General features: G+C 67.5%; 99 protein-coding genes, 2 tRNA genes and 1 pseudogene (2 of these 102 running past the window's edge). 61 read left to right on the plus strand and 41 right to left on the minus strand.

All coding sequences use genetic code 11. The annotated features are described in order from the left end of the window. Together CLV29_RS11680 and CLV29_RS11685 are read left to right on the plus strand one after the other, a co-directional pair. Positions 1 to 241: the end of an NAD(P)/FAD-dependent oxidoreductase gene (locus CLV29_RS11680; protein ID WP_133755274.1), read on the plus strand. It extends 1,025 nt beyond the left edge of the window; only the last 241 of its 1,266 coding nucleotides appear in the window; its start codon lies beyond the left edge, outside the window; it ends in the stop codon at positions 239 to 241. Then, positions 241 to 1,389, plus strand: a complete 1,149-nt coding sequence (locus CLV29_RS11685) for an aromatic ring-hydroxylating oxygenase subunit alpha (protein ID WP_133755275.1) — start codon at positions 241 to 243, stop codon at positions 1,387 to 1,389. The genes CLV29_RS11680 and CLV29_RS11685 overlap by 1 nt, the downstream gene beginning before the upstream one ends. Before the next feature lie 88 nt (positions 1,390 to 1,477). Here the strand turns inward: CLV29_RS11685 and CLV29_RS11690 are convergent, their stop codons facing one another. Beyond that, entirely contained in the window at positions 1,478 to 1,870 is a 393-nt protein-coding gene (locus tag CLV29_RS11690; RefSeq protein ID WP_208292932.1) for an EamA family transporter, read from the minus strand. Positions 1,871 to 1,884: 14 nt separating this feature from the next. Here CLV29_RS11690 and CLV29_RS11695 point away from each other — a divergent pair, with 14 nt between their 5' ends. After that, positions 1,885 to 2,784, plus strand: a complete 900-nt coding sequence (locus tag CLV29_RS11695) for a LysR family transcriptional regulator (protein WP_208292933.1) — start codon at positions 1,885 to 1,887, stop codon at positions 2,782 to 2,784. 80 nt (positions 2,785 to 2,864) lie between these two features. On the opposite strand, the gene CLV29_RS11700 is transcribed toward CLV29_RS11695, so the two are convergent. From CLV29_RS11700 to CLV29_RS11710, 3 genes are all read right to left on the minus strand, one after another. Continuing rightward, the gene (locus CLV29_RS11700) at positions 2,865 to 3,722 is read right to left on the minus strand and encodes an SDR family oxidoreductase (protein ID WP_133755277.1); all 858 of its coding nucleotides are present in this window, start codon (positions 3,720 to 3,722) and stop codon (positions 2,865 to 2,867) included. A 132-nt stretch (positions 3,723 to 3,854) separates the two neighbouring features. Further along, complete coding sequence (locus tag CLV29_RS11705; RefSeq protein ID WP_133755278.1) at positions 3,855 to 4,529, minus strand: FadR/GntR family transcriptional regulator; 675 nt, start codon at positions 4,527 to 4,529, stop codon at positions 3,855 to 3,857. A 48-nt stretch (positions 4,530 to 4,577) separates the two neighbouring features. Then, a complete protein-coding gene (locus CLV29_RS11710; protein WP_133755279.1) occupies positions 4,578 to 8,258 on the minus strand; it encodes an ATP-binding cassette domain-containing protein in 3,681 nt (1,226 codons plus the stop codon). A gap of 657 nt (positions 8,259 to 8,915) precedes the next feature. Here CLV29_RS11710 and CLV29_RS11715 point away from each other — a divergent pair. Continuing rightward, the gene (locus CLV29_RS11715; RefSeq protein ID WP_243831908.1) at positions 8,916 to 10,217 is read left to right on the plus strand and encodes a hemolysin family protein; all 1,302 of its coding nucleotides are present in this window, start codon (positions 8,916 to 8,918) and stop codon (positions 10,215 to 10,217) included. A gap of 254 nt (positions 10,218 to 10,471) precedes the next feature. Here the strand turns inward: CLV29_RS11715 and solA are convergent, their stop codons facing one another. Continuing rightward, positions 10,472 to 11,629, minus strand: a complete 1,158-nt coding sequence (solA, locus tag CLV29_RS11720; RefSeq protein WP_133755280.1) for an N-methyl-L-tryptophan oxidase — start codon at positions 11,627 to 11,629, stop codon at positions 10,472 to 10,474. Then, the gene (locus CLV29_RS11725) at positions 11,626 to 14,124 is read right to left on the minus strand and encodes a GcvT family protein (RefSeq protein ID WP_243831909.1); all 2,499 of its coding nucleotides are present in this window, start codon (positions 14,122 to 14,124) and stop codon (positions 11,626 to 11,628) included. Before CLV29_RS11725 ends, solA begins: the two co-directional genes overlap by 4 nt. Before the next feature lie 206 nt (positions 14,125 to 14,330). On the opposite strand from CLV29_RS11725, the gene CLV29_RS11730 reads away from it, so the two are divergent. Continuing rightward, on the plus strand, positions 14,331 to 15,065 hold the full coding sequence (locus CLV29_RS11730; RefSeq protein WP_133755281.1) for a tyrosine-protein phosphatase: 735 nt from the start codon (positions 14,331 to 14,333) through the stop codon (positions 15,063 to 15,065). 10 nt (positions 15,066 to 15,075) lie between these two features. Here CLV29_RS11730 and CLV29_RS11735 read toward each other — a convergent pair whose 3' ends face one another. Further along, positions 15,076 to 15,894: an IclR family transcriptional regulator gene (locus CLV29_RS11735; RefSeq protein ID WP_166649251.1), complete on the minus strand. Its 819-nt coding sequence runs from the start codon at positions 15,892 to 15,894 to the stop codon at positions 15,076 to 15,078. 74 nt (positions 15,895 to 15,968) lie between these two features. Further along, positions 15,969 to 16,733: an IclR family transcriptional regulator gene (locus CLV29_RS11740; RefSeq protein ID WP_133755283.1), complete on the minus strand. Its 765-nt coding sequence runs from the start codon at positions 16,731 to 16,733 to the stop codon at positions 15,969 to 15,971. A gap of 101 nt (positions 16,734 to 16,834) precedes the next feature. Here CLV29_RS11740 and hutH point away from each other — a divergent pair, with 101 nt between their 5' ends. From hutH to hutI, 8 genes are all read left to right on the plus strand, one after another. Further along, complete coding sequence (gene hutH / locus CLV29_RS11745; protein WP_133755284.1) at positions 16,835 to 18,376, plus strand: histidine ammonia-lyase; 1,542 nt, start codon at positions 16,835 to 16,837, stop codon at positions 18,374 to 18,376. 122 nt (positions 18,377 to 18,498) lie between these two features. After that, positions 18,499 to 19,254 carry a hypothetical protein gene (locus CLV29_RS11750; RefSeq protein WP_133755285.1) on the plus strand — a complete coding sequence of 252 codons (756 nt, stop codon included), beginning with the start codon at positions 18,499 to 18,501 and terminating at the stop codon, positions 19,252 to 19,254. Positions 19,255 to 19,360: 106 nt separating this feature from the next. Continuing rightward, positions 19,361 to 19,849 carry an FBP domain-containing protein gene (locus tag CLV29_RS11755; protein ID WP_133755286.1) on the plus strand — a complete coding sequence of 163 codons (489 nt, stop codon included), beginning with the start codon at positions 19,361 to 19,363 and terminating at the stop codon, positions 19,847 to 19,849. A 193-nt stretch (positions 19,850 to 20,042) separates the two neighbouring features. Further along, a complete protein-coding gene (gene hutU, locus CLV29_RS11760) occupies positions 20,043 to 21,698 on the plus strand; it encodes a urocanate hydratase (RefSeq protein WP_133755287.1) in 1,656 nt (551 codons plus the stop codon). A gap of 1 nt (position 21,699) precedes the next feature. Next, on the plus strand, positions 21,700 to 23,124 hold the full coding sequence (locus CLV29_RS11765) for a purine-cytosine permease family protein (protein ID WP_133755288.1): 1,425 nt from the start codon (positions 21,700 to 21,702) through the stop codon (positions 23,122 to 23,124). Continuing rightward, the gene (locus CLV29_RS11770) at positions 23,121 to 24,305 is read left to right on the plus strand and encodes an allantoate amidohydrolase (protein ID WP_133755289.1); all 1,185 of its coding nucleotides are present in this window, start codon (positions 23,121 to 23,123) and stop codon (positions 24,303 to 24,305) included. The genes CLV29_RS11765 and CLV29_RS11770 overlap by 4 nt, the downstream gene beginning before the upstream one ends. Beyond that, a complete protein-coding gene (locus tag CLV29_RS11775) occupies positions 24,302 to 25,471 on the plus strand; it encodes a formimidoylglutamate deiminase (RefSeq protein WP_133755290.1) in 1,170 nt (389 codons plus the stop codon). Before CLV29_RS11770 ends, CLV29_RS11775 begins: the two co-directional genes overlap by 4 nt. Then, positions 25,468 to 26,607 carry an imidazolonepropionase gene (gene hutI, locus CLV29_RS11780; RefSeq protein ID WP_133755291.1) on the plus strand — a complete coding sequence of 380 codons (1,140 nt, stop codon included), beginning with the start codon at positions 25,468 to 25,470 and terminating at the stop codon, positions 26,605 to 26,607. Before CLV29_RS11775 ends, hutI begins: the two co-directional genes overlap by 4 nt. Positions 26,608 to 26,652: 45 nt before the next feature. Here hutI and CLV29_RS11785 read toward each other — a convergent pair whose 3' ends face one another. From CLV29_RS11785 to CLV29_RS11805, 5 genes are all read right to left on the minus strand, one after another. Continuing rightward, positions 26,653 to 27,771, minus strand: coding sequence for an alpha/beta hydrolase (locus CLV29_RS11785; RefSeq protein WP_133755292.1), 1,119 nt, complete (start codon positions 27,769 to 27,771; stop codon positions 26,653 to 26,655). A gap of 6 nt (positions 27,772 to 27,777) precedes the next feature. Beyond that, positions 27,778 to 28,548: a 3-oxoacyl-ACP reductase FabG gene (fabG, locus tag CLV29_RS11790; RefSeq protein ID WP_133755293.1), complete on the minus strand. Its 771-nt coding sequence runs from the start codon at positions 28,546 to 28,548 to the stop codon at positions 27,778 to 27,780. Positions 28,549 to 28,602: 54 nt separating this feature from the next. After that, entirely contained in the window at positions 28,603 to 29,229 is a 627-nt protein-coding gene (locus CLV29_RS11795; RefSeq protein ID WP_133755294.1) for a hypothetical protein, read from the minus strand. A gap of 611 nt (positions 29,230 to 29,840) precedes the next feature. Continuing rightward, positions 29,841 to 30,719, minus strand: a complete 879-nt coding sequence (locus CLV29_RS11800) for a M56 family metallopeptidase (RefSeq protein WP_133755295.1) — start codon at positions 30,717 to 30,719, stop codon at positions 29,841 to 29,843. Between the two features lie 8 nt (positions 30,720 to 30,727). Further along, positions 30,728 to 31,171: a BlaI/MecI/CopY family transcriptional regulator gene (locus CLV29_RS11805; RefSeq protein ID WP_243831910.1), complete on the minus strand. Its 444-nt coding sequence runs from the start codon at positions 31,169 to 31,171 to the stop codon at positions 30,728 to 30,730. A gap of 221 nt (positions 31,172 to 31,392) precedes the next feature. Between CLV29_RS11805 and CLV29_RS11810 the strand changes: the two genes are divergently transcribed. Next, positions 31,393 to 31,950, plus strand: coding sequence for an HdeD family acid-resistance protein (locus CLV29_RS11810; RefSeq protein ID WP_133755296.1), 558 nt, complete (start codon positions 31,393 to 31,395; stop codon positions 31,948 to 31,950). Positions 31,951 to 31,996: 46 nt separating this feature from the next. On the opposite strand, the gene CLV29_RS11815 is transcribed toward CLV29_RS11810, so the two are convergent. Together CLV29_RS11815 and CLV29_RS11820 are read right to left on the minus strand one after the other, a co-directional pair. Continuing rightward, a complete protein-coding gene (locus tag CLV29_RS11815; protein WP_133755297.1) occupies positions 31,997 to 32,314 on the minus strand; it encodes a hypothetical protein in 318 nt (105 codons plus the stop codon). Beyond that, the gene (locus CLV29_RS11820; RefSeq protein WP_133755298.1) at positions 32,311 to 32,802 is read right to left on the minus strand and encodes an RNA-dependent RNA polymerase family protein; all 492 of its coding nucleotides are present in this window, start codon (positions 32,800 to 32,802) and stop codon (positions 32,311 to 32,313) included. The genes CLV29_RS11815 and CLV29_RS11820 overlap by 4 nt, the downstream gene beginning before the upstream one ends. Positions 32,803 to 33,235: 433 nt before the next feature. Between CLV29_RS11820 and CLV29_RS11825 the strand changes: the two genes are divergently transcribed. The 4 genes from CLV29_RS11825 to CLV29_RS11840 are packed head-to-tail and all read left to right on the plus strand — an operon-like array spanning position 33,236 to position 39,529. Further along, positions 33,236 to 34,699 carry a cytochrome ubiquinol oxidase subunit I gene (locus CLV29_RS11825; RefSeq protein ID WP_133755299.1) on the plus strand — a complete coding sequence of 488 codons (1,464 nt, stop codon included), beginning with the start codon at positions 33,236 to 33,238 and terminating at the stop codon, positions 34,697 to 34,699. A gap of 16 nt (positions 34,700 to 34,715) precedes the next feature. Continuing rightward, positions 34,716 to 35,723, plus strand: a complete 1,008-nt coding sequence (gene cydB, locus CLV29_RS11830; RefSeq protein ID WP_133755300.1) for a cytochrome d ubiquinol oxidase subunit II — start codon at positions 34,716 to 34,718, stop codon at positions 35,721 to 35,723. 31 nt (positions 35,724 to 35,754) lie between these two features. Next, a complete protein-coding gene (cydD, locus tag CLV29_RS11835; protein WP_166649252.1) occupies positions 35,755 to 39,273 on the plus strand; it encodes a thiol reductant ABC exporter subunit CydD in 3,519 nt (1,172 codons plus the stop codon). After that, positions 39,251 to 39,529: an HU family DNA-binding protein gene (locus tag CLV29_RS11840; protein WP_133755302.1), complete on the plus strand. Its 279-nt coding sequence runs from the start codon at positions 39,251 to 39,253 to the stop codon at positions 39,527 to 39,529. The genes cydD and CLV29_RS11840 overlap by 23 nt, the downstream gene beginning before the upstream one ends. Before the next feature lie 91 nt (positions 39,530 to 39,620). On the opposite strand, the gene CLV29_RS11845 is transcribed toward CLV29_RS11840, so the two are convergent. Continuing rightward, entirely contained in the window at positions 39,621 to 40,271 is a 651-nt protein-coding gene (locus CLV29_RS11845) for a pyridoxamine 5'-phosphate oxidase family protein (protein ID WP_133755303.1), read from the minus strand. A 104-nt stretch (positions 40,272 to 40,375) separates the two neighbouring features. Here CLV29_RS11845 and CLV29_RS11850 point away from each other — a divergent pair, with 104 nt between their 5' ends. Further along, positions 40,376 to 41,872 carry a mannitol dehydrogenase family protein gene (locus CLV29_RS11850; RefSeq protein ID WP_243831911.1) on the plus strand — a complete coding sequence of 499 codons (1,497 nt, stop codon included), beginning with the start codon at positions 40,376 to 40,378 and terminating at the stop codon, positions 41,870 to 41,872. Positions 41,873 to 41,892: 20 nt separating this feature from the next. Here the strand turns inward: CLV29_RS11850 and xylB are convergent, their stop codons facing one another. Then, positions 41,893 to 43,281, minus strand: a complete 1,389-nt coding sequence (xylB, locus tag CLV29_RS11855; RefSeq protein WP_243831912.1) for a xylulokinase — start codon at positions 43,279 to 43,281, stop codon at positions 41,893 to 41,895. 560 nt (positions 43,282 to 43,841) lie between these two features. Between xylB and CLV29_RS11860 the strand changes: the two genes are divergently transcribed. Continuing rightward, positions 43,842 to 45,188, plus strand: coding sequence for an MFS transporter (locus CLV29_RS11860; protein WP_166649253.1), 1,347 nt, complete (start codon positions 43,842 to 43,844; stop codon positions 45,186 to 45,188). Between the two features lie 68 nt (positions 45,189 to 45,256). Further along, a complete protein-coding gene (locus CLV29_RS11865; RefSeq protein WP_133755306.1) occupies positions 45,257 to 46,258 on the plus strand; it encodes an NADPH:quinone oxidoreductase family protein in 1,002 nt (333 codons plus the stop codon). A 162-nt stretch (positions 46,259 to 46,420) separates the two neighbouring features. Here the strand turns inward: CLV29_RS11865 and CLV29_RS11870 are convergent, their stop codons facing one another. After that, entirely contained in the window at positions 46,421 to 47,098 is a 678-nt protein-coding gene (locus tag CLV29_RS11870; RefSeq protein WP_208292935.1) for a helix-turn-helix transcriptional regulator, read from the minus strand. 94 nt (positions 47,099 to 47,192) lie between these two features. Here CLV29_RS11870 and CLV29_RS11875 point away from each other — a divergent pair, with 94 nt between their 5' ends. The 3 genes from CLV29_RS11875 (at position 47,193) to CLV29_RS11885 (ending at position 50,245) form a co-directional block, all read left to right on the plus strand. Next, positions 47,193 to 47,558, plus strand: coding sequence for a VOC family protein (locus CLV29_RS11875; protein WP_133755307.1), 366 nt, complete (start codon positions 47,193 to 47,195; stop codon positions 47,556 to 47,558). Positions 47,559 to 47,838: 280 nt separating this feature from the next. Further along, positions 47,839 to 49,722: a calcineurin-like phosphoesterase C-terminal domain-containing protein gene (locus tag CLV29_RS11880; protein ID WP_208292936.1), complete on the plus strand. Its 1,884-nt coding sequence runs from the start codon at positions 47,839 to 47,841 to the stop codon at positions 49,720 to 49,722. Positions 49,723 to 49,948: 226 nt separating this feature from the next. Next, positions 49,949 to 50,245, plus strand: a complete 297-nt coding sequence (locus tag CLV29_RS11885; protein WP_133755308.1) for a hypothetical protein — start codon at positions 49,949 to 49,951, stop codon at positions 50,243 to 50,245. A gap of 237 nt (positions 50,246 to 50,482) precedes the next feature. Here CLV29_RS11885 and CLV29_RS11890 read toward each other — a convergent pair whose 3' ends face one another. Both CLV29_RS11890 and CLV29_RS11895 read right to left on the minus strand, forming a co-directional pair. Further along, positions 50,483 to 51,958, minus strand: a complete 1,476-nt coding sequence (locus CLV29_RS11890; RefSeq protein ID WP_133755309.1) for a CCA tRNA nucleotidyltransferase — start codon at positions 51,956 to 51,958, stop codon at positions 50,483 to 50,485. A gap of 319 nt (positions 51,959 to 52,277) precedes the next feature. Further along, positions 52,278 to 52,769 (minus strand): GNAT family N-acetyltransferase, encoded by a 492-nt coding sequence (locus CLV29_RS11895; RefSeq protein ID WP_133755310.1) that lies wholly within the window; start codon positions 52,767 to 52,769, stop codon positions 52,278 to 52,280. Between the two features lie 544 nt (positions 52,770 to 53,313). Between CLV29_RS11895 and CLV29_RS11900 the strand changes: the two genes are divergently transcribed. The 6 genes from CLV29_RS11900 to CLV29_RS11925 all read left to right on the plus strand — a co-directional run bounded on the left by CLV29_RS11900 (position 53,314) and on the right by CLV29_RS11925 (position 61,892). Beyond that, positions 53,314 to 55,422, plus strand: coding sequence for a DUF6049 family protein (locus CLV29_RS11900; protein WP_133755311.1), 2,109 nt, complete (start codon positions 53,314 to 53,316; stop codon positions 55,420 to 55,422). Next, positions 55,419 to 59,075 carry a murein biosynthesis integral membrane protein MurJ gene (gene murJ / locus CLV29_RS11905; RefSeq protein WP_133755312.1) on the plus strand — a complete coding sequence of 1,219 codons (3,657 nt, stop codon included), beginning with the start codon at positions 55,419 to 55,421 and terminating at the stop codon, positions 59,073 to 59,075. The genes CLV29_RS11900 and murJ overlap by 4 nt, the downstream gene beginning before the upstream one ends. Then, the gene (sigM, locus tag CLV29_RS11910) at positions 59,072 to 59,656 is read left to right on the plus strand and encodes an RNA polymerase sigma factor SigM (RefSeq protein ID WP_243831913.1); all 585 of its coding nucleotides are present in this window, start codon (positions 59,072 to 59,074) and stop codon (positions 59,654 to 59,656) included. Before murJ ends, sigM begins: the two co-directional genes overlap by 4 nt. A 2-nt stretch (positions 59,657 to 59,658) precedes the next feature. After that, positions 59,659 to 60,159, plus strand: a complete 501-nt coding sequence (locus tag CLV29_RS11915) for a hypothetical protein (RefSeq protein ID WP_133755313.1) — start codon at positions 59,659 to 59,661, stop codon at positions 60,157 to 60,159. A gap of 110 nt (positions 60,160 to 60,269) precedes the next feature. Then, positions 60,270 to 60,653, plus strand: coding sequence for a cupin domain-containing protein (locus CLV29_RS11920; protein ID WP_133755314.1), 384 nt, complete (start codon positions 60,270 to 60,272; stop codon positions 60,651 to 60,653). A gap of 180 nt (positions 60,654 to 60,833) precedes the next feature. Beyond that, positions 60,834 to 61,892 carry an NAD(P)-binding domain-containing protein gene (locus tag CLV29_RS11925; protein WP_133755315.1) on the plus strand — a complete coding sequence of 353 codons (1,059 nt, stop codon included), beginning with the start codon at positions 60,834 to 60,836 and terminating at the stop codon, positions 61,890 to 61,892. Between the two features lie 33 nt (positions 61,893 to 61,925). Here the strand turns inward: CLV29_RS11925 and CLV29_RS17070 are convergent, their stop codons facing one another. Continuing rightward, positions 61,926 to 62,048 carry a hypothetical protein gene (locus CLV29_RS17070; protein ID WP_279586486.1) on the minus strand — a complete coding sequence of 41 codons (123 nt, stop codon included), beginning with the start codon at positions 62,046 to 62,048 and terminating at the stop codon, positions 61,926 to 61,928. A gap of 110 nt (positions 62,049 to 62,158) precedes the next feature. Between CLV29_RS17070 and CLV29_RS11930 the strand changes: the two genes are divergently transcribed. After that, positions 62,159 to 62,746: a hypothetical protein gene (locus tag CLV29_RS11930; protein WP_133755316.1), complete on the plus strand. Its 588-nt coding sequence runs from the start codon at positions 62,159 to 62,161 to the stop codon at positions 62,744 to 62,746. Positions 62,747 to 62,752: 6 nt separating this feature from the next. Here CLV29_RS11930 and CLV29_RS11935 read toward each other — a convergent pair whose 3' ends face one another. Together CLV29_RS11935 and trxB are read right to left on the minus strand one after the other, a co-directional pair. Further along, positions 62,753 to 63,082: a thioredoxin family protein gene (locus tag CLV29_RS11935; RefSeq protein WP_133755317.1), complete on the minus strand. Its 330-nt coding sequence runs from the start codon at positions 63,080 to 63,082 to the stop codon at positions 62,753 to 62,755. Between the two features lie 5 nt (positions 63,083 to 63,087). After that, positions 63,088 to 64,125, minus strand: a complete 1,038-nt coding sequence (trxB, locus tag CLV29_RS11940; RefSeq protein WP_243831914.1) for a thioredoxin-disulfide reductase — start codon at positions 64,123 to 64,125, stop codon at positions 63,088 to 63,090. A gap of 271 nt (positions 64,126 to 64,396) precedes the next feature. Between trxB and CLV29_RS11945 the strand changes: the two genes are divergently transcribed. The 4 genes from CLV29_RS11945 (at position 64,397) to CLV29_RS11960 (ending at position 69,436) form a co-directional block, all read left to right on the plus strand. Next, a complete protein-coding gene (locus CLV29_RS11945) occupies positions 64,397 to 65,380 on the plus strand; it encodes a hypothetical protein (protein ID WP_133755318.1) in 984 nt (327 codons plus the stop codon). 87 nt (positions 65,381 to 65,467) lie between these two features. Further along, positions 65,468 to 66,931, plus strand: coding sequence for a sensor histidine kinase (locus CLV29_RS11950; RefSeq protein ID WP_133755319.1), 1,464 nt, complete (start codon positions 65,468 to 65,470; stop codon positions 66,929 to 66,931). 74 nt (positions 66,932 to 67,005) lie between these two features. Further along, the gene (locus tag CLV29_RS11955) at positions 67,006 to 67,671 is read left to right on the plus strand and encodes a response regulator (RefSeq protein WP_133755320.1); all 666 of its coding nucleotides are present in this window, start codon (positions 67,006 to 67,008) and stop codon (positions 67,669 to 67,671) included. A gap of 187 nt (positions 67,672 to 67,858) precedes the next feature. Further along, positions 67,859 to 69,436, plus strand: coding sequence for a PRC-barrel domain-containing protein (locus tag CLV29_RS11960; RefSeq protein WP_166649254.1), 1,578 nt, complete (start codon positions 67,859 to 67,861; stop codon positions 69,434 to 69,436). 53 nt (positions 69,437 to 69,489) lie between these two features. Here the strand turns inward: CLV29_RS11960 and CLV29_RS11965 are convergent, their stop codons facing one another. Then, entirely contained in the window at positions 69,490 to 70,059 is a 570-nt protein-coding gene (locus tag CLV29_RS11965) for a hypothetical protein (protein ID WP_133755322.1), read from the minus strand. Positions 70,060 to 70,113: 54 nt separating this feature from the next. Here CLV29_RS11965 and CLV29_RS11970 point away from each other — a divergent pair, with 54 nt between their 5' ends. The 4 genes and pseudogenes from CLV29_RS11970 to CLV29_RS11985 all read left to right on the plus strand — a co-directional run. Continuing rightward, entirely contained in the window at positions 70,114 to 71,478 is a 1,365-nt protein-coding gene (locus CLV29_RS11970; protein ID WP_133755323.1) for an aminotransferase-like domain-containing protein, read from the plus strand. After that, positions 71,475 to 72,437, plus strand: coding sequence for a D-alanine--D-alanine ligase family protein (locus CLV29_RS11975; RefSeq protein ID WP_133755324.1), 963 nt, complete (start codon positions 71,475 to 71,477; stop codon positions 72,435 to 72,437). The genes CLV29_RS11970 and CLV29_RS11975 overlap by 4 nt, the downstream gene beginning before the upstream one ends. Beyond that, the gene (locus CLV29_RS11980) at positions 72,434 to 73,165 is read left to right on the plus strand and encodes an SURF1 family protein (protein ID WP_133755325.1); all 732 of its coding nucleotides are present in this window, start codon (positions 72,434 to 72,436) and stop codon (positions 73,163 to 73,165) included. The genes CLV29_RS11975 and CLV29_RS11980 overlap by 4 nt, the downstream gene beginning before the upstream one ends. Positions 73,166 to 73,239: 74 nt before the next feature. Next, positions 73,240 to 73,623: pseudogene (locus tag CLV29_RS11985) on the plus strand (DUF3817 domain-containing protein); the annotation flags it as partial. A 158-nt stretch (positions 73,624 to 73,781) separates the two neighbouring features. Here CLV29_RS11985 and CLV29_RS11990 read toward each other — a convergent pair. The 8 genes from CLV29_RS11990 to rpmH form a co-directional block, all read right to left on the minus strand. Beyond that, positions 73,782 to 74,711, minus strand: coding sequence for a ParB/RepB/Spo0J family partition protein (locus CLV29_RS11990; RefSeq protein ID WP_133755326.1), 930 nt, complete (start codon positions 74,709 to 74,711; stop codon positions 73,782 to 73,784). A gap of 3 nt (positions 74,712 to 74,714) precedes the next feature. After that, a complete protein-coding gene (locus tag CLV29_RS11995; protein WP_279586493.1) occupies positions 74,715 to 75,620 on the minus strand; it encodes a ParA family protein in 906 nt (301 codons plus the stop codon). 489 nt (positions 75,621 to 76,109) lie between these two features. Further along, positions 76,110 to 76,730 carry a 16S rRNA (guanine(527)-N(7))-methyltransferase RsmG gene (gene rsmG / locus CLV29_RS12000; RefSeq protein ID WP_243831915.1) on the minus strand — a complete coding sequence of 207 codons (621 nt, stop codon included), beginning with the start codon at positions 76,728 to 76,730 and terminating at the stop codon, positions 76,110 to 76,112. After that, positions 76,727 to 77,284, minus strand: coding sequence for a Jag family protein (locus CLV29_RS12005; RefSeq protein WP_243831916.1), 558 nt, complete (start codon positions 77,282 to 77,284; stop codon positions 76,727 to 76,729). Before CLV29_RS12005 ends, rsmG begins: the two co-directional genes overlap by 4 nt. Before the next feature lie 68 nt (positions 77,285 to 77,352). Then, complete coding sequence (gene yidC / locus CLV29_RS12010; protein ID WP_133755328.1) at positions 77,353 to 78,471, minus strand: membrane protein insertase YidC; 1,119 nt, start codon at positions 78,469 to 78,471, stop codon at positions 77,353 to 77,355. Between the two features lie 3 nt (positions 78,472 to 78,474). Next, on the minus strand, positions 78,475 to 78,831 hold the full coding sequence (gene yidD / locus CLV29_RS12015) for a membrane protein insertion efficiency factor YidD (protein WP_133755329.1): 357 nt from the start codon (positions 78,829 to 78,831) through the stop codon (positions 78,475 to 78,477). 13 nt (positions 78,832 to 78,844) lie between these two features. After that, positions 78,845 to 79,186 carry a ribonuclease P protein component gene (gene rnpA / locus CLV29_RS12020; protein WP_133755330.1) on the minus strand — a complete coding sequence of 114 codons (342 nt, stop codon included), beginning with the start codon at positions 79,184 to 79,186 and terminating at the stop codon, positions 78,845 to 78,847. A 15-nt stretch (positions 79,187 to 79,201) separates the two neighbouring features. Continuing rightward, positions 79,202 to 79,339 carry a 50S ribosomal protein L34 gene (gene rpmH / locus CLV29_RS12025; RefSeq protein WP_133755331.1) on the minus strand — a complete coding sequence of 46 codons (138 nt, stop codon included), beginning with the start codon at positions 79,337 to 79,339 and terminating at the stop codon, positions 79,202 to 79,204. A 358-nt stretch (positions 79,340 to 79,697) separates the two neighbouring features. Here rpmH and dnaA point away from each other — a divergent pair, with 358 nt between their 5' ends. The 8 genes from dnaA to CLV29_RS12065 all read left to right on the plus strand — a co-directional run bounded on the left by dnaA (position 79,698) and on the right by CLV29_RS12065 (position 88,706). Beyond that, the gene (dnaA, locus tag CLV29_RS12030; protein ID WP_166649255.1) at positions 79,698 to 81,125 is read left to right on the plus strand and encodes a chromosomal replication initiator protein DnaA; all 1,428 of its coding nucleotides are present in this window, start codon (positions 79,698 to 79,700) and stop codon (positions 81,123 to 81,125) included. 963 nt (positions 81,126 to 82,088) lie between these two features. Then, positions 82,089 to 83,252 carry a DNA polymerase III subunit beta gene (dnaN, locus tag CLV29_RS12035; protein WP_133755332.1) on the plus strand — a complete coding sequence of 388 codons (1,164 nt, stop codon included), beginning with the start codon at positions 82,089 to 82,091 and terminating at the stop codon, positions 83,250 to 83,252. A gap of 97 nt (positions 83,253 to 83,349) precedes the next feature. Next, complete coding sequence (gnd, locus tag CLV29_RS12040; protein WP_133755333.1) at positions 83,350 to 84,288, plus strand: phosphogluconate dehydrogenase (NAD(+)-dependent, decarboxylating); 939 nt, start codon at positions 83,350 to 83,352, stop codon at positions 84,286 to 84,288. A gap of 6 nt (positions 84,289 to 84,294) precedes the next feature. Further along, complete coding sequence (gene recF, locus CLV29_RS12045; protein WP_133755334.1) at positions 84,295 to 85,434, plus strand: DNA replication/repair protein RecF; 1,140 nt, start codon at positions 84,295 to 84,297, stop codon at positions 85,432 to 85,434. Between the two features lie 125 nt (positions 85,435 to 85,559). Next, positions 85,560 to 86,069 carry a DciA family protein gene (locus CLV29_RS12050; protein WP_243831944.1) on the plus strand — a complete coding sequence of 170 codons (510 nt, stop codon included), beginning with the start codon at positions 85,560 to 85,562 and terminating at the stop codon, positions 86,067 to 86,069. 84 nt (positions 86,070 to 86,153) lie between these two features. After that, positions 86,154 to 87,506 (plus strand): hypothetical protein, encoded by a 1,353-nt coding sequence (locus CLV29_RS12055; RefSeq protein ID WP_133755336.1) that lies wholly within the window; start codon positions 86,154 to 86,156, stop codon positions 87,504 to 87,506. After that, the gene (locus CLV29_RS12060) at positions 87,496 to 88,134 is read left to right on the plus strand and encodes a hypothetical protein (RefSeq protein ID WP_133755337.1); all 639 of its coding nucleotides are present in this window, start codon (positions 87,496 to 87,498) and stop codon (positions 88,132 to 88,134) included. Before CLV29_RS12055 ends, CLV29_RS12060 begins: the two co-directional genes overlap by 11 nt. Further along, positions 88,131 to 88,706: a hypothetical protein gene (locus CLV29_RS12065; RefSeq protein WP_133755338.1), complete on the plus strand. Its 576-nt coding sequence runs from the start codon at positions 88,131 to 88,133 to the stop codon at positions 88,704 to 88,706. Before CLV29_RS12060 ends, CLV29_RS12065 begins: the two co-directional genes overlap by 4 nt. Before the next feature lie 31 nt (positions 88,707 to 88,737). Here the strand turns inward: CLV29_RS12065 and CLV29_RS12070 are convergent, their stop codons facing one another. Further along, on the minus strand, positions 88,738 to 89,394 hold the full coding sequence (locus CLV29_RS12070) for a hypothetical protein (protein WP_133755339.1): 657 nt from the start codon (positions 89,392 to 89,394) through the stop codon (positions 88,738 to 88,740). 216 nt (positions 89,395 to 89,610) lie between these two features. After that, complete coding sequence (locus CLV29_RS12075; RefSeq protein ID WP_133755340.1) at positions 89,611 to 91,395, minus strand: glycoside hydrolase family 35 protein; 1,785 nt, start codon at positions 91,393 to 91,395, stop codon at positions 89,611 to 89,613. 821 nt (positions 91,396 to 92,216) lie between these two features. Between CLV29_RS12075 and gyrB the strand changes: the two genes are divergently transcribed. Together gyrB and CLV29_RS12085 are read left to right on the plus strand one after the other, a co-directional pair. Continuing rightward, positions 92,217 to 94,199 (plus strand): DNA topoisomerase (ATP-hydrolyzing) subunit B, encoded by a 1,983-nt coding sequence (gene gyrB, locus CLV29_RS12080; RefSeq protein WP_243831945.1) that lies wholly within the window; start codon positions 92,217 to 92,219, stop codon positions 94,197 to 94,199. Positions 94,200 to 95,280: 1,081 nt separating this feature from the next. Then, entirely contained in the window at positions 95,281 to 96,210 is a 930-nt protein-coding gene (locus CLV29_RS12085; RefSeq protein WP_133755342.1) for an NADP-dependent oxidoreductase, read from the plus strand. A 3-nt stretch (positions 96,211 to 96,213) separates the two neighbouring features. Here CLV29_RS12085 and CLV29_RS12090 read toward each other — a convergent pair whose 3' ends face one another. Further along, positions 96,214 to 97,050 carry a fumarylacetoacetate hydrolase family protein gene (locus CLV29_RS12090; protein ID WP_243831917.1) on the minus strand — a complete coding sequence of 279 codons (837 nt, stop codon included), beginning with the start codon at positions 97,048 to 97,050 and terminating at the stop codon, positions 96,214 to 96,216. A 175-nt stretch (positions 97,051 to 97,225) separates the two neighbouring features. On the opposite strand from CLV29_RS12090, the gene gyrA reads away from it, so the two are divergent. The 3 genes from gyrA to CLV29_RS12105 all read left to right on the plus strand — a co-directional run bounded on the left by gyrA (position 97,226) and on the right by CLV29_RS12105 (position 101,067). After that, complete coding sequence (gyrA, locus tag CLV29_RS12095; RefSeq protein WP_133755344.1) at positions 97,226 to 99,982, plus strand: DNA gyrase subunit A; 2,757 nt, start codon at positions 97,226 to 97,228, stop codon at positions 99,980 to 99,982. Next, positions 99,979 to 100,920, plus strand: a complete 942-nt coding sequence (locus CLV29_RS12100; RefSeq protein ID WP_133755345.1) for a DUF3566 domain-containing protein — start codon at positions 99,979 to 99,981, stop codon at positions 100,918 to 100,920. Before gyrA ends, CLV29_RS12100 begins: the two co-directional genes overlap by 4 nt. Positions 100,921 to 100,993: 73 nt before the next feature. Then, positions 100,994 to 101,067, plus strand: a tRNA-Ile gene (locus tag CLV29_RS12105). 63 nt (positions 101,068 to 101,130) lie between these two features. On the opposite strand, the gene CLV29_RS12110 is transcribed toward CLV29_RS12105, so the two are convergent. Then, complete coding sequence (locus CLV29_RS12110; RefSeq protein ID WP_133755346.1) at positions 101,131 to 101,736, minus strand: MerR family transcriptional regulator; 606 nt, start codon at positions 101,734 to 101,736, stop codon at positions 101,131 to 101,133. A 673-nt stretch (positions 101,737 to 102,409) separates the two neighbouring features. Between CLV29_RS12110 and CLV29_RS12115 the strand changes: the two genes are divergently transcribed. After that, the gene (locus CLV29_RS12115; protein ID WP_133755347.1) at positions 102,410 to 103,714 is read left to right on the plus strand and encodes an MFS transporter; all 1,305 of its coding nucleotides are present in this window, start codon (positions 102,410 to 102,412) and stop codon (positions 103,712 to 103,714) included. 78 nt (positions 103,715 to 103,792) lie between these two features. On the opposite strand, the gene ald is transcribed toward CLV29_RS12115, so the two are convergent. After that, positions 103,793 to 104,893 (minus strand): alanine dehydrogenase, encoded by a 1,101-nt coding sequence (gene ald, locus CLV29_RS12120; RefSeq protein WP_133755348.1) that lies wholly within the window; start codon positions 104,891 to 104,893, stop codon positions 103,793 to 103,795. A 104-nt stretch (positions 104,894 to 104,997) separates the two neighbouring features. Between ald and CLV29_RS12125 the strand changes: the two genes are divergently transcribed. Both CLV29_RS12125 and CLV29_RS12130 read left to right on the plus strand, forming a co-directional pair. Next, positions 104,998 to 105,516, plus strand: a complete 519-nt coding sequence (locus CLV29_RS12125; RefSeq protein WP_133755349.1) for an Lrp/AsnC family transcriptional regulator — start codon at positions 104,998 to 105,000, stop codon at positions 105,514 to 105,516. Between the two features lie 47 nt (positions 105,517 to 105,563). After that, positions 105,564 to 105,636: transfer RNA gene (locus CLV29_RS12130), tRNA-Ala, on the plus strand. Here CLV29_RS12130 and CLV29_RS12135 read toward each other — a convergent pair. After that, positions 105,610 to 106,425 carry a recombinase zinc ribbon domain-containing protein gene (locus CLV29_RS12135; protein ID WP_243831918.1) on the minus strand — a complete coding sequence of 272 codons (816 nt, stop codon included), beginning with the start codon at positions 106,423 to 106,425 and terminating at the stop codon, positions 105,610 to 105,612. The two genes, CLV29_RS12130 and CLV29_RS12135, sit on opposite strands and share 27 nt — an antisense overlap. On the opposite strand from CLV29_RS12135, the gene CLV29_RS12140 reads away from it, so the two are divergent. The 5 genes from CLV29_RS12140 (at position 106,381) to CLV29_RS12160 (ending at position 111,274) form a co-directional block, all read left to right on the plus strand. Continuing rightward, positions 106,381 to 107,109 (plus strand): HAD-IC family P-type ATPase, encoded by a 729-nt coding sequence (locus CLV29_RS12140; RefSeq protein ID WP_243831919.1) that lies wholly within the window; start codon positions 106,381 to 106,383, stop codon positions 107,107 to 107,109. The two genes, CLV29_RS12135 and CLV29_RS12140, sit on opposite strands and share 45 nt — an antisense overlap. A gap of 39 nt (positions 107,110 to 107,148) precedes the next feature. Next, entirely contained in the window at positions 107,149 to 107,580 is a 432-nt protein-coding gene (locus CLV29_RS12145) for a cupin domain-containing protein (protein ID WP_133755351.1), read from the plus strand. Between the two features lie 135 nt (positions 107,581 to 107,715). After that, positions 107,716 to 108,519 (plus strand): NADP-dependent oxidoreductase, encoded by an 804-nt coding sequence (locus CLV29_RS12150; RefSeq protein WP_279586487.1) that lies wholly within the window; start codon positions 107,716 to 107,718, stop codon positions 108,517 to 108,519. Between the two features lie 85 nt (positions 108,520 to 108,604). Beyond that, positions 108,605 to 109,294, plus strand: coding sequence for a Crp/Fnr family transcriptional regulator (locus tag CLV29_RS12155; RefSeq protein ID WP_208292938.1), 690 nt, complete (start codon positions 108,605 to 108,607; stop codon positions 109,292 to 109,294). 30 nt (positions 109,295 to 109,324) lie between these two features. Then, entirely contained in the window at positions 109,325 to 111,274 is a 1,950-nt protein-coding gene (locus CLV29_RS12160; protein ID WP_208292939.1) for a heavy metal translocating P-type ATPase, read from the plus strand. A gap of 66 nt (positions 111,275 to 111,340) precedes the next feature. Here CLV29_RS12160 and CLV29_RS12165 read toward each other — a convergent pair whose 3' ends face one another. From CLV29_RS12165 to chrA, 3 genes are all read right to left on the minus strand, one after another. Next, positions 111,341 to 113,254: a heavy metal translocating P-type ATPase gene (locus tag CLV29_RS12165; RefSeq protein WP_133755352.1), complete on the minus strand. Its 1,914-nt coding sequence runs from the start codon at positions 113,252 to 113,254 to the stop codon at positions 111,341 to 111,343. Continuing rightward, positions 113,251 to 113,637, minus strand: coding sequence for an ArsR/SmtB family transcription factor (locus CLV29_RS12170; protein WP_133755353.1), 387 nt, complete (start codon positions 113,635 to 113,637; stop codon positions 113,251 to 113,253). The genes CLV29_RS12165 and CLV29_RS12170 overlap by 4 nt, the downstream gene beginning before the upstream one ends. Before the next feature lie 78 nt (positions 113,638 to 113,715). Further along, positions 113,716 to 114,927: a chromate efflux transporter gene (chrA, locus tag CLV29_RS12175; RefSeq protein WP_133755354.1), complete on the minus strand. Its 1,212-nt coding sequence runs from the start codon at positions 114,925 to 114,927 to the stop codon at positions 113,716 to 113,718. Between the two features lie 67 nt (positions 114,928 to 114,994). On the opposite strand from chrA, the gene CLV29_RS12180 reads away from it, so the two are divergent. Next, positions 114,995 to 115,343, plus strand: the 5' portion of a protein-coding gene (locus CLV29_RS12180) for a metalloregulator ArsR/SmtB family transcription factor (protein ID WP_243831920.1). It continues 545 nt past the right edge of the window; only the first 349 of its 894 coding nucleotides appear in the window; it begins with the start codon at positions 114,995 to 114,997; its stop codon lies beyond the right edge, outside the window.

Consider the following 115,343-nt stretch of genomic DNA (forward strand, 5'->3'; position numbering starts at 1 on the left):
CGAGGTCGAGTCCGGCAGCATCGAGGACGCAGACCTGCTGCTGCGCTACAGCCACCCCGACGGAACCGATGCGGCCCGCTTCGGGATGAACTCCGCACGCCAGATCATGCGCTGGCGTAAGCAGAACCGGTGGGATCGGACCTTCCCGCCGGCCCCGGATCCCGGCAGCGAGGCCTCGACCCCTTCCGTACCCGACGAGCCGGCCGCAGCCGGTGTCGGCGGCCAGTCCCAGGAGTACTGATGATCATCGAGCAGTTGACCGAACCTCTCCCCGGTTCCCTGATGCCGACACTGTCCGGCAGCTACTACCACGACCCGGCTGTCTTCGCCCTGGAGCAGGAACGGATCTTCGAGAAATCCTGGATGTGCGTGGTCCACGCCGCCGACCTGGCCAAGCCCGGTGACTTCAAGCTGGTGCAGGTGGGCCGGGAGCAGTTGATCATCACCCGGAACCGTCGCGGCGAGGCCCGGGCCTACTTCAACGTCTGCCGGCACCGCGGGATGCAGGTCTGCACCACCGAGTCGGGCAATGCGCGGCGCTTCCAGTGCGGCTATCACGCCTGGACCTACGACCTCGACGGAAAACTGATCGCGGCACCGAATCTGACCAAGATGCCCGACGTGGACAAGGACACCTACGGTCTGCAGACCGTTGCGGTACGGGAATGGCTCGGTTACATCTGGGTCTGCACCGCCGAGGAACCGCCGTCGTTCGAGGAGACCGTGCTCGGCGATGTCGTCGACCGGGTGGGCGAGGTGGAGAACCTGGACCACTACGGGGTGGAGAACCTCAAACTCGGTCGGCGGATCGCCTACGACGTGCAGGCGAACTGGAAATTGATCATCGAGAACTTCATGGAGTGCTACCACTGCGCGACGATCCATCCAGAGCTGACGAATGTGATCCCGCAGTTCGCCGACGGCTGGGCCGCGCAGACCAAGGTCAACTCCGGCGGCGTCTTCGGTGAGGACGTCGAGGGGTTCACCGTCGACGGATCGGCCGGGGTGACCAAGCTGCCGCAGATCGCGCCAGACCAGGACCGTACCTATTTCGCGATCACGATCCGGCCGAATGTCTTCATCAACATGGTCCCCGACCATGTGATCGTGCACCGGATGTTCCCCACCGGCCCGAAGCGCACCTATGTGGAGTGCGACTGGCTGTTCCTGCCCGACGTGGTCGACCAGGGAATGGACATCGACAAGTCGGTGCAGCTGTTCGACCTGGTGAATCAGCAGGATTTCGACGCCTGCGAGAAGACCCAGCCAGGCATGGAGTCACGGCTGTATGCCGAGGGAGGATCCCTCGTACCGGCCGAGCACCACATCTCCGAGTTCCATGACTGGCTGATCAAGACGATCTCACCGAACGCCCAGGCCACGGCATAGCCAGCGCACCGGCCATCGGTCTCGGCGGTGGCGACTCAGGCGCCAGCCGCCCGGTGATCCTCAGGGCCCGACGGTACGGACACGCTCATCACTGCTCCGCGGCGCAGCGCTCACCGACGCCGCATCCGAGCGGCTTCGGCGTTCCCGCGGTCGGTACGTCCACCGTCCCCGGGGTGTCCGCGCCGTCCGTCCCTGCAACCCGCGCCGTCGGGAAAGCGGTGGTTGTCGTCTCCGGAACAGCCGTTCCCGAGACAGCAGGTCGACGCCGCCGGCCGGCGATCAGGATGCCGATGACGACCACCACCGCCCCGACCGGTTCGTTCCACGACAGCTTCTCGCCGAGCACGATCACACCCAGGGCGATGCCGACGATCGGCACCAGGTAGGTCACTGTCGAGGCCAGCGCGGGCCCCCAGGCGGTGACGATCTGGAAGTTCCAGACATAGGCGATGCCGGTGCCGAGAGCGCCGAGACCGAACACCGACGCTGGTCTCCGTGCTCGGACTGGTGTCGTTGCCCCAACTGCGCGCTCTGGTCGCGGTCGCCGGACACGGATCGTTCTCCCGCGCCGCCACCGCACTCGGCATCTCCCAGTCGGCGGTGTCCCATGCCGTCTCCACCCTCGAACGCGCGCTCGGCGACCGAGTGGTCACCCGGGATGCACCTGCCCGGCTGACCCCCCTCGGATCCGCGGTGCTGCCGCACGCCCGGCAGACCGTGAGCTCGGCCGACGCGCTCGCCGCGGCGGCCCGCGCACACCACGGTGTCGCCTCGGGCACCCTTCGGCTCGGCGCGGTCACCACCGCCTGCCAAGGCCTCGTCCCCTCGCTGCTCGCGCACTGGTCAGGCGCACTGCCCGATGTACGCATCGAGGTCTTCGAGGGCGACGACGAGGAACTGCCGGTCTGGCTGGAGGACGACCTGGTCGACGCCGCCATCCTCGTCGACCCCGAGAGCATCCGGGAGCAGGACAGGGTCCTCGCCCGCGACAGTCTCGCCGCGCTCGTACGTACCGACCATCCGCTGGCCGATGAACCGGTCTTCCCGGTCGCCGAACTCGCCGCCGACGGTTTCATCTGCTCGGTCGGCGGATGCCTGGCCCAGATCCGCCGACTGCACGAGCAGGCCGGGATCGAGTTGGTCGTCCGCCAGTCCGTCCGCGAGCTGGCGACGATCATGAGCATGGTCAGCCAGGGTCTCGGCGTTTCGGCGATCCCGACGATCGTCCGCCCCGCACTGCCCGCCGAGCTGGTGCTCGTACCCCTTGATCACACCGTCGTCCGCACCCTCGTGCTCGCCGGGCCACGGTCGCGGACAGCCCACCCGCTGGTCGGCACGATCGACGACGCACTCACGACCTGGCGAGCGCCGGACCACGCGCGCAGCCTCACCTGAACGACTGCTGGGGCCAAGTCCCACCACGAAGGGGCCCGGCTTGCACCGGGCCCCTTCGATTGATGATCACTGATCGCGGATCAGGCGAGCGCCTCCCGCAACCCCTGCTCGAGCTGCGTGGTGGGACGCCCGATGAGTGCGGAGAGTTCACCGGTGACCTCGGCGAGGTCACCGTTCTTAATGTTCGCATCCAGGGTCGCCACGAAGCCGGCGCTGCCCTCGTCGAGGCCCGCCTCACGGCGTGCGGCGATGTGCTCCTCGGTGGAGACATCGCGCACCACGACCTCGCGGCCGAAGATCCGGCCGATGGTCGCAGCGAGCTCGGCGTGATCCCAGGCGACATCTCCGCCGAGCTCGTAGATCTTGCCGGCCTGGCCGTTGCTGGTGAGGACCACGGCGAGCCCTTCGGCGAAGTCCTTGCGGCTCGCGCTGGCGACCTTGCCGTCACCGGTGCTGCCGAGCAGGACGCCGGTCTCGGCGGCCTGCCGGGCGTCGCGGACGTAGTTCTCGGTGTACCAGTTGTTCCGGAGGATGGCCGCGGGCACACCGCTCGCGGCGATCTTCTCCTCGGTCGCCTTGTGCTCGGGAGCGAGCACCAGGTCGGAGGTGTCGGCATGCGGGGCGCTGGTGTAGGCGAGCAACCCGACACCTGCACGGGCTGCGGCATCGACCACATTGGCGTGCTGGGTCGAGCGCTGTCCGACCTCACTGCCGGAGATGAATCCGATCCGATCGACGCCGGCGAAGGCCGCATCGAGGGAGGCGGGGTCGTCGTAGCTGCCGACGGCGGTACGCACTCCCAGTTCGGCGAGCTCGGCCAGTCGTTCCTCCGAACGGCCGAAGGCGACGATGTCGGCGGCGTCGACGCCGCGGGCGAGGAGGGAGTCGATCGTCAGCCGACCGAGATGACCGGTGGCACCGGTGACCAGGATGCTCATGGGTGGTTCCTTTCGTTGCACTGTCCTTTTCCACAACGCAGGTACGACCCCCCGCATTCCATCTCCGATCACCCGCCTGGCGAACCGTGGTCGGCCTGCCACGGCCAGGTCCGGGCCGGTCGACCCGGCCGGTCAGGGCGCGGCTTTGCGCAACCACTGCTCGACCCCGGCGATGTGGGCCAACATCAACGCCGAGGCCAGTTCGGAGTCGTGATTGCGCAGGGCCGCCAGGATGTTGCGGTGTTCGGCGATGGTGCGCTCCCCTGCGCCGACCCGGGTGATCCCACGCCACAGCCGGGCGCGGACGGTGCTGCTGACCAGGCTCTCGATCAACCGGCTCAGGTACTCGTTGCCCGTCGACTCGACGATCGACTGGTGGAAGCGCAGGTCGTGGGCCACCAGGTCCTCGGTGCTGGCCGAGGCATCGATGCCGTCGACCAGCAGTTGCAGTTCCTCGGCCACCGGCTCGGCCATCCGGGTCGCCGCGATGCCGGCAGCACCGGGCTCCAGCATCCGGCGTACCGCGAACATCTCCAGCACGGTCCGGTCGGTGTGCAGATCGACCACGAACGACATGGCCTCCAGCAGCAATCGCGGTTCGAGACTCGTGACATAGGTACCGTCACCGCGGCGGACGTCGAGCACCCCGATCACATCGAGTGCCTTCACCGCCTCCCGCAGCGAGTTGCGGGACAGACCGAGCCGCTCGCTCAACTCCTTCTCCGGCGGGATCCGGTCACCGGGCCCCAGCTCACCGGACACGATCATGTCCCGAATCCGCACAATCGCCTCGTCCGTCACCGCCACCCTCCGATGCTAAACGGCGGAGATCGGATGTCTCGGTCCCCGGGGCGCTCAGCCGGCCAGCTGACCCCAGTCGGCGGAGAGCTCGCTCCACGGGCCGCGGGCGACCACCCGGCCGCGGTCGAGCACCACCACCAGGTCCGCCCGGGCCAGGGCGGCCCGCTTCGAGGTCGATCCGAGGACGGTCACGCCCTGGTCGACCAACCCCTCCCACAGTTCCAGCTCGGTGGCAGCGTCCAGGGCACTGGACACGTCGTCGGCGACCAGCAGTTGCGATTCCGTGGCCAGCGCACAGGCCAGGGCCAGCCGTTGCACCTGGCCACCCGACAACCGCACCCCGCGGTGCCCGACCAGGGATTCCGGCCCGCCGGCAACCCGCACATCATGGCCAAGGCGGGCGGCGCGGATCGGGCCCTCGATCGGCCGGTCGTGATCGAGGGCGATGTTGTCGGCGACGCTGCCGGACAGCACCCGTGGCACCTGTCCGACGTACCCGACCTGCACCGGACGCAGGAATTCCTCCGGGTCGGTCACCTGCTGGTCGTTCCAGGTCAGGCTGCCCCGGTGATCGACCAGACCGGCGACCGCGGCCAGCAGACTCGACTTGCCCGAGCCGACCTGCCCGACGACCAGCACCAGCTGCCCCTTGGCGATCTCCAGGTCCACCCCTTCGACACCGATGGTGCCGTCGTCATGGATCGCATCGAAGTCACGCAGCCGCAGCTTCTGCAATGCCACCGGGGTCGGCGTCGGTGCCGGGTCCGGGCTGCGTCCGCTGACCAGATCGATCTGCCGGGGCAACCGGACCAGGTCCCGTCCACCGGCGAAGGTGGCCGTCGCCTTCTGCCAGGCCCGGGTACCGGGAGCTTCGGTGATCACCCAACCCACGACCAGTCCGAAGTAGTCGAATCCGGCGACTGCGGTCGAGACCAGCAGCGCGGTCGCCAGGTCCCAGCCACCGAGGAAGTAGATCACCCAGGCGGTGACCACGCCCAGCTGCACGACCACCATCGGAACGCTGTCCAGTGCGGCCTGCACCCGGTGCTCACGTACCGCGTCCTCCACCCGACCATGATCGACTTCTCGCAGGTGGCGGCGTACCGCCGGGATCACCGCAGCCAACTTCACGGTCCGCGCCGCATCCAGCACCGAGACGAGTACGCGACCGAAACCGGCTCGGGCCGCCGCTGCCTTCGCCGCCGATCGGCCGGCCACCGGGCGACCCAAGAGCGAAGCCGTGGCGGAAATGATCATGACCGCCAGCAGGACGCCGCCGGCCAGCAGGCTGCCACCGAGGATGCTGGTGAGGACGACCACCACGAAGGCGTTGACGAAATCGACCCAACGGTCGGCATAGCGGGCGTACCGATCGGCGTCGAAGGCGCGGGCGGCGACCTCGCCGGGCGGATCGGCCGGGAGCCGATGCTGCTCGGTCTGGCCGATCAACACACTCGCCCGGACCCGCAACAAGATCTCGATCCACCATCGCGGGTAGCGGCTCATCGCGAAGAACATCGCCACCGGCGACAGCAGCAGACTGCCCACGAACGCGATGATCATCAGCGGGCTCGGTGGCTGACCCGGCAGGGACTGCACGATTTGGCCCCACAGGTAGGCGGTCACTCCACCGAAGGCACCGCTGATCGAGGCGATCAGGAACAACAGGCCGCCCAGGGCACCCCACCACGGCCGTACCTGCAGCATGCTGAGCACACCGCGGGCCAGCGAGGGACCGGGTCCGGGACGCCTCGACGGTGGTGGTGTGTCGAAGCGCCGGATGCCGCCGATCGCCGTCGTCACCGGTGTGGTCGACGCCGCTTGGTTGTTGCCGGGATGGTGGCCGTTGGACTGCGCGCCCGCGGCTTGGTCGTCGTCGGGTTGAGGGCCGTCGGGCTGGTCGTCGTCGGGTTGAGGACCGTCGGGCTGGTCGTCGTCGGTCTGGTGGCCATCTCGTTGATCGTGATCGGGCCGGTGTCCCGGTTCGTCCCCAACGCTCGCCTCGAGGTCACCGGCGGCGCGCAGCAGGTCCCGGAAGGCGCCACCGCGGCCGGTCACTTCGGCCAGCGTCCCTTCCTGGACCACCCGGCCGTCGGCCATCACCGCCACCCGGTCCGCCCGGGCGGTGGTGGACAAGCGATGCGCGATCAACACGCCGGTCCGTCCGCGCAGCAGCCGCTCCGAGGCGCGTACCACCATTGCCTCGGTACGCGGATCCATCCGGGCGGTCGCCTCGTCCAGGACGACCAGTTGCACATCGCGGACCAACAGGCGGGCGAAGGCGACGAGTTGCTCCTCACCGGCCGACAAGGTGGCACCGCCGGGGCCGAGCGCGGTCTGCAGCCCGTCCGGCAGGCCCGCCACCCACTCGCTCAGGCCCAGTTCGGCCACGGCCTCGGCGATCACTGCAAGGTCGAGTTCGGTGAAGAGCGCAATGTTCTCGGCCAGCGTGCCGGCCACGATCTCGGTGCGCTGGGTGACCACACCGACACTGCGTCGCAGTTGCTGCAGATCGGTGTCACAGACGTCGACACCGTTCAGGAACACCGAGCCCCGGGGTGGTTCATGGGCCCGGGAGACCAGGCCGGCGATGGTCGACTTGCCCGATCCGGACCGACCGACCAGGGCCAGCGTCTGCCCGGCCGGGACGACCAGGTCGATGTGCTCGAGGGAGAACTCGCCACCGTAGGAGAAGTTCAGGTCCTGCAACCGCAACTCGGGCGCATCGGTGGGTGCGGCGGCGCCCCCGCGCGGTTCCCGGGGAGCCTCGTGCAGTTGCCGGATCCGGATCAGCGCACCGATGCCGGCCTGCAGATCGGGCAACTGCCGGGCGATGTCCTCGATCGAACCGACGAACAGGGTGGTGACCAGGAACATGGTGACCAGGTCGGCGACCGACAGGTCACCGCCGACGACCATGGCCACCCCGACCATGCCCATCGCCGCCAGCAGACCGTGCAGGAGGAATCCGCTGCGGAAGGGGATGCGTACCTGGGGAGCCAGGGTCGCCCTGAGCTTGCGGTGCACCTCTGCGGCGAGTTCGGTGGTACGCCGGATCGCGTAGGCCTGCCCGAGTGAGGTACGCAGGTCGTTGCGAGCGGCGATCGACTCCTCGAAGGCGGCCGCGTGATCGGTCCAGGCCATCTCCTCGACGACCTTGCGCCGGCTGACCAGGGGCAGCAGCCGATGGACGGCCAACCAGACCGCCACCGCAGTGAGCGGGAAGGCGAACCAGGCGGGCCACCAGGTGGTGCCGGCGACGATCCACATCGGCAGCACGCCGAAGACGAGCCGGGCGGCGTTCCAGACCTGCCGCCGCATCAGGGTGCCGACGTCGTGGGTGTCGTCATCGACCCGGTCGAGGATCTCACCGACGGCCTGTTCGGTCAGCACCTCCAGCGGCTGGTCGAGGGCTGCGTCGAGCAGGTCCTCGCGGAGTTTGCCCTCGGCCCGGTCGACCACACCGACCCAGATCACCCGACCGACGGAGTCGAGAAGGACGCCGCCGACGACACAGATCGCCAGGCCGATCAGCAGTGTCATGCCCGGGTTCTCGGCCAGCCGGCCGACGATGACCGTACCGACTGTCTCACCGACTGCACCGAACATCGACAACAGCAGCGCACCGACCGCCAGGGGTCCACTCACTCGTCGCCAGTCCACCGGCGGGGTCGACGGCATGGCCGATCGATCCTGTTCGGCGTCGGTGATTCGGGGGGAGATGTGGACGGTCATCGGCATCGACGATAGGCCTTGGCGCGGACGTGGCGCCTCCGATTTACAGCTCGGTTCATGGCGGTGACGGTAGGTGCTGAACCCGAGTTGAGCTCAAGCAGCACAGCATCCGCTCACCGATGAGCATCACCTGGGCGCGATGTTTCCGGCATATGAGGTCGTCATTCGGCCATTGCTGCCGTATATGGCAGCAATGGCCGAATAGCGACCGGAAATGCCCGGATCGACTGATTCGAGTCCCCCGATCGCCATACCCCGCGACGCGCACCTGTTCAGCACCCTTGACCCGGCTCCTTCGACCCCGGCGACCACATCGAGGAGCCCTCCGAGCCACCCGCCCGGCCCCGAACGCGATCACCCTCCCGGAGTCCGACCCGTGAACCCAAGGTTGGTCCGTCGATCAATTGTCTGATCCGGTCTAATCGCAGTCTGATCGCAGTCGTGTGATCGCGCTCCCCTGATCGCAGTCGCGGTCGTGTCGCAGTCCCCTGCTCCCAACCCCCTGCTCCCAACAGCCCAGCCCTGGTCCCGATTGCCGGATCGCAGTCGTGTGATCGAGGACCGCATCGACAGGGACCGGAATTGCTAGCATTTCGCCGTGGATGATTCTCGAAGTACCGCGCCGTTCGCCCTCGTACCGAACGGAGGTGAACGGCAGTGATCGACTGGGGAACCCTGGCCGACTTCGGACTTGTCCTGCTCTTCGTCCTGATCGGCGGTGTCTTCGCCGCCACCGAGTTGGCGCTGGTGTCACTGCGCGAGAGCCAGATCCGTTCCATCGAGGACAGCCCCCGCGGTGCCAAGGTCGCCACCCTGGCCCGCGACCCGAACCGGTTCCTGGCTGCGGTGCAGATCGGCGTGACCGTCGCCGGCTTCTTCTCCGCCGCCTTCGGCGCGGCCACGATCGCGCCCGACATCTCGCCCTACTTCGTCCGCTGGGGCATTCCCGAGGCCGCCGCCGGCACCTTGGCGACGGTCATCATGACCTTGATCATCGCCTACCTGTCCTTGGTGCTGGGTGAACTCGTGCCGAAGCGGATCGCTCTGCAGCGTTCGACCGGGGTGGCGATGGCGGTCGGTCCGGCCCTGAGCCGGTTCGCGGTGCTGATGCGCCCGGCGATCTGGGTGCTGTCGGTGTCAACCAATGCGCTGGTCCGGCTGCTCGGTGGTGACCCGAATGCCCACACCGAGGAGGTGTCGGACGAGGAGCTGCGCGACATCGTCAGCAGCCATGAGGGGCTGAGCGCCGACGAACGGCAGATGCTCGACGATGTGTTCGAGGCGCGCGAGCGCAGTCTGCGGGAGGTGATGCGTCCTCGCCACGAGGTGGCATTCCTGGCCGCCGACCAGCCGCTGGAGGAGGCCGCAGCGGAGGTCGAGGAACTGCCCTACTCCCGCTATCCGATCACCGGAGAGAACTTCGACGACGTGATCGGGTTCCTGCACATCCGGGATCTGATCGGCAGGCGCGCCACGAACTCCCGGGTGGTGGGTGACGTCGCCCGGAACATCTTGTCCCTGCCGAACAGCAACCGGGTGCTGCCGACGGTCGAACTGATGCGGGAGAAGCGGGTACACATGGCCGTCGTCATCGACGAGTACGGCGGCACCGACGGCATCGTCACCCTGGAGGATCTGCTGGAGGAGATCGTCGGCGAGATCGCCGATGAGTACGACACCGAGGAGAAGGTCCACGAAGTCGGCAGCACCACCATCTCGGCCGGTCTGTCGATCGAGGACTTCGCCCAGGAGACCGGGGTGGAACTGCCCGACGGTGATTACGAGACCGTGGCCGGATACGTGATCTCCCAGCTGGGCAGGCTGGCCGAGGTCGGCGATCAGGTCGGTACGCCCAGCGGCGCGATGCTGACCGTGAACGAGGTCGACGGCCACCGGATCAGCGAGGTGACGGTCAGCACTCCGGAGCCCCCGGCAACCGAAGCCGAGCCGGCCGACTGACCCGCCGCGTCTGTTCCGCAGCAAACGCACCCAAGACGCGCTCTGAAGTGCATGTCCTGCGGAACAGACGGAGCCGCGGGACGGTGAAGGGTACGAGACACCGCGACCCCGGCCGAGTAGACCTCTGCATCCATTCCGCAGGAAACGCACCCAAGAAGCGCTCATGGGTGCGTTTCCTGCGGAACAGACGCAATCGGGAGGCGGTGAGGGACGAGGGGAGACCCAGGGGAGACCCGAGGGACTCACTGGTCCGCTCAGCCGAACCGCTGCGGGTCGAACAACGCGATGTCGTGGTCGGTCTTCCCGGTCATCGCCAGGTCGGCGAGGATCTCGCCGATCACCGGGACGAACTTGAATCCGTGACCACTGCAGCCGGTCATCATCGCCACCTGGTCGTGCTCGGGATGCAGTCCGAGGATGAAGTGCTCATCGGGGCTGGTGGTGTACATACAGGTCTTCGCCTGCACGATCGGCCCGGTCAGCCCGGGGAAGAACTGGGTCGCCCGGGCCCGCATCAACCGGGTCTCCTCCTCGTGGACGACCCGGTCGATCAGTTCCGGGGTGGTCGGCGTACCACCGCGGAAGAAGCCGAGCTTGAACCCGCCGTCGAGACCGTCGGTCATCGGGAACCCGTAGATCTGGCCGTTGCCGTGGGTCTCCTCGATGTAGATCGGATGGTTGGCCTGGTCGTAGGCCGACAGCGGAAGCGCGGCGGTCGGCGTCGGGGTGAACCAGTAGAAGACCATCCGTTCGACGGTCAGCGGCAGACCGAGATCGGCCAGCAGTCGCGGCGCCCAGGCACCGGAGGCCATCACCAACCGGTCGGCGCTGTAGGTCCCTTTGGTGGTCACCACCTCGACACCCCCGCCGGGGGTGGCCGCCCAATGGGTGACCGGTTCGGAGAAGTGCAGCTCGGCCCCCTTCCTCGCCGCCACCTCGGCATTGGCGAACATGGTCTCCTCCGGACGGGCGTACCCGGCATTGTCTTCATAGACCGCCAGGGCATCCGGTTGCGGATTCATGGTCGGGAAACGTGCGCGGATCTGCTCGGCGTCCAGCACCTCGTGCGGAAGATCATGTTCGACCGCGGCGGCCAGGCTGCCGGCATAGACCGTGCTCGCCGGGTCACCGACATAGATGCCACCGCACAGGTCGTAGACGTCGCGACCGGATTCGACCTTCAGCTTCTCCCAGCCCTCATAGGCCCGACGCAGCAACGGTACGTAGGCCGGCGACTCGAAGTAGGACTGACGGATGATCCGGCTGCCACCGTGCACCGAACCTTGATCATGTCCGGGCTGGAACTGCTCGAAGCCGGCGACCGAGAATCCTCGCTCGGCCAGTGCATTGGCCGCGGCACCACCGAAGGAGCCGAGCCCGATGACGATCACGTCATAGCTGTTGTCGCTCACCGCCGGATCCGCTCCATCCCGGGATCGAACAACGGTTCGGACCGGACCGTGGCCGGTAGTCGTTCCCCGAAGTACTCGATGCTGAACTTGCCACCGACCTCGGCCAGCTCGGCGGGCAGCCAGGCGTAGGCGATCGTCTCCCCGATGGTGTATCCCTGATCGGCGCTGGTGACATAGCCGACCGGTCCGGAGTCGGCATCGGCATAGACCGGTTCGGAACCGAGAACGATCTTGGTCGGATCGTCCAGGACGAGGCAACTGAGCTTGCTGCGTACCGGCCGTTCGGCCAAGGCCTGCATTCCGACGAAATCTCCTTTGTCGGTACGCACCGCGAAGCCCAGCCCGGCCTCCTCCGGGGTGTTCTCCCGGGTCATGTCGTGACCGAAGGAGCGATAGCCCTTCTCCAGGCGCAGCGAGTTGAACGCCCGCCTCCCGGCTGCCACCAGACCAAGATCACGACCGGCCTGCCAGATCTCGTCCCAGAGGAACAGACCATGATCAGCAGTGGTGTACAGCTCCCAGCCGAGCTCGCCGACATAGCTGACCCGCAGCGCGAGCACCGGGATGCCGGCGACCTCGATCCGCGCCGAGCGGAAGTACTTCAGGCCCGCGTGGGAGATGTCGTCCTCGGTCAACCGCTGCAGCAGGGTACGGGCATTCGGCCCCCACAGGCCGAGACCACAGGTGCCGGAGGTGATGTCGCGTACCCGGATCGGGGAATCCTTCGGCAGCCGCGACTGCAGCAGCACGGTGTCGCAGTTTCCGTTGATGCCGATCATGTAGTGCTCCTCGGCCAACCGGGTGACGGTGACATCGGAGAGGATGCCACCGGACTCGTCGAGCAGCAGGGCGTAGGTCACCGCGCCGACACTCTTGGCGATGTGATTGGTCGTCTGTGCCTGCAGGAACTCGGTCGCCCCCGGTCCCTCAACCTCCAGCCGGGCCAGCGGAGTCATGTCGTACAGGGCCACCGATTCCCGCGTCGCCCTCGCCTCCGCCGCGGCGATCGGCGACCATTCGACCGCTGCCCAGGGTTCGCGGTCGGGTGCCTGCGCGACTGCCGGCAGGTCGGCATTGGCCTCGAACCACATCGGCCGTTCCCAGCCGTTCGCCACCCCGAAATGGGCGCCGAGCTCGACCTGCCGCATGTAGAACGGTGAGCGCCGCTGTCCGCGCAGCTTCAGCGTCGGCCGGGCGGGATGGATGATGTCGTAGACCTCGTCATAGGCCTCCTCGCCGCGCTCGATCGCGAACCTCCGGGAGACCACCGCCGGATCGAACCGGGACAGGTCCAATTCGTGGGTGTCGATGCCCGGGTTGTCGTGGACGATCCAGTCGGCGACGACCTGGCCGACCCCGGCGGACTGGGTGACCCAGACGGCCTGGGCCATCCACAACCCGTCGGTGCCCGGAACCGGGCCCAACAGCGGACCGCCGTCGGGGGTGAAGGAGAAGATGCCGTTGAACCCGGAGTCGAACTCGACCTCACCGAGTTCGGGCACGATCCGCCGCGCCTCGGCCCAGGTGGGAGCGAAGTCGTCCCAGGTCAGCGGATGCACGGCCGGATGGATGCCGGTGCGCTGGTAGTCCTCGGCGCTGGCGATCTGCTCGGGCCGGACGCCGATCGGGCGGTGGTGGTAGGCGCCGATACCGATCCGGTCGACGTACTCGCGCAGATAGAGCGAGAAGTCCTGGTGGCGCAGCATCGGATAGCGCAACTCATCGGTCGCGATGTTCTGTCCGGCCAGTGACGGCACCGCTTTGGAGTAGCCGAAGCAGTGTTCGATCGGCAGCATCGGGATCTCGAAGCCGAGCATCTCCCGGGCCATCCCCGGACCCCACAACCCGGCGCAGGAGACGACGATGTCGGCGGCGACGAACTCGGCGGGCTGCTCGCTGCCGACCGCTTGCACCCGCACCCCGGTGACCTTGCCGGCCTCGGATTCGACCGCCACGACCTTGGTCAGCGGTACGAGCCGCACCCCGCGGGACTGCGCCCGTTCGGCCTGCCAGCGCACCGTCGGTACGGACTTCACCACCGCGTCGGTCGGGGTGTGGAAGGCCCCGAGGATGGTGTCGGGGTCCAGCCCGGGCCACAGCTTGGCGGCCTCCTCGGCCGAGATCAGTTCCGAGGGCACCCCCCAGGCCGAGGCCAGCCCGTGCCGGCGCTTGAGATCGTGCAAACGCGCCTCGGTGGTGGCGATCTCCAGGCCACCGACCCGCTTGGACAGCCACTGCCCGTCGACGGACTGCCCGTCGAGCTTGTTCAGGGTCCGCTGTGCCAGTTCCGACATCACCCGGCTCGGGTTCGTCTGGAAGACGAACCCCGGTGCGTGCGAGGAGGAGCCTCCGGTCTCCCAGAGCGGGCCGGAGTCAAAGACCGTCACCTCGGTCATTCCCCGGGCGGTGAGTTCGTCGGCCAGCGCGGCACCGACGACGCCGAGCCCGATCAGGACGATTTTCGGCTGGTGGTCGAGAGCGGAGAGGTTCGTCACGAAAGCATCCCTGAGCCATGTTGCGTCATGTGCAACGCTGTTGCGTTCTGTGCCAGTTTAGGACCGGTCCAGCGGCGGCGTCCACGGTTTGCGGCCCTGCAGGAAACGTTTTACACAGCCGAAACCGGCCGCTGCTGGGCCGCCTCCACCGGGCCTGCGGCAGAATCGCCACGGCGTCCCCGCCACCACCAGCCACGAGGAGCCCGATGACGACGATCGACGGTACGGTCAACTTCCGCGACATTGGCGGCCTGCCGCGCCGCGACGGCGGTCGTACCCCCGGCGGCGTGCTGTTCCGCTCCGACACCCTGGCCACCGTCACCGACACCGGGCTGTCGCAGTTCGCTGCCACCGGCATCGCGACGGTGATCGACCTGCGAACCCCTGCCGAGCGCGACAGCGCACCGGATCGGCTGCCGCCGGTACCCGAGCCACGAGTGGTCGATCTCCCACTGTTGGAGGGAGCGGTGGCACAGATGATCAGCATGCCATCGGAGGAGTTGCAAATTCCGACCCTGGGCGAGCTCTACATCGACCTGCTCGGTCATGCCGGTCCGGTCTTCGCCGAGGTCGCCACGATCGTCGGTGAGAGCGGGGACGGCGTGCTGGTGCACTGTTCGGCGGGGAAGGACCGTACCGGCGTGGCGATCGCAGTGCTGCTCGATGCCGTCGGGGTGGATCGCGCTGCGGTGGTCGCCGACTACGCCGCCAGCACCGAGCGACTGGCCGGCCCGTGGGCGGAGCAGGTCATCGAGTTGATCAAGGCCTTCGGCATCGACCCCACACCCGAGCTGATCACCCTGGCCACCACCAGCCCGCCGGAGGCCATCAAGACGGCACTCTCCTGGCTCGACGAGCAGGGCGGTACGCGGGCCTACCTGCTCGACCACGGCGCCACCGCCGAGCAACTCGACCGGCTCGGCGCCCGACTCCGGGCCTGAGCCCGTACCCTCAGACGTCGCGGGCCACGGCTGCGGCACCACCGAGCCGGGCACTGAGCACTCCGGCGTGACGCTGCAGGACCTCGACCACCCCGGGCACCTCGTCCTGGCCCAGCCGGAAGCTGGGTGCGGTGACGCTGAGGGCGGCGACCACGGTGCCGTCGCGCCCGATCACCGGGACCGCGACCGCATTCGCCTCCTCCTCCCACTCACCGATCGCCGCCGCCCAACCGAGTCGGCGGATGTTGTCCAACTCCTGGGCCAGCTCGGCCGGATCGGTGATCGTGGCATCGGTGCACTGTTCGAGCGCTCTGCCGGTAATCGCCCGGAACAACTCACCGGGGGCGTGGGCGAGCAGCATCTTCCCGGTGGAGGTGGCATGCAACGGGGTGCGTTGGCCGACGTACTGCCGACTGACGGCGATGAAGCGGGTGCTCGTGGCCTGGGTGACGTTGACCGCCCACTCGCCCTCCAACAAGGCGACGTTCGAGGTCTCGTCGATCTCCTCCACCAGCGCGTCACAGACCGACTGCGCATCCCGCACGATGTCGCGGCGGGCACGTACCGCACTGGCCAGCCGCAGCACCCCCAGACCGAGTTGGTACTCGCCGCGGCGCTCCTCCTGTTCGACGAAATTCCGCGACTCGAGGGTCGCCAGCAACCGGAACGCGGTGGATCGGTGGACCCCCAGTTCGCGGGAGATCTCGCTCACCCCCAGCGAATCCGAGGAGGCCAGCAGGTCGAGGATCTGCAGGGCACGGTCGACCGACTGCACCGGCCCGTTGGCCGACTCCTCGCGGTCGCTCGACGCGCGTCCCCTGGTTGCCATGTCGCCCATGATCACATGTCCACGGCCGGTGGCGTCGGCACCCCTGCCCGCCCCGGTCCAAACCGCCTTCCGGTTCAGCTCCGCAGCCGTTCGGCCAGACCGCCGGCGGCCTGCACCACCTGCTCGCCCAGCCACCTCACGCGGTCGGGGTCGTCGCCCTCACCGCGTTCGTCGAAGGTCAGCGCCACGGCACCGGCCGGATGCCCCGAGTGATCGATCACCGCTGCCGCGACCGAGGCCAGCCCGGGGGTGACCGAGCCGCGCTCGCGGGCGTACCCGTCACGTCGGGTCTCCACCAGCAACTGTTTCAACTGCGCCGGGGTACGCGGACCCGCATCATGCCGCAGGACGAAGGCCTCGGCATTCGGGTACAACGCACGTACCTGTCGGGTGCTCAGCGCGGCCAGCATCGCCAACCCGCTGGCGGTCAGCTGCGCCGGCAGCCGTACCCCGACATCGGTCACCAACGGCGGGCGGCGCGGGGCGCGTTCCTCGATCAGGTACACCACATCGGCGCCGTGCAATGCGGCGAAGTGGCCGTTCACCCCGGTGGCATCGACCAACCGGTTCAGCACCGGCCGGGCGATCCGCTGCAGCGGTGCCTGCCGGGCGTAGGCCGAGCCGAGCTCGTGGGCGGCGACGCCGAGGCCATAACGACGCTCCTCGGCCAAGTGCACCACATAACCGTGCTCGATCAACACCTTCAACAGGTGGTACGTACTCGAGCGCGGCATCCCCAGCTCGACGGCCAGGCGGGCTGCCGGTTGGGGTTCGGCGCGCCGGGCGAGCAGCGTCAGCAAGGTCAGCGCCTGCGCGGCCGCCGGCGCTCGCTGTTCCATGGGCCGCATTGTTTCCCAGATGATCTGGTTTGTCCCGTATACGAGACACAACCGGCTCGACCGGGCCCGCGCGACGGTGGCGCAACCGGTGCAATGGGTGCATGAACACAGTCACGGTGAGCACCGGCCCGCTGTCGCCGGAGGAGGTCGTGGCGGTTGCCCGCGACAACGCCCTGGTGGAGATCTCCGCCGAGGCCCTGGCCGCGGTCGAGCAGACCCGCTCGGTGATCGAGTCTTTGGCCTCGGACCCGATTCCGCATTACGGCATCTCGACCGGCTTCGGCGCTCTGGCCACCCGGCACATCCCGCCGGCCTCGCGTACCCAGTTGCAACGATCGCTGATCCGCTCCCATGCCGCCGGCACCGGCCCGGAAGTGGAGACCGAGGTGGTCCGGGCGCTGATGCTGCTGCGCCTGTCGACCCTGGCCACCGGGCGCACCGGGGTCCGACCGCAGACTGTGGCCGCCTATGCGAATCTGCTGAATGCCGAGATCACCCCGATCGTCCGCGAATACGGGTCGTTGGGTTGCTCCGGTGATCTTGCTCCGCTGGCCCACTGTGCATTGGCGATCATGGGCGAGGGGCAGGTACGCAATGCCGCCGGTGAGCTGGTCGATGCCGCCGAAGCCCTGGCTGCGGCGGGTCTGCAACCGGTCGAGCTGGCCGAGAAGGAAGGCCTGGCACTGATCAATGGCACCGACGGCATGCTCGGCATGTTGCTGTTGGCGATCACCGATCTGCGACGGTTGTTGATCACCGCCGACATCACCGCGGCCATGAGCGTCGAGGGTCTGCTGGGCAGCGATTCGGTCTTCGCCGACGACCTGCAACGGCTCCGGCCACAGATCGGGCAGGCCGTCTCGGCGACGAACCTGCGGGCGTTGTTGGCCGGCTCCGAGATCCGGGAGTCCCACCGGGACCCGGCAGCCGATACCCGGGTCCAGGATGCGTACTCGCTGCGCTGCTCACCGCAGGTCGCCGGAGCGGTCCGCGACACCGCCGATCATGCCCTGGCCGTCGCCGGACGCGAGCTCGCCTCGGCGGTCGACAATCCGGTGGTGACCACCGACGGCCGGGTGGAGTCGAACGGCAACTTCCACGGTGCGCCGGTCGCCTACGTCCTGGACTTCCTGGCGATCGCCGTCGCCGACCTCGCCTCGATCAGCGAGCGACGCACCGACCGCTTCCTGGATGCCGCACGCAGTCACGGTCTGCCGCCGTTCCTGGCCGACGACCCCGGGGTGGACTCCGGGCACATGATCGCCCAGTACGCCCAGGCCGGGATCGTCTCGGAGCTGAAGCGGCTGGCGACGCCGGCCTCGGTCGACTCGATCCCGAGCAGCGCCATGCAGGAGGACCACGTCTCCATGGGCTGGGCTGCTGCGGGCAAGCTGCGGCGGGCGATCGACGGTCTCACCCGGGTACTGGCGATCGAACTGCTGACCGCTGCCCGCGGCATCGACCTGCGCGCGCCGCTGCAGCCCTCACCGGCCACCGGTGCGGTGATCGAGGCACTGCGCGAACGGGTCGCCGGCCCGGGCCCGGACCGCTACCTGTCCCCGGAGATCGAGGCGGCCGTGGAGTTCGTCGCCACCGGCGCAGCGGTACGCGCGGCGGAATCGGTCACCGGGCCGCTGGGCTGAGCGAGACAGACCGGTGGTGCCGCCCGACACGAGCACGCAGCGGGGCGGGTGCACCGCGACAGGTTCGGGATCTCCGGGTGCGGCTACGGCAGATCGCCGGCGGTTCGTTCTAGAGTCGTTGCATGCAACGGGATCCCGCTGACCGGTCTCGGGTGCCCGCGCGACTGCAGGGCGTCCTCGACCGGCTCCCCGCCTGGCTGCCGGTACGGATCGTGGTGCTCTGGCTGATCACGGTGCTGGCGGCGGCCGTCCTGCTGATCATCGACGCGATCGTCCGGCAGCACAGCTCCGACACTGTTTCGGTCTGGCGGCTGGACCGGGACAGTTCGGTCGCCGATCTGCTGGTGAATCTCTGCCTGGTCGCGGTCGCGGTGCTGCTGGTCCTGCGCGCCCGGGCGCTGAGTGACTCCGTGGTGCTGGTGGTCTTCGCAGTGATCACGGTGTTGATGGCAGTCGACGACCTGTGGAATCTGCACCTCCGGTTCGGCGCGGTGATCGCCCACCAGCTCGGGCTCACCGGTGCCCTCGGGGTGGACGGCGCCGGTTGGGGTGCGATCTCGGTCTGGTTGTGGGCACTCGCCGCGGCGATCGTGGCGGTCGGCAGCGCCTATCGCCGCAGTGCGACCGGCCCCCGCCGGCTCGCCCGGGGCCTGATTCTCGGCACGGCGCTGCTCAGTCTCAGCAGCGTCGGCAGCACCCCGCTGGCTGCACTGGTGGACGCTCCGACGAACCCCGCCGCGACCTGGCTGCTGGCCGCACTCGGCACCCTGCTCGGCCTGGTCTCCTGCGCGCTGCTGCTGACCGTGTGCCTGACCGAGGTCGACGACGAGGAGTATCTGACCTTCGATCGACGCTCGACGGTGACCGGATCGGCCTAACCTTGCTGCCGGGAGCAGAGATTTCGGATGCATCAGCGCCGATCATCGGCGTAGCGTGGCAGGTCGCAGTGGCGGCCCGCGCTGCGAACGGTGACCGGACGGAACCATGGACCAGCCAGAGCTCGACAAGTTGACTTGGGTGAACTCCTCGAAGACCCAGGCGAAGCGGATCCAGCTACCCGATCGCGATCGGGTCGACTGGGACTCACTCGACTACTGGGGGTGGCGGGATCCGAAGGCGCCGCAGCGGGGATACCTGATCGTTCCCGCCGACGACGGCTGGATCGGGATCGCACTCACCACCACCAGCGGCGGCGGCAAGAAGCCGCGGGCCGGTATGTGCTCGCTGTGCCTGACCCCACACCCGATGTCGAGCATCGGGCTGTTCGCCGCGCCTCGCGCCGGCGCCGCGGGCCGCAACGGCAACACCGTCGGTCGCTACATCTGCGCCGACCTGCAGTGTTCGCTCTACATCCGGGGCATCCTCAAACCCGAAGGTATGTCGGCGCTGAAGGAAACCCTCAGCCCGCAGGAGAAGGCCGCCCGGCTGGAGCTCAACCTGCATGACTTCGTGCACCAGGTGATCGACGGCTGAGCATCCTCGCTGAGCGAGATCCGCCACTCGATCGCCGAACAGCCACGATTCGGGCCGAAATCGCGATCGAGTGTCCGATTTCGCTCACATCTCCGGTGAGTCTCGTATTTGAGACAACTCGAACGGATTTCTCACCCATCGGCCCCGGCACGCGCTGTCCAATGGAGTCATCCGATCCGAAAGGTGGCATCCCATGGAAGGCGCCCGCCCCGTCCGCGCGAATCGCGGCACGTCCCTCACTGCCCGCAGCTGGACCACCGAGGCTCCCCTGCGGATGCTGCAGAACAACCTCGACCCCGAGAACGCCGAACGCCCCGACGACCTGGTCGTCTACGGCGGTACGGGCCGCGCCGCGCGGGACTGGAAGTCCTACGACGCGATGATCCGCACCCTGACCAACCTGGCGCAGGACGAGACCATGTTGGTGCAGTCGGGTCGCCCGGTCGGTGTCATGCGCACCCATGAGTGGGCACCGCGGGTACTGATCGCCAACTCCAACCTGGTCGGGGACTGGGCGAACTGGCCGGAGTTCCGACGGCTGGAGCACCTGGGCCTGACCATGTACGGCCAGATGACCGCCGGTTCCTGGATCTACATCGGCACCCAGGGCATCGTCCAGGGCACCTACGAGACCTTCGCCGCGGTCGCCGAGAAGCGGTTCGGCGGCACCCTGGCCGGAACCCTGACCCTGACCGGCGGTTGCGGCGGTATGGGTGGTGCGCAGCCGCTGGCGGTGACCCTGAACGACGGCGTCTGCCTGATCGTCGACGTCGACCGCAGCCGCCTCGACCGTCGGGTGGAGCACCGCTACCTCGACGAGGTGGCCGACGATCTGGACTCGGCGATCGAGAAGGCGCTGGCGGCGAAGGCGGCCAAGCGTGGCTGGTCGGTCGGCGTGGTCGGCAATGCCGCCGAGGTCTTCCCCGAACTGCTGCGGCGCGGGGTGGAGATCGACATCGTCACCGACCAGACCTCGGCGCACGACCCGCTGTCATACCTGCCCGAGGGCATCGACGTCGACGACTGGCACGACTACGCCGAGAAGAAGCCCGAGGAGTTCACCGACCGGGCCCGCGAATCGATGGCCAAGCAGGTCGAGGCGATGGTCGGGTTCGCCGATGCCGGCGCCGAGGTCTTCGACTACGGCAACTCGATCCGCGACGAGGCCCGGCTGGGCGGGTACAAGCGTGCCTTCGACTTCCCCGGATTCGTCCCGGCCTACATCCGGCCGCTGTTCTGCGAGGGCAAGGGCCCGTTCCGCTGGGCCGCGCTCTCGGGTGACCCGAAGGACATCGCCGCCACCGACAAGGCCGTGCTGGACCTGTTCCCCGACAACGACCGCTTGCACAAGTGGATCCGCGGCGCGCAGGAGCGGATCTCCTTCCAGGGCCTGCCGGCGCGTATCTGCTGGCTCGGGTACGGCGAACGGGACAAGGCCGGTCTGAAATTCAACGAGCTCGTCGCCGACGGCACCATCTCCGCGCCGATCGTGATCGGCCGCGATCACCTCGACGCCGGATCGGTCGCCAGCCCGTACCGGGAGACCGAGTCGATGGCCGACGGGTCGGATGCGATCGCCGACTGGCCGCTGCTGAACGCCTTGATCAACACCGCCTCCGGCGCCACCTGGGTCTCCATCCACCACGGCGGCGGGGTCGGCATCGGCCGTTCGATCCATGCCGGTCAGGTCTCGGTGGCCGATGGCACCGAGCTGGCCGCGGAGAAACTGGCCCGGGTACTGACCAACGATCCGGGAATGGGTGTCATCCGCCACGTCGATGCCGGGTACGAGATCGCCCGCGAGGTCGCCGCCGAGCGCGGTGTGCGGATCCCGATGCAGGAGGTCTGAGATGGCGACAGTCGCACGTACTCGCGGGATCGAGCGCCGCAGCATCGATGTCATTCCCGACAGTGAGCGGCACGGACACCCGTTCAGCCAGTTCACGTTGTGGTGTGGCGCGAATCTGCAGATCACCGCGATCGTCGACGGTGCCCTGGCGGTGGTCTTCGGCGCCGACCCGATCTGGGCGATCATCGGGCTGCTGATCGGCAACCTCTTCGGTGGTGCCGTGATGGCCCTGCACTCGGCCCAGGGGCCGAGGTTGGGGCTGCCGCAGATGATCAGTTCCCGCGCCCAGTTCGGGGTGATCGGTGCGATCCTGCCGCTGATCCTGGTGGTGATCATGTACTTGGGCTTCGCCGCCACCGGTACGGTGCTGACCGGTCAGGCGATCAACCTGATCATCGGTGTGGACCTGCCCTGGGTCGGGATCGTGATCTTCGGCCTGCTGACCGCGATCACCGCCATCGTCGGCTACCGCTGGATCCACCGCCTGGGCCGGATCGCCTCGGTCCTGGGAATCATCGGCCTCGGCTGGCTGGCGATCCAGCTGTTCACCACCTTCGATGTGGCCGCCCATGTCGGGGTGAAGGGTTTCGACATCGTCAGCTTCGGCCTGGCGGTGGCCCTGGGTGCCGGTTGGCAGCTCACCTTCGGCCCCTACGTCGCCGACTACTCGCGCTATCTGCCGCGCAGCACCTCGACCAAGGCCACCTTCTGGTTCACTTACGGCGGCTCGGTGATCGGGTCGATGATCTCCATGACCATCGGTGCGCTGATCGCCGCCGTACCCTCGGCCGAGGGCGGGACCGCCTTCACCAAGAACCAGGTCGGGTTCGTCGGCGAGATCGCCGGGGGTGGCCTGCTCGCCCTGGCGCTGTACCTGGTGATCGTGGTGGGCAAGCTGACGGTGAACACGTTGAATGCCTACGGCGGGGCGATGACCATGCTCACCACCGTCTCGGCCCTGCGGAAGGAGGCACGGATCTCCACCGTGGCGCGAGCCGCCTACATCGCCGCCTTCATCGCGGTCTCGGTGATCATCGCGATCGGCGCCAGCTCCGACTTCATCAACCTGTTCAAGAACTTCATCCTGGTGCTGTTGCTGGTGTTCACCCCGTGGAGTGCGATCAACCTGATCGACTACTACTGGGTCTCCCGCGAGCGGGTGGACATCCCGGCGCTGTACGACGCCGACGGCCGGTACGGGGCCTTCAACTGGCCGGTGCTCGGCTGCTACCTGTTCGGCATCCTGGTGCAGATCCCGTTCGTCGCCCAGACCCTCTACACCGGTCCGCTGGCCGAGCTGATGGGCGGTGTCGACGTCTCCTGGATCATCGGCCTCGTGCTCACCGCCGCGGTCTACCTGCCGATCGCCCGGGCGCAGAATCGGGCACCGGCGCAGATGATCTACCCCGCCGAGGTCAACGAATGACTACGTCCTTCGAGCAGATGTGGTCCGAGCTGACCCCGATCGGACGGGCCGGTAGCGGAGGCTACCGGCGCTATGCCTGGACCCGGGAGGACCACATCCTGCGGGAATGGTTCGCCGGTGAGGCCGCCCGGCGGGGGCTGGACCTGGTCGAGGACCGAGCCGGCAACCAATGGGCCTGGTGGGGCGATCAGACCGCGGGCAACGCCCTGGCGATCGGCTCGCACCTGGATTCGGTACCCGATGGTGGCGCCTTCGACGGACCGCTGGGGGTGGTCAGCTCGCTGGCGGTGATCGATCGGTTGCAGGCAGCCGGGGTACGCCCGTCGCGGCCGGTGGTGGTGATCAACTTCGTCGACGAGGAGGGTGCCCGGTTCGGTATCGCCTGCGCCGGGTCGCGGATCATCACCGGACAACTCGATGCCGACAAGGCCCGTTCGCTGACCGACGCCGACGGCATCAGCATGGCCGAGGCCTGGCGCGGCGCCGGACGGGATCCGGAGGACCTCGGCACCGATCCGGAGCTGCTGGGCCTGTTGGGCCAGTTCGTGGAGTTGCACGTGGAACAGGGCAGGGCCCTGGTCGACACCGATGACCCGATCGGCATCGGCTCCGACATCTGGCCGCACGGACGCTGGCGCCTCGACTTCGCCGGGGTGGCCAACCATGCCGGTACGACTGCCCTGGCCGATCGCCACGACGCGATGCTCGGGTACGCCCGGACGGTGCTCGATGCGCGCCGGTTGGCCGCCGATCACGGTGTGGTCGCCACCATGGGCAAGGTCCGGGTCGAACCCAACGGGGTGAATGCGATCCCCTCGGCGGTGACCGGCTGGCTCGACGTCCGTGGCGCCGACGAGGCCGCGGTGACCGCCTGTGTCGAAGCGATCGCCGCCGCGGCAGCCGACTGCGATGCCACCATCTCGCGAGAGTCCTGGACCGCCACCACCGGTTTCGACCCCGCACTGACCCAGCAGTTGTCGGAGCTGCTGACAGCCCCGGTGCTGGGCACCGGAGCCGGCCATGATGCCGGGGTGCTGGCCACCCACGGCGTACCGACCTCGATGATCTTCGTCCGCAACCCGACCGGGGTCTCCCACTCCCCGGCCGAGTACGCCGAACTCGACGATTGCCTGGCCGGGGTCGACGCCCTGCAGACCGTGGTGGAGGAACTGACCCGATGATCACCCTTCCCGGGTTTGCCAATGCCCATTCCCATGCGTTCCACCGGGCACTGCGCGGCCGTACCCATGCCGACGGCGGTACGTTCTGGACCTGGCGGACGCTGATGTACGCGGTCGCGGACCGGCTCGACCCCGACCGCTACTTCGCCCTCGCCCGGGCGACCTATGCCGAGATGGCCTTGGCCGGGTGGACCGGGGTCGCCGAGTTCCACTACGTGCACCACCGGCCCGGTGGCCGCCCGTACACGAACCCGAATGCGATGGGTGAGGCGCTGGCCGCGGCGGCGGCCGAGGCCGGGATCAGGCTGACCCTGCTGGATGTCTGCTACCTCTCCGGTGGTCTGGACGCCGACGGGCACCGGCCGTTGGATGATCATCAACTCCGCTTCTCCGACGGCGATGTCGAGGCCTGGCTGTCCCGGGCCACCTCCCGGCCGGACTGGGGGGAGCATGTCCGTCTGGGCTATGCCATCCATTCGGTACGCGCCGTACCTCGACCGGCGCTAGGGGTGATCGCGCAGGCACTGGCCGGCACCGAGGCACCGATCCACGTGCACCTGTCCGAGCAACCGGCGGAGAACGATGCCTGTCTTGCCCACTACGGGCTGACGCCGACCGGGCTGTTGGCCGAGGCGGGATTGGTTGACCGCCGGTTGAGTGCGGTGCACGCCACCCACCTGAGCGCCGACGACATCGCCGTCCTGGGCGCCGCCGGGGCGACCGCGGTCTTCTGCCCGACCACCGAACGGGACCTGGCCGACGGGGTCGGGCCCGGCCGGGCGCTGGCCGACGCCGGGGTACGGCTGGCGCTGGGCACCGACCAGCATGCGGTGATCGATCCCTTCGAGGAGATGCGGGGTCTGGAGCTGGATGAGCGACTGGTCACCGGTCAGCGCGGCCGGTTCGCCCCCGCCGAGTTGTTGCAGGCCGCGGTCGCCGACGGCTGGCACTCGCTCGGTTGGCAGGCTCCCCCCGAGGACCGGGTACTGGTCGCGTCCTCGACCCCGCGTACTGCCGGAGCGGATCCGTCGCAGATCATGTTCGCGGCCACCGCCGCCGATGTGGTCGAGGTGGTGTGCAACGGTGGGACCGTCGTCGCCGACGGCGAGCATCGGCTGGGAGACGTCGGCGCCCTGTTGGACCAAGCGATCGGAGACCTGCAATGAGCAGCACCCTGATCACCGGTATCACCGAGTTGATCACCAATGACCCCGACACCGAGGTGCCGCCGGACCCGGCGCTGATCGTCACCGACGGCCGGGTCAGCTGGATCGGATCGGCTGATCGGGCACCGGCGGCCGACACCGCACTGCCGGCCGAGGGGACGGTGCTGCCGGCGTTCGTCGACTCCCATTCCCATCTGGTCTTCGACGGTGACCGATCCGTGGAGTTCACCGCCCGGATGATCGGCGCGCGTTATGACGGTGGCGGGATCGCGACCACCGTGGAGGCGACCCGGGCAGCAACGGATGAGCGATTGCGGGCACTGGTCGAGGCGCGGGTGGCAGAGATGCGCCGCCAGGGCACCGGCGTGGTGGAGATCAAGTCCGGTTACGGACTGAACACCCCCGATGAGTTGCGCTCGCTGCGGATCGCTGCCGAGTTCACCTCCGAGGTCACCTTCCTCGGGGCCCATGTGGTGCCGGTGGAGTACCGCAGCGACCGGGCAGGGTATGTCGACTTCGTGATCGGTGAGATGCTGCAGCGGGCCGCCGAGTACGCCCGCTGGATCGATGTCTTCTGTGAGCCGAACAGCCCCCATGCCTTCACCGGTGAGGAATCCCGGGAGATCCTACTCGCCGGGCGGGCCGCCGGCCTGGAACTGCGGGTGCATGGCAACCAGTTGGGGCACGGCCCCGGAGCGCAATTGGCCGTCGAGCTGGATGCGGCGAGTGTCGATCACTGCACCTACCTCAGCGACGCCGATATCGACGCGCTGGTCGGTTCGGCGACCGTCGCCACCGTGCTGCCCGGAGTGGAGTTCTCCACCCATTCGCCCTATCCCGATGCGCGGAAGTTGATCGACTCCGGGGTGACGGTGGCGATCGCCTCGGACTGCAACCCCGGCACCTGCTACTCGACCTCGATCCCGTTCATGATCAGTTTGGCGGTACGCGAGATGGGGATGACCCCGACCGAGGCGGTCTGGGCCGCCACCCGCGGTAGCGCGCTGTCCCTGCGCCGCGACGATCTCGGGGTGATCAAGGTCGGCTCCCCGGCGGAGCTGACGGTCCTGGACGCACCGAACCATCTGCACCTGGCGTACCGTCCGGGAGTGCCGTTGGCGCGGCGGCTGCTCTGAGCCGCGTCGCTCGCAGGCTGCTGGGCCGACCCCGCTCGTCCGGGTTCAGCCCTGCGTCGTCCCGGTGATCGTCTGCAACCAGTTGTCGATGTCGGTGTACATCCGCCGGGATTCACCGGGGGTGATCAAGGTGTGCCCGCGGACGTACTCGTGGCAATCGATGCGGACCCCGGACCCGGCGAGCAGCGCGGCATAGAGTTCCCCGCCGACCACGGTCTCGTCGTACTCACCGACCGCGATCATGGTCGGCGGCAGGGCGCGAGCGAAACCAGGCTCGATCAGGACCGGATTGGCCAGCGGGGAGACCCCGACAAGTTCCCGCACGAGCTCGGGTTCGGGCAGGCCGAAGACGGCCTGCAACTGGGCCCAGCGGGCAGCCCGGGCCTCCTCGCTCCGGCGATGCTCCGGGCCCAGGGTCGCCAGATCGAGTGAGGGGACGATCAGCAGCTGCCCGTCGATCGGTCGCTGATGATCATGGGCCGCGAGCAAGGCGGCGACCGCGACCGTGTGCGCTCCGGAGGAGGTCCCGGCGAGCACCACCGGGCCATCGTGGCGCTGCCGTACCCAGTCGATCGCGGCCAGCACATCGAACACTGGCAAGGGGTAGGGATGCTCCGGCACCAGCCGCACGTCGAGGTCGAGCACCCGCCATCCGGTGAACTCGGCCAGGCTGATCGCCTGGGGTACGCCGAGCGTCGCCCGGACCGCACCGTCACCGGTCCACCAAGCCCCACCGTGGACGTTGATCAACGTCCCCCGGGGCTCATCGGGTGTGCATTCGGCGAGTGAGATCCGGTCACGGACGAAGGCCGGCAGCGGTACCTCCGGATCGATCGGCGCGATCACCGCACCGGCCAGCCCGTCGGTCGGCCACTGTGCGTCCACCGGCACCTGCAGACTGTGCCAGGACTGGTTCACCCGGTGACGATCCGCCGGCAGCGGTTCACCGCCATGATCACCGGGGAGCGCGCTCAGCAACGGTGCGAGACGCTGACGTACCTCGACACCGGTGGCATTGGCCCGGACCCGATCAGCCCGTACCCGTTCCCACCACTCCGCACGCCGAGCGGGCGACCGCGGTGCCACCAGTTCCGGTTGCGGCACCGGCAGCTGCACCTGTTGAGCGATGCCGACGGCCTCGGCGAACGCCTCCTCGGCATTCACGACAGCTCAGTCCTGGGGTCCGCCGGCGACGTAGATCACCTGTCCGCTGACGAAACCGGCCTCGTCGCTGGCGAGGAAGGAGGCGGTGGCTGCGATGTCCTCGGGTTTGCCCGGACGGGCAACCGGGATCTGCGAGATCGCGGCCGCGATGAAGTCCTCATAGGGCACCCGCATCCGCTCGGCGGTCTGCTTGGTCATCTCGGTCTCGATCAGGCCGGGCGCGATCGCATTCGCGGTCACCCCGAACTTGCCCAGCTCGATCGCCAACGTCTTGGTGAAGCCCTGCATACCGGCCTTGGCCGCGGAGTAGTTGACCTGGCCCCGGTTGCCCAGCGCCGAGGTCGAGGACAGGTTGATCACCCGCCCGAACCTGTTCTCCACCATGTACTTCTGTGCCTCCCGGGTGGTGAGGAAGGCGCCCCGCAGGTGCACGGCCATCACCGTGTCCCAGTCGGCGACCGACATCTTGAAGATCAGGTTGTCCCGCAGCAGACCGGCGTTGTTCACCACGATCACCGGGCCCCCGACCTCCTCGGCGACCTTGGCCACCGCGTCGACCACCTGCTGTTCCTCGGAGACGTCGACCCCGTAGGCCTTCGCGACCCCACCGTCGCGCTCGATCTCGGCCACCGTGTCCGCGGCGGCGTCGGTAGTCAGGTCGAAGATGGCGACCGCATTGCCATCGGCGGCCAGCCGCTTGGCGACGGCCGCTCCGATACCGCGGGCGCCGCCGGTGACGATGGCGACGCGGGAGTGCTCATTGGCTTCGTTGCTCATGACACCGCAGCTTATCGAACGCTCAGTGAGGCTCGGGGTACGGTCGCGGCACGGTCATCCCCGGCCGGATCCGCCGGCCGGAGGCGGGCGCAGGCCGGTGTCCTTGAGTTCCAGCAGGGCAAGCTCGCGGATCACCTTCCCGTCCCCCTCACGCCAGGCCCGCGCCGGGTCGGCGCTGATGGCCGCCAGCCGTGGCATCGGCTGGTTCGCCATCGCCCGCAGGGCGAACAGGTCGAGGTCGCCGGCACTGTCGATGAAGGCCTGGGAAGCCGTTGCCCGGCGGACGAAGCGCCACCGTCGGCTGAGCCAGAAGCTGCCGACGATCAGGATCGGGGTCAGCGCGACCACCCAGCCGAGCAGACCGGCGAGGGTCTCCACCGCCCGGATCAGGTCGGTTCCCGCATCGGCGATGCTGGTCCCGGCCTGCGCCGCCTCGTTGAACGGCTGGGCCACCCGGTCCTCCAGGATCGGCAGGTCGTCCACCGACGCCCCGGCCCCCAGCATTCGGTCCCGGAAACCCTCACCCGCACTCTGCAACTGCCGTCCCGGTGCCGCCAGCTCCATGGTCGCCCGGTGCACGGCGAACCCGATCCAGACCCAGACCAACACCCAGACCAGCATCGCCAGATCTGCCAGCACCTGCCGGATCCGGCGCGGGGTGTAATCGGCATACAGCTTCACAGACGCTTCTCCAGACCGGCCGCGCCACATGGAACCCCCATGTCGGCCAAGGCCTGCCGCTCACCCTACGCAGCCGGTCGGCAGCTGCGCGCTCGAAGCTCAGCCGAGCAGCACCGGTACGTGCAGCCGGCTGCGTACCCGATCCACCACGTGGTCGCGGTCGGTGACCTCGATCTACCGCCAGGGCTCACCTGCCCGTTCCCCGGTACGCAGCAGCGCATCGGCGCGGCGGCAGTGCTGGTGGAACGACTGATCGGGCACCATCCGGCCGCGGACCAGTTGTCCGAGCACCGCCTGGTCGGCGGGGGTGTCCAGGTAGACCAGATCTGTTCAGGATCCAGGACCAGTGCATCGGGTTCCAACGCGGTCAACTCCCGCAGCGCGGTCGACTTGCCCGCACCGGGGAGTCCGCCGAGGACGACCACCGGCGACTTGTCTCGCGCAACACCTTCCATGTCTCCATCATCCGCACCGAGCTAAGCCCGGCCTGTGCAGGGACTGTCTGCGGTCGATGGCACCACCGGTAGTCGACACATGCCGAACATGCATGACGAAACCAACTGACGAGCACAGGTGACCGAGGCGTCCGCCTGGGGGCGGACAGCTTCCGCTCAGGCGACGGCGGCACCGAGACCGAGGACCACCACCGGGGAGAGCACCAGCGCGGCAGCCAGGGCGTAGACGGCTGCTGCCAGCAGTACCGGTTTCTGCCCGTCGTCCTGCAGTCGGCGTACCCGGCGCAGCACCTGCCCGCCGGCGCCCAGGGTGTGTTCGGGTACGCGGGTGCCGGCCATGGCCACCAGGGCCCGGGCCAGGCTGGTCGCACCGACCTGTTTGCGGGCCACATCATCGGCCAGCATCTCGACCAGTTCGCGACTCTCGCTGAGCGCGATGTCGCTGCGTACCCAATGCGGGAAGGCCTTGTGCACGGCAGTGAAGAAGTCCAGCACCACGTCGTGGCGGGCGCGTAGATGTGCCCGCTCGTGGGCCAGCACCGCGGCCACCTCGTCCGACGCCAGGGTGTCCAGGGTTCCCTGGCTGAGGACCACCCGGGAGTCCCAGATGCCGGGCAGGCAGTAGGCGACCGGCACGGCCTGGGCGAGCACCCGCAGCCCGCCCTCGGCGCTGGCCTGGGCCACCAGGTCGACCGCGGTCCGGTGCCGGGCACGACGGCGCCCGGTCTCCCGGGCGACGCTGATCACCGACCAGGTGAGCCGGAGTACCACGTTCAGCGAGAACAGCCCGAACAGCGCCAGGGCCACGAGCAGGACCGGACTCTGCGGCGGCGTGCGGATCAACTCCACGACGATCCACGCGCCGGCACTGATGATCGCGATCAGTGCGGTGACCGTACCTGCCTGCCAGAGCACCGTCGCCGCCCGCGGTACGCGTTGCAGAAAGCTCCACCGGCGTACCCATTGCGGTCCCGGTAGCACCAGCACCAGGGCCAGGACGGCAAGCAGCGGCCCCACCCAGTCCTCCAGTCGCATACTGCGCCTCAGACGGATTCGTGCGGCGGCCCACTGGAGCGGTTGGCCTCCACCGCAGCCAGGGCCTCCAGGAGCAGGGCTGCCTCGTCGGGGCTGACCCGATCGGCGAAGGCCACCAACGCTGCCGTGCGCTCCTGGACGTCCTCACCCAGTGCGGTGTCCATGATCTCGGCAGCGAGTTCGTCGCGGCCGGTGGCCGACCGGTAACGCCAGGCGCGGCCGTCGCGCTCACGGTCGACGAGTTGCTTCTTGGCCAGCCGATCGAGCACGGTCATCACCGTGGTGTAGGCGATGTCGCGGTTCTCGCTGAGCGCGGTGTAGACATCACGCACCGTCAGCGCCTGATCGGCCGACCACAGCTGATCCATGATCACCCGCTCGAGCTCACCCATGCCGCGGGTACGCGCGGCGCCGGAGCCCCCCGATTTCTTCGCGTGCGATGTCTCTGTCATGGTGCCGGTGAGTGTAGTCCACGCCGCCGCGGCACGGTCGGACGAGTGAGCCCTCTCACACCGCAAGACAGCCCGACGAGGATACGACCAAATACGCCGCGTGGCGACGAGTCACCAAGCATCGGGCCGCGGGAGTTCGGCTCGCACGGTACTGGCCGCCCCGGGTGCGGCGAACGTAGACTGGACGTGCACCAAACGGACAATTGAATCGAGTGATCATCATGTCAACCTCCCCCCTCCCTCGGATCGCCTCGGGTATGCGGACCTTCCTGCTCGTCGCCGGTATCGTCACCGCGATCGTCGGTCTGCTGATCCTGATCTGGCCAGCCAAGACCGCTGCGGTCGGTACGGCCATCGTCGCCGTCTATGCCATCCTCACCGGCCTGGTCTACATCGCGATGGGAATCCGGCTGGGTGCGATGAAGACCTGGCTCCGCGTGCTGAACGTACTGCTCGGCCTGTTGTTCGTGGTCGCCGGGATCGTCGCCTTCAGCAATCTCGCCGAGACCACGGTCTTCCTCGCCATCTTCGTCGCGGTCTTCATCGGCATCACCTGGATCGTCGAGGGTGTGGTCGCACTGACCACGATGTCCGCCGGCTCCCGTGGCTGGACCATCTTTTTCGGCATCGTCAGCATCCTGGCCGGCATCTCGTTGCTCTTCTCGCCGATGATGATCGCCTTCCTCTGGCTGCTGGTCGGTGCGGCAGCCCTGGCGATCGGCATCGTGCAGATCATTCGCGCGATCCAGCTCGGGCGGGCCGACAAGGCGCTGAGCTGAGCCGAGCACGGCGGGGCCGTACCCGGTGACTCAGCCCTTCGGGGTTTCAGCCCTCCGGGTCGGTTCCCCCGGCCGGTGTGCCGCGGTTGTCGCCGAAGTCGATCCGGGCGTAGTCGGCCCAGAACCGTTCCGCGCGCCGCGGATCGGTTGCGGCCAACCAGGCGATCCGTCCCCGCAGGTGGGCGGCGAAATCGGGATGGCCCTCCCGATTCGCCGCCCGGGGACCGTTCATCCGGGCGTCATGCAGCACCGCCCGCAACCGGTCGCGGTACTGCCGCGGCGGCCGCAGCAGCTGATTGGTCACCAATCCGGTGACCTGCTGGCGAACCCCTGAGCGTTGCACCCGGGTCTTCGCCGGGTTCACCGTGAACCCTTCCTCGGCAACGATCCGGCTGACCCCGGCAACCAGGCAGGTACGGCGCAGCGAGCACCGGAGAACGTCAGGTCGTCGACATAACGGGTGTAGACCAGGCCGGACCGTTCGGCGTAGCCTGCCAGCCGGCGATCCAGCCGGAAACAGGCCAGGTTCGCCAGTGCGGGGGCAGTCGGCGAACCCTGCGGCAGATGTGCGGCCCGCAACAGGGCCCGCAGTCGGTACCGCGCAGTGCTGTCCCCGCCGGCCGGCATTGCCCGCAGCACCGCTCCCGGCACCCGATGGGTGCTCAGACCGGTCAGCGCCCGGACGACCGGCTCGGGGTAGCCGAGTTGGGCGAAGATCCCACCGACCCGGATCACACCGGTCGAGCCGGCGTCGGAGGCTGCGATCTCCAACCGGATCGGATGCCACTGCTCGGCCCCGAGCAGGGCCCAGGCAATCGCCCGGGCCCGGGGATCGACCCGCTCGCCACTCATCGGCCGACCGGGGACGATGTGGCGACGGCCGGCGACCAGTCCTTGCTCGGCGGGTGCTCTGCTGCGCGCAGCGCAGTCCGGCACCTGCGGTCCTGCTGCTGGGTGATCCTGCTGTCGCCCGGAGGGAACCTCGGGCGCCGATCCGACCCCGGAGACCTGCCCCGGCGTCGATCGATGTCTCGCTGCCGCCGCCACATCCGGTTCAGCCTAACCAGCCGGGCCGACCACCGGAACACCTCCGGCAGTGAATCGGAGCAGTTCACCCCGAATCGCAGTTGCGGCGGCAACGGATGGGCCAGACTGGTCCGGAAAGGCCATCGACGGCCTTCGCCCGAGCCGCGGGCACTGGGGCCGGAGGCTGCGCGATCGGTGCCGATTCTCCGGCTCGAACCCTCGAATAGGTTGCTACGACGATGAGTAGTAGGTTGTGCCCATGACCGTGGAAACGCTGGCTCGGTGGCAGTTTGCGATCACAACTGTCTACCACTTCTTCTTCGTGCCGCTGACGATCGGCCTGAGCGGCCTGGTCGCCGTGATGCAGACGATCTGGCTGCGTACCCAGAGTGATCGCTGGCTGCAGATGACCAAGTTCTTCGGCCGGCTGATGCTGATCAACTTCGCCATGGGCGTGGTCACCGGCATCGTCCAGGAGTTCCAGTTCGGCATGAACTGGTCGGAGTACTCCCGCTTCGTCGGCGACATCTTCGGCGCCCCGCTGGCGCTGGAGGCGTTGGTCGCCTTCTTCCTGGAATCCACCTTCCTCGGTCTGTGGATCTTCGGCTGGGACCGGCTGCCCCGGAAGATCCACCTGATGTGCATCTGGCTGGTGGCGATCGGCACCACCCTGTCGGCCTACTTCATCCTGGCCGCCAACTCCTTCATGCAGAACCCGGTCGGGTTCACCTTCAACGAGGCCCGCGGACGCGCCGAGCTGACCGACATCGTCGCCGTCCTGACCAACCCGGTCACCGTGGTCACCTTCCCCCACCAGATCTTCGCCTGCTACATGACCGCCGGCGCCTTCGTCGCCGCGGTCGCCGGTTTCTGGATGGTCCGCGATGCCCGGCGGGCCCGCCTGGAATCGCTCAGCGACGCCGATCGGGCGAAGGTCGAGGCGAACAGCCGGGCCTTCCTCTCGGCGATGCGGATCGGCGCGATCACGATGATGATCGCCGGTATCGGGGTGATCATCAGCGGAGACTTCCAGGGCAAGGTGATGACCGATGTGCAGCCGATGAAGATGGCGGCGGCCGAGGCGCTGTACAACACCGAGCAGCCCGCGCCGTTCTCGATCTTCACCATCGGCACCCTGGACGGCAGCGCTCCCCTGTTCTCGGTGGAGGTGCCGTACCTGCTGAGCTTCCTCGCCACCGGTTCGTTCACCGGCGAGGTGCAGGGCATCTACCAGCTGCAGGCCGCCTACGAGGCGACCTGGGGTCCGGGTACGTACTCGCCGAACATCCCGCTGGCCTACTGGACCTTCCGCCTGATGATGGGCCTGGGTATCGCCGCCCTGGCGATCGGCGCGGTGATGCTCTGGGTGACTCGCAAGGGCGGGTTGCCGGACTGGCTAACCCATCTGCCGCGGTTCTGCCTCGGAGTGATGATCGCGCTGCCGTTGCTGCCGCTGTTCGCCAACTCCTTCGGCTGGATCTTCACCGAGACCGGGCGCCAACCCTGGGTGGTGTTCGGCCTGCTGCCGACCGCGGCCGGTGTCTCGCCGGCGACCTCGCTGGTCGACGTCTGGATCTCGCTGATCTCCTTCACCGCCATCTACGGCATCCTGGCCGTGATCGAGGTACGTCTGCTGCTGCTCTACATCAAGAAGGGACTGCTCCCCGAACAGGCTCCACCGGAGGAGGTCGACGACGACGCGCCGTTGACCTTCGCCTACTGAGGACGGGAGAGGAATCATGGATCTCGCATTTGTCTGGTTCATCCTGCTCGCGGTCCTGTGGACCGGCTACTTCGTGCTCGAGGGTTTCGACTTCGGCGTCGGTGTGCTGCTCAAGCCGCTGGCGAAGAACGAGAAGGAACGCCGGGTGATGATCAACACCATCGGACCGGTCTGGGACGGCAACGAGGTCTGGTTGCTGACCGCCGGTGGTGCCACCTTCGCCGCCTTCCCGGAGTGGTACGCCACCATGTTCAGCGGCTTCTACCTGCCGCTGCTGGTGATCCTGCTGGCCCTGATCCTGCGCGGCGTGGCCTTCGAGTACCGGCACAAGCGCAGCGACGGCAACTGGCAGCGCAATTGGGAACGCTGCATCATCATCGGTTCGTTCGTACCGGCCCTGCTGTGGGGCGTCGCCTTCGCCAACCTGGTCCAAGGGGTGCCGATCGGGGCGGACCGGAACTTCACCGGCAGTGTGCTCGACTTGCTCAGCCCGTACACCCTGCTGGGCGGCCTGCTGACCCTGGGCGTCTTCGTCACCCACGGTGCAGTGTTCCTGTCGCTGAAGACCCTGGGCGACCTGCGCCACCGCGCGCGTACCTTCGCGGTACGCACCGGCCTGGTCACCGCGGTGATCGCGGTCGCCTTCATCGTCTGGACCGCGGTGGCCTACTCCTCGACCGTGTGGACCTGGATCGTCGGTGGGATCGTCGCAGTGGCGTTCCTGGCCGGGCTGGCGGCTGTCGCCCGCGGCCGGGAGGGCTGGGCGTTCCTCTTCGACTCGGTGGCCATCGCCGCCTTCGTCGCGATGCTGTTCGTCACCTTGTTCCCCAATGTGATGGTCTCCTCGCTCAACCCCGAGTGGAACCTGACCATCGCCAACGCCTCGGCCACCCCCTACACACTGCAGATCATGTCGATCGCCGCACTGGTGATGACCCCTGTGGTGATCGCCTACCAGGCGTGGACATACTGGGTGTTCCGGCGCCGGCTGGGCACCCAGCACATGCCTGCCACCGATCACTGAGATACGAGTCACTGACTTACGAGGAATGCCGATGGCAGGACCTGTCGACCCACGACTGCTGCGTCGCAGTCGACCCACCAGGAGCTACATCGGCGCCCTCGTCGGGCTGGGCGTGGCGCAGTCCCTGGTCACGATCGGGCAGGCCTGGTTGCTGGCGGTCGGGATCTCCGGGATGGTCGCCGGCGGACCCTGGCAGCTCTTCGGTTGGCAATTGCTGGGGGTCGCCGGAGGGTTCGCGGTCCGGGCACTGATCGCGGCCGGGCAGCAATGGGCGGGTCATCGGGCCTCGGCGGCGGTGAAGTCGCAGCTGCGCCACGACCTGCTGGCCGCCCGGTTGCAGCGGCCGTTCGACGCCGACACCAATGGCGGGAAGCTGATCACGGTGGTCACCGAGGGGGTGGAGGCACTCGACGGGTGGTTCTCCGGTTACCTGCCGCAATTGGTGCTGGCGGTGGTCGTACCGCTCACCTTGTTGGTGGCGATCGGCTGGGCGGATCCGATCTCCATGGGGATCATGATCGTCACCTTGCCGCTGATCCCGATCTTCATGATCCTCATCGGTCTGGTCACCAAGGCCAGGATGGATGCCCGGTGGCGGTCGGATTCACGGCTGGCCCACCACTTCGCCGATCTGTTGTCGGGCCTGACGACCCTGCAGATCTTCGGCCGTGCCCGCGGTCAGCTGACCGGTCTGCAACGGGTCGAACAACAGCACCGGCGAGCCACCATGCAGGTTCTGCGAATCGCCCTGATCTCGGCCCTGGTGCTGGAGGTGCTGGCCACCTTGTCGGTGGCCTTGGTCGCGGTCAGCATCGGTCTGCGGGTGGTGGAGGTCGAGATGTCGCTGCTGTTCGGCCTGTTCGTGCTGGTCCTGGCGCCCGAGGCCTACCTGCCGCTGCGGCAGGTGGGGGCCCGCTACCACGATGCCGCCGACGGTATGGCCGCCGCCGAGGACGCCTTCGCCCTGATCGACGCCGATGCCGATGCCCCGTCCGGACGGGAGAAGGTCGATCTGGCCACGAGCACGATCGAACTGGACCGGGCCTCGTTGTCCCCGGCCCCGGGGGTACGACCGGTGATCAGCGGATTGTCGATGATCATCGGTCCCGGATCGGTGGTCGGGATCGCCGGTCCCAGCGGGGTGGGCAAGTCGACCCTGGTCCGTACCCTGCTCGGCCAGGCGCCGCCGGTCTCCGGCCGCTTGCTGATCGGCGGGGTGGAGATCACCGAGGTGGACCGGGACGACCTGTGGCGACAGATCGCCTGGGTGGAGCAGAACCCGGGGTTGCTGCCCGGGACCATCGCCGAGAACGTCGCCGTGGGCTGCCCCGGCGCCCCTGCCGGGCGGGTACGGGCAGCGCTGCGCCGCGCATCGGCCGGATTCGGCGATGCGGCCACGGGCGGATCGGTGGCGACCGGGTTGCACCCCGACCGGATGATCGCCGACGACGGCAGTGGACTGTCGGCCGGTGAGGTCCGCCGGATCGCCCTGGCCCGGGCGTTGTTGAAGATCGATTGCGGTGGCGCCAAGCTGCTGCTGCTGGACGAGCCGACCGCCGGCCTGGACGCGACGACCGAGGCCGATGTGGTGGCCGAGCTGGCGGCGCTCGGAGTGACCGTGGCGATGGTCAGTCACCGCAGCGCCGCCCTGCAGGTCACCGACGAGGTGATCGAGCTGCACGGCGCCGAGGTCCCGGCCGGCGCAGACCCCGCGTCCGACAGCGGCTCTGCCCCGGTCATCGCGGCGACTTCGACGGCGAAGGTCAGCGACGCCGTGCCGGTCGGGAAGACCGACGCCACGGGGGCCGGTGACGCCCTCGGCACGGCCGCAGCGGCCGGTGGCCATCCGCGGGACCGCGCCCCGCAGGACCGGGCCGAGGAGACCCCGGGTGAGCAGACCTCGCTGACCCGCCTGGCCGATCGGATGTGGCTCAACGGCGGCTGGCAGCGACGGCTGCTCTGGGTGGGTACGACCCTGCTCGGCACGGCCGCCGCAGGCTCGGCCGTGGCCCTGCTCGGGGTGTCGGGATGGCTGCTCGCCCGGGCCTCGGAGCACCCTCCGGTGCTGTTCTTGATGGTGGCCGTGGTGGGTGTCCGGTTCTTCGGTCTGGGCCGCGGAGTGTTCCGTTATGCCGAGCGACTCGCCGGTCATCATCTCGGACTTCGAGACCAGTCCGAGCTGCGGATACGTACCTACGACGCCCTCTCCGCAGCCCCCGCCGCCGGTCGGCGGCAGGGGGAACTGGTGGACCGGGTGGTCGCCGATGTGGCCACCTCCGCCGACCGGATCCTGCGCTTCCGATTGCCGCTGGCGGTGGCCGCCGCGGTGAGCGTCGCCGTGGTCGTCTTCCTGGCCTGGTCCGCCCCCTTGGTCGCTCTGGTCTTCGCCCTCTATGCGGTGGTCGCCGGCTGGTGGGTGCCCCGTCTGGCGGTCCGCCTCTCGCGGCGCCAGGACAGCACCATCGGAGCCCTGCGTGGTGACCTGGCCGAGGTGGCGTGGCGGATCCACCGCAATGCCCCGATGCTGGCCACCCATGCCGCAGCCGGCCGGGAGCTGCAGCTGCTGGATGCTGCCGATGCCCAGCTGGTGGCTGCCGAGCGTCGCGCTGCCACCGCGCGGGCGTTCAGCTCCTTGGGTCAGCTGCTGTGCCTGGCGATCGCCTGGCCGCTGCTGGTGATCACCGCGGGGATGGCGGCGCAGAGCGGCCAGTGGGGGTCGATCATGATCGCCGCCGTGGCTCTGCTGCCCCTGGGGATGCATGAGGTGTTCCTCCCGCTGACCGAGACCCGGCAGGCCGGAATCCGTTCTGGTGCAGCATTTCAGCGGGTTTCCCAGGTCATCTCCGAGGCGAATGCGCAACCACCGGTCAGCCCCGTACCGGCACTCGACCGGGTCGGTGTGGAGACCTCCGGGCTGGTTCTGCAGCGGGGTTCGCTACCGCCTGTTGATCTTGATCTGCGCAGCGGCGACCGGGTGGTCCTGGTCGGCCCCTCGGGGATCGGCAAGAGCACCCTGTTGGCCACCCTGCTCGGGCAGTTGCCGCCGGCCTCGGGTTCGGTCCGGGTGGGCGGCAAGATCAGCTGCCTCAGCCAGGATGCGCACATCTTCGACACCACGGTGGAGGAGAACCTGCGGATCGGTGATCCGCGGGCCGGTGCCGACCGGCTGCGACAGACCCTGGTCGAGGCCGGTGCCCCCGGTTTGGAGCTCGACCGTCGGGTGGGTGAGCACGGCAGCCGGATCTCCGGCGGGGAGTCGCGCCGGCTTGCCTTCGCCCGGGTGCTCGCCGCCTGCCCGGAGGTGCTGTTGCTGGACGAGCCGACCGAGCACCTGGACGTACCCACGGCCACCGCACTGCTGCGTGACGTGGATGCCTCACTGCCCCGGGCGGCGATGTTGGTGGTCAGCCACCAACCGGACCTGATTCTGGCGACATGGGGAGCTTCTGCGCGCGTCATCGACGTGACAGAACCGGATTGGCAGCTACAGTGGCAGGCGTCCGGTTTCCCATCGACAAAGGAATCTCATGACCAAGAAGGAACTCGTTGACGCGATCGCCAAGGGTGCGGATCTGACCCAGGCCGATGCTGACAAGGCGTTGAGCGCAGTGGTGGACGCGATCTCGGGTGCACTCACCAAGGGTGACAAGGTGGCCGTTCCCGGCTTCGGTACTTTCGAGGTACGCGAGCAGGCCGCCCGCTCGGGTCGCAACCCGCAGACCGGCGAGACCATCCAGATCGCCGCTTCGAAGCGCGCCGCCTTCAAGCCGGCCACCCAGCTGAAGAACGCCGTTTCCGGCAAGTGATCCGCGTGAAACGCGCCCATCGGATCGATGGGCGCGTTTCGCATGTTCCCGCGGGACCCGGTCGATCGTGACCACCCGCGGAAGACGATGATCAGTTACGGGTTCCGCGCAGACGTCGGACCGAGTCCGGGAGTGGTTGGTCGACCCGGTCCGGCTCCGGCACCGGATCACCCCAGACCTCCTGCAGCGGAACCACTCCCCGCCATGCCTCGGGGTCACGATCGGCCGCACCGGCACCACCGCTCCTGATCTTCACGATCCAGTTGCCGTCGATGATCGGCATCCGCAGGGTGAGGGTCGCCGCCAGCTCCTTGCGGGTCATGTCGACCACCTCCGCCGGACGTCCGGGCAGCAGCCGCTCGGACAAGCTGATCAAGGCATCCCACTGCTCCTCCTCCGGCACCGGTTCCAGCTGCCCGCGGACCACCGCCGACCGGTAGTTCGCCGAATGGTCGAACAACGAGTCGGCCACCACGATCGCGTCCAGACTGGCCACGGTGAAGGCTGCCGGTGCGCCGGCGGCGACCTGCCGGAAGGCCCCGGCTCCGGTCGATCCGTGCAACAGCAGGTGATCACCGTCGCGGGCGTACAGGGTCGGTACGGCCCAGGGCAGGCCGTCGACCACCGTGCTCAAGGTGCCGATCAGCATCGCGTCGAGTACCGCGTCCAGATCGGCGCGCGCATCATGGGCCCGGTCGGGTTTGCGGTGCAGACGCAGCAGATCGTCGGCAGACATGGTCATGTGCCCAGTGAACCCCATCGCTGCTGCCGCGGCGAGGGATTTCGTCGGGTCGGGCCGCGCCACCCGATGGTGCAGCAGCGGCCACCCGGCGTACCGTAGGGAAGGTGTCGAACGATGCCAATGCCGCCGCCCACCTGTCCAACGCCGCCCTGGGCGCTCTGCCCGAGGAGGTGGCCCGTCCGACCTACGACCGATCGTCGGTCACCCCGGGTGTGATGCACTTCGGCGTCGGCAACTTCCACCGGTCCCACCAGGCCATGTACATCGACGCCCTGATGAACCAGGGCAAGGCGCTGGACTGGGGGATCTGCGGTGTCGGGGTGATGCCCCGTGATGCGCAGATGCGGGACGCGCTGAGCCACAGCGACCACCTCTACACCCTGGTGCTGAAGCACCCCGATGGCAGCCGCGACGTCCGGGTGATCGGCTCGATCGTCGACTTCCTCTACGCACCCGACGACCCGGAGAAGGTGATCGAACAGCTCGCCTCACCGCAGATCCGGATCGTCTCCCTGACCGTCACCGAGGGTGGTTACAACTTCGACCCGAGCACCGGGGAGTTCCGGTTGGACAATCCGGCGATCGCCGCCGACCTGGAGGGGAAGGCTGCGCCGACCACCGCCTTCGGACTGATCGTGGCCGGGTTGAAGCGTCGTCGCGAACGCGGGATCGAGCCGTTCACGATCATGAGCTGCGACAACATCCAGGGCAACGGCGAGATGGCGCACAAGTCGTTCACCGCCTACGCCAAGGCTGACGACCCGGAGTTCGCCCAGTGGCTGGAGACCCACGTCTCCTTCCCCAACTCGATGGTCGACCGGATCACGCCGGTCACCACCGATGAGGATCGGGCCGAGGTGGCCGAACTGCTCGGCGGGGTCACCGACGACTGGCCGGTGGTCGCCGAACCGTTCACCCAGTGGGCCCTGGAGGATTCCTTCCCCGACGGTCGGCCGCCGTTGGAGGACGTCGGTGTGCAGGTGGTCGAGGATGTCGAACCGTACGAGTTGATGAAGCTCCGATTGCTGAATGCCAGCCACCAGGGCATCGCCTACTTCGGTTGGCTGCTGGGGTATCGCCTGGTCGACGAGGCCGCCTCGGACGAGCTGTTGGCCCGGTATCTGCGTGCCTACATGGATTCCGAAGCGACACCCACCCTGCAACCTGTCCCGGGTGTTGATCTTGACCAGTACAAGGACACCTTGATCGAACGGTTCACCAATTCCGAGGTACGCGACACCGTGGCGCGACTCGCCGCCGAGTCCTCGGACCGGATCCCGAAGTGGTTGGTGCCGGTGATCAAGGAGAACCTCGCAGCCGATCGCCCGGTGGAGTTGTCGGCGGCGATGGTCGCCTCTTGGGCACGCTACGACGAGGGTGTCGATGAACAGGGCGAGCCGATCGAGATCGTTGATCAACTGGCCGACGAGCTGAAGGCATTGGCCCAGCAGCAGGCCGATGATCGACTGGCGTTCGTGAAGAACACCAAGCTGTTCGGTGATCTTGCCGCCGACGAGCGCTTCACCAAGCCCTATGTCTGGGCGCTGGATTCCCTGCGGGACAACGGCGCCCGGAAGACCCTGGAGTTGCTGGTCGGCTGACCTCCCGGTCGGGGAGGGTGTCAGGTCCAGTCCTCGGTGAGGTCGCGGACCTGCCGGTAGGCCTGCAGGACCTCCGGGGTCGCCTGGGCGGTGTGGGTCTCCGAATCCGGCTGCGGCCACTGCGGCGGCTCGGCCTTGCCGGACAACGCCCAGGCAGCTTGGCGAGCCGCCCCGCGCGCCACGTACTCACCATCGGCGGGCAGCGACACCGACATCCCCAGCACCGCCGGTGCGATCTCCTTCACCGCCGGTGAACGAGTGGCGCCGCCGATCATCATCACCGAGGTGGTCGGCCTAGCCGTCAACCGGTCCAGTGCCTGGATCTCGTCGGCGACCGAGCACAGCATCGCCTCGAAGGCCGCCCGGGCGATGTCCTCGGGGGTGGTGGCGGTGGTCAGGCCGTGCAGCGTTCCGCGGGCGTTCGGCCGGTTCGGCGTCCGTTCCCCGTCGAGGTAGGGCAGCAGCACCGTACCGTTCGCACCCGCCGGGGCGGCCAGCGCCAGCTCGGCCAGGCGATCGTTGTCGACACCGAGCAAGCGGCGGGCGAACTGCAGGATCCGGGCACAGTTCAGCGTCACCGAGATCGGCAGCCAGCGACCGGTCGCATCGGCGAATCCGGCGACCATTCCGGTCGGGTCGGCCACCGGGGCCTCGGCGACCGTGCTGGCGACCCCGGAGGTGCCGAGCGAGACCAGCACCTGTCCCGGTTGCAGGTCCAGGCCGAGCGCGGCAGCGGCGTTGTCCCCCATGCCGGCACCCAGGATCACTCCCGCCGCGGTCTCCCCCGCCGCGGCCTCCGGGGCCACGATCTCGGGCAGCCTCGGCACCTTGCCCAATGCCATCTCCACCAGCTCGGTGTCCCAGCCGTCGAGCTGCGGGGAGAAGTAGCCGGTGCCGGAGGCCTCGGAGCGGTCGGTGACGAGGCGGCGGGAATCGGCCTGCAGCTTCCAGGTCAGGTAGTCGTGGGGGAGCAGTACGGTTGCGGTCCGCTGCGCGTTCTCCGGCTCGTTCTCGGCCAGCCAGCGCAGTTTCGTGGAAGTGATCGACGGTACGAGCACACTGCCGGTCCGGCGCGCCGATTCCTCCGGCCCGCCCAGCTCGGCGATCAGCTCGGCGGCCTGTGGGGCCGAACGGGTGTCGTTCCACAGCAGCGCGGGGCGTACCACCCGGTCCTCGGCGTCCAGACAGACCATGCCGTGCTGCTGACCGCCGATCGCGACCGCCTTGACCCGGCTGAGCTGCGGCGCTGCCGCCTCGGCGAAGGCCTTGTCCCAGGCGGACGGGTCGACCTCGGTGCCGTCGGGATGCGCCACCTGCTGCAGATCGACGATCGTTCCGTCGGCGGCATCGACCACCAGCGCCTTGCAGGACTGGGTGGAGGAATCGACACCCAATACGAGATCGGTCACGGTCCGCCTTTCCGTCGCCATCCTCCACCGTGGAGGCACGACTTTACGGTCGGCCACTCTACGGGCGGTGGGCGCCAGGCGCGATCCCCGTGTGAACCACCGCAACCGGTCGGCAGCGAACACCGCTGAACTGGCTCCAGATGCGCGATTAGGCGCCCAACCCGCCAGAATCACGAACTGGCGCCACGGCAGCGGTGTCCCTCGGCGCGGCTCTCCCCAAAATGCATGTAGATGCCCCGTCAGACCACACCGCTGTGGTGGCTCCACACACTGGAACCGGTCTCAGACCCGCCCACTTGCCCATCGGGCGCCACGGCAGCGGGGGTTCGGCAGGGAGTTGCGGCCGCGATCCCGGGTCGGACGGTGCGGGCGCTCGAGATCGATGCTCGCCGACACACCGCGCATTCGCCGCGAGCGGGCGCGTGTCGGATCGGGGTCCCCGGGTGGGCCTCGGGGGAAACCCACCCGGGAACGTCAGCCGAACTTACCCGCCACAACCGTCCGGAAAACCCCTACACGCCGAGTCGCCTCCACCCGTTCTCCGACATAGGCTGCGCTGCGTGGATTTCTTCCGCGCATTGCGCCGGCTCTGGCGGCACCGGTTGTTCCGGCGACTGCTCGCACTCCGGGTCGCCACCCAGGCCAGTGACGCGGCGATGCAGGTGGGGCTCGCCGCCTACGTCCTGTTCTCCCCCAACGAGCAACCCGACGCGGGCTCGATCGTCGCCGTCCTGGCGATCACCTTGTTGCCGTTCTCCCTGGTGGGGCCGTTCATCTCGCCCAGTCTGGACCGCTGGAACCGGCGCCAGGTGTTCGTCGTCACCGACATGGTCCGGGTCGTGCTGACGACCGGGGTTGCCGTCCTGGTCGTCTTCGGCGAGCGTTCGGGGCTGGCGATGGCGGCCATCTACGTACTGGCCCTGCTGGCGCTCAGCATCAACCGGTTCATGATGGCCGGGATGTCGGCGGCGCTGGCCCGTACCGTCGATCCCGACGAGTACCTGCTGGCGTCCTCCACGATGCCGATCGTCGGTCCGATCGGTGGTGCCATCGGGGCCGGTACGGCAGCCGCGATCCGGCTGATCGGCGGAGCCTCGATGCCGACCTGGCAGGCGGATGCGCTGATCTTCGTCGCCGCCGCGATCGGTTTCGCGATCGGCATCCAGCTGGCGTTGCGGATCCCGCGTACCGCATTGGGTCCGGATCCGGAGGAGGCCGAACTGGTGCCGATGCGGCGCCAGGCCGGTCTGGTACTGGGGGATCTGGCCGACGCGGTTCGGCACCTGCGGGAACGCTCCACCGCCGGCCTCGGCCTGTTGATCGTGCTCGCCCAGCGGATCACCTACGGGATGGTCACGGTGAGCGCGATCCTGCTCTATCGGAACTGGTTCAACACCGTCGACCAGGTCGACACCGCACTCGCACAACTGGGGATCTGGCTGGCCGCCACCGGCGCCGGTTACATCGCCGCAGCACCGATCGCCCCGATCATCGGTCGCCGGTTCGGGGTCCGGAACATGCTGCTGGCCGGGATCGTGCTCTGTGCGGTGGTGCAGCTCGTACCGGGATCGATCTTCACCCAGGCGACCCTGGTGATCGCCGCCTTCTTCCTCGGCCTGGGGTCGCAGGCTTTGAAGGTCGGGGTGGACACGCTGATCCAGGCCCAGGTGGACGACGAGTTCAAGGGACGCTCGTTCGTGCTCTACGACATGATCTTCAATGTCGCCCTGGTCACCGGTGGCGCACTGGTCTGGTGGCTGTTCCCCAGCGACGGTCACACCCTGGCCGGGTTCGTCGCCCTGGCGGTGGTGTTCGCACTGATCGCCGCCGTCTTCGCCGTCGCTTCCCGGCGGATCGGTGTGAGCGTCTTCGACCGGGGCACCGAACGCGCGATCGTGGGCAACTGACCCGGTTCGGCCGGCAGGCCGACGGCTCTGCGACGATGGTCCGGTCAATGAGGATGAGGAGTGGGCCGATGAAGGCACTACAGCTGACCGAGCTGGGCGTACCGTCCGATGCGTTGCATTACGTCACCGACGCGCCGGTTCCCGAGCCGGGGCCAGGGCAGGTACGGGTACGGGTGGCCGCCGCGCCGGCCAATTTCCCGGATGTGTTGATGTGTCAGGGGTTGTACCAGGACAAACCGCCGCTGCCGGCCGTCCTCGGTATCGAGTTGGCCGGTCTGGTCGACGCGGTGGGTCCCGAGGTCGATCGGTGGTCGATCGGTGACCGGGTGATCGCGCTGCCCGAGTTGGCACACGGAGGTTTCGCCGAGTACGCCCTGGCTCCGGCCGATCAACTGTTCGCAGCGCCACAGGGATTGGACGCCGCCCAAGCGGCGTCGCTGACCGTGGCCTATCAGACGGCCTGGTTCGCGCTGCACAGACGGGCCCGGTTGCAGCCCGGTGAGGTGGTGTTGGTGCATGCCGCCGCGGGCGGTGTCGGGAGTGCGACCGTGGAGTTGGCGAAGGCCGCCGGGGCGCAGGTGATCGCGGTCGTCGGCGGCGAGCGCAAGGCCGAGGTGGCTCGGTCGCTGGGCGCCGATCTGGTGGTCGACCGCACGATCGACGACTTCGTGGCAGCGACCAAGGAGTTCACCGGTGGTCGCGGTGCCGACGTGATCTTCGATCCGGTCGGTGGTGACACCTACCGCAGGTCGACCAAGTGCATCGCCTGGGAGGGACGGATCCTGATCATCGGCTTCGCCGGTGGGCAGATCCAGGAGGTCGCACTGAATCACGTGTTGATCAAGAACTATTCGATACTCGGTCTGGTCTGGGGCCGCTACCGGCAGCTGGCGCCGGAGACGATCCCTGCCTGCCATGTCGAGTTGAGCCGGCTGGCGGCCGAGGGCAGCATCCACCCGGTGATCGATTCGCGGCTGTCCCTGGCCGAACTGCCGCAGGGACTGATGCGGCTCGCCGCCGGGGACACCGTCGGCCGGGTGGCCTGGGTCGACGAGACGGTCGACTTCTGATCAGCTCTGGCACGACGCCGCCTCGAATGTTCCGGCATTGCGGTGACGACCGCTCCGCTGGGCTGGCCCTCAGCTGAGCGGGGCAGAGTGCCGCCGAACCAGCTCCTCGGCGAGTTGCCAGATCCGAGTACGGGCTGCCTCCGGGGCGAGGATCTCGATGTGTCACCGAACTGCAGGAGTTGGCGTACCGACTCGAGGTCGGGGTAGCCGACGACGGCGGTGCAGAATCCCTGGTCCGCATCGAACACCTCGCGGATCCGCGTACCCAGGATGCGTTTGGCCAGGTCGAAACGGTTCGTGGGTAGGCGGAAGGTGATGCTCACGCGCCCCTGTCTCTCTGTGTGCTGCTTCAGCGCTGCGGTACCGGATCCGCATCCGGCGTCGGTGACGCAGGGCCGAGGCGAGACCGGAGATATCGATCGCTGAGGCTGGTTCGGCGAACCAGGCAGTGCTGTCCACCAGCACCAGCTCGGCCAGTCGCAGCGGATTCGGGTCCTCGGGGGTGGCGACCTGCCGGGCGGCGATCTTGCGCGTGGCCGACTCCCATACCGCTGACAGGCCCAGGCGCTCGAGCTGCGCCGAGTCCAAACCGGCCACGGAGAGGGCCTCCAGCTCCGGTGGGTCCAGATGGGACGCATTGAGTCGCGCACCCGGCAGCAGGACGATCCCGCCGTTGCGTCCTCGCTCGGCATAGACCGGCACCCCAGCTGCCGAGAGCGCCTCGACGTCGCGCAGCACCGTCCGCCGGGACACTCCCAAGCGCTCGGCGAGCTCGCCGGTGGTGATCCGCTGGCGGGTCTGCAGGAGCAGCAGCAGATGCAGCAGCCTCGAGGCCTTCATGCCGAGCATTCTCCACCGAAATGGTGACAGGTTCTGTCGCGATCACACGATCGACTGGGTGTCGACCGGAAGACCACCGCATCGAGGAGTGTCCATGCCCGCACCGAACCTGTTCCTGATCGGCGTCAGCGATGCCGCCTCCGCCACGACCTTCTACAGCGACCTGTTCGAGATCGAACCGACCTTCGTCAGCCCCCGCTACGTCGCTTTCGAGGTTGCCCCCGGCGTGCTGTTCGCGTTGTGGACGGGGTACCGCGAGCAGGTGCTCGCCGGCGCGCCACGTACCAGCGAAGTGGGGTTGATGGTGCCCGGACAGGCCTCGGCGATCGACGAGCTGTTCGCGAGCTGGGTGCAGAAGGGGGTCCAGGTCGTGCAGCCACCGCACGAAGCGGTGTTCGGACGTACCTTCGTGATCAGCGATCCCGACGGCAACCTGATCCGAGTCTCACCGGTGGACTGACCTGCGTCCAGGCGAGCGCTGCGGGCAGGTCGCGCGGCCGAAACTGCCCACGCCGCGGATCGGTGACATGATCAACAAGGATCCGTGGCCAGCACTACCGGCGCAAGATCAACTTCTACCGAACTCCCGTTCACCCCAGCTCCACCTGCTGCCCGCCGGCAGGCCAGTTCACGTTGATCAACCTGTCGACGGCAGGACATCTCGATGTCACCCACGATCCTTAGCGTCGATACCGAAGCGCTTCACGAGTTTGTCCACACCCCCCAAGGGAGAAACCCTGATGCTGTTCGTTTTCCATCCCCCCACTGCTCCACGATCATCTCGGCGATCGACCTCGACGAATCGGATCGCCCTCGCTGCCCGTACCGTCACCGTCCTCGGGACCGCGACCGTCCTCGGCCTCGGCAGCGCCCTGAGCGGGTACGGCACCGACACCGCGCAGGCGGCACCCAAGGCAGTCCAACCCGACACCTACGAGGGCCAGGTGGAGGTGGTACGCGGCGGCGCCGAGGATCCCGAGGTGCTCACCGGCACCGTCTTCAACGACAAGGACGAGGACTCGACCAAGGACCGTCGGGAGAAGGGCATCTCCGGTGTCGCGGTCTCCAACGGCATCGACGTGGTCACCACCGACAGCGACGGCGTCTACGAGCTGCCGGTCCGCGACAACATGACCGTCTTCGTCACCCAGCCGGCGGGTTGGCAGGTCCCGGTCGATGAGTACCAGTTCGCCCAGTTCAGCTGGAATCACCTGCCTGAGGGGTCCCCCGATCTGAAGTACGGCGGCATCGCCCCGACCGGCGACCTGCCGAAGGCGGTCAACTTCCCGATGGCGAAGTCCAAGGCGACCGCCCGTACCGATCAGAGCTGCCCGATCGCCTCCGACACCCAGGCCTACGACATGACCGAGATCGGATACGCCCGGGACGGCGCCGTCTCCGACCTGGCCCAGCGTGAGGACTACGGCGGCTGTGGTGTGCTGCTGCTCGGTGACAATGTCGGCGACGACCTGTCGTTGAACCCGGCGTTGAAGGACATCTACCGCGACACGAACGGTCCGATCCGGGCGGTTCTCGGCAACCACGACATGGACTTCGATGCACCGGACCAGTCACACATGGCCGACACCTTCCGCAACGACTTCGGCCCCACCTCGTTCTCCTACGATGTCGGTGAGATCCACTTCGTGGTGCTGAACAGCATCGAGTACCCGCTGCCGGCGGGCAGTGATCGCCAGTACAACGAGAAGATCACCGCCGAGCACCTGCAGTGGCTCGAGAATGATCTTGAGAATGTGGCGAAGAACAAGCAGATCGTGATCGCCAGCCACGCCCCGATCGTCAACTATCGGGAGATGGTCGTCGACAACGCACCCGAGCTGTACGAACTGCTGGCGGGTCGGAAGGTGATCACCATCGGTGGTCACACCCACACCCTGGAGAACCTGCCCGCCGGAAGTCAGCGCGCGGAGTGGGCCGAGAGCGGAATCGATGAGCTGCCCTTCCGGCAGCTGGTCGCCGGTGCGGTGTCGGGTGACTGGTACTCCGGTGACCTGAACTCCGAGGGCCTGCCGCTCGCGCTGATGTCCGACGGTGCGCAACCCGGTGTGATGACCCTCGACGTCCGGGGTTCGTCGATCACCCCGCGCTACACCATCCGCCGGGAGTCCGACGAACTGCAGATGGGACTGGGTATCAACTCCCCGTCCTGGCGTGAATGGGCCGAGGAGGCTCAGCAGTGGCAGGACAACGACAAGGAAGGCGAGGCCCCTGAACTGGGCGATGCGAAGGTGATCGACCGGGCCGAGCTGGAATCGGGGGAGACCTGGCTGACGACCAACTTCTACCCCGGCAACATCAAGTCCCGAGTCGAGGTACGGATCGACGGCGGCCGTACCCGCGTCGCCGAGCACACCCAGCCGAACACCGGCGAGGAGTTGCGTGACGGTTGGGAGTGGGCCGATCCGTACGGGGCCACCCGCAACCTGCAGCATGACGGGAACGTACCCACGAACTCGTCTCACCTGTGGCGCTACGAACTGCCCGCCGACCTGTCGCCGGGCACCCACACCGCGAAGGTGACCGCCACCGACGAGTACGGGCGCGAGTTCACCGAGACGATCCGGTTCACCGTGACCGAGGAGCGGACCGTCCAGACCGGCTGAGCCGAGGGAACGCCAGTGCCCGAATCCGGCTGACGGATCCGGGCACTGTGCGTGTCTCGGGGCAGATGGCTCGACGCGTACACCGCTGGAGTGGCTCCAGATCACGAATCGGGCGGATCCAACGCCGATTCCGGCGACTGGAGCCACCTCAGCGGTGTGCCCGCGCTGGCAAGGCCGGTCGCGAAAGCCCTTGCTGACAACTCTCCGCGGGTTGCAGAGTGGGAACGTGATTGCCACCACGATCGATCCGCGCGACCAGACTTCGGAGTTCGACGCCCCGACCTACCGGGTGTTCTTCTGGGAGGGCAATGGTGGATGCGCCTGCGAGGAGTGGGAGTTGAGCGAGGCCGATCTCGATGAAGTTCTCGAGTGGATCCCGGCACATTCCCACGGCCGGCCGCACAGTCTATGGGCGGTCGTCCGCGGTGGCCGCGACGAGGTGACGCAGATCCGGCTGCGCGGAATCGATCCACCTGCGGGTCCGGACACCTGGCCGGTCTGGGCCAAGGAGGAGCGCTGTTGAGCGGGTGCATCCGCTTCCACCTCGACTCGAGAGCCACTCCAGCGGTGTTCCTGCCATCTCATGCTGCCGCTGACCCGCGAGTTCGGCTGCCGCCACCCGGATGCCGACACCGCTACCGCGGCGCCGACACCGCGATCAGAGAACCTCTGCGGCGATTCGACCGCCTGGAGCCAGGTCAGCGGTATCCCCACCTGCCACGGCCACTATTGCGGTGACCCTCGGGGACCACCATCACGATCAGTCGCGGGACTGCCACCACTCCAGCAGCACCTGCTTGGCAGCTTCCTCACCGAGCGGGCCGTTGTCGATCCGCTGCTCCAACAAGAACTTGTAGGCCTGGCCGACCTCCTTGCCGGGTCCGATGCCCAGGATCGCCATGATCTGATCGCCGTTGAGGTCCGGGCGCATCGCACCCAACTCCTCCTCCGCGGCGAGGGCGTCGATCCGGTCCTCCAGATCGTCATAGGCCCGACGCAGACGCTCGGCCTTGCGCTTGTTCCGGGTGGTGCAATCGGCCCGGGTGAGGATGTGCAGACGCTCCAGCTGATCACCGGCATCGCGGACGTAGCGGCGAACCGCAGAGTCGGTCCACTGGCCGTCGCCGTACCCGTGGAAGCGCAGGTGCAGTTCCACCAGCTTCGCCACCGCAGCGATCTCATCGGAGGAGAACCGCAGGGCTTTCAGCCGCTTTTTCACCAGCTTCGCCCCGACCACATCGTGATGATGGAAGGTGACCTTGCCGTCGTCGACGAACCTGCGGGTGGCGGGCTTGCCGACATCGTGCAGCAGTGCCGCCAACCGGTTGATCAAATCGGGTGCGTGCCCGCGCCGCTTCTCCAGGTCGATCGCCTGGTCCAACACCACCAGGGAGTGCTCGAAGACGTCCTTGTGCCGGTGGTGCTCGTCCACCTCCAACCGCATCGCGGGCAGCTCGGGCAGGACGTGGTCGGCGATCCCGGTCGCCACCAGCATCGCCAACCCGGCCCGCGGCTTGTCGGCGAGCAACAACTTCGACAGCTCATCGCGTACCCGCTCGGCGGAGATGATCTGGATCCGATCGGCCATCGCGGTCATCGCCGACAGCACCTCCGGCGCCGGCTGCATCTGCAACTGCGCGGCGAATCGGGCCGCCCGCATCATCCGCAGCGGATCGTCGGAGAACGACTGTTCCGGCGTACCGGGGGTACGCAGGACGCTCTGGGCAAGATCGGCCAAACCGCCGTAGGGGTCGGTGAAGGTGTTCTCGCCGACCTTGATCGCCATCGCGTTCACCGTGAAATCGCGCCGGACCAGATCGCCCTGCAGAGTGTCACCGAAGGCCACCTCCGGTTTGCGCGACTCCGGCCGGTAGATGTCGGCACGATAGGTGGTGATCTCGACGACCCAGTCCGGACTCTCACCGACATCGCGCGGGCCCTCGGTCGGGATCCGGGCGCCGATGGTGCCGAACTCCTTGCCGATCGCCCAGACCGCGGCGCCCTTGATCCCGGAGGTATACGAACTCAGCAACCTCTCGATCTCGTCGGGGCGGGCATCGGTGGTGAAATCCAGGTCGTGGCCGAGTCGGCCCAACAAGGCGTCGCGGACGCTGCCACCCACCAGATGAAGTTCGTACCCGGCGTCGGCGAAGCGCACACCGAGCCGCTCCACCACCGGTGCGATGCGCAGCAGCTCGGCGACGGCGTTCGCCTGGACTTCGGACAGATCGGGCACGACGGATCACTGTAGCCAATCCCGCCCGGACGGGCCTGATCACGACCGAGGCTGTACCCAGCTCGCCAGACCTGTTCCGCAGCACTTGCAGCCATCGACGCTGGATAGGTCAATCTACTGCGGAACAGATGCACGAGATGCGGCGGCCCCAGCCCTCCGCTCCGGAGTGGGTGCGTCCTCGACGGCGTCCACGAGGAGTCGACTTTCCTCCCGGGCGCCGCCCGCAGCGACTACACCCGGTCGCAGCAGCGAACGACGATCTGGCGGGGGCGACCCTCGGGCTCGTAGCTCCCGATGACATCGTCTCGCCGGTACGTGACTACAGCCGCCGGTACATGATGTGCAGCCCGACCAAGCCGTCTCGTCGGTGGTCGAAGGCCTCCGGCACGGTGGCCAGGATCTCGAACCCCAGCGACTGCCACAGCCGTACCGCGGTGGTGTTGGTTTCCACCACGGCGTTGAACTGGATCGCCCGGTACCCCTGCTCTCGGCACCAGCCGATCATGTACTCCCCCAGCGCCCGGCCGACCCCGCGACCACGAGCCGCGGGCGAAACCATGAAGCTGGCCGTCGCGACGTGGGAGCCACGGGCTGGCCGGTTCGGGCCCATCTTCGCCGAACCGAGCACCGTCTCGGTGGTCTCGTCGACGGCGACGACGGTCTGTCCGGGCGGGGGTTCCAGCCACAGCGCCTTCGCCTGCTCCGAACTCAGGTCCTCGGGATAGGCATAGGTCTCCCCTGCCGCCACGGTCTCGGCAAAGAAGGGGTGGATCTGTTCCCAGTCGGCATCGGTGGCCGGTCGGATCCTCATGGGTACGGACGCTAGCGCTACGGCTGGCCACTGCGACAGCAACTTCTGCCCGGGCCAACGCTCGGTGAACCACCGGCCGGCTCACTCGGAGACGACTCCGCGGCGGCTGGTGTCCGCGGCAGCTGGTGACGGCCGGTGTCCGTGGCGACGCGTGTCCGTGATGGCTCTTGGGAATTTTCGGTTGCTCAGCCACTAGAACCGACGACTCATCACCAGCCACCCGCCATCCGAGCTGCCGCAGTGGAACACCCCCCTCAGCGGTTCGTTAGGTGGTAAGGGAACTTGCGCGGGTGGCGACGGTGAGTCGGAACACCGCTGGAGTGGCTCCAGACGCAGGAATCGGCGTTCGATCCACCCGTTTCACGACCTGGAGCCACGAAAACGGAGTACCGCGCCCCTGGGCAGCCCACAGCCCCAGCCACCGCAGCCGACGACCACAACCCCAGCCACCCACAGCCGGCTGACGACCCCCGCCTGCCGATCGATGCACCCCGCCCAGCGTTTGCGGCGCGGCTTCCCGCGCGTCGGCTCCTAGGATGGCCGGGTGAGAAGTGCAGCCTTCCCCGAGCCTGTGCCCCGGCGCGGGCTCAGCCGCGTGTACGCGGCGCTGGCTGCGCTGTGCCTGGCGACGCTCGGCATCGGCACCGTGCAGACCCTCGGTCCGGCCGAGACGCCGACCGCGCAGGCGGCCGAAACCGAACTGATCGAGGTCGAGGTGGAGTCCTTCGAGCCCGCGCTACCCGCCCGGGACGGCGAGTTGACCATCTCCGGCACATTGACCAACACCTCCGATTCGGCGATCGCCAACGTCCGCCCCTATCTGTGGCGCAACCAGGGTCCGCTGACGAACCGGGCCTCCCTGGACCCGGTGCTCGAGGGCACCCTGCCGAGCGAGGGCCGGGTGTTCGTCGACGGCGCGTTCGAGAACGTGACCGACGATCGCGGCCCGATGCAGCCCGGTGAGGAACTGCCGTTCACCGTCACCGCCAAGATCGAGGACCTCGACCTGCCCCGGGCCTCCGGGGTCTATCCGGTCGGGGTGGACGTACTCGGCCAGGTCGACAACGGCGCGGTGTCCGTTCCCGGGCAGACCCGGCTGTTGCTGCCGCTGCCGGCCGAGGGAGCCACCGAACCCGAGCCGTCGAAGATCACCTCGGTGGTGATGTTCAACGCCGAACCGACGATGTATGCACCCGGCCAGTTCATCAACGACGACCTGGCCGCCGAGGTCTCCCGCGGCGGCCGGCTGGCGACGCTGCTGGAGACCGCCCGCACCGAGGGCATCAGTTGGGCGATCGACCCGTCGCTGTACGACGAGTTGACCGCGATGGCGCAGGGCTATCAGGTACGCGATGAGCAGGGCAATCTCACCGAGGGCAGCGGTTCGGCGGTGGCCGCCCGCTGGCTGGCCGACTTCGACGCCCTGAACGATTCGGTCGGATTCCGTCTGCCCTATGCCGGGGTCGACGCCGAGGCGGCGATCGTGAACGAACAACCGGAACTGATCGACCGGGCCGCCGAACTCGGTGCGACCTCCGATCTCGGGGGTCTGCCGGTCCTGGAGTGGTTCGACGACGGCATGATCGACCTGGACACCCTCGAGGCCACCACCGGACTGGATCCGACGGTGGTGCTGACCTCCAACGCCGACAGCGCGCACCGACTGCTGCAGTCCCCGGCCGACACCGAGGCCCCGCTGGTCCGTTACGACCCGCTGGCCTACGCCGGCGGCCCCGAGGGTACGAGCGACGCCCACCGCCGGCAACGGCTGCTCGCCGAGTCCTACATCGACGCGCGCTCCCAGCCGAGCGGCGGCGGCACCGTCCGGGTGATCACCACCGCCGAGCAGGCGCGGGCCGATGTCGCCGCGGAGGCACCGTGGGTGGAACGGTTGAGCCTGACCGAGCTGCTGGGCACCGACCCCAATGAGTGGAGCGAGACCTTCTCCGGCAGCACCTCCGAACCCTTGACGCCCGAACAGCTCGAACTGATGGCCGGCATCGAGGAGCGGTCGGACTCCTACATCGGCGCCCAGAGCGATCCCGAAGACAGCGCCCAGAGCATCACCCACGCCCTGGCGCGCGCCTCCAGCACCACCTGGCGTGGTCGGGCCGAGGCCCAGGCCGAGTTCCTCGCGCCGGTGCAGGCACGGATCGAGGCCTTCTTCGGCGGTGACGAACTCAGCCTGGAGGCGACCAGCCGGGTCACCATGGACGACCAGCAGGGCCTGTTCCCGGTGACCATCAGCTCGCAACTGGACGAACCGGTCAACGTGGCGGTGATCTTCACCTCCAGCAACGACGCCCGGTTGTCGATCCCCGACACCGAGGTGGTACGCGTACCGCCGGGTGAATCGGTGACCGTCGACGCCCGGCCGAAGGCGGCCACCAACGGCACCGTGCCGGTGGTGGCACATCTGGTCACCCCGGACCGGACCGAGATCGGCCCGGGAGTGGAGATCGAGGTGCAGGCGACCCGGCTCGGCGCCGTCGGCTGGGTGATCGTCGCCGTCTCCGGGGTGGTGCTGGTGGTCTCCACCCTGTTGCGGATCCGGCAGGTACGCCGGCACGGCAAGGCACCGGCCGAGACCGCCACCGACGACGATCCGGTGCCGACCGAGACCACTTCGGCCCCCAGCGGGGCCGCCCGATGACCGAACGCAACCGGTCGCTGGTCTCGGCCACGGCCCTGATGGCCTCGGGCACCCTGATCTCCCGGGTGCTCGGGTTCGTCCGGGTGGCGCTGCTGGCCTTCGTCTTCGGCAATGCCGGTCTGCAGGCCGATGGGTACAACCTGGCCTTCGCCGTCTCCAACGGTCTGTACTTCCTGATCGCCGGCGGTGTGCTGAACACCGTCCTGGTGCCGCAGATCGTCCGCGCGATCAAGAACGACGCCGACGGCGGGAACGCCTTCGTCTCCAAGATCGTGACCGCGATCCTGACCATCATGGCCGCCCTCACGGTGGTGCTGACGATCGCCACTCCGCTGGTGATGATCCCCTACTCCGGGCCGGAGTGGCGCTCCCCGGAGCTGGCCGCACAGTGGCAGTCGGTGCTGCTGATCGCGTACCTGATCATGCCGCAGATCTTCTTCTACGGGCTGTACGTGGTGCTCGGCCAGGTGCTGAACGCCCACGGGCGTTTCGGCCCCATGATGTGGACCCCGATCGTGAACAACGTGGTCTCGATCGCGGTACTCGTCGGGTACTTCCTGATCTGGGGAGTCACCGCGCCGGAGCAGAGCAACCAGCCGTTCACCACTGCCCAGGCGGTCACCCTCGGCCTGGGCGGGCTGGCCGGGATCGTGCTGCAGGCGCTGGTGATGATCCCCTATGTCCGGGCGACGGGATTGAAGCTGACCCCGCGCTTCGACTGGCGCAATGCGGGGCTGGGGCACGTCTTCCGGCTGGCGGTCTGGACCCTGGCCTACATGACGGTCAGCCAGATCGGGTTGATGGTCACCACCAACATCGTCTCCTCGGCCTCCACCCTCGGCACCCAGGGTGCGGGTCTCACCGCCTACACCAACGCCCGGTTGTTGTGGCAGGTGCCGCACTCGATGATCACGGTCTCCCTGGCCACCGCGATGTTGCCGATGGTCGCCCGGCTGGCCCAAGAACACGACCTCCACGGGGCCGCCGGTGAAGGTCTGCGGACACAGAAGATGGCCGCCACCGTGATGGTGCCGGCCACCTTGGCCTTCGCCGCCCTGGCCTTCCCGCTGTCCCGGATCCTGTTCGGCAGCGGCGCCGGCGCCTTCGACTACGGGTTCACCGCCTGGACCCTGATCGCCGCCTGTGTCGGGATCATCCCGTTCACGGTGCAGTACATCTGCCTGCGGCTCTACTACGCGCTGGAGGACACCCGTACCCCGGCGCTGCAGCAGATCCTGATCGTCGGCGTCAACATCGCCCTGGCCCTCGCCTTCGTCGCCAGCCCACTGGCCTCACCGCAATGGCTCGCCCCGGGGATGGCCCTGGCCTACTCGCTGTCCTACGTGGTCGGCGTCTTCATCTCCTGGCACAACCTGCGCAAGAAGCTGCCCGATCTCGACTCGATGGTGATCATCCGTCACCTGGTCCGGGTCGGTCTGTGTGCCCTGCCGGCCGGGGCGGTCGCACTGGCGATCTCCTGGTTCACCCGCGGTTGGCAGGACTCGCTGCTGCTGACCGTGTTGATCACCGCGGTCGCCGGCCTGCTCGGTCTGGTCATCTACTTCGGCATGGCCCGGGTGCTGCGGGTACGCGAGGTGAACGACATCGTCGCCACCGTGCTGCGACGTGGCGGGCGCAAGCGTGGGCAGGTGGAGCGGGCCGGCGCCGACTCCGATGACGAGTGGTACCCCGGTGACGACGAGCCGACTGAGGTCTTCCACTTCCCCGAGCAGTCGATGGACGACCCGAAGACGGTCCTGATGCCGCGGATCGGGGCGGAGCTGCCACCGGCAGGAGTGGCCCTGGAGCCCGAACCGCCGGTGGATCCGGGTACCTTTGGCATACCCGATGCGCCACAGAGAGCGGCCGGACCATTGGACACCACTGCCGAGGACGAGCACCCGATCCGGGTGAAGGCCGGCCAAGAACTTGGCCATCGTTACCGCTTGGAGCGCCCGGTCGTCCGCCGGGAGGGTTCCCAGAGCTGGCAGGCCTGGGATTCGGTGCTCGGCCGGCAGGTGATGGTGCACCTGCTGCCGGCCGACAGTGCGCAGGCCGAGAGCGTGCTGTACGCCTCCCGCAGCGCAGCGATCGCCACCGATTCCCGGTTCCTGCGGGTGCTCGACGTGGTGCCCTCGGCGACGGTGACCGAGATCAGCGACCCGGCCCGGCCGCTGCCGGAGGCCGACAGCTGGCCGCGGCGCAGTGTCACCCCGGCCGAACCCGACCGGCTGGCCTATGTGGTCACCGAGTGGGCCGAGGGATCGACCCTGCAGGATCTGTTGCGCGACGGCCCGCTGACCGCGGTCGAGGCGGCCTGGTTGTTGCACGAACTGGCCGATGCCCTGTCCGGCATCCACGAGCAGCAGATCGGCCATGAGCGGCTGAACCCCGACACCGTGGTGATCACCCCGACCGGCAATGTGAAGATCGCCGGCCTGCTGACCGAGGTCGCGCTGCAGCCGGTCGACCCGCACACCGACGACAATGCCGAGGAACTCGTCGACGAGCTGCGCGATGTCCACGACCTGGGCCGCTTGCTCTATGCCTGTCTGCTCTGTCGCTGGCCGGGCGGACCTGCCTACGGGCTCGGTGAGGCACCGATCGCCGGTCGCAGCTGGCTGACCCCACGGCAGGTACGTGCCGGTGTCTCGCCGCTGTTGGATGAACTGTGCGATCGGATGTTGAACCCAACCCCGCGGCACCGCAAGCCGCCGATCCACAGCTCGGCCGAACTGGCCGGGGAACTGACCCGGGTGCTGGCCGGGGTGGACGCCGTCGCCGAGCTGGAACAGCGGGTACGCCAGCAGCGTTCGGGTCAGGTGACCCGCGCCGATCAGCGCCTGCCGCTCGCTCGCGGCATCGGCCCGGCGCATCCTCCGGCACCCACACCGACCACCCCGCCGACGCCAACCAGGCCACCGGCCCCGCAGATCATGGTCCGTTCGCGCAGCGGGGAGACCACCCGTACCGCCGCCATCCCCGAGCGACCGCCGGCCGAGGAAGAGCGCCCCGAGCGCCGGTCCGCGGCCCGGTTGATCTTCCCGGCGCTGCTGGCCCTGGCCTTCGTCCTGGTGATCGCGGTCGCCCGGATCATCGGCGGCGCTGCACCGAGCAACGAGGGCGAGGCCGGCGCCCCGGCCCAGCAGCAGGGTACGGAGTCGGCGGAACAGCAGCCGAGTGAACCGCAGGTCCACGAGATCGTCGCCGCCCGGGACTTCGATCCCCAAGGTGATGACCAGACCGAGAATCCGGACCTGGTCGGCGATGCCGTCGACGGCGATCCCGAAACCGCCTGGCGGACCCTGCAGTACTACAACAACCCCGAGCTCGGCGGGGCCAAGCGCGGCGTCGGCCTGGTGCTCGACCTCGGCGAACCGGTCCCGGTCTCCACCGTGGACGTGCTGCTGGGTTCCGGCGACACCGACCTGGAGCTCCGCGTCCCGGACCCGGTGGCGGTCGACGAACCACCGATGCAGAGCGACGAGGACTGGCGTAGCGTTGCCTCGGTGGACGGGGCACAGGGGCAGACCGAGCTGACGCTCGATCCTGCCGAGGAGACCCGCTACGTGCTGGTCTACCTGACCCGGCTGCCGGCCAATGACGAAGGCAACTATCAGGGCTTCATCTACGAGGTCGAGGTCTCGGGGTGAGCGAGCGCACGCTGATCGGTGCCGACGAGCGTACCGACGACGAGTTGCTGGCCGCCCATGTGGCCGGCGACCCGAACGCCTTCGGACTGCTGTTCGCTCGGCACCGCAACCGGATGTGGGCGATCGCGCTGAAGACGATGCGCGATCCCGAGGAGGCGGCCGACGCGCTGCAGGAGGCGATGATCGCAGCCTTCCGCCGGGCAGGCAGTTTTCGTGGCGAGTCGAAGGTCACCACCTGGCTGCACCGGGTGGTGGTGAATGCCTGTCTGGACCGGATCCGCCGGAACAAGGTACGCAAGGCCCACCCGCTGCCCGAGGATCCGGACCGGATGAGTGAGCTGGCCGGTTCGACCCGTACCGACGAGGTGGAACGCCACGATCTGCGCCAAGCCCTCAACGCCGCATTGGGTCAGTTGAACACCGACCAACGCAGCGCCCTGCTGCTGATCGACGTCGAGGGCTATTCGGTGGAGGAGGCGGCCACGATCCTCGGTTGTGCGCCCGGCACCGTGAAGAGCCGCTGCGCCCGGGGCCGGGCACGACTCGCCCGGTTGCTGGTCCATCTGCGTGAGGACGAGTGAGCATGGAGACCCTGAAGGCGCGCAAGGATCCGCTGCCGGCGATCGTCGGCACCGGACTGCTCGGTCTGGTCACGGTCGTCTTCCTGGTCTCCGGTCGACCGATCGGCTGGTGGCAGGCCGCCGCGGTGGTGATCGTGCTCACCACGGTCTACGGACTCTTCCGCTGGTCGCAGGGACACACCACGGTGAACCTCTGCAATGACAAGATCACCGTCAGTTCCCCGTTCGGCAGCAAGGAGGTACGTGGTGGCTCGGTCACGGCGGTCCGCGAGATGCCGAACGGGCGCAGCCCGAACCACCTGCTGCTCACCGACGACGGGCGGAAGGTGCACGTACCCTCCTCGGAGGTCGAACGCGGGCACAGTGCGCTGTTCGACTGGCTCGCCGCCCACGCACCGCAGGCCGAGCTGGACAAGCGCTCGATCCGCACCCGCCGGTTGGTGCACGAGCGACGCAGCTCTGCGACGGAGACCACAGGCGAAGACTCCTCAGAAATTGGTTGAAATAGATACGATCGGTGGGGAGCCTACCCACCTTCCGGTTCGTCAGAAGGATCGGGCAGCACGGCTGTCCCGCCCCCCTCTGCCTTCCCCCGAACCCCTGAGGAGTCCTGGTGCGTGAGCATCCGACAACCGACGAGCTCGCCGAACTCGCCCTGGGCGAGACGGCCGCGCCGGTTGCCGACCATGTCGCCGGGTGCGCCGACTGCCAGGCGGAACTGGCTGCATTGGCAGAGGTCAGCTCCCTGCTCGAGGGAGAGGATCCACCGCCGATCCCCGAAGCCGTCGCAGCCCGTCTGCAAGCCACCTTGGCCGAAGAGGTCGAACGTGAACGGCAGGGGCAGGCGTTCGAGGACCAGCGCGAGGCCCTGCTGCGCGCCTCGAAACGGACCGAACTCGGCACCTTCGGGCCGAATCTGGCGACCGAGAAGAAGGACTTCAGCCCCGATGGCCGGCACGCCGTCGCAGCCCGGAACCGGGCCCGGCGTCAGGGCTGACCCGCTGCGCAGCGGCTCGGCCGGTCGCTGACTCGACCGGCCCGACCGGGATCGCGATCGGCCCTGCCGGGGTCTCGATCGGCCCGCCGGGATCTCGATTGGCCCCGACGGGATACTGGGCCGTGTGCACCAGCGAAGCTCCGATCCGATGATCGGGTCAGTACCGGCGGGTCCGTACCGGTGAACGATCCGCGTCGCAGCGATGTGCTGGTGATCGGTGCCGGGCAGGCCGGCCTTTCGGTCAGTCACCATCTGGACCGGCTCGGTCTGCAGCATCTTGTGCTGGACGCCGAGGAGGGCCCCGGTGGCGCCTGGCGGCACCGCTGGCCGACGCTGACGATGGGCACGGTGAACGGTATCCGCGAGTTGCCGGACAGCACTCCCCCGGCCGCCGATGCCGACGAACCGGCCAACCGGGCGATTCCGGAGTGGTTCGGCACCTACGAGCGTGACTTCGGCATCGAGGTCGAGCGTCCGGTACGGATCCGCCGGGTCACCTCGGTCGGTGACCGGTTGCTCGCCCACGCCGCCGACGGCAGGTCCTGGTCGGTCCGGGCGTTGGCCAATGCCACCGGCACCTGGCGCAAACCGTTCTGGCCCTCGGTGCCTGGCCGGGACTCCTTCACCGGCACGCAACTGCACACCCACGACTATCCCGGCCCGCAGCCGTTCGCCGGGAAACGGGTGGTCGTGGTCGGTGGCGGGATCTCCGCGGTCCAGCATCTGCTGGAGATCGCCCCCCTGGCCGCCGGCACCTTGTGGGTGACCCGCCGGCCGCCGATCTTCACCGACGGCGAGTTCGGCGAGGAGCGTGGCCGGGCGGCCGTGGCGATGGTGGCCGACCGGGTGAGCAAGGGTCTGGCGCCGCGTTCGGTGGTCAGTGTCACCGGGCTGCCGCTGACCCCGGCGGTCCGGGACGGCATCCACAGCGGGGTGCTGAACCGGTTGCCGATGTTCAGCGCGGTGACCGCCGACGGTGTGGCCTGGTCCGACGGCCGCCGCTGCCGCGCCGATGTCATCCTCTGGGCGACCGGATTCCGGCACAACCTCGACCATCTGGCGCCGCTGCACCTGCGCAGCGCCGACGGCGGGATCGTGATGGACGGCCAGCAGTTGACCCGGGTGGCGAAGGATCATCGGATCCAGCTGGTCGGTTATGGCCCGGGAGCCTCGACCATCGGCGCCAATCGGGCGGGCCGGGCGGCGGCCCGGGAGATCCAACGGCTGCTGGACAGCTGAACCCGGAACCGTGCCGGGTCAGATCGTGCCAGGTCAGATCGTGTCGGTCGCCTCGGCCCAGACGGCGGCTTCGAGCTCCCGCTCCTGCCGCAGATGACGGATCCGCAGCACGCCGAGGGTCGTACCGATGGCCACCAGCGGAATCAGGATCTTCATGGCTCCACAGGGTACGCGCCCGCTCGCCTTCGTCGCATCCGGCACCCGAACTCCTATGCTGGCGGGCAGTACGTGAGCACCACGTGTCACCCACTTCCCCAGGAGGTCCCGTGCGCAACCGACGTCTGTGCCTGTTGGTACCGGCCGTCGTCGGGCTCATCGCCATTGCCGGCTGTGCGCCGAGCGAGCCGACGCCCACGCCGACCATCACCCCCACCACCGCCGAGGTCCCGAGCGAGGACACCTACGACCGGGGGTCGGCACCCACCGAGGCCCCACCGGCCGGTGACACCTTCGGCTTCGACGAGGCGGCCCGCTACGACAACAGGGTCCTGGTACAGATCGACTCGGTCGAGGCCGGCACCGCGACCGAGACCATGACCGGCGCCGAGGGCACCGGCGGGGAGATCGTCACCGTCACCGTGGAGTTGATCAACGAGGGAACCGACACCGTCGACCTGGCCGACTGGGCGGTCCATGCCTACTACGGGGACGCCGACGTCGGTGCGGTGATGGTCCGCGACGAAGCGGGTACGGTCGGTGACTCCTTCGACGGGTCGATCGGTCCCTCGCAGTCGGTGACGGCCGATTTCGCCTTCGCCGCACCGGCCGCTGAGATCGAGCGGGTGTCGGTGCTGGTCGATCCGCGCGATGACGTCAACGAACCGGTGCTGTTCGTCGGCGCGGCCGACAGCTGAGGCTGCTCAGCCGCCGAGGGTGGCCTCGATGGCATCACGCATCGTGTTCTTCGGTTTCGACCCGCGGAAGGTGTGCACGGGCTGACCGTCGGCGAAGATCTGCACGGTCGGCAGGTGCAGCACCTGCTGGTCGGCCGGCGCGATCGGGTTCTCCGCGGTGTCGATCCGGACGAAGTCCATCCGGTCGGCGAAGCGGTTGGCCAACTCCACCAGGATCGGCTCCAGCTGTCGGCAGGGTCGGCACCACGGCGCCCAGTACTCGACCAGCACCGGCCGGGCAGCACGCAGCACCTCGGCATCGAAGGTCTGGTCGGTGACCTCCCGCAGTTCCCTCACCGAACTCAGGCGGTGACGGGATCCGAGACCGCGGTCTGCTCGACCTCGGCCTCGTCCACCGCATTGTCGTCCAGCAGTGCCAGGTAGCGCTCGGCGTCCAAGGCCGCCGAACAGCCCGATCCGGCGGCGGTGATCGCCTGCCGGTAGGAGTGGTCGACCAGGTCACCACAGGCGAAGACACCGGGCAGGCTGGTCTGAGTGGTCCGGCCCTGCACCAGCACGTAACCCTCGGCGTCCAGGTCCACCTGCCCGGCCACCAGTTCCGAGCGCGGATCGTGCCCGATGGCCACGAACATGCCCTGGACGTCGAGTTCCCGCTGGGTTCCGTCGACGGTGTGGGTCAGCACCAGCTTCTCCACCCCGGACGTACCCGCGATGTCGGTGACGGCGGCATTCAATGCGAACTCGATCTTCGGGTCGTTCTGCGCCCGGTCGATCATGATCTTGGAGGCACGCAACTCGTCGCGCCGGTGGACGATCGTCACCGAATCGGCGAAGCGGGTGAGGAAGGTCGCCTCCTCCATCGCCGAGTCGCCACCGCCGACCACGGCCAGATCCTTGCCCTTGAAGAAGAAGCCGTCACAGGTGGCGCACCAGGAGACGCCACGGCCGGAGAACTCCTCCTCCCCGGCGAGTCCGAGCTTGCGGTAGCCCGACCCCATGGCCAGGATCACCGCCCGGGCCCGGTAGGTCGTACCGGCGGAGTCGGTGACGGTCTTGATGTCGCCGCTGAGATCGACCGAGGCGACGTCGTCGGTGACCAGCTCGGCGCCGAAGCGCTCGGCCTGGGCGCGCATCTGCTCCATCAGCTCCGGGCCCTGGATGCCTTCGGCGAATCCCGGGAAGTTCTCCACCTCGGTGGTGGTCATCAGCGCACCACCGGGTTCGAGTGCGCCCTCGAAGACCAGCGGCGCCAGCTCGGCCCGGGCGGCATAGATCGCGGCGGTGTAACCCGCCGGACCGCTGCCGATCACGATCACCTCTCGCAGTTCGTTGTCCTGGGCGACAGCATCGCTGGGGGTGGTCTTCGGAAGCTCGATCATCGTGTCCTCTCCGGGGATGGGCAAAGTCGGAATCGCCCGCCACATACTACAAACAGCCAACCCCGATCCCCCACGGTTTGTTCCCCGGCACGTTCCCGGCGGAGTCGGTCCCGACAGCCGGGCCGACGGACACGGGCGCCACCGGCAGGCCATCACGTACAGTGGCCTGCGGCCGGTTTGGCTCCGCCGGGGCGCCGACGTAGCCTCGACGGTCGTCGCCCGCCGACCGCAGCGACCGACACCAGTTGAGCAGAGAGGTACGACCGCAGGTATGAACGACGACCCGAGCGCCGAGAACACCCCTCGGCCATCGCGTTCTGCCGGCGAGGCCGATCCGGCCGTACCCGCCCGCCCGGCACGCGCCGCCCGCGCCGCCGAGGACCCGCCGCCGCAGACACCGGCCGCTCGACCCAGCCGGGCATTGCCGGACCCTGCAGCTGAATCCCAGCCGGCCGGCACTGCCCCGCCGAGCGGCCCGGCGAAATCGCCCACCGCCAAGGGTGTACCGCGCAAGACGACTCAGAGCCGCGGCGTTCCCCGCAGACCGAGCAGGACCCGGGACCCGAAACCGGCAACGAGCGGTCCCGCCCCCACTTCGGCGCCCACCTCCGGCCAGACCGGGACCAACCAGACCAGGACCAACCAGACCAGGACCAACCAGACCGGGACCGGCCAGCCCCGATCCGGCCAGGACATCGCAGACGTCGACACCGGATCGGCGCCGCCCATCCAGCGCTCGGCCGAGAAGACCTGGTTCGGCCAGTGGTGGCCGATCCTGCTCGCCGGGGTGTCGGTCCTGCTGCTGCTCGGCACGGTCACCACCATCGGCGTGCTCAGCCTGCGCCCCTCGCAGGAGACCGTCGCCACCCTCTCCCCGGAGCCGACCGGTCTGCCGGTGCTGCCGCAGACCCTGGGTGAGTACACCCTGGGTGCCGAGGAGGACCCGTCGGCGGCTGCGAGTACCGAGCCGAGTGCCGAACAGATCGCCACCGGCAACTACTACCGCAACGGCCAGTTGGCCGTGATCGTCGCCGCGGTACGACCCGCCGGTGACAGTCAAGCCGTGATCGACAGCACCGATGCCACCGCGATCCGGGAGGCCGGTGGCGCGATCTGCGGCCGTACCGCCGACGGCGTCCACGACCTGTGCGTGGCCAGTCGTCGTTCGACCAGCGTGACCGTGATCGGCTGGCGCGGCCAGAGCGTCGACGAACTGGCACCGGTAGCCGTCGACTTCGCCGGCGCCATCGGCTGACCCCGACCCCGGTGGCAAGCCACGGCGGACCAGGCAGACCGTGGACCTAGTGCCTGCACCCATCCCGCGGCCTAGTCTGGTGCGGTCATGAGGAAAGCTCTGCGGCTGATCGCCGAACCCGGGCACCGCTCCGATCAGGCGGGGTGGTTGCCGAGCCTGCTCCTGAGCGGTTTGGCCACCTTGTTCTTCGCCGTCCCGTGGGCACTGCAGGCACTGGCGCTGGCCCCGAGCCTGCGCGCCCTGGATGCGGCGACGATGTTCATCGCCAGCGCCATGGTCACCACCGCCTGGGCCCTGCGTCGCCACTACCCCGGACTCATGCTGGTGATGGCGGTGCTGGGCTGCCTGCTGCAGGTGATCCTGCTCGCCCCGTTCCCGACACCGATCGTGCCGCTGATCGTCTACGACTTCGCCCGTTGGTCGGCCCGCTACAGCCGCGCGGCGCTGGCGGCCGGTCTCGTCGGATCCTTCATCGGCCCGGCCGTCTGGCTGAGCAGCACCTATTTCGGCACCGAACCGGTCTACTCCCCCGTCGCCTACCTGGTGCTGGTCGTCGGCTGTGCCGGTCTGGTCGTCGCCTCCTATGTGGTGGCCCGGTTCCTGCGGGCTGCCTCGGACCGGGAGCAGGAGCGACAGGAGAACGCGGCCGAGCGGATGCGCCATGCACTGGCCGAACGCGAACACCGGTCACGGACGGCCGAGGCGAACGCCCGCAACCAGATCGCCCGCGAACTGCACGACATCGTCGCCCACAGTCTGTCGGTGATCGTCGTCCAGGCCGAGGGTGGCAAGGCACTGGCCGAACGCAAACCGGAGAAGGCGGCCGAGGTGCTGACCACGATTGCCGACACCTCCCGGGAGGCCCTGGGTGAGATGCGCCGGATCGTCGGCGTGCTGCGCGACGGCCCGGATGCGGTCGGACAACCCGACTACCTGCCGGCACCGACACTGGCCGAGATCCGCGAGATGGTGAAGCGGGCCGGCCCTCGATTCCACTACGCCGAACAGGGAACGCCGCCACTGGAGGCACCGAAGGCGCTGCAACTGACCGCGTACCGAGTGGTCCAGGAAGCAGTCACCAATACGCTCAAACACGGCGGCCCGCAGGCCGAGGCCCAGGTCACCGTCACCTACCACCCGAGCTCGGTCGAGCTGAGCGTGATCGACGACGGCGCCGGTGTCGACACCTACAACGACCGGCAGGGTCACGGTCTGCAGGGAATGCACGAAAGAGTGCATTCCATGGGTGGGCAGTTGGTGGCCCGCCCGAGCAGGGACGGTGGATTCGCCGTCCATGCCGTACTGCCGCTGCACGGCCGACACCGACTCCCCCGCGCGGCCGGCGATACCGCTGTCGCCCACGGCCAGGGTGTGCCCGGAGCCGGCCAACCCGGACCGGGCCCGTCCCGTCCCGGTGGCCCGCCGCCGCTGCCGGCCTCGGGCCCGGTACGGCAGCCGGCCCGGCCCTCGGCTGCGACGACACCGCAATCGCCGCTCGGCCCGTTCCCGGGAACACCCGGCGGCACCCGGGACCAGCTCGAGCAGCGGTGATCATGATGAACTTGACCGATTCGACCCCGATCAGCTGCTGATCGGGTCACACGACCTGAGGACGGGAACCACGCATGACGCTGAAGATTTACCTCTGTGATGATCAAGCTCTGGTCCGGGGTGGTTTTCGGATGCTGATCGAGGCCGAAGATGATCTTGAAGTGGTCGGCGAGGCGAGCAATGGCGAACAGGCCGTCCGCGACCTGACCCGGCGGCCGGCCGATGTGGTGCTGATGGACATCCGGATGCCGGTGATGGACGGTGTGGAGGCCACCCGGGAGCTCGTCGAATCCGGCAATCCGACCAAGATCCTCGTGCTGACCACTTTTGATCTTGATGAGTACGTCTTCGCCGCGCTGCGTGCCGGCGCGAGCGGTTTCCTGTTGAAGGATGCCCGTCCCGATGATCTTCTGTCGGCGATCCGGGATGTCGCCAGCGGTGAGGCCGTGGTCGCACCGAGTGCGACCCGCCGACTGCTGGAGCATGTCGTTGATCATCTTCCGACCGACACCGGACCGAAACCGATCGATCCGCGGCTGGCGTCGCTCACCGATCGGGAACGTGAGGTTCTCGAACAGGTGGCCAAGGGGGCCACCAATGCCGAGATCTGCGCCACCCTCTACATGGCCGAGGGCACGGTGAAGACCCACATCGGGCGTTTGCTGTCCAAACTCGAGTGCCGCGACCGGGTCTCCCTGGTGCTGTTCGCCTACGAAACCGGAGTGGCGAAGGTCGTCTGAGCCGCCGCTCCGTACCCCGGGTGTGCCCCTCGCCACGACCCGTGGGTGGCCCGCCTGGGGGTTCGAGTCATCACAGCCTGCCGGTAGGCTGCCTGTGTGCCCTCCACGGGGCTTGACGACGCTCACCGAGCGTGGCGCCGGTCGCCACCGCCGGTGGGTCCACGGACCGCAGGTCGAGGAGAAACGCGTGCCCGCACACGATTACGACGCACTTCTGAACGCAGATGTCCAAGGCTCCGACGGGGAACGGATCGGCGCTGTCAACCAGCTCTTCCTGGACGACCAGACACAGAATCCCTCCTGGGTGACGGTGGTGATCGGCGTCTTCGGCCGTCGCGAGCACTTCATTCCCCTGGCCGACGCCCAGTTCCGCGACGGTGCCATCCACGTCCCGTACGAGAAGGCACAGATCACTGCGGCGCCGGCCCTCGACGTCGACCAGCACCTCTCCCGCGACGACGAGGATGTGCTCTTCGACTACTACGCCGTCCAGGGTCGTGGTGGTATGCCCCCGGCCACGGACCCGGTTGCCGACGAGGACCCGGCCGCGGAAGCGCCGACCGCGCAGCCGAGCGATGCCGAGACCTCACCGTCGGCCTACGCCGACGAGGTGCGGGCCGAAACCCCGCACGAGCAGACGCTCGCCGCGGAGCCGATCGACGAGCCCGTCCCGGTCGACCCGGCCGATGCCCCGCTGGCCGAACCGGTCGAGCAGCCGGCCGAGTGGGAGTCCGCGGCCCCGTTCACGGCGACCGACGAGGTACAGGACGACGATGTCCCGGGGGTGAGTGCCCAGCACGTCGAAGCCCAGGAGGTCGATCCGGCTGCGGAACCCGAGGTGGACGACCGGCCGATCGACGGCGTCGTGACCGTCGACGAATCCTTCACCGCAAGCACCCCGGAGACCTTCGAGGAACGGTCGATCGGTACGGACCCGGTCGACGACGAGGCAATCATCGTCGACAACGAGGCGATCATCGTGTCCGACGAGACCGCCTCACCGTGGGCCGCACCGGAGTCCGCGGCGCCGGTCGACGACGCATCGGCCGATGCTGAGTCGGTCGCGGACCACCCGCTCGAGGACGAACCCGTGGTCGGCGACGCCGCCTACGCCCCCGAGGAGGATCTGACCGGTGGCGAGCCGCTGGCGCCCCTGCCGGACCGGGCGGGGACCGAGCCGGAGCCGCTGGTGGAGTCCGAATCCGTACCGGTCGCACCTGCCGGCGAAGCCGAGTCGAACGAGACCGAGCCCGCGATCGTCGCCGAGGCCGCCGTACCACCGGTGGTTCCCGAGCCCGACCACGGGTCGCCGGCCTCACCGACAACCCCGACCCGGGTCCCGCTCTCCCCCGCCTCATCGACACCTGCCCCATCGACCACGGCCGCAGCCGGGGAGTCGACCACCGGTGCGTACGGCTCACCGGCCGGCCTCGGTACCGCGAACGACCCCTCGCAGGCGTCGCTGTTCACCGGCGGCGGCCGTCCCGGACCGGCCGATCCGAAGCCGACGGACGACGACCGTGCGAGCGGGCCGGGATCGCCTGCTTCGGCTGCCACCGGCCCGGGTTCTGCTGCATCGTCGGCTGACCCGCGCAATGACCGGGTGGCCAAACTGGAGGACGGGTTGGGCCGGGCCCAGCTGGGCGCGACCAAGTTCGTCCGGTTTCTGCTGGGCGAGGCCGAACGGTGGGCCGGACGTGCCAATTCGCGACTGGACGAGTGGGAGAAGGAAGGCCGCCTGCCGGGCCAGAAGCGTCACAAGTGAGCTGATCCGCACTCCGACCCCGCGGGCCGACGCCCGTCGTCACGGCCGCGAGGTCAGCGCAGCGACTGCTCCAATTGCTGGCGCCGGACCGGTTCGACCGGTACCGGGGTCACCCAGGCCGAGACCCGCTCCCGCAGTTCGGCCAGCGTCGGCACCCAACGGACCGTGGCGTGCAGCTCCAGGCGAAGCACCGGCTCGCGGTCGGTCGGGGCGAACCCCACCTCACCCAGCAGAGCCATCGAGGCCGAGGGCAGTCTCGCCGCCGGTGCTGCCTCGATCGCACCCATCTGCCGCGGTGCGCGGGTCAACCGGGCAGCCGCACTGCGGACGAGGTCCTTCGAGGTACGGCGGACCGACACCCCGGGGGCGGTCCACAACTCGACCAGCACCGCGGCGTCGGCGGCGAACGGGAGCGGCGACTCCACCGCCACGGCCGGGGCCAGCAGCAGACAGCCGCGCAGCTCGTACCCGCGGCCGGATCGGCCGTAACAACCGACCCCGGCGAAACCCCACTGTGCCTCGGCCAGCTCGGCCAGGACGACCAGCTCGTCATGAGGGGTCCGGACCCTTGGCAGGTCCCGCACACTCGTCGCGGACAGGCCACGCAGGCGGGGTGCACTCATGGACCCATCGTAGATGCAGCTGTGTGCGGACAGGCGCGTAGACTGCCTCGCATCATGAGTCAGTCAGGAAAGGCGGGGCAGCCCGCCGTCGAGCCCGATCCCGGCAGCACTTCCCCGGCCCAGCGTCAGGACACCCGGCTCGACACCTATGTCGATCGTTATGCCGAGCGGGCCCACGGAATGAAGGCCTCGGCGGTCCGAGCACTGTTCGCCGTGGCGAACCGTCCCGAGGTCGTCTCCCTGGCCGGGGGGATGCCGAACATCGCCGATCTCCCGCTGAACGTGGTCGCCGACGGCCTGAAGGACATGGTGCTCGAAATCGGTCCGCAGGCCATGCAGTACGGCTCCGGACAGGGCGAACCGATGCTTCGCGAACAGATCTGCGAGGTGATGTCCCTGGAGGGCATCAGTGCCGATCCCGACGATGTGACCATCACCGTCGGTTCGCAGCAGGCGCTCGATCTGCTGACCCGGATCTTCTGCGATCCCGGTGACGTCGTGCTGGCCGAGGCACCCAGCTACGTCGGCGCACTGAACACCTTCGGCGCCTACGAGACGACGGTTGTCCACGTCGGTATGGATGACGACGGCCTCGATCCGGTGGCTCTGCGGGAGGCACTGGTGCGGCTGCAGCAGTCCGGTCAGCGGGCGAAGTTCCTCTACACGATCCCGAACTTCCAGAATCCGGCCGCGGTGACCCAGCCGGTGGCCCGGCGCAAGGAGATCCTGGCGATCGCCGAGGAGTTCGACCTGCTGATCATCGAGGACAATCCGTACGGTCTGCTGCGACTGTCCGGCGACCCCCTGCCGGCCATGCGTGCCTTCGACAGTGACCGGGTGATCTACCTCGGCTCGTTCTCCAAGACCTTCGCCCCCGGTTTTCGGGTGGGCTGGGTGCTCGCGCCCCACGCGGTACGGGAGAAACTGGTGCTCGCCCAGGAGGCGGCGACCCTGTGTCCCCCGGTGTTCTCCCAGTTCGCGGTCTCGAGCTATCTGAGCAACCACGACTGGAAGGGACAGATCGAGTCCTTCAAGTCGATGTACCTGACCCGCCGTGATGCGATGCTCTCCGGTCTGGCCGAGCACATGCCGACCGGTACGACCTGGACCCATCCCGACGGCGGGTTCTTCGTCTGGCTGACCCTGCCCGAGGGCTTGGACTCCCAGGCGATGCTGCCGCGGGCGGTGTCGAACCGGGTCGCCTATGTTCCCGGTACGGCGTTCTACGCCGACGGTCTCGGCACCCGGAACATGCGCCTGTCCTACTGCTTCCCCACCCCTGAACGTATTCTCGAAGGGACCCGACGATTGGGTGACGTACTTGCCCGGGAGGCCGAGCTGCATCGGACCTTCGGCATCTCCGACAATCAGCCCCGAATTGCCGAGCGGTCCCAGGCCCCGCGGCCGAACCAGCGATGAGCGCCGGCACCGGACAGGGTCCGGTCCTGGTCCTCGCCGGCGGTCTCTCCCACGAACGGGAGGTGTCGCTGAACTCCGGCCGCCGGGTCGCCCGAGCGCTCGCCGAACGCGGGCACGAGGTGATCACCGCCGATCTCGACTCCTCTCTGATCGCCACCTTGCGCGGCATCGACGATGTCACCGTCTTTCCCCTGCTGCACGGTGAGACCGGTGAGGACGGATCCCTGCGACAGGTCCTCGATCTGCTCGACGTCCCCTATGTCGGCGCTGGTCCGGCCGCCTCCCGGATCGCCTTCGACAAGTCGATCGCGACCCCGGTGGTGACCGAGGCAGGTCTGCTGACACCCGAGCAGATCGCCTTGCCCCACGATGTGTTTCGCGAACTCGGTGCCGCCGAGCTGGTACGCGCGGTCGGTGACCGGCTGGGCTTCCCGCTGATGGTGAAACCGGCCCGCTCCGGTTCGGCGATGGGCTGTTCGAGGGTGGAGCAACCTGCCGAACTGCCGCAGGCGATGGTTGGTGCCTATGCCTACGGCGACCTGGCGGTGATCGAGTCGTTCATCTCCGGCACCGAGGTCGCCGTCGGCGTGGTCGACCTCGGGTCGGGTCCCGAGGCGCTGCCGGCGGTGGAGATCCGTCCCGATTCCGGGGTCTATGACTATGCAGCCAGGTACACCGCCGGTGCCACCCGGTTCATCGCGCCGGCCGACATCGACGAGCAGACCGCCAAGGCCTGCGCCGACCTCGCGATCCGGGTGCACGAGGTCCTCGGGTTGCGGGAGCTTTCGCGTACCGACATGATCATCTCTGGTGACGGTGTCCCCGTCTTCCTGGAGGCCAATGTCGCCCCAGGAATGACCGAGACCTCAAGCATTCCCCTTGCCATGAAGGCATCCGGGAAGGACCTGGGCGACTTCTGCAGCGAAATGATCATGGCTGCTCGGCGGCGTCAGGCATGAGCTCTCCGGTCCGGGACCAAGATCAGGTTCGCCCCGCTCCGCTGTGGCAACGTGCGTTGATCATCCTGGTCGGTGTGGCTGCCGCAGGGGTGATGGCCTGCCTCGGGCTGTGGCAGGCCCAGGTCTTCATCGACGACGGTGAGCGCAATGCGGCCGCCCGCGCCGACCTGCCCTCGGGTGTGGTCGACGAGGTCGCTTCACCGGAGGTCTCCCCGGTGGACTGGTACGGCCGCACCGTCACCATGACGGGTGAGTATCTGCCGTCCTACCAGTTGTTCATCCCCGACGGTGAGCATTACCGAGTGCTGACGGCCTTCGAGACCGATCGGGGCAACATCGTGCCGGTGATCCGTGGCGTGGTGGACGAACCCTCGGCTCCAGCTCCGCCCTCCGGTGTGGTGGAACGCTCCGGGGTGCTGCTCGCCTCCGAGCTGGAGGTCGGCGGGGCCCTTCCCGAGGGACAGATCGGGTCGGTACGCCTGCCCGAGCTGGCCCAGAGTTGGCCCCGGCCGATGATCTCCGGTTACGTCACCCTCCCCCTCGATCAGGCCCAGGCCGAGGGCTTCGCCGAGGCGGATGTGCTTCGACTCCCCGATGCCTCCGGTTCGGCCCGCAGTCGCGGGTATTCCCTGCAGTGGTGGATCTTCGGCGCGTTCGCGCTCGGCATCTCGATCAAGATCGCCCATGACGCCGGCCGCGGCAAGGGTGTGCTCACTCGTACCCTCTGACAGCGATCCGAGATCAGGTGTCACGCTCTGTCGATTCGGCCCGCTCGGGCCGAGCAACTACAGTCGGTAGTGTGGATGAAAAGGGTATTCGAGGTGCGCTGACCCGCTATCGGGTGATGGCGTGGATCGTCGGCATTCTGCTCGTGGTGCTGGTGCTGATCGGGCTGCCCTTGAAGTACGGCCCGTGGAACGACGGCCGGGTGGTGACCTGGACCGGTATCCCCCATGGCTGGCTCTACATGATCCTGTTGATCACGGCCTTCGACCTGGGCCGCCGCGTGAAATGGCCGATCTGGCGGCTACTGGTGATCGCCGCGGCAGGCACCGTCCCGTTCCTCTCCTTCGTCGCCGAGCGGTACGCACACAAGGACGTCGTGACCCGGCTGGCCAACGGCAGTCTGCCCGTGCACCGGCAGACCGAGGCCGTTTCCGGTCCCGATGAACAGCCCGAGTCCTAGTCCAGCTGCGGGACGCCGCCTACGCTGAGGCTTCCGTAGGTGCAGGCGTTACCGTCATGAGCGGTCCTGTTGGCTCAGCGGCATGCGTCTCGTCAGGCAAGCGACAAATTTTGTGAGCGGCGCTCTCTGAAGCGTTGGGTGCTGTCCCCAACACGCGCTCAGTGCCGCTTGAGCAGCTCGAGGATCCGCTCGAGATCATCCTCGCCGGCGAAGTCGATTGAGATCCGACCGCGGTACTTCGCGCCGATCTTCACTTCCACCCGGGTCTCGAATCGATCGGACAGCTCCGCGGACAGCTCGCTGGCTCGTGGGGACTCCACCGCCCGGGCTCGGGTCCGCTTGGGTGCGTCCTCACCCTCACCCAGGGCTACGGATTCCTCGGTGGCGCGGACACTCATGCCCTCGGCAACGATCCGCTGGGCAAGCCGTTCCTGCGCTGCGGCACTCTCGACTCCCAGCAGGGCGCGCGCATGGCCGGCCGAGAGGACGCCGGCTGCCACCCGGCGTTGGACAGTCGGCGGTAGTTTCAGCAATCGCAGCGTGTTCGAGATCTGCGGCCGGGATCGCTTGATCCTGCGCGCCAGCTCTTCCTGCGAACAGCCGAAGTCATCCAGCATCTGCTGATAGGCCGAGGCCTCCTCCAAGGGGTTCAACTGGGCCCGGTGCAGGTTCTCCAGCAAGGCGTCGCGCAGGAGATCATGCTCCCCGGTCTCCCGGATGATGGCGGGAATGGTCTTCGAGCCGGCGGCCTTCGACGCACGGAGACGGCGTTCACCCATGACCAGCTCGTACCGGCCGTTGCCCAGCGGTCGGACCACCACGGGCTGCAGCACACCGATCTCGCGGATGGATTCGGTCAGCTCCGACAGATCATCCTCGTCGAAGTTGGTGCGCGGCTGCTTCGGGTTCGGGGTGATCGCCTCGAGCGGCAGCTCGGCGTAGGAGGAACCCTTGGGCATCGCCGGGGGAGGCGTGCCATTGATGACGATCGAGTCAGCAGGCCCGTCATGGTCGGTCTTCTGGAACAGTTCACCCAGGCCGCGACCGAGTCCGCGGTTGTTGCGATTGGCCCTCGGGGGGGTGCTCATCTCTCAGTGCTCCTCTGCTCCGCGGCGGGCGACCTCCGCCGCGGCTTTCAAATAGGCCTCGGCCCCCGCCGAAGCCACATGGTAGGTGATGACCGTCTGCCCATAGCTGGGCGCCTCGGAGATCCGTACCGAACGCGGAATGGCTGTCTCCAGGGTCTGTTCAGGGAAGTGTTCCCGCACCTCGTCGGCCACCTGGGCAGACAACCGAGTCCGTCCGTCGTACATCGTCAGCAGCACCGTGGACAACAACAGATCGTCGTTGAGTTCGCCCTTCACCAAGTTGATGGTGTTCATCAACTGGGAGACGCCTTCGAGTGCGTAGTACTCGCACTGGATCGGGATCATGATCTCGTCCGCGGCGACCAGTGCATTCAGCGTCAGCAGTCCGAGCGAGGGCGGGCAGTCCAGGATGATGTAGTCAGCGCTGTGAGTCTCCAGGTACTTCCGGATTGCTTTGCGCAATCGCGTTTCACGTGCAACGGCCGATACGAGTTGGATCTCTGCGCCGGCGAGGTTGATCGTCGCCGGAAGTACCTTCAGCGAATCGGCCTCGGGGGAGTCCGCGAGGTGGGCCTCGATCGTCTCCCCTTCGAGAAGAACCTCGTAGGTGCCAGGAATACTTTCGTGGTGTTCGATTCCGAGTGCGGTGGAGGCGTTCCCCTGCGGATCGAGGTCTATCACCACCACGTCCAGCCCGCCCAGGGCGAGACCGGTGGCGATGTTCACCGCGGTCGTGGTTTTGCCCACGCCACCCTTCTGGTTGGCCACGACCATGGTTCGCGTCGCGGCCGGGCGGGGGAGCGAAGTTTCACGTGAAACGGGAGCCTCCAGATCATCGGGCGAGTCTGGTTCGGGTTCTTCGGGGGCGTCGTACGCCGCCCGACGCGCACCGCGGACCCGCTTCTTCAATTCATCTGTCCCTGAGTCGGGGGCGTTCACCGGCGCCGCCGGTTCCGTCGAGCCAGCCTGTTCGACGATCTCTACCGCGACGGAACCCGAGGGCACATCGCCGGAGCCACTCGGCTCAACCCTGTTCTGTGTCTCCGTGGCAGGCTCCTCCGAAGCGTCCACCTGTATCCCCGCGTCTGGCTCAACGGTACGTCCCGACGCGACCACCCAGTTTCCTTCAGGGCCTACCTCGGAGGTCTCTGAGTGGAGTTCCTTCCCGCTTACAAGGTTCACCAATTCAACCTCGTCCACGCCACCGATATCGTCGGACGCCTGACTTTGGGTTTCACGTGAAACGGGTGGGCTGGTCTCGGCAGCTTTCGTCTGAACATTCACCGGGGGTGTTTCACGTGAAACGCGGGGCCAGCCGATGGGTTCAACCGGCTGGTTCGCGACTCCGGGCCAACCCAGAGACGAACGAGACCCCTCAGACACTACGAACACCACCCTTTACTGATTCCGCCGCAACGATACAACCGTCGTCGGCTCTGCGTCCGGATGCACCACCACCTGGCTGACTTCGGAGTGCAGCGCGAGCCGCTGCACAACCTGCGCCGCATCGGCGACCTCCGCCAACGCCGAGGCACCCTTCAACGCAAGGATGGTTCCCCCCTCCGACATCAGCGGCAACGCCCAGTCGACCAATCGGGGGAGGGGTGCCACTGCACGCGCGGTGACCACCGCATAACGACCGTCGTGATCCTCTGCCCTGGCGCGTACCACCGAGACACGCTGCGACAGGCCCAGCTCGTCGACCACCGTGGTCAGGAACTTGGAACGACGCAGCAACGGCTCGAGCAAGGTGACCTGCAGGTCCGGTCGGGCGATGGCCAGCGGTATCCCGGGAAGCCCCGCCCCACTGCCGATGTCGACCACGGTCGAGTCGGTCTCGACGAACTGTTCCAGAGCCAGGGAGTTGATCAGATGTCGTTCCCACAGCCGCGGGATCTCCCGAGGCCCGAGCAGGCCGTGGCTCACCCCACGATCCGCAAGCACCTCGACGTAGGCACGCGCGGTGTCGATCCGATCGCCGAACAGGTCCTGGGCTGCAGGCGGGATCGGGACACTCACGCCGGCGGCAGCACTACGACATGCCGCTTGGGCTCGTCGCCCTCGGACTCACTGCGGAATCCGGCATCCGCGACGGCGTCGTGCACGATTTTGCGTTCGAAGGGATTCATCGCCGACAGAGCCACCGACTCCCCGGAGTCCTTGACCTCGGCCACCGCGTCGGCGGCCAGTTCACGTAGCTCGGTACGACGGCGTTCGCGGTGACCGCCGATATCCAGCATCAACCGACTGCGCCGGCCGGTTTCGGTCATCACGGTCAGGCGAGCGAGCTCCTGCAGAGCCTCGAGAACCTGCGCGTCCTTGCCCACCAGGACTTCGGCGTCGGTCACGATCGATACGTGTGCCCGACCGCCCTCGGTGTAGGTGTCCAGGTCACCGTCAAGGTCAGCGATGTCGAGCAGCTCCTCCAGGTAATCTGCCGCAACATCGCATTCCTCCTCCAGGGGGGAGAGCTTCGCCTCGGCCTCCTCTGTGACCTCAGTCACATCGGCAGCGGGCCGCTCGTCCTCCGGTGCTCCAACCGCCACGTCTGCGGTCTGTTCGCTCTGCGTCATCGTCATCTCCTAGGGAAAGCACACCAGGCGACGGGCCTGGCTGCAGCTGAGGGGTTGGGATCCACGGCCTACTTGCCGTAGGGCCGCTTCGTGTTCGAGGGGTTCTGGTTGCTCTTCTTCGGAGCACCACCGTTCTTCTTCACCCCGGGGTTGTTCCTGTTGCTCCCGCCACCGGAGGAACCGGTACGTCGATTCGACCGCGACTGCCGGTTCGGCTGCTGGCGCTGCACTCGGGGGGCCGCTTCGGCCTCGGCTGCAGCCTTGGCCCGCTCCTCCTCCTCGGCCTTGCGCTTGGCGTAGGTCGGATCCTTCTCCCGGGGATCCCCGCCCTTGGCGATGATCCGTGCCTCCCAGGCCGCGTAGGCCGGGGTGTTCGGGGTCGGGTTGTTCCGGATGATCCAGGCCTGCTGACCCATCGTCCACAGGTTGGTCGTCAACCAGTAGATGAGGACACCGACGGGGAAGTTCACACCGCCCACGGCGAAGATGATCGGGAACAGGTACAGCATCATCTTCTGCTGCTGCGCCATCGGGCCCTCCAGGGCCTCCGGCGGCATGTTCCTTCGGGTCAGCTGCAGCTGGGTGTAGAACATCGTGGCGGTCATCAGCAGGATCAGGATGATCGTCACCAGCTGCACATTGCCGATCGCCAGTGCGCCCGTGGCGTCGGTGATCGGCAAGAAGCGGTCGGCGATTCTCGCACCGAAGATGGTCGACTGCCCGAGTTGCTCAACGAGCTCGGGATTCTGTGCCATCCAGTAGCCCTGCGCCCGACCCGCAGCGGCGCCGTTCAGCACGTTGAACAGGGCGAAGAAGATCGGCATCTGCAGCAGCAGGGGGAGACAGGACGCGAGCGGGTTGACTCCCTCCTCGCGCATCAGCTTCTGCGTCTCGATCGCCATCTTCTCGCGATCGGAGCCGTACTTCTTGCGGATCTCGGCCATCTTCGGCTGCACCTGCTGCATCCGTCGCATGGACTTGATCTGCCGCACGAACAACGGGAACAGCAGGATCCGGATGACCACCGTCAGGCAGATGATCGACAGCGTCCACGCCCAACCGGGGCTGGTCGCGAGCAGTGGTTCCCACATGGCGTGGAACAGCACCAGCAGTCCGGAGACCACCCACTCCAGCGGATACAGGATCACGCCGAAGAAACTGCCGATACTGGCGAAGAATCCATCCATGGGTCAGCAAACTCCCTTGCTCAAACGTTGCGTCGGATCGGGTCCGCCGATGGTCCCTGCGTCGGTGACCTGGGCGGAGGTGGCCTGGGTGGCGGTGGACGCCGTTTCCTGTGCAGCCTGCTCGGCCGCCCACTCCTGCGCTGCCGCAGTGCCGGGTACGGGGTCGTACCCGCCCAGCGACCACGGGTGACAGCGGCCCAGCCGCTTCGCTCCCAGCCAGCTGCCACGGGCGGCGCCGTGCACCTGCACCGCCTCCAGCGTGTAGGCCGAGCAGCTCGGGTGGAATTTGCAGACCTGGCCGTACAACGGGCTGACCAACAGCCGGTAGGCCTTCAGGAACAGGATCAGTAGGTGCTTCATCGCCGGGGTCTTCTCATCTCGCACCCAGCTTGCCCAGACAGGACAACCAGGCACTGCGGAAGTCGTCGGCCAGCTCGGGCGACGTGGCGGCCGGCGGCAGGGCCCGGATGACGAACTGGCAACCTGCACCGGGCAGCGTCGGCAGTTCTTCGGCTGCCAGATGCCGCAACCGGCGCTTCACCCGGTTACGGACGACGGCATTTCCGACGGCCTTGGACACGACAAAACCCACTCGGGTCGAGCCGGTTCCACAACGACCGTGGACGACGAGAGTGGGTCTGCCTGCGCGGACACCCTGCCGGACTGTGGCGCGAAATTCTTCGCTCGACCTCATGCGGGTTGCGGCGGGCAACACGCGCAGGGGAGGCCGTCAGCCGGCCAGCTTGGTGCGGCCCTTGCGACGACGTGCGGCCAGGATCGAACGGCCCGCACGGGTCCGCATACGCAGACGGAAGCCGTGGGTGCGGCTACGCCGACGGTTGCTCGGCTGGAAGGTACGCTTGCTCACAGGTCACTCCTCGGGGATGGCAATGGCCTCGTAACCACCGCGTGGAAAAGATCGCTGACTGCCAGCGACCAGACAACGGTACGCGGCGTGGGTACGCCGGTCAACTTCGGCATGGTCGCCCCTGCGTTGTCCATGCGACACGCCGAGCATCCCAGAAGAAACGGCGACTTCGCTTGCACGCCCTCATACCCGTTGGTAGCTTCGTCATTCCGAGCGATCCGTGGCCATCCGGGGGCTGATTCCCACATACTGTGGATAACTTCTGTGGGTAATCCCTGCACGGTTGTCGTCGGCACAATGCACCCCCGGGGTGGCCGTCACCGGCGCCCAGCAGTCCCAGACGAGCGGAGATCGGAACTTGAGTCAGGCGTCCTCCGGTGGTGACGGCAACACGGGCAACGACGCCCAGCGTCTCGTCGAAGTCTGGCGCAGCATCATCGCCGACGCCCCGAACATGCACCGAGGCTGGCTGCAGCACAGTGTTCCGCTGACCGTTCACGAGTCCACCGCAGTGATCGCGGTACCCAACGACTTCACCCGGGATCGGATCGAGTCGAAGATGCGGGACTCGATCGAGGATGTGCTCTCCCTGGAGTTCGGCCGCCGACTGCGGGTGGCTCTCACCGTGGATCCCAGTCTCACCGACATCGACCTGCTCGACGACCCCGCAGACTCCGAGGTCGACGAGGAACCGGTCATCCCGCCGGCACCGACCGCCCAGCCCCCGAGTCCGTCGTTGGACGGTACGAACACCCGGCTGAACCCGAAGTACTCCTTCGAGAACTTCGTCATCGGCCCCTCCAACCGCTTCGCCCACGCCGCAGCGGTCGCCGTCGCCGAGACTCCTGGCAAGGCCTACAACCCCTTGATGATCTACGGCGATTCGGGGTTGGGGAAGACCCACCTGTTGCATGCCCTGGGCCATTACGTGCGCAACTACTACGACCGTGCACGGGTTCGTTACGTCTCCACCGAAGAGCTCACGAACGACTTCATCAACGCGATCCAGAACAACCGTGCGGCCGAGTTCCGCCGCCGCTATCGCGATGTGGACGTGCTGCTGATCGACGACATCCAGTTCCTGGAGTCGAAGATCCAGACCCAGGAGGAGTTCTTCCACACCTTCAACACCCTGCACAACGCGCAGAAGCAGATCGTGATGACCTCCGACCGGCCGCCGAAGCTGCTCGAAGCGCTCGAACCCCGGCTGCGGAGCCGATTCGAGTGGGGCCTGATCACCGATGTGCAGGCGCCGGACCTGGAGACCCGGATCGCGATCCTGCGGAAGAAGGCCGCCCAGGAGAAGCTGACAGCAGGTCCAGAGGTGCTGGAGTTCATCGCCACCCGGATCCAGACCAACATCCGGGAACTCGAGGGGGCGCTGGTCCGGGTCACCGCCTATGCCTCCCTGCAGCGGGAAAACGTGAACCTGGCGCTGGCCGAGCAGGTGCTGAAGGACCTGATCCCACAGGGCCAGGAGGCCGAGATCACCGCCGGCACGATCATCGCCGAGACCGCCGACTACTTCGGCATCTCGGTCGAGGATCTGACCGGACAGTCGCGTACCCACGCACTGGTCAATGCCCGGCAGATCGCCATGTACCTGTGCCGTGAGCTGACCGATCTGTCCCTGCCGAAGATCGGACAGCAGTTCGGCGGCCGGGATCACACCACGGTGATGCATTCGGAGCGCAAGATCCGTACCCAGATGCATGAGCGACGCAGCCTGTTCAATCAGGTCAGTGAGCTGACCAACCGGATCAAGAACCAGCAGTCCCGGGCCTGAGCCCGCAGCCGGCTCGATCCGTCCTGAGCGAGTTCTCTCACCGATCTGGGCCCCCGCCAACTCGCGCCTCCGCCAACCTACGGCCTCCTACGGCCCTGCGGACCCACGCATTCCCCCAGCCAGGCCTCCCGATGCGACCACGGCGGCGGTTCCCCGGAGGCCACGACGTACTGGGGCCCGAGCCACCATCGCCGGTGACCGAACCACGCCAACGCCACCCGATTCAGGGTGCTCTCATCATCGGCTGAGACACCGCCATGCACCCCGTCTGGCGTTGTGCACAGTTGTCCACACATCTGTGGACAACTGGGGAAACTCACCGCCACCCTGTGGGGCGCCGATCACCCCTCCACCGCCCGTCCGCAACTACTCCCCGTGTAATTCTCGGTTCTGCACACCTCGCTCAACAACGCGAAAGTCGCTCCGACCAGCGCAAACGCTGGTTGTGCACAGGATTCACAAGCCCTACGACTACTACGGACGGATACACATCCAGAACAGATTGAAGTAACCACCCGCGCTGACTGTGGGTAACCCCCGTCACCACGACGCGAACCTCCCGACCAGGTCACCAACGGCACACCTCGAGTCATCACGGCCGACCACAGATATGAAGTCGTGATCATTGAAACTGAGAATTCTTGAGGGTTCTGTGGTCTCATGGGTATGTCGGAACCGAGCAGTCGGCAGACGACCCTTTCAAACCCCGGGGCGTGGCGGAGTGGAGTGGCCCGCCACGTCTCGGGTATCAACACCGGCGCGCTGATCAGCAGCCCAGTGACAACCTCCTTGCAGCCAGTCTGACCGCGACCTCCGACACCGATCGAACTACGAACCGGACTGCCCGCGCGTGTGCACCGGAACCGGCTGACTGACTATGATCACAAGCGCTGTTCCTACCTCGTCCACCCCAGGGCAGCGTTCCGGCGACAGCCGCTGGTCCCGACACATCAGGAGGTGGCGGTGAAGGTCAGAGTCGAGCGTGACGTGTTGGCAGAGGCAGTTGCCTGGGCTGCCCGCAACATCCCCAACCGCCCGAGTGCGCCGATTCTCGCCGGTCTGCTGGTCCGTGCCGATGATTCCGGCTTGGTCCTGTCCGGATACGACAGCGACACCTCGGTGCGGATCGCGGTGGCGGCCGAGGTCTCCGACGAGGGGGAATCCCTGGTCTCCGGCCGGCTGCTCGCCGACATCGCCCGATCGCTGCCGAACAAGCCGGTCGACATCACCGCCGATGATTCCCAGCTGGAACTGGTCTGTGGCTCATCGCGGTTCACCCTGCAGACACTGCCGGTGATCGAGTACCCGGCTCTGCCGTCACTGCCGCAGACCGTCGGCACCGCCGGAGCCGACACCTTCGCCCGCGCGGTGAGCCAGGTGGTCGTCGCCGCCGGGCGAGACGAACTGCTGCCGGTGTTCACCGCGGTACGGATGGAGATCGACGGCGACACCGTCTCTTTGCTGGCCACCGACCGTTACCGGATGGCGCTCAAGGAGTTCACCTGGCATCCGGCCTCCACCCAGGCCAGCGGCGCCGCACTCGTACCTGCCCGCGTGCTCTCCGAGACCGCGAAGTCGATGACCTCGGGTGACGAGGTGGCACTGAGCCTGTCCTCGGGCTCCACAGGGGACGGACTGATCGGCTTCGAGGCCGACCTCGGATCCCACGGGGTACGCCAGACCACCACCCGCTTGCTCGACGGTGAGTTCCCGAAGGTCCGGCACCTGATGAAGATCGAGCCGGCACTGACCGTTCGGGCAGCCGTGGCCGACCTGATCGCCGCCGCCCGCCGTGTCGCACTGGTCGCCGAACGCAACACCCCGTTGCGGATGTTGATCTCGGAGGAACAGCTCACCCTGGAGGCCGCCACCGGTGACCAGGCCCGAGCCTCCGAGGCGATCGAAGCCGTGATCGATCTGCGTGGTGCCGACGAGCCGGCACTGACCGCGGCCGGCTTCAACCCCAGCTACCTGCTCGATGCCCTCGGCGCCCTCGACGTCCCCTACGTCAACTTCTCCTTCACCGCACCGGGCAAGCCCTGTCTGCTGACCGGCCTGGAGGATCTGACCGGAACCCCGCAGGACGATTACCGCCATGTGATCATGTTGATGAGGTTGCCGAACTGATCATCGGCAGCCGCCCCACGTGACGGCAACCACCTCCGGACGCAATGTCGAGTCCGAGCACCGAATGGACACCCGACCGAACGAAGGAATGTTGATCATGAAGCTAGGACTCGTCGGACTGGGCAAGATGGGCGGCAACATGCGGCAGCGGATCCGCGACGCCGGCATCGATGTCGTCGGCTACGACCGCAACGCCGAGATCAGCGATTCCGACAGCCTGGCCGACATGGTCGCCCAGCTCGGCGAAGGACCGCGGGTGGTCTGGCTGATGCTGCCGGTGCAGTTCGTGAAGCAGACCCTGGACGAGCTGAAGGACCTGCTGGGCGAGGGCGACATCGTCGTCGACGGCGGCAACTCCAAGTGGATCAACGACAAGAACAACGCAGCTTATCTGTCCGATGCCGGGATCGGTTACCTCGACGTCGGCGTCTCCGGCGGTGTCTGGGGACGACAGAACGGGTACGCACTGATGGTCGGCGGCTCCGATCCCGATGTGGCCACGGTGATGCCGGTGTTCGAGGCATTGAAGCCCGAGGGTGACTATGGGTTCGTCCACGCCGGAGGGGTCGGCGCCGGCCACTTCGCGAAGATGGTCCACAACGGGATCGAGTACGGCATGATGCAGTCCCTGGCCGAGGGCTGGGAACTGTTGATGGCAGCCGACGAGGTCACCGACGTACCGGCGGTCTTCGCCTCCTGGCAGGAGGGATCGGTGGTCAAGTCCTGGCTGCTGGATCTGTGCGTGCTGGCGATGAAGGACGATCCGAAGCTGGACAAGATCCGCGGTTTCGCCGAGGACTCCGGTGAGGGCCGCTGGACCGTGGAGGCCGGTGTCGACCTGGCGGTGCCCACCCCGGCGATCACGGCTGCCCTGTACGCCCGCTTCTCCTCCCGGCAGGAGGATCCGCCGGCGATGAAGCTGGTCTCGGCGATGCGGAACCAGTTCGGCGGCCACGCCGTGGTGGAGGACAAGCCGGCCGTGGTCGACGAGTCCGATGTCGACGAGTCCACCGCCCAGAGTTCGGATGCGAGCTGACCTGCCCTGTTCGTCGATCATCTGACCCTGGCCGATTTCCGGTCCTATCCGAGCGCTGACTTCGCGCTGGAACCGGGGGCGACGACCTTCGTCGGCGCGAACGGGCAGGGAAAGACGAATCTCGTCGAGGCCATCGACTACCTGGCCAGCCTGGGTTCCCACCGGGTCTCCTCCGACATCCCCCTGGTACGTCACACCGCGGAGAAGGCACTGGTCAGGGCACGGGTACGCGCCGGCCTGGACGATGACCGGGCGGTGCTGCTGGAGGTGGAGATCAACCCGGGCCGAGCCAATCGGGCCCGGCTGAACCGTTCCCCGGTCCAGCGGCCGCGAGAACTGCTCGGCATCTTGCGGACGGTGGTCTTCTCACCCGAGGATCTGGCGATCGTGAAGGGAGACCCGGGGGAGCGGCGACGTTTCATCGACCAGTTGCTGATCACCCGGTGGCCGCGGATGGCGGCAGTGAAGGCCGATTACGACAAGGTGCTGAAACAACGCTCGGCCCTGCTGAAGTCGCTGGCCGGCAGGTCGCGATCGGCTCAGGGCGATGCCGAGCACACCTTGGCGGTGTGGAGCGACCAGCTGGCTCGCTTCGGGGCCGAGTTGTTGCAGGCCCGGTTGCGTACGCTGGCCGAACTCGCACCGTACGCCGCCGAGGCCTATGCCGCGATCGCACCGCGGAACAACCTGGCCAAGATCACCTACGCGCCGGCGATGCCACTGCCGGCCGGCGATGACCGCGACGAGCTGGCCGCGGCCCTGATCGAGCAGATGGAACAACGGCGGGAGGAGGAGCTGCGGCGTGGTCTCACCCTGGTCGGACCGCATCGCGATGAGATCACCTTGGAGCTGGGAGATCTGCCGGCCCGCGGGTACGCCTCCCACGGTGAGTCCTGGTCGTTCGCCCTCAGCCTGCGATTGGGTGGGTTCGATCTGCTGCGTGCCGACGGTCTGCAGCCGGTGCTGATCCTCGACGACGTCTTCGCCGAACTCGACGCCACCCGGCGCGAACGGCTCGCCGGACATGTGGCCGAGGCCGAGCAGGTGCTGATCACCGCCGCCGTCGCCGGCGACGTTCCCGGACAGCTGGCCGGGGCCCGCTTCATCGTGGAGGATGGGAACATCACCTCCGAGGAGCAGCCGTGAGCCGACCCGACGGACAGCGTCCCGACGACGACCCGGCTCCGTCAACGCCCGCGGCCGATGGGGGTTCACCGGCCAACGGGGGTTCACCACCCGAATCGGTCGACCCGACCACCACCCCCGGAGAGCTGCCGCCGGGCCTCGATCGCCAGGCCTACGATTCGACCGGGCTCGATCTGGCACGGCAGATCGCCGGCGCGGTGAACGGCCGGACGGTACGCCGCCGACCTCGCCGCAGGTCCCGGCCGATCGGACCGGAGGTCTCCGGTGCCGCCCCCGATGATCGGGATCCGCAACTGCTGGGTGCCGGCCTTGCCCGGCTGTTCGAGTCCCGCGGCTGGAGCATGCGGGTCAACCTGCAGACCCTGTTGGCCCGCTGGCCGGCGATCGTCGGTGAGGTGAATGCCGAGCACAGCCGACCGGAGGGATTCGACGACGGCGTACTCACCGTCCGTACCGATGCGACGGTCTGGGCCAGCTCCTTGCGCACCATCGCACCCCAGGTGGTCGCCCGGTTGAACAGCGACCTCGGCGAGGGGGCGGTGACCAGGATCGTCGTCCGCGGTCCGGATGCGCCGAGCTGGAAACATGGCCGGTACTCCGTGCGCGGCCGCGGAGTCCGAGACACCTACGGCTGAGCGCTGCGGCCACCCGAGGCTGGTGTCCGGGACGCCTGTGAGGGTGGAGGCAAGCGACCCCGCCGGCGGTTTACACTCCCCTCAATGCGTACGCTGCGGTCCTTCTGGCACCAGCTCTACGACCTGGCAGTCACCACGGTCGTGGTCTGGTGGAGGCTGCTGCCCACCCTGCTGCTGATCCAGATCCTGAGCTGGACCTCCTTCGCGATCAGCCAGCACATCGGGGCCCTGGTCTCGGCCGTGTCCATCTGGCTGGCGATCGCCTTGTTGGCGATGGGATTCGTGGCGATCCTGATCGGGTACGTGATCTCGCTGCGGATGGTCGGTGCCGAGCTGCGGATCGACGACCTCGCTCCGGATTCCGACGAGAACGGGCGCCGGTCGGTGATCGACCTGCTGGCTGCCACCTTGTTGCCGTTCCTCGGTATCTACGGCGTCTTCCAGTACGTGCAGAACGAGGCGGGGCAGATGTTCCTGCTGGCCGACATCATGTACGGCGGGGTCTTCAGCGATGTCGATCTGCTCGGCCCGATCGACCCGACCCGCGGGCCTGCAGCCTTCGCCACGGTGCTCGGGGTCCTGGTCGGCATCTACATCGTCCGCCGCGGCCTCGACCTGGTCCATGAACGGACCGGGCGGCCGGTGCTGGGATTGATCACCGCCTTCCTCGAGGCGACCTTCCTGTTGGTGATCATCTTCGGCGGACAACGGTTGATCAGCCGGGCCCGTTTCTGGTGGGAGGACCGGGAGTTCCACACCTGGATCGAGTTGGGCATCCAGGGTCTGGCGCGCTCACTCGAGCCCCTCCGGATCGATCTTCCCGAGATCCTGCAGACCCTCGGCAGTTGGCTGTCGATCCTGTGGGGACTGTTCCTCGGCGGTACGGTCGAGCCGCTGCTCTGGTTGGCGGTCGCGGCGCTGGTCTTCGGTACCCATGTGCTGTCGTTGGCCGAGCTGTGGCGCAAGGGTCAACCGCTCAGTGCGCAGGTCGTACCACCCGGCCTGCGGAAACGGATCCATCGACCGGACCGGACCGATCGGGGAATCGGTCGCCGGATCTGGCTGGAGATCCAGGAGGCTGCTTTCGGTGACATCGACGACCGCTATCTGCCGACCCTGCAGTCGATCCGGTTGGTGATCAAACCGGGACTGACCTTCCTGGCCGCTTATCTGGTCCTCTACGCGGTGGTGCAGCTGCTCAGTCAGGCGGTCTACGAGCTGGTCATCCGGGTCACCGGCGGAGAGAGTTACAGCTGGTGGATGGCGGTCCTGCCGATCGTCCGTTTCGCCACCGCACTCGTCTACCAACCGATGTTCATCGTCTTGTTGGCCGTCACCTTCCACCGCTGCCTGCTGACCCTGCGGGGCAAGGCCAACCGGGCCCCGGCAGTGATCAGGATCCCGTCGGCGCAACGGGCGGTGGCCGATGCCGGGTGACGGACACCTGAGTGTCAGCCGATTCGGCGGCGAACGTATCCGCCCGCAGACCGAGCGGAGTCCTCTGCGGTCCCGGCTGGCGGCCTGGCCGTCGTTGCTGATGATCATCGTCGCAGCGGTCTTCGGCGGCTGGCTGGTCGACCTGAACGACCGGTACGAAGGCGAGGTCCGCTTCGTCGACCACACCTACCCGGCGGGGGAGACCGTTCCCCTGGAGGATCTGCAGATCCGGCAGATCGATCTTGCCGCGGCCGAGAACGTGGACGGCCTGTCCAGTCCGGGAGCGCTGGTGGTGATCCTGCGTTTCCGGGTGGAGAACCATGGGACGGGCCCGGAGGGCATCTCCCACATCAACCTGGTCGATCCTGCCGGCTACACCTTCGTCAGCGAGAACTCCGCACCGCAGGTGGCCGCCGGTTTCGCCACCACTTTCGATCTTGCGTTCCTGGTCGATCCCGATCACCTGCAGGGACTGCAGGTGCAGCTGGACAACAGCGGCATCTACACCTTCGCCGATGAACGCACCGAGATCGATCTCGGCATCGACGAGGTACGCGCGGCGCAGCTGCGCGAGTCCGCCCGGGGCCTTGTCGTGGAGTCCCGGGCCGATGAGGTGGAGGGGTTGTGAGCACGCCGTACCCCGTCACCGGCGCCGCCCCGCGACGGGCTCGGTACGCACCGGTCGACCGGCCGCGGCTGCGGAGCTGGTTGTGGGTGCTGATCGCCGGCAGTCTGACCATCGCGCTGCTGGCCGGATGGGCCTTCTACGTCCGTGCCTTCACCGTCGACCGGCATCGGCAGCTGCCGCCCGGTGAACCCATCGTCGACGGTGACTTCAGTATCCGCGTGCTCGGCTTCAGCCGGACCGCCAGCCTCGGTGGCAGCGAGTACAGCGACCCCGAGGTCGCACCGCCGGGATCGGAGTACGTGGTGGTGCAGGCCGAGGCGACCGCTGTCACGGCCGCGGAGTCCTACTGCGCACCGCAACTTCTCGGAGCGAACGGTCAACGCTGGGAGAGGGCCAGCGTCTACGGGCTGGACACCGTCGACAACTGCGAGAACGCCGCCGCCGCACCCGGCCGACCGATGCCGCAGACCTTCCTCTATCTGGTGCCGACCTCACAGATCGACCGGCTGTACGGCCTGACCTCGGAACACTACGACGGCTCCTACGACAAGGTCGGCACTCCGGCGCCGTGATTCCCGGGCGTGGCTGTAGGCGGGGCCGGGCTCAGTCCGCGGTCGCGATCACCGTCACCGGCAGGTAGTAGTAGGCGCCGCCACGACCCGAGGGCGCCCAGTACTTCGTACCCACCTGCAGGAACGAGTGGTCGTCATAGGACAGATCGGCGATCGCCAGCCGCAGGTATCCCGACGGCCGGTACTCGGCCGGCAGTTCGAACTCGACCCGGTACTCCTGGCTTTCCAGACCGGGGGTGAACAATCGCGGTGTCGCCCCGGAGTCGCTCACCGGACCGACCTCCTGCACGAAACCCTCGACGGTCAACCCGCTCGGTCCGTCCTGGACCGCCATGGCGGTGGACAGATAGGGCGCCATCGGTTCGGTGACCCCGTCCAGCAATCGGCCGTGCCCGATGGCCGTCGCGGTCCACCCCACCTCACCGAAGGACAACTCGCGTTCGACCGTCACCTTGTCGAACGACATCTCGTACGGTCCGGTACGGATCACCGCGCCCGGAGCCACGGGCTGGTAGACCGACTCGCGTTCGGTGAAACCCCCGAGGGCGATGGTGACGGCGAGGAGCAGCACCAGGGCGAGCGCGACCGGCAACAGGACCAGCCATCGCCGGCGGCGCCGGCGACGGGGACTGGCCCAGGCCGGGTCGAGCGGGGAGGGATCACGCCAGACGGCCGGGGTCTCGATCACCGCCGTGGCCGTGACACTGACCGGACCGGGCTCGGGCCGCTCCGCGCCAGGGTCGGGGGCTGGGTCGGGAGCCGCGTCGGGAACTGGGTCGGCCGGGCGACCGGGTTCCGGCTCGGCGACCCGACGGGGCACGGCAGGGCCACTGCCGCGCCCGGATCCACCTTGCTCCACGCCGGGGAGTCTAGACCGCCGAGGGCCGTTGGTGGCTTTCCATGATCATTCCTCAGTCGGCCCGAGTCGGAGGTCGGGGGCGAAGCGCACCTGCTCGGTGGTCAGTACCTCGAGCTCCAGCAGGGTCAGCTCGTTGGTCCCGGCGCAGGTGACCGGTGCCGGGACGAAGAGGGTGGTCTGCGGTCCCTTGCGCCAATAGCGGCCCAGCGGGAATCCGTTCCACCAGGCCAGACCCTTGCCGAGACCGTCGGTGAGCAGGGCCAGATCGGTCGGCCGGTCCAAGGGGATCTCCGCCCGGTGGATCCAGGCACCCGGCCCGCCGGCGGCTCCGTCGGGTGTGGCCTCGACGATCCGTTCCAGGGGCACTTCCCCCACCTGCCAGTCGGTGAGCTCGCGTACCTCAGGTCCGCGATGCAACTGGGCAGGGCCGATCAACCCCTTCGGTTCGCCCAGCCGCGGGCCGTAGTTCAGCCGGCCGCAGTCCTCGACCAGGATGTCCAGCACCCCGCGGGAGCGGGGTAGCCACAGGGCGCTCTCGTGATCCTCCCGGGCCAGGGTGCCGACCGGTATTCCGTCCAGTCTCAGCCAGGCGCGGTCGCGTACCTCGCTCAGCCGCAGTACGGCCGGCCGGTCATCGCCGTCGAGGGTGATCCGGTAACGCAGCAGTCCGCGGTGGATCCCCAGGGCGTCCCTGGTCGGCAGCTCGTCGACCGCGGTGAACGGTACTTCCGCCAGTGCGGAGTCCAGGCTGCGGACCGGGGACAGAGGCACGGGCTCGGGGGTGCGGAACGGCTGTCGGGGCGCAGCCGGATCGGTGGGCAACCCGTGGGGCAGTGGTGGCAGTGCGGCGTGGCGGCCGATGACCTCCCGGAACCGCCAGAACTTCTCGGTCGGCCGCCCGGCCTCGTCCAGCGGCGCGTCGTAGTCGTAGGAGGTGACCGTCGGTTGGTAGGTGCCCTTGTCGTTCGCACCACTGGTCAGCCCGAAGTTCGTACCACCGTGCAACATGTAGATGTTCACCGAGGCGCCAGCGCTCAACAGGTCATCCAACTCGGCCGCACTCTGCGCGGCATCGGTGGTGTGATGGTGCGCCCCCCAGTGGTCGAACCAGCCGCACCAGAACTCCGAACACATCAGCGGGCCGGTCGGCTGGGCCTGGCGCAGGGTACGCAGCCGTTCGGTGGCCCGGGATCCGAAGGACCCGGTGGTGAGCAGTTCGGGCAGGGTGCCGTCGCGCAACATCTGCGGCGTGGGCTGGTCCACGGTGGTCAGGGGTACGGTGATCCCGGCGCGCCGGAAGCGGTCGGTGAGGGCCTGCAGGTAGGTGGGGTCGTCGCCATAGGCACCGAACTCGTTCTCCACCTGCAGCAGGATCACCGGGCCGCCGCGGTCGATCTGCCGATCGACCATCCGATCGAGCACCGCATGCAGATAGGGGTCGAAGGAGGCCAGAAACCGGGGGTCACTGGACCGGAGCCGGATCGTGGTGTCGTCGAACAGCCAGGCGGGCAGGCCGCCGCCGTCCAGTTCGGCACAGATGTAGGGACCAGGACGGACGATCGCGTGCAGGTCCTCGGCGGCGATCAGGTCGAGGAAGCGCTCGAGATCGAGCCCGCCGGTGAAGTCGAGCCGGCCGGGGCGGAGTTCGTGCAGGTTCCACGGGACGTAGGTCTCGATGGTGTTCAGACCCATCGCCTTGCCCAGGTGGATCCGGTCGCGCCACTGGTCGGGATGGATCCGGAAGTAGTGCAGGGCGCCGGAGAGGATCCGGAACTCGTTCCCGTCGAGCAGGAAGTCGGTCTCACCGATCGTGAACGTGTGCTGGGGCATGCCCTTCGTGACCTTCTCTTCGTCTGCTCGTTCTTCGTCTGCTCGGCGGATTCGGTTGGACCGCGTGCGGACAGCGAAATGTTAACGTCAACACACGTAAGCCATCGCAATCAGGATTGGGTGGCGGTCGGCGCGCGGGCGGTCTCCTGCCCGAGCTCGAAGACGACCCGGTCACTCCCGGCCCGCGGAATCTGCAGACCTCGCTGGTGGTCCGAGGGTCCTCGGGTCCGTACCCGACTCGCCGATGGTGCGCACCGGACCGGTGGTGCCGGGGGACGGTGAGCTGGGTCGATTTGGTCGGGTCGGTCAGCCCGGTGTGGCCACCCGCTCGGTTGAGTCGAACCGGACGGGCGGGGTCGGGCTGGTTGTGCTGGTTGGGTCGGGCTGGTTGGGTCAGGTTGGGCTGGTTGGGTCGGTCGGACTGGTCGGACTGGTCGGGCTGGTTGGGTCAGGTTGGGCTGGTTGGGCTGGTTGGTGCGGCACGCTCGGCACGGACTCGAGCGGAGCCGTGCACCCGGGGTCGTCCGCGGGGGTCGAGGCAGGCACAGGCGTGCTCAGGGTCGCGCAGATCGAAACCCGTCGACTTCGGGGCCAGGGAATCCCGGTGGAGCTGCGGTGATCGGGTAAACTCGGAGCGTTGTCCGGGTCCGGCCACTGTGCCGGTGAGGGACGATGCAGACGCGATGCCTTCGACGACCGGCCGGGGGCGAGCAGTCGATGATGCTGAGGCAAGAGGAGACAACTACGTGAGCGCCGACCCGGAGCCCGAGTTCGACGAGACCAACGAGCAGCCGGTCGAGCAACCGGACACCGAGGAGTTCATCGTCCCGCTGGAGGCCACGGCCGGCAGCAGCCGGGTCGAGGGCGCCTACGACTCCTCCTCGATCTCGGTCCTCGAAGGGCTGGAAGCCGTCCGGATGCGTCCGGGCATGTACATCGGCTCCACCGGCGAGCGGGGTCTGCACCACCTGGTGCAGGAGGTCGTGGACAACTCCGTCGACGAGGCGATGGCCGGGTACGGCGAGGAGATCGAGGTGACGATCCTTCCCGACAACGGCATCCGGGTGGTTGATCATGCCCGCGGCATCCCGGTCGACACCCATCCGGTCGAGGGCATCTCCACCGCCACGGTGGTGCTGACCAAGCTGCACGCCGGTGGCAAGTTCGGCGACGGCGGTTACAAGGTCTCCGGCGGTCTGCACGGTGTGGGCATCTCGGTCGTGAACGCGCTCAGTGAGCGGCTCGACCTGGAGATCCACCGTGACGGGTACGCCTGGCGGCAGACCTTCCACCTGGGCGATCCGGTGGCCGAGTTGCGCCGGGAGGAGGAGAGCGACCGTACCGGTACGACCACCACCTTCTGGGCCAGCCCGGACATCTTCGAGACGACCGAGTACAGCTACGAGACGCTGGCCGGTCGGTTCCGGGAGATGGCCTTCCTGAACAAGGGCCTGCGGATCACCATCACCGATGAGCGGGCGGGACATGTCAACGAGGAGGGGGAGCCGCTGAGTGACTCCTTCCACTTCGAGGACGGTCTGGTCGACTACGTGAAGTTCCTGTCCAAGGCCGACACCCCGATCACCCCGGTGATCGACATGGAGGCTGCGGACTCGGCATCGGGTCTGAGTGCGGAGATCGCGCTGCAGTGGAATGCCTCCTACAGCGCGCGGGTGCACACCTTCGCCAACACCATCAACACCCATGAGGGCGGTACCCATGAGGAGGGATTCCGTTCCGCGCTGACCAATACGGTCAACAAGTGGGGACAGGCCTGGGGGATGGTGAAGAAGGCCGAGGACCGGATCTCCGGTGACGACATCCGCGAGGGCCTGACCGCGATCATCTCGGTGAAGCTGACCAATCCGCAGTTCGAGGGACAGACCAAGACCAAGCTCGGCAACACCGAGGCACGGTCGTTCGTGCAGCGGGTTCTGAACGAACGGCTCAGCGACTGGATGGAACAGAACCCGAACGACGGCAAGAACATCGTCCGCAAGGGTCAGGCCGCGGCTGCGGCCCGGATCGCTGCCCGGAAGGCGCGGGAGATGGCCCGCAACCGCAAGGGCTTCCTCTCCGGTGCCGGTCTGCCGGGCAAGTTGAAGGACTGCCAGTCGACCGATCCGACCGAATGCGAGCTGTTCATCGTCGAGGGTGACTCCGCCGGCGGTTCGGCCTCCTCGGGCCGTGACCCGCGTACCCAGGCGATCCTGCCGTTGCGCGGAAAGATCTTGAACGTGGAGAAGGCCCGGTTGGACAAGATCCTTGCAAACAAGGAGGTCCAGGCGATCATCAATGCGCTCGGTACCGGTGTCGGTGAGGACTTCGACATCGAGAAGCTGCGCTATCACAAGATCGTTCTGATGGCTGATGCCGATGTCGACGGTTCGCATATCCGTACACTGCTGTTGACCTTGCTCTTCCGCTTCCTGCGGCCTTTGATCGAGCACGGTTACGTCTACGCCGCACAGCCGCCGCTGTTCCGTCTGCGCTGGACCAACCATCCGCACGAGCTCGCCTACAACGACGAGGAGCGCGACCGGCTGCGCGACGAGGGTCTCGCCCAGGGCTGGAAGCTGCCCAATGTGAACCCGATCCAGCGGTACAAGGGTCTGGGGGAGATGGACGCCGACGACCTGTGGGACACCACCATGGATCCGGACAAGCGTTCGCTGTTGCAGGTGACCCTGGCCGATGCCGCCCGGTCCGATGAGATCTTCTCCATCCTGATGGGCGAGGAAGTCGAACCCCGGCGGTTGTTCATCCAGCGCAACGCCAAGGACGTCCGCTTCCTCGACGTGTGATCGGAGTGGTCGTCGTGTGATCGGAGCGTTCGTCGTGTGACCGGAGCGGTCGTCAGGCAGATTGCCGGAACGAGACGCCCGGGCTGCGCTCGCCGACCGTCGCGGGTGGGGGCGGAACTGCGGCTCCTTCGGCGCGCGTAGAACAGCGGCTCCTTCGGCGCGCGCCGAGCTGCGGCTCCTTTGGCCGGTGATGACTTCCCGCCACTGCAGGGCCGTTCGACGAGCGGGCGCTTCCGGCAGTAGGCGGCCTGTCCTGTGCCGCCACGCCGGATCACTCGCCACCTGGCAAATTCTTGCGGCCGGAACAAGACAAACGTCACAGTCGATTCCTATTTCGGTGTGACACGCCGGTGAAAACCGGTCGCGGTGGCGATCGAGTGTGACGTTCGTTTGGTTGCGGGCGGGTGGTCACGGGTGCGCCGGCCGCAACTGGGACCACGTGTGCGCAAACCTCTGCTGCGCGCAGCGCAGTCCGGCACCCGCCGAGCAAGGACTGCTGACGTGGCGCAGGATCGACGATTCACCGGTCGGACGGGCGAATTCGCGAGCCTGGCGCCACGTGGGCGGTGCTGTGCCGACCTGACGACCCGCCACTACCGACTCAGGGTGCACCCGAAGCAGCCGGGGTGAGGCAACCAAGGCGGATTGCTGCCCCAGCTGCTCAGTTGGGGTCGATGCAACCGCGTCGATGCAGCCGGATCGCTCCGGGCCAGACTGAACCGGCCGACTCGCGCAACTGGATCGCTCCAACCAGGCCGAACCCGCCGAATCGCTCAGCCAGACCGAGCCAGCCGGCGCCCGCAGCCGGATCGATGCAGGAGTTCGCGATGACGCGACGACCACGAAGTCGTGGGTGCACCGAAGACAGTCGCTGGACACAACAAAACAAACGTCACACTCGATCGGCGATTCAGGGCAACACGCCGGTGAAATCGGCCCGCGCGTCGATCGAGTGTGACGTTTGTCCTGCTGCTTCCCAGCTTCCGCGGATCTGGGGCAGGAATATCTCGCCTGCGAGCGTCGCTCTCCCAGGCGTGGGCCGATCATCCGGTCGGCCACCGGGAAATGACGGGAGCAGCAGATGCGCGCCACCAGTTACGACGCTTTCAGCACCGACAACAGCACACTGACGACCGGGGAGCTGCCGGATCCGACTGTCGGTCCGGGCAATGTCCTGGTCGAGGTGAAGGCGGCCGGGGTCAACCCGGTGGACTGGAAGATCATGACCGGCGACCTCACCGGTCTCCTCGATGCGGTCTTCCCGGTGGTACCGGGTTGGGATGTCGCCGGAGTCGTGCGCGCGGTCGGACCCGACACCCCCGAGTTCTCCGAAGGTGACGAGGTCTACGCCTACGCCCGCAAGGAGGTCGTCCGCGGTGGCACCTTCGCCGAACTCGTCGCCGTACCCGCCGAGTCACTGGCACTGAAGCCGAAGAGCCTCGACTTCACCGAGGCCGGCGCCGTACCCCTGGCAGGACTCACCGCACTGAAGGCGTTGCAGCGGACCGACATCAGCCCCGACGGGAGCGGCCGCACGGTGCTGATCCATGGCGGCTCCGGTGGGGTCGGCAGCTTCGGTGTGCAGATCGCCGTTGCCGCCGGCGCGCGGGTGATCGCGACCGCCTCGGAGCCCAACCACGAGTACCTGCGCGAACTGGGTGCCGAACCCGTCACCTACGGCGACGGCCTGGCTGATCGGGTACGCGAGCTGGCGCCGGGTGGTGTGGATGCGGTCACCGACTTCGTGGGTGGCGTGGTCGACACGACCCTGGCCGTCCTCGCCCCCGGCGGCAAGCATGTCTCGATCGCCGATCCGACGGTCGTCGAACACGGTGGCGAGTGGCTCTGGGTACGGCCGAACGCCGCCGGCCTGACCGAGCTCGCCGAACTTGCCGACGCCGGCAGGTTGACGGTGGAGATCGCCGGGACCTATCCGCTGGACCAGGTCGGGGCTGCCTTCGATGCCAGCCGCTCGAGCCGCACCCGCGGAAAGCTGGTGATCATCCCCTGATGCTCAGGCCAAGGTGGTCCGGATCGATCCGATCCCCTCGATGGCGGTGGTGATCACCTGGCCGGGCTTCAAGTACCTGCGGGGTTGTCGTACCGCCCCGACCCCGGCAGGAGTACCGGTGAAGATCACATCCCCCGGAAGCAGTGTGACCACCGAGGACAACCGGGAAACCAACTGCGCGACCGGGAAGATCATGTCCGAGCTGCGGCCGTCCTGCATCACCTCACCGTCGATCTCGCATCGCACTCCAAGATCATCGGCATCAGCCAGCTCGTCGGCGGTGACCAGCCATGGACCGACGGGGGCGAATCCCGGAAAGCTCTTGCCCAGACTGAATTGCGGCGGTGAGTCGCGAAACTGCACCCGCCGATCGCTCAGATCCTGTCCGATGGTGAGTCCGGCGATCGCCTGCCAGGCGTAATCGGGATCGATCCGGTGCCCGCCGGTGCCGATCACCACGCACAGCTCGGCTTCGAAGTCACAGCGATCACTGGACAGCTCGACGGTCGCCTCCGGCCCGGTGATCGCGGACGGGAACTTGGTGAACACCATCGGTTCGGCAGGGATGTCGAGTTCGGCCTCCTCGGCGTGGTCGCGGTAGTTCAACCCGATCCCGAAGACCTGCGGTGGCCTCGGCGACGGGGCGCCCAGTTCGGAAGCGACGATCGGTACGCCAGACAGGCCGTCCAGGTCGGCCAGGTCACCGACCCAGTCGGAGAACTCCGGCCAGCGGGCGAAGACCGCCTCGGGTTCGGGTCCGAATCGGCCGGCGCTCGCCTCGGCCACGTCGACCGCCCGGTCGGCGATGATCAGCACCGCCCGCCCGGCCAGGTTTGCCATCCGCATATCGCTCCTCCGCCCCTCGTGCTGCTCGCGTACCTCAGAACCATGCCATCGGCCGGTGGAAAACCCTCACCCCAGGGGGCTCATTGCGCCGGTTTCGGGGAGGTCCGCGATAGAATGGGCAGGATCTGCGATCCAGCGTCGCACGCCACCGAAATGAGGATTCCCACGCATGACGGACACCCCGATGGGACCGGACGATCAGAACGACGTCACATCCGCTGAGGCCGGTGACGAGATCGCCACCGGGAATCTGACCCAGCGGATCAGTCAGATCGATCTGCGGGACGAGGTGCAGAAGTCGTACCTCGATTACGCGATGAGCGTGATCGTGTCCCGGGCGCTGCCGGACGTGAAGGACGGTCTGAAGCCGGTCCACCGCCGGGTGCTCTACGCGATGTACGACGGCGGGTTCCGGCCCGACCGCGGCTGGAACAAGTGTTCCCGGATCGTCGGTGACGTGATGGGCCGCTTCCACCCCCACGGTGACTCCGCCATCTACGACGCGTTGGTACGGCTGGCCCAGCCGTGGGTGATGCGGGCGCCGCTGATCTCCTCCCAGGGCAACTTCGGCTCGCCGGGCAACGACAAGGCCGCGGCCATGCGGTACACCGAGTGCAAGATGGCGCCGCTGGCGATGGAGATGGTCCGCGACATCGACGAGGACACCGTCGACTTCGTACCCAACTACGACAACCGGGAGACCGAACCATCGGTGCTGCCGGCCCGTTACCCGAACTTGCTGGTCAACGGCGCCACCGGCATCGCGGTCGGTATGGCGACCAACATCCCGACGCACAATCTGCTGGAGGTCGCCGACGCGGTCCAGTGGTCGCTGGCCAACCCGACCGTCGCTCCGGAGGAGTTGCTGGAGGCCTCGATCGAGCGGGTGAAGGGCCCCGACTTCCCCTCCGGTGCGCTGATCGTCGGCCGTTCCGGGATCGAACAGGCCTACCGCACCGGTCGCGGCTCGGTGACCATGCGGGCGGTGATGGACATCGAGGAGGACGCCAAGGGGCGGACCCAGATCGTCGCCACCGAACTGCCCTACATGTGCAACCCCGACAACCTGCTGGTGAAGATCGCCGAGCTGGTGAACTCGGGCAAGTTGCACGGGCTGGCCGACATCCGCGACGACACCTCCTCGCGTACCGGCACCCGGTTGGTCTTCGTGCTCAAGCGCGATGCCCAGCCACGGGTGGTGATGAACAACCTCTACAAGCACACCGCGCTGCAGGACACCTTCGGCTGCAACATGCTGGCGCTGGTCGACGGTACGCCGCGGGTGCTGCGGTTGGACCAGTTCATCTCCTACTGGATCGCCCACCAGTTGGACGTGATCCAGCGGCGTACCCGTTACCGCCTGCGGAAGGCCGAGGAACAGGCCCACATCTACCGCGGTCTGGTGAAGGCGCTGGACAACCTCGACGAGGTGATCGCGCTGATCCGGCGCAGTCCCTCGACCGAGGAGGCGCGTACCGGACTGATGAGCCTGCTGGAGATCGACGAGGTGCAGGCGACCGCGATCCTGGACATGCAGCTGCGCCGACTGGCTGCCCTGGAGCGGCAGAAGATCGTCGACACGCTGACCGAGATCGAGGCCCGGATCGCCGACTTCAAGGAGATCCTGGCTTCGGAGGACCGGCAGCGTCAGATCATCTCCGAAGAGCTCGCTGCGGTCACCGAGAAGTACGGCAACGAGCGCCGGACCAAGATCATCGCCGCCTCCGGGGACATGTCGGAGGAGGATTTCATCCCCGATTCCGATGTGGTGGTGACGATCACCCACGGCGGGTACGCCAAGCGCACCGCCACCGACGCCTACCGGGTGCAGAAGCGCGGTGGCAAGGGTGTGCGCGGCGCCAGCCTGCGGGCCGATGACGAGGTGGCGCACCTGTTCGCGACCTCCAACCACCAGTGGGTGCTGTTCTTCACCAATCTCGGTCGGGTCTACCGGGCGAAGGTGTGGCAGCTTCCCGAGGCCGGGCGGGACGCCCGTGGCGGACATGTGGCGGGGTTGTTGTCCTTCCTGCCCGATGAGCACATCGCCCAGGTCCTGACCCTGCGCGGGTACGACGACGCCGACTACCTGTTGCTCGCCACCAAGGCGGGTCTGGTGAAGAAGACCCCGCTGGTGGCCTACGACAGTCCGCGGCAGGCGGGCCTGATCGCGCTGAACTTCCGCGACGAGGGTGACGAGCTGATCGGCGCCGGCCTGGTCAGCGACGACGACGATGTGCTGCTGATCTCGAAGAAGGGCCAGGCGATCCGCTTCGGCGCCGGTTCGGATCAGTTGCGGCCGATGGGCCGGGTCACCTCCGGTGTCACCGGGATGAAGTTCCGCGACGGTGACGAGCTGTTGTCGATGTCGGTGATCGACGCCGACCTGCCCGAGGACGATCGCTATGTCTTCACCGTCACCGATTCCGGGTACGCCAAGCGGACCAAGGTCTCGGAGTACCGGCAGCAGGGCCGCGGCGGTCTGGGCATCAAGGCGATGAAACTGAACGAGAACCGCGGTGAGCTGGTCGGCGGCCTGATCGCCCAGGAGGGCGATGAGGTGATGGCCATCAAGCACAGCGGCCAGATCACCCGTTCGGCGGTCTCCGAGGTGCCGGTGAAGGGCCGCGACACGATGGGCGTGAAGTTCGTCGGGGTCAAGGGAGACGACCGGGTGGCGATGATCGCACTGAATCCCGAGCAGGGCGCAGAGGCTCAGTCGGCCGGTGTGGCCGACGACCAGATCGAGGCCGGGGCCGATGTCCGCGACGAGGATCAAGACGGTGGTCCCACCGCGGCCGAGGAGTCTGCGACCACGGTCGACTCGACCGCAGATGAGCCGGTCGCGCATGATGGGACGTCCGATCCGGGTACGCTCGGAGCAGATACACCTGACGAGACCGCTGCAGCGGAGGAGACTGACGAGTGACGAACGGCAACACGAAGGGCGGCAGCACCCGCCCAGACGCGCCGGTCGAGGCCAGCCGCGCTGACCGGGTGATGGGGCGTACCTCCTCGTCCTCGTCGGCGGAGCAGACGCAGCAGCCGGCCACGTCGACCCGTACCGCGACCCGCGGCAGCCAGGCCAAGACGAGCCAGGGCAAGACCACTCAGAGCTGGCGCCCGCCGACCGCCCGGAGCAACGGCACCGGTGCCACCAGCACCGGCGCGGCCGCGAGTGCGAACGGTTCGGCGACCAAGGGCAGTGAGTCCTCGCCGAGCAGTGGGGCGACATCCGCGCCACAGAACGCCGGGACGAGGACCGCCGATCCGGACACCGACACCACCAAGGTGACCACCGGTCAGGCGGCCGCCGCCGTCCCGAGCACCTCGAAGCGTTCGTCGGCCAGCCCGGTCGTCCCGGGTGTCGGCTCCCCGGCCACCCGGTCGGGTTCGAGCTCGGAGGCCGCGAAGACCGATTCACGTGGCTCGGCTGCGCGCTCCGGTGGAACGGCCGCTTCGGCCAGCAGTGCCAGCCAGTTCGGTGCCGCCCGGCGGACCCGGAAGGCCCGGCTGCGGTTGGCCCGACTGGATCCGTGGTCGGTGATGAAGACCTCGTTCCTGTTCTCGCTGGCGGCGCTGGTCGTCCTGGTGGTGGCGACGGCTGCGATCTACGGTGTGCTGCAGACGGCTGGGCTGTTCGCCGCGGTGAACGAGGTGTTCGCCCTGGTCGTGACCTCGCAGAACGATCCCAACCCGTTCAACATCACCGACATCCTGAGCCTCAACCGGGTGGTCGGTGGAGCCTTGGTGATCGGCGCGCTGAACGTGGTGATCTTCACCGCGCTGGCGACGCTGTTCGCCTTCCTCTACAACATCTCGGCCACCTTGCTGGGTGGCCTGGAGGTCACCCTCGCCGAGGACTGATCCCTCCCGGCCCGGTCGCACGGTAACGATTTGTCCGCCGACGGCGGTATCGGCTACTGTTTTCCGGGCGCAGGGGCCTATAGCTCAGACGGTTAGAGCGCTGCCCTGATAAGGCAGAGGTCACTGGTTCAAGTCCAGTTAGGCCCACCCGACACAAAATCCCCGATCCGTTGGATCGGGGATTTTTTGCTGTTTCGTCGGCCGGCTCGGTCAGGATGCGTCGCTCAGATGCTCGCGGGCCGCTTTCCGCATCGCCGAGAGCATGGAGTCGCCGAGGATGGTACCGATGACGACCGTCTGCGCGATGGTGTTCCGGTCCTGGGTCTGGGCGACGGCTTCCATGTCACCACGGGCGATGTCCATCACTGGCGGCCCGTAACGGCTGGCCCGCTCGCTGAGGTCGGCACGGCCGATCTGCTCGTACTGGGAGATCACCGCGGCGGTCTGCCGGAACCCGACCGAGTCCTCGGGTACGTTCCAGCCGAGCTCGTCGAACAGTTCGCGTACCCGCTGGAGGGTCTCCTCGCCGACGGCCGGAAGGTTCGTCGGGGCCACTGCCTCGTGGGCGCGCTCAAGGACCTCCTCGACCCCGACCTGCTCGTCGTCGACGGCCTCCAGGACCCGGCGTACCGAGGCAATGCTCAGGCCGGCCACGTTGATCAGGGCCTTGATCAACCGCAGGCGGACGATGTGTTCGGGACCGTACTCCGTCTGGTTGTATCCCACGCGGTTCCCGGCCAGCAGACCCTCGCGGGCATAGAACTTGATCGAAGCCACGCTGACGTTGGAGAGCTCACTGAGCTCGGCGACTCTCATCGGTGGCGGAACTACCGGCTGCGGGACGCGGTCGCGTCCCACGCTCGAGGGGTACGGGAGGGCGCGTTGCTGTGGACGGCGACCCGTTTCGAGCAGTGCTGTTCCGGGCACTTCAACGTTGATCCAATCGTCGACGGACGGCGGTCCGGATGGCTGGGAAGTGATGAGAAATCTCGCCCTGATGTTATCGGCAGACCGAACCCTGTGGCGGCTGCGGAAAGGACTGTTTTCGTGATCTGCACGGGAACCGAACCGGGCGCTGGACTAGTCATGAAGTCCCGCATTCAGCAACACCGGTTTTCCACAGTTTCCGTTCCAGAGGCAGGGGGTGTGGGGGCGCTGACATGCTCTGTCGGGGAATCAACTGCCGGATCATCCTTCTCTCTCGGTGTACAGGACCGTTATGTAACCGTAACTGCGTATCCCGGAATCCGAGACGACTGACGAACAAGTTTGTGCTTTTTCACAGGTTCCACACAGTCTGTCTGCTCCAGCTACGCGAGAAACAGTTGCCGGTGTGAGAGGTTTCACAGCCGGCGACGCAGGTCAACCAGGCTCTCGGCATACCGATGCGGGCCGTGGGGCGAGACCGGATGGCGCGGGTGGACAGCAGACGGCACAATGGCCCGGCCGTGTCCCTCGACCGGCCAGATCGTTCATTGGAGAGCCGAACATGGTCAGCAGTACGTCGGAGAGTGTGACCTCCCCCAAGGAGATGCGTCGGGTCGCCGGTGCCAGTGCTGTGGGCACCGGTATCGAGCTCTACGACTTCTTGATCTTCGGCCTGGCCGCAGGTCTGGTCTTTCCCCGGTTGTTCTTCCCCGAGTCCGATCCGCTGGTCGGCACCTTGTTGTCCTTCATGACCTTCGGTGCCGGCTTCCTCTCCCGGCCCCTGGGCGGTCTGGCCTTCGGCCACTTCGGCGACCGGGTCTCCCGCAAGACCATGTTGGTGATCGCGCTGCTGGCCACCGGCGCCTGCACCGTTGCCATGGGTCTGCTTCCCACCTATGCCACCGTCGGCGTGCTGGCGCCGATCCTGTTGGTTACGCTGCGGATCCTGCAGGGATTCTTCATGGGCGGGGAGCAGAGTGGCGCCTTCCTGATGGTCACCGAGCACGCCCCCGGTGGTCGGAAGGCGTTCTGGGGTGCCTTCGTCACCGCTGGGTCGCCGATCGGCAGCCTGCTCGGCATCGGTGCTTTCCAGATCACCGCGGCGGCGACCGGTCCGGCCTTCGTCGAGTGGGGCTGGCGGATCCCCTTCCTGGCCTCGGCCGTGCTGATCGCGATCGGTATCTACATCCGGCTCGGGATCTCCGAGAGCCCGGTCTTCGAGAAGATCCAGCCCGACGAGATCCGCCGCGTACCGATCGCCGGGGTCTTCGCCACCGCCCTGCCGTTCGTGGTCGGCGGCATCCTGGTGAACCTGGGCTTCAACCTGTTCATCTTCATCATCAACTCGTTCAGCGTCGCCTACGGCACCACCCAGCTGGGTATGCAGCGCACCGACATCCTGCTCAGCGGCCTGTGGGGCTCACTGGGCATGTTGGTGGCCGTCTTCGTCGCCGGCTGGCTGGCCGACCGGTACGGGTTGATCAAGATCATGGCGATCGGCGCGATCTTCCAGATGTTCTGGGCGTTCCCGTACTTCTGGTTGTTCGACACCAAGAACCTCGGCCTGCTGTACCTGGCGGTGGTCGTCGCCTACATCGGTCTGAGCTTTGTCTTCGGCCCGATGGCCGCCTTCTACGTCACCTTGTTCAAGCCCGAGTACCGCTACTCCGGGGTGGCGCTGTCGTACAACCTGGGTGCGGTGCTCGGCGGTGGCCTGTCCCCGTCGATCGCCACCGCGCTGCTCGGTTCTTTCGAGGGCAGCACCGGCATCTCGGTCTACATCGCCATCGGCGGAGCACTGTCGCTGATCGGTCTGTTGATCACGGCCAAGCACGTGAACAGTGTCAGTCGACGCAGCGCTCCCTGAGGACGACCGTCATCGGCGGTCGGTACGGGACGCTCGGGCCGGTCCGGTCACACCGGTGGGCTGATCGAGACCGGTGGCCTACAGGGCTGCGACCGGTTGGCCGAAGGCCTTGGCGACACCGGCATTGGTGATCGCGCCGGCATGGGTGTTCACCCCTCCGAGGAGGGCGGGATCGGCGTCGACGGCAGCCCGCCAGCCCTTGTTCGCCAGCGCCGTCAGGTACGGCAGCGTCACATTGGTCAGCGCATTGGTGGAGGTCGCCGGTACGGCACCGGGCATGTTCGCCACGCAGTAGTAGACGCTGTCGTGGACGGCGAAGGTGGGCTCGTCGTGGGTGGTCGGATGCGAACCCTCGAAGCAGCCGCCCTGGTCGATGGCGATGTCGACCAGCACCGCACCGGGTTTCATGGTTGCGACCATGTCGGTGGTGACCAGTTTCGGGGCGGTGGCACCAGGGATCAGCACCGAGCCGATCACCAGGTCGGCCCTGGCGATCTGTTCGGCGATCTCGTAGCGGGTGGAGGCGCGGGTCTGCAGGGCGCCGCCGTACCGATGCTCGAGTTCCCGCAGCCGCGGGACCGAGACGTCGAGCACGGTGACCTGGGCGCCGAGGCCCAGGGCGTTGGCGGCGGCGTGCTCCCCGGCGACACCTCCGCCGATCACCAGGACCTGGGCCCGCGGGGTGCCGGCGACACCGCCGAGCAGGGTGCCGAGACCGCCCTTGGTGCGCATCAGGAAGTAGGAGCCGACGGTGATCGAGAGCCGGCCGGCGACCTCGCTCATCGGTGACAGCAGCGGCAGTGAGCGGTCGGGGAGTTGGACCGTCTCGTAGGCGATGGAGGTGGTGCCGGCAGCCAGCAGGGCGTCGGTCAGCGGCTTGTCGGCGGCCAGGTGCAGATAGGTGAAGAGGGTCAGGTCCTCGCGCAGGTGGCCGTACTCGCTGGCGATGGGCTCCTTCACCTTGGTCACGAGGTCGGAGGCGCCCCAGACCTCCTCGGCGGTGTCGGTGATGATCGCCCCGGCGCCGGCGAACTCGGCATCGGTCCACCCGGAGTTGGTGCCGGCACCGGCCTGCACCCGTACCTCGTGCCCGGCATGGACCAGCGCGTCGACACCGGCCGGGGTCATGGCGACCCGGTTCTCGTTGTTCTTGATCTCGGTCGGAACGCCTACGCGCATGGGGTGTCTCCTGGTCGACGGGTGCCAACAATGTCGCAAATCATTCGGTGACAGTGCCAGTGGTTGGAACATTCTTCGGCACAATTGCGGCTAACCTGCACCACATGGCCTTGCAGAAGCCCGTCGTACCCGGTTCACCGAAGGATGTTCGGCCGGCGCCGAGCCTGGATCGGGCCGATACCGCCCTGGTGGAACGGTTGGCGACCGATGCCCGGGCGACGAATGCCGAGCTGGCCAGTGCAGCCGGGGTGGCGCCGTCGACGGCCCACACGCGGGTACGCGGCCTGCAGGATCGGGGGGTGATCACGAGTTATCACGCGGCGGTGGATCAGGCGGCGCTGGGCAATACGCTGCAGGCGATGATCGGCGTCACCTTGCGCCCGGGTATGCGGCAGGAGGCGATCAATGCGTTCACCACGCAGGTACGTACCCATCCGCAGGTGCTGCAGTTCTTCTTCCTCGGCGGCAATGACGACTTCCTGGTCCATGTGGCGGTGACCGACTCCTCACAGCTGCGCCGGTTCGTCGTCGACCAGCTGTCGAGTCAGAACACCGTGGCCTCGACGCATACGAGCGTCATCTTCGAGTACCACCACAACGGTGTCGCTGCCGCCTTCAGCTGAGCGCGATTGGCTCCGGGGCCGTTGATTGCGTAGACTCGGCGGCTGCCGGGGCCATGGCGCAATTGGTAGCGCATCTGCTTTGCAAGCAGAGGGTTAGGGGTTCGAGTCCCCTTGGCTCCACCCCACCCCACGCACAAGGCTCGAACCCTTGCCAACTTCAATGTTGGTAGAGGTTCGGGCCTTGTTGGCATCTGCGGCCCAGGTCAGCGCGTTGGCGTTGACCTGTGGGTCGAGCAGCATTTCGAAGGGTCGGTTGTGCTCTACGCGCAGTTCGTTGTCCTCGTCGATGTAGACCTTGGTGAAGAATGCCTGGTTGCATAGTCGGCGGTTCGTGTCGTCGCAGCGGGCGTAGATGTCGGCGCAGTTCGCGAGGAGCCCGAGCGCGTCGTCGAGGTGGGTGCGGGCGTCGGCGTAGTCGCCGTAGTGGGCATCGATGCGACGGGTCACCTTGTCGAGTTCCGCGGTGATGCGGTCCTGTTCGCGTTTGAGGACGGTCAGTGGGATGGCGTCGGCGTAGTGGGCTTGCATGAGCCGGTCTTGTTCGCCTTCGAGCCGGTCACGGTTCGCGGTGAGCCGGGCGAGTTCGTCGGTTTCGGCGGCCATGAGCCGGTCGAACTCGTGGTGCAGCATCCCGGCGAGGGCGTCCTGCTGGGCTGGAGTGATCTGGACGCGCTTGTAGTAGTGCTCGACGAGTCGCTCGACGTCCTCGATGAGCATGGCCTGGCGGGTGCAGTCGGTTCGTTTGGAGTGCCGGCCGGAGCATACGAAGTAGCAGTAGACATTGCCGTGGCGGTTCTTGGCGTTGGAGACGATGAGCCGCGAGCCGCATTGTCCGCAGTGGATCGTTCCTTTGAGGTAGTGGCCGTGGACTTGGGTTGCTTCGACGGCGCACTGGTGCGCGGTGAGCACGGACTGGAGTTGGCGGCGGCGGGCAAGACGCCGATGATTGTCGCGGTGGACGACGCAGTCATCGGTGTGGGCGCTGTCGCGGATGCGATACGCGAAGACGCGCCTGAGATGATTCGGCGACTGCATGCCAGCGGCGTCAAAAAGGTGGTCATGCTCGCCGGCGACACCCGCCTCGTTGCCGAAGCGATTGGACAGGCAACCGGTATCGACGAGATTCACGCATCGCTCTTACCCGAAGACAAACTCGATGCGGTGGCACGAATGCAGCGCGAAGGGTATGTCGTCGCCATGGTCGGCGACGGTGTGAACGACGCCCCTGCCCTGGCGACGGCCGATATCGGGGTCGCCATGGGGGCCGCCGGCTCCGCGGTAGCGGTAGAGACCGCAGATATCGCCCTGATGGGCGACAACCTCCTGAAGCTTCCAGAAGCGATCCGTCTTGCCAAGCGCACCGTGAGCGTGATGCGACAGAACATTGCCATCGCGCTCATCACCGTGATCCTGCTGCTGATCGGTGTCTTCGCCGGAGGCGTAACGATGTCGCTCGGGATGCTGGTGCACGAAGGGTCGGTGCTCATCGTGATCCTCAACGCCATGCGGCTGCTCCGCAACACACGCGGAGACACAGCCCTGCCGAAAGCTGAGCGCACGACCACCACTGCCGTCAGCGCAACATCGCTGTAGAACCCGCTAATCGAAATTCTCCGAAAGGTAGAAGAAAACATGAACGAACAACAACACACGGTCACCGGGAACGTGAAGCACTTCATCATCGATGATGTTGCCAAGGCAAACCCCGACTTCCGTAAAGTGCTCTGGACAGGAGAACACTCCCAACTGGTGGTGATGACGATCCCCGTGGGAGGCGAGATCGGTGACGAGGTGCACGACACCACCGATCAACTCTTGACATTCATCTCTGGCACCGGCCAGGCCGACCTTGATGGTCACACCCATGCCGTCGATGCCGGAGACCTGTGTGCAGTTCCCGCTGGTACCCGCCACAACTTCCGCAACACGGGTGACGAACCCCTCGTGCTCTACACGGTCTATTCACCGCCCGAACATTCGATCGACGCGGTGTATGCCACGAAGGAGCTGGCGGATGCTGCCGAAGCTTCGGGCGAGGACGCGCCTCCACAGGGCGCACACTGAAACCGACAGAGGCCATAGGAAGTGCACACAGCGATGTCGAAAGTACTCGTTTTCACCTCCTACGGTGGACCTGAGACCGAACAGATCATCGAGCGTCCGATGCCCACACCCGGCCCGGATTAGGTCGCGATCGAGGTGAAAGCGGCTGGAGTGAACCCCGCTGACTGGAAGACTCGCGAGGGGCGATTCGGGAAACATCACGCGCTGCCCAAAGAGATGGGGTTCGAGGCGTCAGGAATCGTCACGGCAGTCGGCGACGACGTCTCTGGCTTCTCTATCGGCGACGCAGTCTTGGGAGCTGTGGCAGAAGAGTTCGGAGGCATCGCTGAACACGCAGTGCTGGCGGCTGCACGCACGGTGCAGAAGCCCGAGATAGTTTCCTTTGCTGACGCTGCGGTACTTCCGGTGGCCGGTGCCACCGCATACGACCTCACCCACCAGATCGAATTGGAACCCGGCCAAACAATGCTGATCATCGGGTCAGGTGGTGGAGTCGGACTCATTGCCGCCCAGATTGGTCGCGTTCACAAGTTCACGGTCATCGGGGTCGGGAGTGCATCCAAGCAACACCTCATCACATCGACCGGCGCAGCCTTCGTCCTTTCAGGCGAAGGTGCCGCCGACCGGGTGCGTGCAATCGCTTCAGATGGGGTGGATCTCATCCTTGACCTCGTTGGCGGTGAGGTTCTGCGCGAGTTCGCCACTCTGGTGAAGAATCCCAAGAATATTGTCAGTGCCGCCGATGCGGCAACCGCGACTGATCTTGGTGGAGCCGGGCTGGTCCGCACCGCTGAGAGCCTCGCGAAGATCACTGGCGTCGTCGAGTACGGACTCGTTGATCCGCACGTGGTGCAGCAGTTCGCGCTCGTGGACGCACGTACCGCGGTCGCCGTCGTCGAATCCGGGCACGCCACCGGGAAGGTCGTCGTGACCCCCTGATTCCACCGCATTGCCATACTGGATAAGAGACTGAAGGAGAAGGAAAGGAGCACCTTTGTCAACATCACTGCCCCCGCCATCAGCGATGAGCGAAGCAGCCGAACTGTGCGTGAGCCTGGTACCCCTGTTCCAGGGGTTGAGCTACGACGAGCAGCTGGAGGTGGCCCGCGTCGCACACCCCACCCAGCTCGACCGCTTAAAGCAGGTCTATGGCGCGGGAGGTGACGTGTCACAACTGATGGTGGTGCACACCGGACGCGTCAAGATCTCTCGTACAAGCCCCGACGGCCACGAGCAGATTATCCGGGTTCTCGGCCCGGGAGACTTCATCGGCGAATCCGCGTTCCTCACCGGCACGAGACCCGATCATTCGGCAACGGCGCTCGAAGCCGCAGAGCTGTGCGTGTTCCGTCATGACGATCTCGGCAAGCTCGTCGAGAAGCACGCGAGCATCGGATTGCGGATGCTGCAGGGTGTGAGCAGGCGGCTAGGTGAAGCGGAAGCCCGATTGGCCGCGGTGATATCCGGGGATGTGAGTTCGCGCCTCGCCGACTACCTCCTCGCCCTCCCCGCACAACCCGGGACGGATCGCCTTTCCGTGGTTATGCTCCCGCTCGCCAAGAAGGACATCGCGTCGCTGCTGGATACGACCCCGGAGTCGCTGAGTCGCCAGCTGCGCGCTCTCAGCGACGCGGGAGTCATCCTCCAGGGGGCAGGAGGCCGCGTCACGATCCTCGATGTCGACGCGCTCACGTCACTCGCAGCCCATGTGTAACGGAAACAAGAACGAGAACAAGGCGGCACGGTGACACAGACACTTTCCCCGTTGGAAGCCCCCGCGAAGCCGGGGCTTCTGCGCGAGACGCTGCAGTTCTCGCGGAGCCGACCGCTCATGGTCTTCGTCGTCATCGGCCTGGCAACCGGGGTGACGCTCTGGGCCACAGGGCAGCAGACCGCGCTCGCGATCACGGCGTTCCTCGTCGTTGGTGTGGTCATCGTGACGACGGCAATCGGTATGGTCCGCGACCTGATGAGCGGGCACTGGGGGCTCGACGTGCTCGCCGTCGTCGCGATGGTGGCTACCCTCGCGGTGCAAGAGTATGTTGCAGGGCTCATCATTGCGTTGATGCTCACCGGCGGCGAAGCGCTCGAAGCGGTGGCGGCGCGGCGAGCGAGCCGTGAGCTCGACATGCTCTTGAACCATGCCCCCGCCTTCGCTCAGCGGGTTGACCCGGTCACCGGTGACGTGCAACGCATTCCCGTCGATGAAGTGGCGGTCGGTGACGAGTTGCTCGTGCGTTCATCGGAGGTGCTACCCGTGGACGGAACGCTCCTCTCCGAGCATGCGAGCATCGACGAATCGTCGGTGACCGGTGAACCACTGCCCGTGAGTTACCAGGCCGGTGACTCGTTGTTGTCGGGAACGGTGAACGGCACCGAGAGTCTCACGATGCGCGCTGAGAAGGTCGCGAGCGAATCGAACTATGCGGGCATCGTGAAGCTCGTCGAAGCGGCCGTCGATTCACGGGCTCCGATGGTGCGGCTCGCTGACCGATACGCGGTGCCCTTCACGATTCTGGCGCTGCTGATCGCGGGTGTCGCCTGGTATGTCAGCGGTGATCCGGTGCGGTTTGCTGAGGTGCTCGTCGTCGCCACCCCCTGTCCGCTTCTGATCGCCACTCCGGTCGCGTTCATGGGTGGGATGAGTTCCGCCGCGAAGCTGAACGTCATCATCAAAGACGGCGGAGCGCTCGAAGTGCTCGCGCGTGTACGCTCGGCCGCATTCGACAAGACCGGCACCCTCACACAGGGCAAGGCCGACGTCGTCAACATTGTGCCGGCGGCGCGTTCTGCGAGAGAAACGCTCCAACTCGCGGCCGCCGCTGAACAGTTCTCGGTACACGTGTTCGCAGAACCGATCATCGCCGCGGCACGGGTTCAGAAGCGCGAACTGCCACAGGTTGCACATGCAGATGAAGTGGCAACGAACGGTGTGCATGCTGTGTTCTCTGACGGCACGCAGGTGCGGGTGGGGAAGCCTGCGTTCATCGAAGAAGTGACCGGGCACATCACTCGCCCCGCCCTGGCTGCGGGCGAGACCGCGGTGTACGTGGCCGTCGGTAACGAGCTTGCCGGGGTGATCGTGTTGTCAGACCCTCTCCGCCCGCAGGCTGCAGACACGGTGGCTCGCCTCCGAGCAGCCGGGGTCGAAGAGATCGCGATGGTGACCGGAGACGTTGCACCGACCGCAGAATCCATCGCGCACGAGGCAGGCATCACGACGGTGCATGCCGAGACGACGCCGCAGACCAAGGTGGAGCTCGTGCAGGCGATGCGGCCCCGCCCAGTACTCATGGTCGGTGACGGCATCAACGATGCTCCCGTGCTCGCTGCCGCCAATGTGGGGATCGCGATGGCTGGGCGCGGTGCCACCGTGGCCAGCGAATCCGCCTCAGCTGTGATCACCGCAGATGACATTTCACGCGTCGCGGATGTGATGTACGTCTCCCGTCGCACCGTCACGATCGCACTGCAATCGATCTGGCTGGGCATCATCATCTCGGTCGGGCTGATGCTTGTCGCAGCCTTCGGGTATCTCCCCGCAGTGGTGGGTGCCCTCCTACAGGAAGTCGTTGATCTTGTCGCGATCGTGTCTGCGTTACGAGCGCTCAGTATCCACCGGCGCGTGAAACGTGAACGCGGGTCTGGAACCCCACTCGGAGCGGAAGCGTTCGCCCAGCCCACGCGTCAATAAGTCGCATCGTCGGACCGTCGGAATACACCCGCTCCGCATAGTCGCAAGTCAGCTGAGCTTTCGTCTTCACTCGTGCGATCGGGTGTTCGCAACTCCAGTGCTCGCCGCCCTGCTCTGCCTGCCGGGGATGAGGCGCGCGGAGTTGAGGATGAACGTCGTCTCGCTCCCGACATGGATGAGGGCTGCCACGACCGGGCTGAGCAGCCCGAATGCGGCGAGTCCGATGCCGATGAGATCGACGGCGATCGTGCCGATGAAGTTGAACATCACGATCCGCCGTGCCCGCTTCGCGACGAACAGTGTGTGGGCGAGGTCGTTCAGGTCTGAGCTGATCAGCACGACGTCGGCGCTCTCGCGGGCGATGTCGGTGCCGGATCCCATGGCGATCCCGACGTGGGCGTGGGCAAGGGCGGGGGCATCGTTCACACCGTCACCGACCATGGCAAGCGTGTGTCCGGCTGCGCGTTCCGCGTCGATCGCGGCAAGCTTCTGCTCTGGCAACAGGCCGGCATGCACGTCATCAATGCCAAGTTCGGCGGCGATGGCCCGTGCGGTTGCTTCCTGATCTCCGGTGATGATGAGTGTGCGCAGCCCGCGGCGGTGCAGTTCTGCGACTGCAGCCTTCGCGGAGTCGCGGAGCGTGTCGGCCAAGAGGATCGTGCCCGCGTAGGTGCCGTCGATACTGACGTAGACGGCGGTGGCGATCCCTTGCTCCGGTGGTGTGTCGGGGGCATCAGTCACCAGTCGTCGGCTCCCCGCCGCGATGACTCTGCCTGCGACTGTTGCGGTCACGCCCAGGCCGGGCCGGTAGGTGAAGTCCTCGGCCGATTCCAGTGGCAGGGCCAGATGGTTGGCATGTGTGATGATCGCTTGCCCGAGCGGATGCTCCGAATAGGCTTCGGCCGCAGCCGCGAGGGTCAACAACTCGTCCTCGGTCACGCCCGTTGCCGTGTGGATCCCGGTAACGGCCGGAGCGCCCATAGTGAGGGTGCCCGTCTTGTCGAACGCGACAGTATCCACGGTCGAGAGCGCTTCGAGATGCGCGCCGTCTTTCACGAACGCCCCCGACCGGGCGATCCGGGCGATCGCGGCGAGCACCGCCAGCGGCGTGCCCGCAACGATGCCGCACGCCCCGGCCACCACGACCACCGCGATCGCAGAGGTGATATCGCGGGTTACGAGGTAGGTGATGACCGCGCCGCCGAGCGCGAGGTACACCAGCCAGGAGGCGAGTTTATCTGCGAGGCGCTGCACGGGCGGTTCAGACTCCTGCGCCTGTCGCACTGCTTCCACGATGCGCCCATATGACGATGCTGCGCCGACTCGCTCGGCGCGGATTTCGACGGCACCGATCTGGTTGATGGACCCCGCGAACACCTCGCTGCCGACCCCCACGTCCACGGGCAGCGACTCGCCGGTGATCCGCGACTGATCCACGGTCGTCTCGCCCATGACCACCACGCCATCAACCGGGATGCGTCCGCCCGGACCAACGACAACCACCTGCCCCGAGACGACGTTGGACAGCGGCACCGTCGCAATGTCTACGCCCTGCCGAACCTGCACGGTGTCGGGGAGGAACGTCATGAGGTCGGTCAGGGCGTCGCGCCCCCGATCCATGGTCAGGTCTTCGAGGATTTCGGCGGCGAGCACGAACGTGGTGATCAGCAGCGCCGTCACCCACTCACCGATCGCAGCGGCTGCGACGATGGCGATCAGCATGGACAGTTCCATGCTCATGCGCCGCGCACGCATGTCGTGCAGCGCTTCCATCAGGATCGGCCAGCATCCGACGATCAGCCCGATCATCGCGACGACGGGCACTTGCGGCCACGGCCAGGTTACGCCGAGCGCAACGGTGAGGGTGCAGGCTGCGACGAAAAGGGTGCGCGCCAGATCGCTACGGTCGATCCGTCGCCACAGGCTTGCCGCGCCAGCTGATGTCACCGCGTCCCGAGCACGAGCATCGGTGACACTCATTCTGCTGCGCCGTTTGTCGTGCCCTGCGAAGCGACTGGGCCACGGTGGTGCGGCGGCAACCTCTCGACAACGTGCTCGGCCTGGAACACCGCGTGCGTGACCAGTTGGCGGGCATGCTCATCGATCAGGCTGTAGAACACGCGGGTGCCCTCCTGCCGAGCTTGCACGACCTTGCCCCACCGCAGCTTCGCGAGATGCTGCGACACCGTGGTCGGTGACTTTCCGACCCGCTCCGCCAGCTCGCCCACCGCGAGTTCACTGTCGCGCAGCGCCAGAATGATGAGGATCCGCGTCGCATCCGACAGCAGTGAGAACACCTCGGCAGCTAAATCGACGTACTGGCTCTCCACCCCAAAGCTGCATACCTTATTATCTTCACGCATAAGAAGATAGTAAGGTACTTGCGGTACTTGCGGTACTTGCGGTACTTGTCGGTATACCACAGCGCTGTCAAACCATTGCTACAGCAGGCCCATGAGGATGCCGCCAGCGGCGCCGACGAGCACCACGACCCACGGGGGTAGTTTCCAAGAGATGAGGAGCACGAAGCAGATCACGGCGAGGGTGAATGGGCCGGGTCCGGTGATTGCTGTGGTGAATACGGGTGAATAGAGGGCGGCGGCGAGGATTCCGACGACGGCGGCGTTTGCGCCGCGCATGACCGCTTGCGCCCATGCGCGGCGGCGGAAGGTGTTCCAGAACGGCAAGACTCCGAGCAGGAGCAAGAAGCCGGGCAGGAACACGGCGATCAGTGTAATCAGCGCGCCCCAGATCCCACCGGGACCGGTGTCAGAGATCGCGCCAAGGTATCCGGCGAAGGTGAACAACGGGCCGGGGACGGCTTGGGCTGCCCCGTATCCGGCGAGGAACTGAGCGTTCGTCACCCAGCCTGGGTCGACCACGCCGGCCTGCAGCAGCGGAAGCACGACGTGTCCGCCGCCGAACACGAGCGCGCCGGCCCGATAGACCGCGTCGAACAAAGCCACCCCGCCGATGCCTGTCGCTGAAGCGAGGGCTGGGCCGCCGACCAACAGGAGAAAGAACACGGCGAGACTGGTGATGCCGACAGCACGTCGCACGGGGAAGTGGAGCATGTCTGGCCGCTGTTCCTCGACAGCCATGCGGCAGAAGATCAGTCCGCCAATCGCGCCGATCAGGATCGCAACGATCTGACCCACCGACCCCACCAGCAGCATCGCGGTAGCGAGCGCGACCACAGCGATCCCGGCGCGAGGGCGATCGGGGGTAAGAGTTCGAGTCATTCCCCAGACGGCTTGGGCGACGATCGCGACCGCGACGATCTTCAATCCCGTGAGCAGTCCGTCACCGATCGGACCGGAAATCCACGCTGCCCCATAGGCGAATGCGACCATCAACACCGCGGACGGCAAGGTGAATCCTACGAACGCCGCAACCGCACCCCAACCGCCTGCGCGGAGCAGACCCACGCCGAAGCCAACCTGGCTAGACGCGGGGCCGGGCAGGAACTGTGACAGTGCGACCAGATCTGCATACTCGCGGTCGCCCATCCACTTGCGGCGTTCGACGAACTCGGTGCGGAAATAGCCGAGGTGCGCGACGGGCCCTCCGAACGAGGTGGTCCCGAGCTTCAGGAACACCCGGAACACTTCCCACACCGTGCTGCGAGCGGTGGCCGTCGAGGCCTGTGTCATGATTGCTCCTGTTCCCCACGGATGGTCTGGCGGACGGCCACACCTCGTTCAAGATAGATTATGGTCTATGGATTCGATGGTGGAGATACCTACGTTGGCGGTGCTTGCTGATCCCACCCGTGCCCGGATCGTCCAGCTGATCCGCGACGCCGAGGGTGAGCGGGCCATGGTGAGCCGCCTCGCCGAGCAGCTCGGGTTGCGGCAACCTACGGTCAGCCATCACATGGCGGCGCTGCGCGCTGAAGGTCTCGTGGTCCGCGAACCCGAGGGGCGCCGGGTCTGGTACTCGATCAACCCCGACAAAGCTGACCACGTCACCGCCCTCCTCGGCGCCCCCGCCATCGGCGGCGAGGAGCCGGATTGGGAGCGGGTCATAGACGACCTCGCCGCGCGCTACAAAGGCTCCTTCAATCGCG

It is taken from the genome of Naumannella halotolerans, from assembly GCF_004364645.1.
GTDB lineage: Bacteria > Actinomycetota > Actinomycetes > Propionibacteriales > Propionibacteriaceae > Naumannella > Naumannella halotolerans.

Excerpts from the sequence above, each read along its gene's own strand:
- CLV29_RS11965 (WP_133755322.1), bottom strand. The coding sequence starts at position 70,059 with ATGAGTGCACCCCGCCTGCGTGGCCTGTCCGCGACGAGTGTGCGGGAC.
- CLV29_RS11845 (WP_133755303.1), bottom strand. The coding sequence starts at position 40,271 with ATGACCATGTCTGCCGACGATCTGCTGCGTCTGCACCGCAAACCCGAC.
- CLV29_RS12165 (WP_133755352.1), bottom strand. The coding sequence starts at position 113,254 with ATGAGTGTCACCGATGCTCGTGCTCGGGACGCGGTGACATCAGCTGGC.
- cydD (WP_166649252.1), top strand. The coding sequence starts at position 35,755 with ATGGCAGGACCTGTCGACCCACGACTGCTGCGTCGCAGTCGACCCACC.
- CLV29_RS11805 (WP_243831910.1), bottom strand. The coding sequence starts at position 31,171 with ATGACAGAGACATCGCACGCGAAGAAATCGGGGGGCTCCGGCGCCGCG.
- CLV29_RS11750 (WP_133755285.1), top strand. The coding sequence starts at position 18,499 with ATGCAACGGGATCCCGCTGACCGGTCTCGGGTGCCCGCGCGACTGCAG.
- hutI (WP_133755291.1), top strand. The coding sequence starts at position 25,468 with ATGAGCAGCACCCTGATCACCGGTATCACCGAGTTGATCACCAATGAC.
- CLV29_RS12110 (WP_133755346.1), bottom strand. The coding sequence starts at position 101,736 with ATGAGAGTCGCCGAGCTCAGTGAGCTCTCCAACGTCAGCGTGGCTTCG.
- CLV29_RS12085 (WP_133755342.1), top strand. The coding sequence starts at position 95,281 with ATGCGCGCCACCAGTTACGACGCTTTCAGCACCGACAACAGCACACTG.
- CLV29_RS12155 (WP_208292938.1), top strand. The coding sequence starts at position 108,605 with ATGAGCGAAGCAGCCGAACTGTGCGTGAGCCTGGTACCCCTGTTCCAG.
- CLV29_RS11800 (WP_133755295.1), bottom strand. The coding sequence starts at position 30,719 with ATGCGACTGGAGGACTGGGTGGGGCCGCTGCTTGCCGTCCTGGCCCTG.
- CLV29_RS17070 (WP_279586486.1), bottom strand. The coding sequence starts at position 62,048 with ATGAAGATCCTGATTCCGCTGGTGGCCATCGGTACGACCCTCGGCGTG.
- CLV29_RS11700 (WP_133755277.1), bottom strand. The coding sequence starts at position 3,722 with ATGAGCATCCTGGTCACCGGTGCCACCGGTCATCTCGGTCGGCTGACG.
- CLV29_RS12125 (WP_133755349.1), top strand. The coding sequence starts at position 104,998 with ATGGCCTTGCAGAAGCCCGTCGTACCCGGTTCACCGAAGGATGTTCGG.
- gnd (WP_133755333.1), top strand. The coding sequence starts at position 83,350 with ATGAAGCTAGGACTCGTCGGACTGGGCAAGATGGGCGGCAACATGCGG.
- CLV29_RS11915 (WP_133755313.1), top strand. The coding sequence starts at position 59,659 with ATGGAGACCCTGAAGGCGCGCAAGGATCCGCTGCCGGCGATCGTCGGC.
- CLV29_RS12075 (WP_133755340.1), bottom strand. The coding sequence starts at position 91,395 with ATGCCCCAGCACACGTTCACGATCGGTGAGACCGACTTCCTGCTCGAC.
- CLV29_RS11735 (WP_166649251.1), bottom strand. The coding sequence starts at position 15,894 with ATGGCAACCAGGGGACGCGCGTCGAGCGACCGCGAGGAGTCGGCCAAC.
- CLV29_RS11955 (WP_133755320.1), top strand. The coding sequence starts at position 67,006 with ATGACGCTGAAGATTTACCTCTGTGATGATCAAGCTCTGGTCCGGGGT.
- CLV29_RS12145 (WP_133755351.1), top strand. The coding sequence starts at position 107,149 with ATGAACGAACAACAACACACGGTCACCGGGAACGTGAAGCACTTCATC.
- ald (WP_133755348.1), bottom strand. The coding sequence starts at position 104,893 with ATGCGCGTAGGCGTTCCGACCGAGATCAAGAACAACGAGAACCGGGTC.
- CLV29_RS11740 (WP_133755283.1), bottom strand. The coding sequence starts at position 16,733 with ATGGAACAGCGAGCGCCGGCGGCCGCGCAGGCGCTGACCTTGCTGACG.
- CLV29_RS12005 (WP_243831916.1), bottom strand. The coding sequence starts at position 77,284 with ATGACGCAGAGCGAACAGACCGCAGACGTGGCGGTTGGAGCACCGGAG.
- CLV29_RS12055 (WP_133755336.1), top strand. The coding sequence starts at position 86,154 with ATGCGTACGCTGCGGTCCTTCTGGCACCAGCTCTACGACCTGGCAGTC.
- CLV29_RS11990 (WP_133755326.1), bottom strand. The coding sequence starts at position 74,711 with ATGAGCACCCCCCCGAGGGCCAATCGCAACAACCGCGGACTCGGTCGC.
- CLV29_RS11710 (WP_133755279.1), bottom strand. The coding sequence starts at position 8,258 with ATGACCGTCCACATCTCCCCCCGAATCACCGACGCCGAACAGGATCGA.
- CLV29_RS11980 (WP_133755325.1), top strand. The coding sequence starts at position 72,434 with ATGAGCTCTCCGGTCCGGGACCAAGATCAGGTTCGCCCCGCTCCGCTG.
- CLV29_RS11775 (WP_133755290.1), top strand. The coding sequence starts at position 24,302 with ATGATCACCCTTCCCGGGTTTGCCAATGCCCATTCCCATGCGTTCCAC.
- CLV29_RS11945 (WP_133755318.1), top strand. The coding sequence starts at position 64,397 with ATGAACGACGACCCGAGCGCCGAGAACACCCCTCGGCCATCGCGTTCT.
- yidC (WP_133755328.1), bottom strand. The coding sequence starts at position 78,471 with ATGGATGGATTCTTCGCCAGTATCGGCAGTTTCTTCGGCGTGATCCTG.
- CLV29_RS11730 (WP_133755281.1), top strand. The coding sequence starts at position 14,331 with ATGACGACGATCGACGGTACGGTCAACTTCCGCGACATTGGCGGCCTG.
- fabG (WP_133755293.1), bottom strand. The coding sequence starts at position 28,548 with ATGAGCAACGAAGCCAATGAGCACTCCCGCGTCGCCATCGTCACCGGC.
- CLV29_RS11810 (WP_133755296.1), top strand. The coding sequence starts at position 31,393 with ATGTCAACCTCCCCCCTCCCTCGGATCGCCTCGGGTATGCGGACCTTC.
- CLV29_RS11870 (WP_208292935.1), bottom strand. The coding sequence starts at position 47,098 with ATGAAGGCCTCGAGGCTGCTGCATCTGCTGCTGCTCCTGCAGACCCGC.
- CLV29_RS12090 (WP_243831917.1), bottom strand. The coding sequence starts at position 97,050 with ATGGCAAACCTGGCCGGGCGGGCGGTGCTGATCATCGCCGACCGGGCG.
- trxB (WP_243831914.1), bottom strand. The coding sequence starts at position 64,125 with ATGATCGAGCTTCCGAAGACCACCCCCAGCGATGCTGTCGCCCAGGAC.
- CLV29_RS12170 (WP_133755353.1), bottom strand. The coding sequence starts at position 113,637 with ATGCGTGAAGATAATAAGGTATGCAGCTTTGGGGTGGAGAGCCAGTAC.
- CLV29_RS11770 (WP_133755289.1), top strand. The coding sequence starts at position 23,121 with ATGACTACGTCCTTCGAGCAGATGTGGTCCGAGCTGACCCCGATCGGA.
- CLV29_RS11895 (WP_133755310.1), bottom strand. The coding sequence starts at position 52,769 with ATGAGGATCCGACCGGCCACCGATGCCGACTGGGAACAGATCCACCCC.
- murJ (WP_133755312.1), top strand. The coding sequence starts at position 55,419 with ATGACCGAACGCAACCGGTCGCTGGTCTCGGCCACGGCCCTGATGGCC.
- chrA (WP_133755354.1), bottom strand. The coding sequence starts at position 114,927 with ATGACACAGGCCTCGACGGCCACCGCTCGCAGCACGGTGTGGGAAGTG.
- CLV29_RS11840 (WP_133755302.1), top strand. The coding sequence starts at position 39,251 with ATGACCAAGAAGGAACTCGTTGACGCGATCGCCAAGGGTGCGGATCTG.
- CLV29_RS11975 (WP_133755324.1), top strand. The coding sequence starts at position 71,475 with ATGAGCGCCGGCACCGGACAGGGTCCGGTCCTGGTCCTCGCCGGCGGT.
- CLV29_RS11880 (WP_208292936.1), top strand. The coding sequence starts at position 47,839 with ATGCTGTTCGTTTTCCATCCCCCCACTGCTCCACGATCATCTCGGCGA.
- CLV29_RS11685 (WP_133755275.1), top strand. The coding sequence starts at position 241 with ATGATCATCGAGCAGTTGACCGAACCTCTCCCCGGTTCCCTGATGCCG.
- CLV29_RS12060 (WP_133755337.1), top strand. The coding sequence starts at position 87,496 with ATGCCGGGTGACGGACACCTGAGTGTCAGCCGATTCGGCGGCGAACGT.
- CLV29_RS11755 (WP_133755286.1), top strand. The coding sequence starts at position 19,361 with ATGGACCAGCCAGAGCTCGACAAGTTGACTTGGGTGAACTCCTCGAAG.
- hutU (WP_133755287.1), top strand. The coding sequence starts at position 20,043 with ATGGAAGGCGCCCGCCCCGTCCGCGCGAATCGCGGCACGTCCCTCACT.
- yidD (WP_133755329.1), bottom strand. The coding sequence starts at position 78,831 with ATGAAGCACCTACTGATCCTGTTCCTGAAGGCCTACCGGCTGTTGGTC.
- CLV29_RS11825 (WP_133755299.1), top strand. The coding sequence starts at position 33,236 with ATGACCGTGGAAACGCTGGCTCGGTGGCAGTTTGCGATCACAACTGTC.
- CLV29_RS11820 (WP_133755298.1), bottom strand. The coding sequence starts at position 32,802 with ATGAGTGGCGAGCGGGTCGATCCCCGGGCCCGGGCGATTGCCTGGGCC.
- gyrA (WP_133755344.1), top strand. The coding sequence starts at position 97,226 with ATGACGGACACCCCGATGGGACCGGACGATCAGAACGACGTCACATCC.
- CLV29_RS11765 (WP_133755288.1), top strand. The coding sequence starts at position 21,700 with ATGGCGACAGTCGCACGTACTCGCGGGATCGAGCGCCGCAGCATCGAT.
- hutH (WP_133755284.1), top strand. The coding sequence starts at position 16,835 with ATGAACACAGTCACGGTGAGCACCGGCCCGCTGTCGCCGGAGGAGGTC.
- cydB (WP_133755300.1), top strand. The coding sequence starts at position 34,716 with ATGGATCTCGCATTTGTCTGGTTCATCCTGCTCGCGGTCCTGTGGACC.
- CLV29_RS12115 (WP_133755347.1), top strand. The coding sequence starts at position 102,410 with ATGGTCAGCAGTACGTCGGAGAGTGTGACCTCCCCCAAGGAGATGCGT.
- CLV29_RS11950 (WP_133755319.1), top strand. The coding sequence starts at position 65,468 with ATGAGGAAAGCTCTGCGGCTGATCGCCGAACCCGGGCACCGCTCCGAT.
- CLV29_RS11875 (WP_133755307.1), top strand. The coding sequence starts at position 47,193 with ATGCCCGCACCGAACCTGTTCCTGATCGGCGTCAGCGATGCCGCCTCC.
- CLV29_RS11970 (WP_133755323.1), top strand. The coding sequence starts at position 70,114 with ATGAGTCAGTCAGGAAAGGCGGGGCAGCCCGCCGTCGAGCCCGATCCC.
- CLV29_RS11865 (WP_133755306.1), top strand. The coding sequence starts at position 45,257 with ATGAAGGCACTACAGCTGACCGAGCTGGGCGTACCGTCCGATGCGTTG.